A 113,825-nucleotide genomic window follows, 5' to 3' on the forward strand; every position below is an offset into this window, starting at 1 on the left:
GATCCTGATCCTGCATGGCGAAGAAGACACCCGCGTGTCCCCCACGCAAAGTTACGAGCTGTATCGCCATATCCGCACGCGACGTCCGGAAACCCCGGTGCGGCTGGTGCTCTATCCTGGCGAAGGGCACGGCAATGCGCGCGCCGCGGCGCGGTATGATTACAATGTCCGCATGATGGAATGGTTCGACACCTATCTGATGAGCGGGAACCGCAGCGCCGCTATGCCCGGCCCGCGCCCGGCATTGCAACTGGGCGGCGAGGGGGCGGACGCGGGCGGAACGGCGGAATAATCCGCCATCGCAGCGCATACCGCCATCTGCCCATGATTGCGCCTTTTGCCCAATAGGGTAAGGCGCAATCCATGACAGGCCACGCGTGCGATATGGTGATTGCCGGGGGGGGCCTGGCGGGCGGCTTGATTGCGCTGGCCGTGGCGAAACGCCATCCCGACATGACACTGCGGCTGGTGGAAGCTGGCCCCACACCCGGTGGCAACCACCGGTGGAGCGTGTTTTCCAGCGACCTGACCGGCGAAGGCCACGATCTGCTTTCCCCTGTTGCGCAAACCGTGTGGGATGCGGGGAACGAAGTGGCCTTTCCCGGCCATGCCCGCCGCCTTGCCGCGCCCTACCGCTCGATTGCCTCCGCCGATTTTGCCGCCGCGCTGCACCGCGAACTGCCGCAGGGCGCAATCCAGTGCAACGCGCCCATCGCCGCGCTGGATGCGGGCGGCGTCACGCTGGCCGATGGCACGCGGATTGATGCTGGCAAAGTGATCGACGCACGCGGCGCGCTGCCCTCTGCGCATCTGAACGGCGGCTGGCAGGTCTTCATGGGCCGCCATATCGCCACCGATGTGCCGCATGGCCTCACCCGCCCGATCATCATGGATGCCAGTGTCGAGCAGCTGGGCGGCTACCGCTTCGTCTATGTCCTGCCGCTGGCGCCGGACGAGCTGTTCGTTGAGGACACTTATTACCAGGACACGCCCGATCTGGACGAAGGCGAATTGTCCGCCCGGATCGACGCCCATTGCGCCGCGCGCGGCTGGACGGGCCGCGAGATTGGCCGCGAGACCGGCGTGCTGCCCGTCATCACCGGGGGCGATCCCGCAGCCTATCTGGCCGAGGCGCGCGTGGAAGGCGTGGCGCTGGCAGGCGCGCGCGGGCTGTTTGTCCACCCGCTCACCAGCTACACCCTGCCCTTTGCCGTGCAGACCGCGCTGGCGATTGCCAGGCACGCGCATCTGCCCGCCAGCCAACTGGCGCAAAAGCTGGAAGCGCGCAGCCTTGGCCATTGGCAGGCGACCGGATTCTACCGCCTGCTTGGCACCATGCTGTTCGGCGCGGCGGAGCCGGCGGAGCGTGTGCGCATTTTCGAACGCTTCTACCGCCTGCCCGAACCGCTGATTGAACGCTTCTATGCCGGGCAATCGACCCTGGCCGACATGGCGCGCGTGCTGGTGGGCAAGCCGCCCGTGCCGGTGGGCCGCGCGCTGTCCGCGCTCACCAGCGACCGACCGCCCCTCCTCTTCTCCAACAGGAAAGCCTGACCCGATGACAAACCCTGCCCCCCGCACCGCCTGCGTGATCGGAGCCGGCTTTGGCGGCATGGCGCTGGCCATCCGCCTGCAAAGTGCCGGCATCGCCACCACCGTGATCGAGAACCGCGACAAGCCCGGCGGCCGCGCCTATTACTGGCAGAAGGACGGTTTCACCTTTGACGCAGGCCCCACTGTGGTGACTGATCCCGATTGCCTGAAGGAATTGTGGGCATTGTCGGGCCACGACATGGCGCAGGATGTGGAACTGATGCCGGTGATGCCGTTCTACCGGCTCAACTGGCCCGATGGCACCAATTTCGATTACTCGAACGACGAGGCGGGCCTGCGCAAGGAGATCGCAAAACTCGATCCCGCCGATGTCGCCGGATATGATGCCTTCCTGCACTATTCCGCCGGGGTGTATGAGGAAGGCTATGTGAAGCTGGGCACCGTGCCCTTCCTCGATTTCAAGTCGATGATAAAGGCCGCGCCCGCGCTGATGAAGCATCAGGCGTGGCGCAGCGTCTATTCGATGGTCAGCAAATATATCCGCAACGAGAAGCTGCGCGAGGCTTTGTCCTTCCACACGCTGCTGGTGGGCGGCAACCCGATGAAGACCAGCAGCATCTATGCCTTGATCCACAAGCTGGAAAAGGATGGCGGCGTGTGGTGGACGCGCGGCGGCACCAACCGGCTGATCGCAGGCATGGTGCGCCATTTCGAGCGGCTGGGCGGAACGATGCGCGTGGGCGATGGGGTGGCCAAGGTCGAAACGCTGGGCAACAAGGCCACGGGCGTTGTCACCAAGAGCGGCTGGACGGGTCAGTTCGATGCCGTCGCCAGCAATGCCGATATCATGCATTCCTACCGCGATCTGCTGGGCGACAATTACCGCGGCACATCGCAGGCCAAAAGCCTTTCCCGCAAGACCTTCTCGCCCAGCCTGTTCGTGGTGCATTTCGGGATTGAAGGCACATGGCCGGGCATCCCGCACCACATGATCCTGTTCGGCCCACGCTATAAGGGGCTGCTGGATGACATCTACACCCATGGCGTGCTGCCGGAGGATTTCTCGATCTATCTGCACCACCCGACCGTCACCGATCCGGCCATGGCGCCCGAAGGCAAGAGCACCTTCTATGCCCTTGTCCCGGTGGCGCATCTGGGCAAGCTGAACGTCGATTGGTCGGTTGTCGGCCCGCAACTGGAAAAGCGCATTCTGGACGAAATCGGCCGCCGCCTGATCCCCGACATTCACGACCGGCTGGTGACGAGCTTCCACTACACCCCCACCGATTTCAGCCACGACCTCAACGCACATCTGGGCAGTGCGTTCAGCCTGGAGCCGGTGCTGACGCAGAGTGCGTGGTTCCGCGGCCACAACCGGGATGATGTGATCGGCAATTTCTATCTGGTGGGCGCAGGCACGCATCCGGGCGCAGGCATCCCCGGCGTGGTCGGCAGCGCCAAGGCCACCGCCGGGCTGATGATCGCGGATTTGCTGGGCTAGGCGGCAAAGCGGTTGTTGCGCTCACAAAGGCACGAAGGCACAGAGACCCGATGACGATCCTCTCTGTGCCCCTGTGCCTCTGTGAGCGCCTGTCCTCCCCCCCTGCCCCCGCTGGGGACTATGCCATATGAAACGCCTTGCCATCTATTGCGGCTCTGCCACGCCGGCCGATCCGCGCTATGTCGCCCTGGCGCGCGATGTAGGCCGGACGCTGGCCGAACGGAACATTGGCGTGGTCTATGGCGGCGGCAGGCTGGGCTTGATGGGCGCGGTTGCCTCTGGCGCTTTGGAGGCGGGCGGCGAGGTGATCGGCGTTATCCCCGAAGCATTGGAACATCACGAGGTCGCCAACCGCGATTGCACGCAATTGATCGTGGTGCCCGGAATGCACGAGAGGAAGCGCGCCTTTACCGACCTGTCCGATGGCTTCGTCACCCTGCCCGGCGGGGTGGGGACAATGGACGAATTGTGGGAAGCGGTCAGCTGGGCGCAGCTTGGCTATCACGCCAAGCCCGTGGGCCTGCTCAACGCCTTTGGCTTTTACGACACGCTGCTGGCGTTCAACCGGCAGATGGCGGATGTGGGCTTTATCCGGCCTGCGCATCGCGGCATTATTCTGGACGCGGAAACACTAGACACGCTGCTGGAGAAAATGGCCGCCTTCACCCCCATCACCACTGTGCTGCAAATCCGTAACGAGGATTTGTGACCGCGGCGCGCGCCCAGTTGGTGGCGCAGGCGCGCGCTGCCATTGCGGCAGGCTCGAAAAGCTTTGCCGCCGCCTCGCTGCTGTTCGATCCAGCTACGCGCGAGCGGGTGCATCTGCTCTACGCCTGGTGCCGGGCGTGCGATGATCTGGCCGATGGGCAGGACATGGGCGGCGCGCTGGCCGCGCGCGACGGGCAGGAGGGCGAACGGCTGGAACTGATCCGCGACCTGACCGCCCGTGCCATGGCGGGCGAGGCAACAGGCCACCCCGCCTTCGATGCGCTGGGCGTGGTGGCGGCCGAATGCGGGCTGACGCAAGGCATGGCGGACGATGTGATCGCCGGCTTCGCGCTCGATGCGGCCGGATGGCAGCCGCGCAGCGAAGGCGATCTGATGCGCTATTGCTACCATGTGGCGGGCGCGGTGGGCGTGATGATGGCGGTGGTGATGGGCGTTTCACCGCAGGACGCGGACACGCTGGACCGCGCCTGCGACCTTGGCCTTGCCTTCCAGTTGGGCAATATATTGCGCGATGTGGCGGAGGATGCGGCAGCAGATCGTTGCTATATCCCTGCCGAATGGCTGGCCGAGATGGATATTCCGCCCGGCCAGCATATGCACCCTGCCCACCGCCCTGCTCTGGTGGCGCTCGCCGCCCGAATGGCTGACATGGCGCAGGCGCATGAAAGTGCCGCGCGGATCGGCGCGGCGCGCTTGCCGTGGCGCAGCCGCTGGGCGGTGCTGTCCGCCGCCAATATCTATGGCGCGATTGCCCGCAAGGTGCGCGCCCGCGGGCCTGCGGCATGGGATGCCCGCGTGCATACCGGCAAGGGCGCAAAACTCGTCCTTGTGGCGCGCGCATTGAGGCAGGTGTTCGCCCCGCCGCCTCCGGTTCCGCAGATGCCGCGCTGGACACGGGCAGAATTGATCGCGATGGCGCAGGCGGGCGGGTAAAACATCCTTTTCCCTCCGCTTGCGGGAGGGGGACTTTCACGCCCCCATATATTCGCGCAAGCCCGCCTGCTCGGCCGCGCTCATATGCAGGCCCATTTTGGTGCGGCGCCACAGCACATCCTCTGCCGTGAAGGCCCATTCCTGCTGGATCAGATGCCGCACTTCGGCCTCGGTCAGGCCGCAGCCGAAATCGCGCCCGAGATCGACCCGCGCCTTTGCGTCTCCCAGAATGGTCACCGCATCAAGGCCATAGGAACGCGCCAGCCGCAACGCATCCACATGGGTCAGAAACGGATATTCGCGCGCGAGTTCCCCCACCAGCAGGCCGATGGCGTCGCGCGGAAAATCGCCGCCGGGCAGCGGTTGCTGCCCCGTCCAGTGATCGCCTTGCAGCACAGGCAGGCGCGTGGCGAGCAGATCGACCGCTTCTTCCGCCACATGGCGGTAGGAGGTCAGCTTGCCGCCATAAATGCCCAGCATGGGCGCGCCTTCTTCGGCCGCGCTCAGCACCAGCCGGTAGCCGCGCGTGGCCGCTTCGGGCCGGTCTTTCCCGAAATCCACCAGCGCACGCACGCCGGCATAGGACCAGACGATGTCTGCGGGCGTGATATTCTCCACGAAATAGCGGTTCACCGCGTCGCACAGATAGCGGATCTCCTCCGCATCCGGTTCCACCTGATCGAGCGGCCCCGTATGGTCGGCATCGGTGGTGCCGATCAGCGTGAAATGCTCCTCATACGGAATGGCAAAGCAGATGCGCGTATCGGGCTGCTGGAAGACATAGGCGAAATCGTGATCGAACAGGCGCGGCACCACGATATGCGATCCGCGCACGCGGCGGATCGCATATTTGGGCGCGGTGCCCGCCAGCCGCGCCAGATCGTCCACCGCGGGGCCTGCGGCGTTGACCAGCGCGGCGGCGGTATACTCCTCGCCGCCTGCGGTGACGCGCCACGCATCACCTTCGCGCGCGATCGTGCTGACCGGGCAGCGCGTGCGCACCACCGCACCGCGCCGCGCGGCATCCACCGCGTTCAGCACGACCAGCCGCGCATCATCCACCCAGGCATCCGAATATTCAAAGCCGCCGGTAATTTCGGCATAGAGCGGATCGCCCGCCGGATGATCGTCCAGCTTGATCGCCTCCGCGCCCGGAAAGCTGCTGCGCCCGGCAATCCGGTCATACATGAACAGCCCGGCGCGCAGCTTCCAGTGGGCGCGCATCGCCTTGTTCACCGGCAGGACAAAGCGCATCGGCCGCACGATATGCGGCGCAATGCGCCACAGCACCTCGCGCTCGGCCAGCGCCTCGCGCACCAGCGCGAATTCGCCGTGTTCCAGATAGCGCAGGCCCCCATGCACCAGCTTGGTCGATTTGCTCGACGTGCCGCTGCCCAGATCCCCCGCCTCCAGCAGCAGGACACGCGCCCCGCGCCCTGCCGCATCGCGCGCCGCCCCCGCACCGTTCACCCCGCCGCCAATCACGATGAGGTCGAAATGCTGGGTCACGGGACAATACGCTCCTGCGGCGGTTTCTTGTTCAGGCGGCGGAACAGCACGCCTTTCTCGCTATACAGCACGAAACACAGCGCCAGGGTAGAATTGATCAGCAGGGCATAGGCAAAGGGGCGCGCGCTGCCATCATAGAACTGCCCGATCACCAGCCCCACCATCGCCGCGCCGAACATCCGGAAGAAGCTGTGCACGCTGCTGGCCGCACCCGCGATATGCGCGAAGGGTTGCAGCGCGATCGAGCCGAAATTCGCGCCCAGAAAGCCGAGCAGGCCAAGGTTCAGCGCCATCAGCGGCACGAAATAGCGGATATCGCCCGGATGCGTATGCGCCGCCCATACCTGCACACAGCTGACCGCGATGAAAATCAGCACGCCGGTATGCGACACGCGCCGCGCGCCAAAGCGCATGACGATGCGCGAATTGGTGATATTGGCCACCGCCATCATCGCCGCCGTGCCGCCGAAGACCAGCGGAAAGGCCGCCGTGCTCACCGCGAAGTGTTCGGTATAGAGCTGCTGCGCGATGTTCACATAACCAAACACCCCGCCCATCACCAGCGCGGTGCCCAGCACATATCCGATCGACTGCCGGTTGACCAAGGCATCGCGCATATTGCGCGCGATCACCGGCAGGTTGATCTCCTGCCGGTTTTCCGGCTTCAGCGTTTCGGGCAGGCGTTGCCACACCCACCACGCCGCCAACGCGCCAACCCCCGCCAGCGCCACAAATATCAAACGCCAGCCCGCCACCAGCAGCACCGCCTGCCCCAGACTGGGCGCAACCACCGGCACCGTGATGAAAACCGCGGCAATCACGCTCATCAGCCGGGCCATCGCATCGCCTTCATACAGGTCGCGCACAATGGCCATCGGCGCCACCATCAGTCCTGCTCCCAGAACGCCGCACAGCACGCGCGCCACAAGCACGGTTTCAAAGTCGTGCAGCACCGCGATCAGCAGGTTGCACGCGACATAGAAGCCCAGCGCCAGCAGCATGATGGGGCGCCGGCCATAGCGGTCGGCATAGGAGCCGGGGACAAGGCATCCGATACCCATGGCGATGGAATAGACCGCGATCACCAATTGGCGGCGGTTGCCGTCCTCAACACCCAGTTCGCCCGCCATATCGGCCAGCGCGGGGATCATCGCGTCGATCGCCAGCGCGTTAAGGCTCATCAACAGGGCCAGCAACACGATCAGCTCGCGCTTGCCCATTACCGGGCGCCTGGCACTTTCATTTTCGGATAAAGTCATCCTGCGCTGCTAGCCCATGGCAATGGCAGGGGGAAGTGGCCTAAAGTGCGCCCATGGACGAAGCGGGCCGATCCGACGAAGCGCAGGAGGCAGCCAAGGATGAAGCTGACAGCCCGCCGGGCCTGCGCAAGATTATCCATGTCGATATGGACGCCTTCTTCGCCAGCGTGGAACAGCGCGACCATCCGGAATTGCGCGGACGCCCCGTGGCGGTGGGCGGCGCAGGCGGGCGCGGCGTGGTCGCGGCGGCGAGTTACGAGGCGCGCAAGTTTGGCGTGCGCAGCGCGATGCCCTCTGTCACCGCCAGCCGCAAATGCCCCGACCTCATCTTCGTGCGCCCCCGTTTCGAGGCTTACCGCGAAGTTTCGCAGCAGATCCGCGCGATCTTTGCCCGCTACACGCCGCTGATCGAACCGCTCAGCCTTGATGAAGCCTATCTGGATGTGACGCAGGATCTGCAGGGCATCGGCAGCGCCACCCGCATCGCGCAGATGATCCGCGCCGCGATCCGCGCCGAAACCGGGCTGACGGCGAGCGCGGGTGTTTCCTACAACAAGTTCCTCGCCAAGCTGGCAAGCGACCAGAACAAGCCCGATGGGCTGTGCGTGATCCGCCCCGGCCAGGGCGCGGCCTTTGTCGCGGGCCTGCCGGTCAGGCGTTTTCACGGTGTGGGCCCGCGCGGCGCGGAAAGAATGGCGGCGCTGGGCATCCGGACGGGGGCCGATCTGGCGGCGAAGGACATTGCCTTTCTGCGCGCACATTTCGGCAGCTTTGCCGATTACCTCTACCGCGCGGCGCGGGGGATCGACCTTCGCCCCGTGCGCCCCGACCGGGTGGCGAAATCCATCGGCGGCGAACGCACCTTCTTCGCGGATATCCACGCGCCGGATGCCTTGCGCGCCACGCTGGAGGATATCATCGCAATTGTCTGGGGCCGGATCGCGGCGAAGCAGGCGGCGCGCTCCGACGAAAAGGTGGTGCGGGGCCGCACCGTGGTGCTGAAACTGAAATACCGCGACTTCACCCTCGCCACCCGTTCGCGCAGCGTGGCGGGCTGGATCGAAAACGAGGGGCAATTTGCTGCCATCGCCCGCAGCCTGCTGGAGGACGAATTGCCGCTGCCCGCACCGATCCGGCTGATGGGACTGACGCTGGCCAATCTCGACCATGGTGACGATGCGCGGGCCAAGCCGCCACGCGACGAGGCGCAGCTCAGCCTGTTGTAGGCGTCAGCAAGGCCAGCCGCCGCTGCACATTGGGCGCGGTATCGGGCGGCAGGGCGTCGGGCGCGAAGAACTGCGCCGCTATGATCTCGCGCCCGTCGGGCAATGGCTCCCCATCGATCAGTCCGGTGAAGATATGCGCCACATTGCGCGCGCCGTGGAACATCTCCTCCACCGTCGCAAGGTGCACAGGATCGGTGACGGTGCAGCCCAGCTCCTCGGCAAATTCGCGCAAGGCTGCGGCCAGTGCGTCCTCGCCCCGGTGCATACCGCCACCGGGAAAGGCCCACCAGCCGCTGCCATAGGAATGGCGCACCAACAGCACGCGGCCCGTCGCATCGCGCGCGATGATGCTGCACCCGTGCACCTCGCCCCCGCGCAGCCGCAGCCATAGGCCGCGCAGCCGGTGCGCCACGCGGTAAAGCTGGCGGTGCAGCGAAGCGGGAATCAGGTGAAGCACGTGACCGGCTGCCGCGCCGCCCGGAGCAGCCGCGCGATCGGCAGATCGTGTTCGCCGCGCAACGCGCTATCGAACACCACGCGCTTGTCATCTCCGCGCATGACGATCAGCAGTTCATCACAGTCCAGCAGGGCAGGGATGGTCAGCGTCAACCGGTCGAACGGGGCTTCGGGCGGCAGCGGATCGGGAGTCAAACGGCGAAGCCTGATCGGATCGGCGGGATCGGGATCGGTGTTCGGAAACAGGCTGGCAATGTGCCCGTCCGCCCCCATGCCCAGCCAGGTGACCGCAAAATGCGGCGGGAATGCGCCTTCCACCAGCGGCACGATGCGCGCGCCAACCGGTTCCAGCAGAACGCGGATGCGGCCCACATTGCTGGCAGGGTGATCTTCGCGCACGATGCGGTCGTCGCCCGGCCACACGGTGATGCGCGACCAGTCCAGCGCACGTGCCGCAAGGTCGGCAAGGATGGGAAAGGGGGTGGATCCGCCCGGCACGCTGATCGCCACCTCGCCCGTCGAGGTGGTCAGCGCGGCGGCAAGGCGTGCCTCCAGCCAGTCGGCAATTGCGCGATCATCCGCGCCCGGAATTATTGCAATATCGCTCATGTGCCTGCCTCTAAAGCAATGGCCGCCGGAACGCGATGGGTTCCGGCGGCCTTCGTGTGTGCCGCGCCGGCCCTGCGGAGGGCTTCAGAGAGGCCGGGGCGCGGCGGGGGATTGCGTCAGGCGAGCAGGCTGGAGAGGAACCAGACGCGCTCCTCCGCCTGATCGGTCCAGTCATCAATCAGGCCATCGGTCGCGTTGTCGCCCGCCTTCTCGGCGTGCTCCTTCAGCGCCTTGAGACTGTCCACCAGCCTTGCGTTGTCGTCCCGCAGTTCGGCGATCATGTCCTCGGCGGAAAGGCCCGCCTTGTCCTGATCCGCGATTTGCGTTGCCTTCATCACCGATCCGATCGAGGTGAGCGTGGGCGCGCCGTTCTTGCGCACCCGCTCGGCAATCAGGTCAACCTGCGCGAAAATCGCGGCGGCCTGTTCGTCGAACAGCAGGTGCAGGTCGCGGAACCGCGGGCCGGTGACGTGCCAGTGAAAATTCTTGGTCTTGAAATAGAGCGCCAGATGATCGGCCAAAAGGCCGTTCAGCCCTTCAATCAGGGCGGTTTTCGAATTGTCGCCGGTTTTGGCCATGTGAGCCTCCGTTGTTTGCATTCGCCCTTATAACTCGGCAACCGGGCAAAGGTTTCATGCAAAGCCCTCGCCAGTTTGATCGCAAAAAGCGATCAGAAAAGCACGCCGCGAACGGAAAGGTCGATCATAAGCGCGGCCAGCAGCAGCAGCCCCGCCAGCGCCAGGGCCATTGCGCGCAGAGGCAGGCGCCGTTCCCATTCCCCGCCCGCCAGCGCCGCCAGCGTCAGCGCCACCCCGCTGCCCAGCGTGCCGCCCGCCGCCGCCAGCCACGGCTCTCGCGTCAGCACGGCCAGCGCGGCAATCACGAAACGCGCGCTGTCGGTGATCTGCGCGGCGGCCAGAACGATCAGGATTGCGCCGGTGGAACGGGTGGGTTCGGCAGGAGCGCGCGGCGCCTTGCGCACCGCCAGCTCCAGCGCCGCCACGCCCAGTGCCATTGCCACGAACATGGTGCGCGCAGGCCCCGGCATTTGCGGGGCCAGCCACGCGCCCGCCCCCGCCGCCAGGGCCGATGCGGCAAGCGCACTGAACCAGATGGCGAGCACCAGCCCCGGCGCCGCGCCCAAGGCCGTGGCCGGGCCGGAGCCTGCCGAAAGCCGCGCGACCCGCACCCCGTCCCTGCCCGCCGCGCCCAGCAGCAGGGCTGCGAGAAAGGAGAGGAAGAAGGCCGTCATGGCTTTACTGACTAGCACATTGGCACGCAGAGCGAGCCGAAAGTTGGAGCGGGTGAGGGGAATCGAACCCCCGTCGTCAGCTTGGGAAGCTGCTGCTCTACCATTGAGCTACACCCGCACGGCCGCGGCGCGGGGTGCCGATTAGCTGTGTTGCCCGTTTCGGTCAATCCAAAGGGAAGCGCGGGTCAATTGGCGCAAAAGCGGTGCAAAGTCGATTTTGCAGGTTCACCTTGCGTTCCCATTGGTGCATGAATGGCGCAAATCAATGCGAAGGAGGACCGCCGTGTTTGAAATTGCACTCCAGACGCATGAAAGCTGCGACGATCTGCTTACCGAAGCCAGGCCTGGCCTCGCTTCCAATCGCATTCATCAGGGCGATTGCCGCACTTTTCTTAAACATATCAAAGACAAAGCCATTGACCTTGTCGTCACCGATCCACCCTATTTTCTGGACGGGCTGGACAATGGCTGGCGCAAAGGCGGCAAGGAAGCGCCCCGCGCAACTGGCACGGTGGGCGGCCTCCCTGTTGGCATGAAGTTTGATCCAGCGCAGGGGAAGGCTTTGCAGCAGTTCATGTCCGGAATTGCAGGCGAATTGATCCGATGCATGAAGCCGGGCGCATTTGCGCTGGTATTCAGTCAGCCGCGCCTGAGTCACCGCATGGCGATTGCTTTGGAAGATCAGGGGTTCGAGATACGTGATCTTTGCGTCTGGCACTATACCAAGCGCACGCAGTTCAAGGCTTTCAGCCAAAACCACTTCATCGAACGGATGGATTTGCCTGACTGGAAGAAGAGGCAGATAATCGCGGAGATGGAAGGGCTCAAAACCCCGCAACTGCGGGGCCAGCACGAAAGCATCATTCTTGCCCAGAAACCCCGGCAGGGCACTTTTGTGGAAAACTGGCAGCGCTGGAAAACTGGGCTGATGAATGCCGATGCATCGCTTGATGGTTCGCGCCCGTCCAATGTCATGCAGGTGGAAAAGGCTGATCTCGCAGAGCGCGGTGTGGCGGCAGAACATCTGACGCCCAAGCCCCTGCGCCTTCTGTCCCATCTCATTGAACTGTTCTCAAGTGAAGGCCAAACTGTGCTGGACCCTTTTCTCGGCTCGGGATCGACAGCCGTGGCAGCACAATCACTCAAACGCGACTGGATCGGCATTGAAATCAACCCTACCTATGTCGCGCTGGCTGAGAAGCGGCTGGCTGATGCCATGATCTGAAGCATCTGCGGCCCCATGTACAGAACACCTTGGCACCCATGAATATGATGCGCAATCTTGACCAAAGCCATGTCGACCAATTTGAAAGCCAGCTGGCGAGGGTAAAGCAGCTTTGGGACAAAAACCTGTCCTCTTTGGGCGTCAAATGGCCTTCGTCGAAGGTCAAGCAAGCGCAGTTGGTGGGCCTGTCATTCTTCATCGGCGAACCTGTCAACAAGGATAGTCTGGGCTGGTATGTAGGACAGGTGGCAGGCGGTGCAGCAGACACTCAGGCGCGGCATCTGCGCAGCGACGGCTGGGCAATCCTGCTTAGCGGTCGCGGCGAACCCCATTCCAACACCTTGGCGAGTGGTGAGCGTATGCCGCGCGGTTCCTATGCCCTAGCCTCGCTTGCGCAGCCCGATGCAACATTCCTGCGCAACGAGCGGCTGACGCGCGAAGGCCGCGCAGGTGCGAAGGATTGGCATGAATTGTGCGTTCTTTACAAGGGCAAGTGCGCGCATTGTGGTGCAACCACGAAAAACCCCGACAAGGGCCATATGGACCCCAACAAGCCTGCGACAGTCGACAACCTCATCCCCCTGTGTGTGCCCTGCAATAACTGGGCAGCCAATGACGTGATCTTCGGCCCCGACGGGAGGATTGTGGCAGTTCGTTCCGAGCGGTTTCTGAAAGCGGCGGACAAGGCCGCGCAACAGCGGATCGCCGACTGGCTTGCCAAGCAATAACGTCCCCCTCCCGCTCCAATTTGTCGCACTTGGTAATTGCCCCGCATTGACGGGTGGCACCTGTGGCCGAGTCTGGCTATGGAGCCGAGTCGTAGGGCCGCACGCTGGGGAGCTTTGAGCGCGCCTGCCGGATAACAAGGAGCTTATCATGCCGCTGGTCAACATGAAGCCGCTGCTGCGTCACGCCATGGACAATCACTATGCCGTCGCCGCTTTCAACCTGGTCGATTACAACACCACCAAGGCGATGGTGAAAGCCGCCGAAGGGCTGAACGCGCCGGTGATCTGCCAGACCTCGTCCAAGACGATCAAATATTTCAGCCACAAGGAAATCGTATCCTGGGTGCGCACCGTGGCAGAGGATTCGCCCGTGCCCGTGGTGCTGCATCTGGATCACTGCCACGACATCGCCATGATCGAGGAATGCGCCCGCACCGGCTGGACTTCGATCATGATCGATGCGTCCGAACTGCCGTTCGAGGAAAACCTCGCCCAGTCGCTGAAAGTGCGTGAAATCGCCGAGAAGTATGGCGTGGGCATGGAAGCCGAACTGGGCCAGATCATGGGCGTGGAAGACGACATGGTGGTGGACGAGGCGGACAGCGTGCTGACCGATCCCGAAGATGCCAAGCGCTTCTGCGACGCGCTCGACCTGTCGGCCTTTGCCTGCGCGGTCGGCACGGCGCACGGCTTCTACCATGGCGAGCCGAATGTGGATTTTGAACGCATCGCCGCGATCAACGCCGCCACCAAGACGCCTATGGCGCTGCATGGCGGCACCGGCCTGTCGGACGAAACCTTTGCCAAGGCGATTGCGCGCGGCGCGGCCAAGATCAACATCTCGACCAATCTCAAGCACGTCTGGGTCAAGAGCTTCGTCGATTACCACCTCGCCAATCCCAAGGATTTCGAACCCCTGCGCGTGGGCGATGCGCAGTATCAGGCGTGCAAGGCCATGTTTGCCGACTTTATCGAAAAGTTCGGCGGCAAGGATCAGGGCGCAGCCTTCCTCTCCAGCCAGCTCGAAGCGGCCTGAGGGAGCGAGCGCAGCGATATGTTCAAGGCTCTGATTTTCGATTGCGACGGCGTTCTGGTCGACACCGAACGCGATGCGCACCGCGTGGGCTTCAATCTGGCTTTCAAGCAGTTCGGCATTGATGCCGAATGGAGCGTCGATCTGTATGCCCGCCTGCTGCTGACCGCCGGCGGCAAGGAACGCATGACGGTGTATTTCGACGAATTTGGCTGGCCTGAAGATCAGGTCGCCAAGTTCGGCGGAAAGCAGGAACTGATCGCCGCGCTGCACAAGGAAAAGACGAAGCTCACCAGCGAGATCGTGGCCGATCTGCCGGTGCGCCCCGGCATCCTGCGCATCATTGACGAGGCGATGGCGGCAGGCGTGCGGCTGGGCGTGTGCACCACATCGAACCCCAAATTCATCGATGCGGTGCTCGACCTGTTCGGGGCGGAGCGCAAGGCGGCGTTTGAATTCGTCCACGCGGGCGATGTGGTGGCCAAGAAGAAGCCCGCGCCCGACATCTATCTGCTGGCGCTGGAAACGCTGGGCCTGCCGGCATCCGAATGCATGGTGGTGGAAGACAGCCGCAACGGCCTGCTTGCCGCCACCGGCGCCGGGATCCCCACGCTGATCACCACCAGCACCTACACCGCTGAGGAGGATTTTTCCGAAGCGGTGAAGGTGGTGCCCGAACTGGGCGATGATCCTGTGCTAATCACCATCGATGATCTCAACGCGCTCAACGCGGCGGCCAAGTCCGCCGCCTGAGAAGCCGCGAAACGAAAGGGAGACTGAATGTCCACGCTTACCCTTGCCGATATTGAACAGGCAATCGACGTCACCTGCGACACGGTGATCCGCAACGAGAAGTATTTCTCCGACCTCGACGGGCTGGCGGGTGACGGCGATTTCGGCACGTCGCTTGCCACCGGCTTCAAAGTGATCAAGGCCGATCTGCCCACGATCGACAAAAGCGCCATCGGCGCCATGCTGCTCAAGATCAGCATGATCTGTTCCAAGCACGTGGGCGGTTCGTCCGGCCCCATCTGGGGCACCGGCTTCATGCGCGCCGGCATGGCGGCCAAGGGCATGACGGAAGTGGATTACGCCACGCTGACCGCCATGGTCGGCTCGGCGCTGGAAGGCATCATGGCGCGCGGCGGGGCCAAGCGCGGCGACAAGACGCTGCTCGACGCGCTGATCCCGATCCACGAAACGATGCAGGCAATGGACGGCAGCGATCTGAAGGCGGTTCTGGCCGCTGTCACCAAGGTGGCCGATGAGGCTATCGACGAAACCCGTTCGCTGGTCGCCCATCGCGGCCGCGCCAGCCAGGTGGGCGAACGCAGCAGCAACACGCCCGATCCGGGCATCGTGGGCATCGCCACCATCCTTTACGACTGGTGCAAGCACTACGGCGTGGACTACACTCCGAAGGCTGCGGAGCTTGCCCGCTGATTCCCTTTGCGGAATCGCTTCAGGTTTTCCCGTTTCAACCGTTCCATGGAGAGGAATGACACATGAAGAAGTTCGTCAACGATCCGGCCAATTTCGTGCCGGAATTCATGTCCGGCGTGCTGGCGGCCAATGCCGACCTGCTTGAAGGCAATCTGGAATTCCAGATGATCAAGCGCAAGAATATCGACGCCAGCAAGGTTGCCATCGTGCAGGGTTCGGGTTCGGGTTCGGGGCATGAGCCTGCGCACGTCATGGCGGTTGGCCCCGGTATGCTGACTGCCGCCTGTCAGGGCCCGGTGTTCGCCGCGCCGCCGGTCGATGCCTGCTACGAAACCATCAAGGCCGCCGCAACCGATGCAGGCGTGCTGGTGCTGGTGAACAATTACCAGGGCGACCGCATGGCATGGGACATGGCCTGCGAAATGGCCGAGGCCGAAGGCATCAAGCTCAAGCAGTTCATCATCAATGATGACGTGGCGGTGCAGGATTCGCTCTACACCGTGGGCCGCCGCGGCGTTGCGGGCAATTTCTTCGTGATGAAGGCTGCCGGCGCCGCTGCCGAAGCGGGCGCGGATCTCGACGCGGTCTATGCCGTGGCGGAAAAGGTGAACGCCAATGTCCGCACCATGGGCGTGGCGCTGACCAGCTGCATCCCGCCGCAGAAGGGCGACACCATCTTCGACATCGGCGATGACGAAATGGAAGTGGGCGTGGGCATCCATGGCGAACCCGGCCGCGAGCGCACCAAGATCAAGCCCGCAGACGAGATCACCAAGCTGCTTTACGACGCGGTGCAGTCCGATCTGCCCTTCCAGTCGGGCGACCGGGTGGCGCTGATGGTCAATGGTCTGGGCGGCACCCCGCCGGCGGAACTCTATGTGGTCTACAACAAGGCCGCCAAGCTAGCCGCCGAAACCGGCCTGACCGTGGCGCGCAATTATGTGGGCGAATATTGCACCGCCATCGAAATGGCCGGCGTCTCGCTCACCATGCTCAAGCTGGATGACGAGCTGGAAAAGCTGCTCGCCGCCCCGGCTGAAACCGCCTGCCGCATCTTCTAAGCGCGCGGCTCACGCATAACGAAAAGGCCCGGCTCTCCCTATAGAGCCGGGCCTTTTTGCTGCACCTTTGCTGCGCGAAAAGAGGTTAGCGTCCGCCCACCCGCGCATCGGCAATATCGACCACCTTGGGCGCGCGCGCGAACAGCGCGGCATAGGGATCATCGCCGGTTTCCATCTGGTGCGGTTCGGTGCCTTCGCGCACCGTTGTGCGGCGCATATCGCGCTTCAGGTTCGCGTAATCGAATTCGCCGCCCTTGTGCATGGTGCACAAATTGTCCCAGATCACCATGTCGCCGGGATTCCATTTCACGCTGAAGATATATTGCGGCTGCGTGGCATGGGCGATCAAATCGGCAATCAGCTTGCGCCCTTCGGCCTTGTCCATGCCTTCGACATCCATCGTGTGCGCGGCAATGAACAGCGCCTTGCGCCCCGATCCGCGGTGGATATGCACCAGCGGGTGGCGCGCCTTGGGCCGCTCGTCAATTTCCTCCTCCGCAATCGCGGCGCCCGCCTGCTTGCGGCTCCACCACAGCGAATTGATGCCGATCTTGCCTTCGAGGAAGTCCTTCATTTCCTGCGGCAGATCGTCATAGGCTTGCCGGGTATCGGCAAACCAGGTCTCTCCGCCTTCGGCGGGCACCTGATGCGCCAGCAGCAGCGAATAGGAGGTGCGCTTTTCCATGAAAGCGCTGTCGGTGTGCCACAGCCGGTCGCCCTTGCGGTATTCGATCGCAGCCGGATCGCGCGTGATCTCGCCATCGACATTGAGGTTGCTGGCATCGAACAGTTCGCGGAACGGCAGGCGCATCTTCACGCCTTCGCGCGCAGGCACACGCTCCAGATAGCCGAAATTGCGGCTGAATTCGACGTGCTGTTCATCGGTCATGCCGGTATTGCGCCACACGGTAACGCCCCATGTGTTCATCGCATCGGTCACCTGCCGCACTTCCTGCGGGGTTAGCGGGCGGGTGAGGTCGAGGCCCGAACAGCTTGCCCCGAAGCGCGGCGTGATGGGATCAATATGCAAAGTCATCGGTTCTCTCTCCTTGTGTTTGCCTATACCATCGGCAAATCGGCAAGGCGAGAGAGAACGTTAGTATGCTAAGCATAGGAGAGCGGCGATGAAGCTTATTCTGGGACTTGCAGCGGGCAGCATGGCCTTGGCCGGATGCGCCACCACCGCCACAGATGGCGATATGTCCACCCACCTCCCTGCCGGGGAATGCGATGCCAGCGGCGTGCAGGGGCTGATCGGGCAAGTCGCCTCCGCCGAACTTGGCACCCGCCTGTTGCGGGAAACGGGAGCGCGCACCTTGCGCTGGGGCCCGCCGCGCAGCGCGATGACGATGGATTACCGCCCAGATCGCCTTACAGTATCCTATGACGACAATATGCTGATCGAGAGGATTTCCTGTGGCTGACACTGCCGATCCCGGCCCGCATGATGGCCGCCAGCGCATCCCGCCGCTGGGCGCGTTCGAGGAACAGGCCAAGTTCACCCGTGCCATCCGTGTGGGCGACCGAATCATCGTGGCGGGCAATATCGGGGTGGAGGAAGATGGCAGCATCAGCCCCGATGCCGGGCGGCAGGCGGAACGCTGTTTCGAACAGATCATCGACTATATCCAGCAACTGGGCGGCCGGTCGGACGATATCGTGCGCGTGCGGATGTTCGTGACCGATATTGCCGATGCCATGGCGGTGACCAATGCCTTTACCGCCGCCTGCGGCCATGCACGGCCCGCGGGCACGCTGGTGGCGATCAGTGCGCTGGCCGGCCCCGGCTTCAAGGTCGAGATCGAGGCCGAAGCCATCGTGGGCGCGGGGCAGTGAGGCGATTGACAGCAGGTTCTCTCGCCCTGGCTGGCCTTCTTGTGGCGGGTTGCGCACACTCCAGCGAAGGCAATAAATCCATATTCACCGGGCCAGCCAAGTTTTGCGGCTATGCGACGGTGATAGCCCTGAGAGAGGGCGAGACGATCACCCCGCAAGAAGGCGGCATCCACAGCGGACGCTATGTGTGGGATGGCGAATTTGGCCGTCTTGAGGTGCAAGAGATCGGCTGGGCAGCCGCGCCCGTAGAAGCACCGATGCAGGAACGGACCGCGGCTGGCATGATCCAGTTTGCAGAGCGCAAGGACGGTTTCCGCTTTGTGCAAATGATCTGGAATGGTGAGCATGGTGTAGCCAGTTTCATTTCTCCCCGCCGCTTTTCCCGGCAGCAGATCGACGCGGTTGGCCGCGTTACGCTGTTTAACGAGGGGCAGCGCCCACAGGATTGCGAATACAATTTCCTCTTCGGCGGATTTGACGCTTTCTGATGCCGCACACCTCGCCCGAAATCTTCACTAGCCGCGTGGACGCACTGGGCGTCATCACGCTGAGCCGCCCGCGCGCGCTGCATTCGCTGACCACGACCATGTGCGATGCAATGGGCGGGGCCTTGCGGCAATGGCAGGGCGATCCCTCCGTGGCGGCCGTGCTGATCGAGCACGCGCCCGGCACACGCGGATTTTGCGCGGGTGGCGATGTGGTGGCGGTTCGCGCTTCGGTGCTGGAGGACGGGGGCGAGAAGGCGCGGGCCTTTTTCCTGTCCGAATACCGCCTCAACCACCTGATCCACATCTACCCCAAGCCCGTAATCGCCTTCATGGACGGGGTAACGATGGGCGGCGGCGCGGGGATTGCCCTGCCCGCAGCCTTTCGCGTCGCCACCGAGAATACGCTTCTTGCCATGCCCGAAGGCGCGATTGGCCTGTTCCCCGATGCGGGCGCAGGGCATCATCTGGCGCAGCTTCCGGGGCATCTGGGCGCTTTCCTTGCGCTGACGGGCGCGCGGCTGGACGGGGCAGAGGCGATGTGGGCGGGCCTTGCCACGCATTATCTGGCGGCGGACGATCTGGCCGAGGCGAAGGAGGCCATCGCGCGCGAACCGCAGGCGGCGGGCGATATTCTGGCCGACCTGTCCAGCCCCCCTCCCTCTGCCCGGCTGGAGAAGAATGCGGAGCGGATCGACCGCCTGTTTGCCGCGCCCACGCTGGAAGCCATCCTTGCCGCGCTGGCGTCCGATCCATCCGACTGGGCGGCCAAGGAATACCGCGCGGTTGCTACCAAATGCCCCGCATCGGCCAAGGTGGCGCTGCGCCAGCTCGCCACGCCAACAGGCGATTTTGCCTCCGAAATGGCGCGCGAATACGCCATTGTCTGCCGCATGATCGCGCGGCCCGATTTTGCCGAAGGGGTGCGCGCCGTGCTGGTGGACAAGGACAACGCGCCTGCCTGGCAGCCGTCCGCCCCCGAACAGATGGACGCGGCCGCACTCGATGCGATCTTTGCCCCGCTGCCTGCGGATCAGGAATGGACGCCGGGACCACACGCCGGTTAAGCGGCGCAAGTTGAAACCCTGAAAGAAAATCTCATAAGGGTTAGCCCTTGCCATGGTGCAGTGCACAAGGCATTCCTTGCCGCGCTATGAAAAGCCTCACCCATCTCCAGCGGCTCGAAGCCGAAGCCATTCACATCATGCGCGAAGTCGTGGCCGAGGCGCAGAAGCCGGTCATGCTGTATTCGATCGGAAAGGACAGCGCGGTGATGCTGCACCTGGCGAAGAAGGCGTTCTACCCTTCGCCCCCGCCCTTCCCGCTGCTGCATGTGGATACCACGTGGAAGTTCAAGGACATGTATGCGCTGCGCGAAAAGAGTGCGCGCGATGCGGGCATGGAATTGCTGGTGCACCAGAACCCGGAAGCGAAGGAACTGGCCATCAACCCGTTCGATCACGGCCCGCTGCACACCGATATGTGGAAAACGCAAGGTCTGAAGCAGGCGCTCGACCTGTATGGCTTTGACGCGGCCTTTGGCGGCGCACGCCGGGACGAGGAAAAGTCCAGAGCCAAGGAACGCATCTTCTCCTTCCGCACCGCGAACCACGGCTGGGATCCCAAGAACCAGCGGCCCGAATTGTGGAACGTCTACAACACGCGCAAGGCCAAGGGCGAAAGCATCCGCGTCTTCCCCATCTCCAACTGGACCGAACTCGACATCTGGCAATATATCATGGCCGAGAATATCGAGATCGTGCCGCTCTATTTCTCCGCCCCGCGCCCGACGTACGAATATGAAGGCGGGCTGTTCATGGCCGATGATATCGAACGGCTGGAACGGGTGATGGGCAAGAAGCCCGATATCACCACCCGTTCGGTGCGGTTCCGCACGCTGGGCTGTTTCCCGCTGACGGGCGCTGTCGAAAGCACCGCCTCCACCCTCTCCGAAGTGGTGCAGGAAATGCTGCTCACCACCACCAGCGAACGCCAGGGCCGCGTGATCGACAAGGATGCAGGCGACGGATCGATGGAGAAGAAAAAGCAGGAAGGCTATTTCTGATGCCTGCGTTTCGCCTGAATGCGCGGCGGAAACGCGGTGCGGGATAGGCGCCAGCCGTGATCTCGCACCCACATAGCTGCATTTTTGTGCATATTCCCAAGACGGCGGGGCAAAGCGTGGAAAGCGTCTTCCTCGACCTGCAAGGCCTGTCGTGGGAGGAGCGGCGTCCGCTGCTGCTGTACCGCAACGACGATCCGGCGAAGGGGCCATCGGCCATCGCCCATTTGCTGGCCCGCGAATATGTTGCGCTGGGCCATATCGCGCAGCCGGAATATATCCGCTATTTCAAATTTGCCTTCGTCCGCAATCCGTGGGCGCGGCTGGTATCCGAATTCGAATACCGGGGCGAGAATCGCCGGATGGGGCTGGAAGCCTTTTTCGAGGATCGCCTTGCGCGGCTCGACAGCTATTCCGACAGGTCGCGCCACATCATCCCGCAGACCGATTACGTGACCGATGGCAACGGCCAGTACATCGTCGATTTCATCGGCCGGTTCGAAACGCTGGCGCAGGATTTCGCCACCGTCGCGCGCCACCTGAACCTGCCGAGCGAGGAGCTGCCTCACCGCAACAAGGCGGGCGAGGCGCTTGAGGCTGGCCTGCTGGACCGCCTGCTGGGCAGGGGCGCGGCACCGGCGGCAAAGCGTCCCTGGCGCGAATACTACACCTCCGCCTTGCGCGACCGGGTGGGCGATTATTACGCCGAGGACATCGCCCGCTTCGGCTATTCGTTCGACGGTGCGCCCAGTGCCGCGCCCATCATCTCCACCCCAATCTCCGAACCTGCGAGACAATCATGACCGCCACCGATCCTGCCTATGTCACCGATGCGCTGATTGCCGAGGATATCGACGCCTATCTGGCGCAGCATCAGAACAAGTCGCTGCTGCGCTTCATCACCTGCGGCAGCGTGGATGACGGCAAGAGCACGCTGATCGGGCGCTTGCTGTATGACAGCAAGATGATCTTCGAGGATCAGCTCGCCGCGCTGGAGGAAGACAGCAAGCGCGTGGGCACGCAAGGCGGCGAAATCGACTTTGCGCTGTTGGTCGATGGCCTGACGGCAGAGCGCGAGCAGGGCATCACCATCGATGTCGCCTACCGCTTCTTCAGCACCGAAAAGCGCAAATTCATCGTGGCCGATACGCCGGGCCACGAACAATATACGCGCAACATGGTGACGGGCGCGAGCACGGCGGACCTTGCCGTGATCCTGATCGATGCGCGCAAGGGCGTCCTGACGCAGACGCGCCGCCACAGTTTTCTGGCGCATCTGGTGGGCATCCGCCACATCGTGCTGGCGGTGAACAAGATGGATCTGGTGGGTTACGACCAGTCCACCTTCGAACATATCGTTGCCGATTACCGCAGCTTTGCGCAAAGCATCGGCATTACCGAATTCACTCCGATCCCGATTTCGGGCTTCAAGGGCGACAACATCACCACTGCGCCGTCGGAAAACACGCCGTGGTATTCCGGCCCCAGCTTGATCCATCATCTGGAAAGCGTGGAGGTGGACACCGCCGCCGCGCAAGGCCAGCCCTTCCGTATGCCGGTCCAGTGGGTGAACCGCCCCAATCTCGATTTCCGGGGCTTTTCGGGCCTCATCACCAGCGGCACGGTAAAGCCGGGCGATGCGGTGCGCATTGTCCCTTCGGGCAAGACCAGCACAGTCAAATCGGTCGTCACCATGGGCGGCGAACTGGATGAAGCCGTGACGGGCGAAGCGGTCACCATCTGCCTGACGGACGAGGTCGATTGCAGCCGCGGCAATGTGATCGCCGCCGCCGGCGATCCGCCGGAAAGCGCCGACCAGTTCGAAGCCAACATCATCTGGATGAGCGATGACGACCTGATCCCCGGCCGCGCCTATTGGCTGAAGCTGGCAACGCAGACCGTCAGCGCCACCATCGCCCAGCCGAAATATGAAATCGACGTCAATTCGATGGAGCATCTGGCCGCCAAGACGCTGAAGCTGAACGGCATCGGCGTGGCCGAAGTGACCACCGACAAGCCGATCGTGTTCGAGCCTTACGAAGCCAGCCGTTCGCTGGGCGGGTTCATCCTGATCGACAAGCTGACCAATGCAACCGTGGGCGCAGGCACGATCAATTTTGCCTTACGCCGCGCGCAGAACGTGCATTGGCAGGCGCTGGAAATCACCCGCGAACAGCACGCCGCGATGAAGAACCAGAAGCCCGCCGTGTTGTGGTTCACCGGCCTTTCGGGCAGCGGAAAATCGACCATTGCCAACATGGTCGAAAAGAAGCTGCATCGGATGAACCGGCACACCTTCCTGCTGGATGGCGACAATGTGCGCCATGGCCTCAACAAGGATCTGGGCTTTACCGAGGCGGACCGGATCGAGAATATCCGCCGCGTGGGCGAAGTCGCCAAGCTGATGGCGGATGCAGGCCTGATCGTGATCACCGCCTTCATCAGCCCGTTCCGCGCCGAACGCGAAATGGTGCGCGCCATGCTGCCCGAAGGCGAGTTCATCGAAGTCCATGTCGATACGCCGCTGGCCGTGGCCGAAGCGCGCGATGTGAAGGGGCTTTACCAGAAGGCGCGCGAAGGCAAGCTCAAGAACTTCACCGGGATCGACAGCCCCTATGAGGAGCCGGAAAGCCCCGAAATCCGCATCGACACCACCGCGATGACGGTGGAACAGGCGGCCGACCTGATTATCGACCGGCTGCTGGGTTGAGCGGCGTGACAGGAGCCCACATGACCGACGCCGACCTTGCCGCCCATCTGGCCGAAGTTGCGGGCCGCATCCTGCTCGAAGTGCGCGCCAGCGGAATGTTCGAGGGCAAGTCTCTGGGCAAGGCAGGCGATCAGACCGCCAACCAGTTCCTCGTTCACGCGCTGCGCCAGCAACGGCCCGATGATGGCCTGCTGTCCGAAGAAAGCAAGGATACCGAGGAACGCCTTGCCAAGAGCCGCGTCTGGATTGTCGATCCGGTCGACGGCACGCGCGAATATGGCGAGGAACGTGCCGACTGGGCCGTCCATGTGGGCCTGGCGATTGACGGCGTCGCCACCGTGGGCGCGGTTGCGCTGCCGGGCCTTGCCGGCGGCGTGGTGCTGCGCAGCGACCAGCCGCGCGCACTTGCCCCTGCCCCTGAACGCCCGCGCCTTGTCGTCAGCCGCACCCGCCCTGCCGCCGAAGCCGTGGCCGTGGCCGAAGCGCTGGGCGGCGAGCTGGTGGGCATGGGCAGCGCCGGGGCCAAGGCCATGGCCGTGGTGCTGGGCGATGCCGAAATCTATCTCCATTCGGGCGGACAATATGAATGGGACAGCTGCGCGCCCATCGCAGTTGCCGCCGCGCACGGCCTGCATTGCAGCCGCATTGATGGCAGCCCGATGCGCTACAACCAGCGCGATACCTGGTTGCCCGATCTGCTGATCTGCCGGCCCGAATGGGCCGAGCCCGTGCTGGCGCATCTGCGCGCCATGGGCATCGGGGCGGATAGCTGATCCGCCCCTACGGCCTGATTACAGCCAGTTCCACGGCCCCGTGATTGCCAGCGTGCGCGTGGGCGCATAGGCGTTGACGAACAGCACCCGCCCATCGGGCGAGAAGCAGGCGCCGGCCAGTTCGGTCTCCATCGTCAACCGCGCCAAAGCATAGGCCCGGCCATCGCGGGTGATGCCGCGGATGTGGTTGATGGCATCACCGGACTGGTCTTCGCACACGATCAGCTCACCATCGGGTGCAATGGTCATATTGTCGCCATAGCTGTATTCGGCCTTGGCCGGGCTTTCGTAAAACAGGTCAAGCACATCGGCGCCATGCAGCGATGGGCGCAGGCGGAAGATCTGCCCTTCGCGCGCCACGCCGCCACTGGTGGCGGTGAAGTAGAATTCGCCATCCCCCATCCAGATACCTTCGCCGCGCGCGAACAGCGTGCAGCCGAGCGCGGCACCGCGTTTGCGCAGATCGTCCTCAGGCGCTTCCACATTGTCGAGAGTGATCCAGCGTCCCGTCACCATCTGGCCGGGGCGGATCGCCACGCTATCCCAGTTGCGCGTGTCGGCAATTCCATCCAGCGCCAGCGCCTGCAAGGTGCCGCCTTCGGCCAACTGTCCGGGTATGCGCGGGATGAAACGGTAGAGCAGGCTGTCGGGCCGGTCTTCGGTTTCGTACACGATGCCGCTGGCCGGATCGACGCAGGCCGCCTCGTGATTGAAGCGGCCCATCGCGGTCAGCGCAGGCGGGTTCACCTGTGTTTCCGCATTGGCGGGCACCTCGAACACCCAACCGTGATCCTTGTTGGCGACCCGCCCGTCGGCCTTGGTCACATCCTCCTCGCAAGTCAGCCAGCTGCCCCACGGCGTGATACCGCCCGCGCAATTGCGGATCGTGCCCGCCAGGCTGCGGTATTGCCGCTTCACCGCCAGCGTGGCGGCATCCAGCACCACGGTGGTGGTGCCGCCGGCCAGCGGCACAAGGCTGCGCGCGACCGTGTCGAAAGCCGGGCCGCTGGCCCCGCCGGAATCGTGGTTGGCGCCAAGTTCGTGATTGCGCACCAGCGCCCATTCGCCGTTGCCAAGGTCAAAACAGCCCATGCCATCGGCCCGGTCGGGCACGGTGCCGCCATCGGTCATCGCATCGCCCAGCGCGGATACCACGCGGTAGGAGAAGCCCCGCGGCAGATCGAGCATTCCGGCCGGATCGGGCACCAGCGCGCCATAGCCCTCGCCCGCCGGAAGCGCGGCCAGCGCGGGGCCGCCGCGCGTGGCACAGGCCGATGCGGCCAGCGCGGCAAAGGCGCTGCCCGTGGCACGAAGGAACTGGCGGCGATCAGCGGACATGGGGCTCTCCATCGGTGGGTTCAGCTGCGCGCTAGGCAAGCAGTGCGACAGATTTATGTCGCCATTGCGCTGCCTTGCAAGTTTGTCGATACCGGGCCAAAGGCCTGAGAGAGGAACACCATGAAATCGTGTCACATTGTCCTTGCCGCCACAGTGCTTGCTTTTGGCCCAGTCCCGGTAATGGCGCAGGATGCAAACGCTGCCGCCTCGTCGTTCCTGCGCGCCGCCGACACGCGCGGCACGCCCGATGAACGCGCAGGCATCATGCTGGCGCAGATGACGCAGGACGAAAAGCTGACCCTGCTGATGGGCTTTTTCGGGGAGGATTTCGCGCCGGCAAACTATGCCCGTGTGCCAGAGGCCCGCGCCGGTTCGGCCGGGTATGTGCCCGGCATCCCGCGCCTGGGCATTCCGCCGCAATGGCAGGCCGATGCCGGGATCGGCGTTGCCACGCAGGGCGGCGCGGCGAACAAGCGGGCGCGCACCGCGTTGCCATCGGGCCTTGCCACTGCCGCCAGCTGGGACGTGGATGCCGCCTTTGCCGCTGGTGCGATGATCGGCAGCGAAGCGCGCGCGGATGGCTTCAATGTGTTGCTGGCGGGCAGCGTCAACCTGATCCGCGAGCCGCGCGGCGGGCGCAATTTCGAATATGCGGGGGAGGATCCCTTGCTGGCAGGCGTGATGGTGGGCCGCCAGATTGCCGGGATTCAATCGAACAACATCATCTCCACCTCCAAGCATTTTGCCGTGAACGCGCAGGAGACAGACCGGGGCGCGGGCAATTCAGTTGTGGACGAGGCAGCTCTGCGCATGGCGGATCTGCTCGCCTTCCAGATCGCGCACGAGGTGGGCCAGCCGGGATCGGTGATGTGCGCCTATAACCGGGTAAACGGGCCCTATTCGTGCGAGCATCCTTTCCTGCTGACGCAGGTGCTGCGGAACGAATGGGGCTGGCCGGGCTATGTCCTATCCGATTGGGGCGCGGTGCATTCGACCGCGCCCAGCATCCTCGCCGGGCTGGATCAGGAATCGGGCTTTGGCCTGCAAACCGATGCGTGGCTGCGCGCGGACCGCGTTCAGGCCGCTTTGGAAGCGGGCGAAATCCGCCAAGCGCATATCGACACCGCCGTGCGCCGCATCCTGCGCACCATGTTCGCGCACGGGCTGGTCGATCACCCGGTGGCAGAGGGGCAGGCCATCGACTTTGCCGCGAACCGGGCCGTGTCACAGGCGGCGGCGGAAGGCGGCATTGTGCTGCTCAAGAACGAGCGCGGCCTGCTGCCCCTTGCGGCCACCGCGCGGCGCATCGTGGTGATTGGCGGCCATGCCGACCGGGGCGTGCTGTCGGGCGGCGGGTCGAGCCAGGTCTATCCCGGCGATGGCCCCGATGGCGGCAATGCCGTGCCGGGGCTGGAGCCGCGCACGTGGCCCGGCCCGGTGGTCTACTACCCGTCCAGCCCGCTGGAGGAACTGCGCGCGCTGCTTCCGCAAGCCGACATCACCTTTCACGACGGGCGCGATCACGAAGGCGCGGCGGCTGCCGCCAACGCGGCCGATCTTGCCATCGTGTTCGCCACCCAATGGGCCAGCGAAAGCATCGATGTGCCGCTGCACGTCGAAGATGACACGCTGGTGGAATCGGTGGCAATGAACCAGCGCAACACCGTGGTGGTGCTGCAAACCGGCGGGCCGGTGCTGATGCCGTGGGAGGCGCGCGTTCCGGCGATTGTGCAGACCTGGTATCCGGGGCGCAATGGCGGCGCGGCGATTGCGCGCGTGCTGACCGGCGCGGTCAACCCGTCAGGCCACCTTCCTGTCACCTTCCCGCGCAGTCTTGCGCAATTGCCGCAGCCGGGCGAACCGCAGCCGGGCGATGTCGTCTATGCCGAAGGCGCCGCAGTGGGTTACAAGTGGTTCGACGCACAGGGGCACGACCCGCTTTTCCCCTTTGGTCACGGGCTGTCCTATACCAGCTTCGCCATGCGCGATCTGGCGGTGGAGCCGCGCGGCGAAGGGCTGGTCGCGCGCTTCACGCTGACCAATACGGGGCCGCGCGCCGGCGCGGATGTGGCGCAGATCTATGTCAGCGGGCCAAACTGGGAAGCGCCGCAGCGCCTGGGCGGCTTTGCCAAGGCGACGCTGGAACCGGGTGAGACCCGCGCGCTGGAAGTCGCAGTCGATCCGCGCCTGCTGGCCGTGTGGGATGCCGCCAATCCGGGCTGGAGCCGTGCAGCCGGCCGTTACACCGTCAGCCTTGGCGAAAACGCGCGGGTGATGGCGGACAGCGTGGAAATCACCCTGCCCGCCAGCCATTTGCCGCCGCATTGGAAGCCGTAGCGGGGTTATTCCAACCCCAGCGCGGCCACCACATCGGCCCAGCTCACCAGCTTGAAGTTCTGCGCGGCAGGCGCGTTCCGGCCGTCCTGCGCCACGAACAACCCTTGCGGATACAGCGGCCCGAAATCGCCCAGTGCCAGATCAATGCCGTCGGTCTCCTCGGTCGCGCCGAATTGCCCGGCAGCGATGCGGAACCGTCCCACCGGCGCCATATCGGGCAGGCGGAACACGGCATAGGCGTTGTCGCCCTGACTGGACGCAACCAGATAGCCGCCATCCGTGCTCATCGGCGCCAGCGCCAGCCCTTCAAGATCGGCCACCAGATAGCGGTTGTCGATCGGCGCGACCAGATCGCCCGTGCTGGCATCGGCGGCAAAGCGCCACAACCCGCCCACTTCCTCGCCCACATACAGCGTGCCGTTGCGGTTATCGACCACGCAGCCTTCGGGCTGGGTCGCCACGGTCAGCACGCGTTCCATCCTAAAGGCCGGTTCAGCGCCCGACAGGTCGATGCGCACTTCATGCGTGCGCCCTTCCTTCAGCACCGAATAGGCGCGCAGCACGCCGTCCCGGTAGCCGAGGCACAGGCCATAGCCCTCACCTGCACCTCCCGGCCCGGTGCCAAGAGGCTCCAGCACGGCAGTCTGGGTGTTCAGGCGATAGACCTGCAAGGCCGCATTCAGCAGATCATTGCGGTCGCTCGCCACCACGATCACGCCGTGATCGGCCGTAGCAACCAGATCGACATTATTGACCCGGCCGCTGTCCACGAAACTGCGCCGCGCGCCGTCCAGCCCATAGACATAGAGGCCCGCCTTCTTGTCGGTGGCGACGATCAGGCTCGCGGCCGGATCGGCAGCGTTGCGCCAGATCGCCGGATCATCCGCGGCATCCTCGTTGGCCGTGCCCACCGGCACCGTCTCGCCCAGCGCATAGACGGCAACCGGCGGCAGGCCCTGCGGGGCAGCGGTGCAGGCGGCGAGGGCCAAGGCCCCCGCCGTCGCACTTGCGAAACGCACAAACCGCATCAGAATGTCACCCGCACGCCGCCCGAATAGCGGCGACCAAAGCGTTCATACTCGATCGTATAGATATCGGTGAACGGCGTCGGCGTGCCCGTGGCGGTCAGCAGATTGCCCGGTTCGGAGAAGCGACGGCCCGGCTTGTTGAGCAGGTTCGACGCATCGAAGTAGATTTCGAAGTTCTGGGTGATGGCATAGCGCGCCGAGAAGTCCATCTCGTCGTCCTTGTCCCAATAGGTATCGCCCGCATCCGCCAGATCATCGGCAATGCCATCCAGCCAGGCGCTGCGACGCTGGTATTGCAGGCGCAGCGAGAGGCCATACTTCTCGTAATAGCCGCCCACATTATAGACGACATCCGAGGTGCCCGGCAGGCGCACGCGGCGCGCCGGGACAAGGCCGATCGCCGGCTTGGTCACAGCGCTGTCGTTCAGCGTGATATTGGCGGACACGCCAAAGCCGCCCATCCATTCGGGCAGGCCCAGATCGGCCGTCCACGGTTCGATCTGCAGCTGCGCGGCAGCTTCGACGCCGTAGATGCGGCCAGAACCGCCATTGGTGATGCCGCTGAAGACATAGCCCGACCGGTCGACGCCGTTGCTGTTCAGCGCATCGGAACCGAAGGTGCGGCGCTGGGTGTAGAGCACATCAGACACATTGCGGTAGAACGCACCCACCATCAGGTAGCCCTGCGGGCGGACATACCATTCCAGATAGGCATCCAGACCCCACGACCGTTCCGGATTGACCGCCGGATTGCCGCCGGAAATCGTCTCGTTCGCATCGTTCACGGTCACATTGGGGCGCAGCACATCGTAATCGGCACGCGCGGCGCCGGTGGTGTAGCCCACGCGCAGGCGCTTGGTATCGTCCACATCCACATTCACGTGCAGGCTGGGGAACACCATCGTCTTGTCGCTGGTGGCGGTAATCGTCTGGTTGACGCCGGCGATCACGCCTTCGGCAATACCGCGATTGGTCAGATGTTCGACACGCGCACCGCCCAGAATGCTGCCCCAGTCATACCGCAGCGTGCCCATGAGATAGGCGGCATAGACCTGCTCGCGCACATCATACAGATTGCCGGTGACAGGCGTGAAGTTGAAATTGGCGCGCGCCGCATCGCTGGCCGCCTGCATCGCGTCAATATCGAAGTAACGGAAGGTGTATCCCATCGGCAGCTTGCCCTGGAAGGGCAGGTCGATCGAAAAATCGTTGTAATTGGTGGGCAGACCGACCGCCGTATACTGGGCGCCTTGTGTCAACAGGATCTCCGCCTCGTCCGCGCGCTTGGTGCGCTGGTCGAACTGCGCGCCGATCTGGATCGTGGCATCGCCGCCCAGCAGCGCGGTATCATGCGCCAGCATGACGCGCGCGGTATAGGCATCGGTCGTGTCGATCGCGTCGAGCACGCGGAACTGACCCAGCGGCTTGGTGAAGGTGTCGATCTCGGTCACCGCCGTGCCCGCCTGGTAGCGGGTCGGGCTGGACAGTTGCACCGTGGTGAACAGCTGCGGGGTGTTGAAGAAGGGATCGCGGAAATCATAGCGCACGGTGGGGCGCAGGGTGCGCGTGGACGGGCTGTTCCAGCGGGCCTCGCCGGTCACCGAACGGTCGTCCTTGCTCTGCGTGTAATTGCCCAGCCACGCAAAGCGCCAGTCATCGGCAATATCATGTGTGCCCTCGATCGTGTTGGTGAAGATCGACTGGCGGAAGGCGCGCAGCGTGGAACGCTGGTTGATGTCGATACCATAGACCGTGCCCACCAGCGGCGTGTTGCCGATGCAGACATCGGCATAGCCGGTTGTGGTGGGGCTGGTGTTCACCGTGGTGGCACAGGGGGCCGAGCTGTTCGACAGGTCGCTCTGGCGGTCATCAAGGTCGAAGATGTAATTGTCGCGCGCCTCGTCATCGGTGAAGATGGTATAGACCGAACGCAGCGAGATCTGGTGATCGGGCGTCGGGCGCCAGTCAGCGCGGCCCGACAGCGACCAGTTGCGGCGCGTCAGACGATACAGCTTGTTCTCGGTCTCGCGCGCCCAGAAGCGGGTTTGGTTGCCGGGGCGCTGATCCTGCGACACGCGCTCCCAGTCGATCTCGAAATTGTCGGTGATCATGTTGCGCTCGTAGAAGCTGCCCGACACCAGCAGGCCGAACTCACCCGCGCCGGTTTCGACCCGGTCGGAAACAACCAGCGAGCCTTCATATTCATTACGGTTGCCAAGGCCCACGATCCCGGCACCCGCCTTGCCCGCGATGCGCAGGCCGCTGTAATCAAAGGCCGAACGCGTCACCACATTGACATTGCCCGCAACCGTTTCGCCCGGCATATCGGGCGTCACCGCCTTGGACACCACGATCAGCGACGCAATTGCCGACGGGATCGAATCAAAGCGTGCGTCGCGGCCTTCGGGGCTGACGATGTTGATCCCGTCAAAGCTCAGCGTCGTCCAGTAATTGGGCGCGCCGCGCAGGGAGATGTAGCGGGCCTGGCCCTGGTCGCGCTCCACCGCAACGCCCGGAAGACGGCCGGCGGCCTGCGCGATATTCTGGTCGGGCAGGCGGCCCACACCGTCCGCGGCCGCCACGGTGACAAGCGAATCCGAGGCGCGCTGCACGGCAAGCGCAGCGGCTTCCGATTCGGCAATCGGGCGCGATCCGGTGACGATGATCCGGTCATCGGGCGTGTCGCTGGAAGCCTGGGCCTGAGCCACGGAGGGCAGGGCCAGACCGCAGGCGATAGCGGCGAAGGAAGCGGTGCGGAGAAAGGCAGTATGAGCCATTGGAAAATGTCCATCCCAAGTTGAAACTGCGGCGCGGATGGGCGCGGCCTGTTGCAGGGAATGGTCACATTTGTTGCAATTCGCGGACACGCAGGGTGTGTTGCAATGCAGCAACAATGCCGTTCGTCGCCGGTTGATGGCAGTACACGAAGCTACGCAGGGATGCTTCGGGTTGCAATCGCCCCTCGCGCCAGGCGCAAAGGCAAAAAGCCCCGCCGGAAAGGCGAGGCTCTTTGAAGTTCGATATGGTTGCGGGGGTAGGATTTGAACCTACGACCTTCAGGTTATGAGCCTGACGAGCTACCGGGCTGCTCCACCCCGCGTCACCGATATGGGCGCCCGCGGCACACGGCCGCAAGAGACGCCAAAAGGGCCATCCCACGAGGGGACAGCCCTTTGACTGTGAATGGGTTTTGAACCTTGCCTGCACACGCCGGCTACAATGCCTGGCGACGTCCTACTCTTCCAACGCTTGAGCGTTAGTACCATCGGCGCTGCCTGGTTTCACGGCCGAGTTCGAGATGGGATCGGGTGGGTCACAGGCGCCATGATCACCAAGCAATGAAGCCGGCGTGACGGGACAAGGGTTTAAATCGATGCACCCTGTTAAGGGATTTGGTGTTGAGGCATCATCGGGCTTGAGACATCCTCCACAATGCAAGGCCACAGGCCTGACATCGATGGTGGGATCAACAAGCGCGAACAGAACTATTAGGACCGGTTAGCTCCATACATTACTGCACTTCCACACCCGGCCTATCAACGTGATGGTCTATCACGGTTCGATGATTGCTTATCTTGAGGGAGGCTTCCCGCTTAGATGCTTTCAGCGGTTATCCCGTCCATACATAGCTACCCTGCTGCACTCCTGGCGGAATGACAGGTACACCAGAGGTATGTTCACCCCGGTCCTCTCGTACTAGGGGCAACTCCTCTCAACAATCGACGCCCACGGCAGATAGGGACCAAACTGTCTCGCGACGTTCTGAACCCAGCTCACGTACCACTTTAATTGGCGAACAGCCAAACCCTTGGGACCTGCTCCAGCCCCAGGATGTGATGAGCCGACATCGAGGTGCCAAACACTGCCGTCGATATGAGCTCTTGGGCAGTATCAGCCTGTTATCCCCGGCGTACCTTTTATCCGTTGAGCGATGGCCCTTCCACGAGGGACCACCGGATCACTATGACCGACTTTCGTCTCTGCTCGACTCGTCAGTCTCGCAGTCAGGCAGGCTTATGCCATTGCACTCTAACAGCCGGTTTCCAACCGGCCTGAGCCTACCATCGCGCGCCTCCGTTACTCTTTAGGAGGCGACCGCCCCAGTCAAACTACCCGCCACAGAGGGTCCCTACACCGGCTAACGGTGCGAGGTTAGACATCAGAAAACAGCAGGGTGGTATTTCACCTATGGCTCCCCTTGAGCTGGCGCCCAAGATTCAAAGCCTCCCACCTATGCTACACAACTCTTTCCTAATGCCACTCTGAAGCTGCAGTAAAGGTGCACGGGGTCTTTCCGTCTAACCGCGGGTATCCCGCATCTTCACGGGAAATTCAATTTCGCTGAGCATATCCTGGAGACAGTGGGGAAGTCGTTACGCCATTCGTGCAGGTCGGAACTTACCCGACAAGGAATTTCGCTACCTTAGGACCGTTATAGTTACGGCCGCCGTTTACTCGGGCTTCAATTCGGAGCTTGCACTCCTCCTCTTAACCTTCGAGCACCGGGCAGGCGTCACACCCTATACGTCGTCTTGAAGCCGACTTAGCAGAGTGCTGTGTTTTTGCTAAACAGTCGCTACCCCCTGGCCTGTGCCCCCTGACAAAGCTTGCGCTAAGCCAGGGCCTCCTTCTTCCGAAGGTACGGAGGCAATTTGCCGAGTTCCTTCAGGATACTTCACTCAAGCGCCTTGGTATACTCTACCTGACCACCTGTGTCGGTTTCGGGTACGGTCTATACGGTGGGGCTATTTCCTGGAACAACTTGGCTGCCGAACCAATCCGATAAGGATCGACAACTTCCATCATCCGTCACACACCACCAGGCCCACGAATATTAACGTGGTTCCCATCGACTACCCCCTTCGGGCTCGTCTTAGGGGCCGGCTCACCCTGCGCCGATTAGCGTTGCGCAGGAACCCTTGGTCTTTCGGCGAGAGGGCATCTCACCCTCTTTGTCGCTACTCATGTCAGCATTCGCACTTCCGATACGTCCACGGTCGGTTACCCTCCCGCTTCACTCGCTTACGGAACGCTCCGCTACCGCTCAGTCCGAAGACTGAACCCTAAGCTTCGGTGCATCACTTTAGCCCCGTTACATCTTCGCCGCAGGAACCCTTATTTAGACCAGTGAGCTGTTACGCTTTCTTTAAAGGATGGCTGCTTCTAAGCCAACCTCCTGGTTGTTTTGGGATTCCCACATGCTTTCCCACTTAGTGATGACTTGGGGACCTTAGCTGTAGGTTAGGGCTGTTTCCCTTTTGACGACGGACCTTAGCACCCGCCGTCTGTCTGCCGGATAAGACTCGTTGGTATTCGGAGTTTGGTTAGAGTTGGTAGATCTCGCGACCCCCGCATCCATCCAGTGCTCTACCCCCAACGGCATACATCCGACGCACTACCTCAATAGTTTTCGCGGAGAACCAGCTATTTCCCGGCTTGATTGGCCTTTCACCCCTAAACACAGCTCATCCGAGAATTTTTCAACATTCACCGGTTCGGTCCTCCAGTGCGTGTTACCGCACCTTCAACCTGGCCATGCCTAGATCGCCGGGGTTCGGGTCTAATTCATCGAACTCAGTCGCCCTATTCAGACTCGCTTTCGCTACGCCTACACCTAACGGCTTAAGCTTGCTCGATAAATTAAGTCACTGACCCATTATGCAAGAGGTACGCTGTCACCCCCTATGGGGCTCCAACTGATTGTAAGCATTCGGTTTCAGGTACTGTTTCACTCCCCTAATCGGGGTGCTTTTCACCTTTCCCTCACGGTACTTGTTCGCTATCGGTCATGTACGAGTATTTAGGCTTGGAGGGTGGTCCCCCCATGTTCAGACAGGATTTCACGTGTCCCGCCCTACTCGAGTCTCATCTCATCACTTTCGCATACGGGGCTGTCACCCGCTATGGCCACTCTTTCCAAAGTGTTCTGCTAGTTGAAAGATGAGCACTGGCCTGGTCCCGGTTCGCTCGCCACTACTACGGGAATCTCTGTTGATGTCTTTTCCTCCAGGTACTGAGATGTTTCAGTTCCCCGGGTTCGCTTCACCAAACCTATTTTATTCAGTCTGGTGATACCTTATCCACCTCTTCTGCATTCCCCGAAGGAAACACAGAGGAAATGGTGAAGGTGGGTTTCCCCATTCGGAAATCGCCGGATCGAAGCTTGCTCACAGCTCCCCGACGCTTATCGCAGCGTGCCACGTCCTTCATCGCCTGTACATGCCAAGGCATCCACCAAATGCTCTTACCTCACGCTTGAGATCCACACCATCAACGACAAGCCTGCATAACGCTTGATCGCCTTGCGATGGCATGGAGGATTATCTCAGCCAGATAATACATCTATTAGTGTCGCATACACACCAGTGACCCGAAGATCACCGGAGAGCATATGCTCCACGGCATCGATTTAAAAACCCATTCACAATGTCAAAGACGCACGGGGCAAATCCCCGCGACTTACCGGCCGAGGCCGGATCTGATTTCTTCATCCCTGGAGGTTGATTGGCAGCGCCGCGTATAATCGCGCGCCAGCCGCTTTTGGCTAGACCGTTGTGGCCTGGTGGAGCCTATCGGGATCGAACCGATGACCTGATGCTTGCAAAGCAACCGCTCTCCCAGCTGAGCTAAGGCCCCGTAACACCAGACCGCAAAATGGCAGTGGTGGGCCGAGCAGGACTCGAACCTGCGACCTTACGCTTATCAGGCGTACGCTCTAACCACCTGAGCTACCGGCCCCCGCCAAACCGCACAGGCCCCATGGGCCGATGGCGGCGCGAGCCTGCGCAGGCTAAAACACCGCAAGCGGTGTTTATCTCCAGTGATGAAGGGACATGAGGACGACGGCATGTTCTTTGGAACACGCGAAGCTCTTCCGACGGCTAGCGTCGGCGCTTTCGAATGTATCCTTAGAAAGGAGGTGATCCAGCCGCAGGTTCCCCTACGGCTACCTTGTTACGACTTCACCCCAGTCGCTGATCCCACCGTGGCTGGCTGCCTCCTAAAAGGTTAGCGCACCATCTTCGGGTGAAACCAACTCCCATGGCGTGACGGGCGGTGTGTACAAGGCCTGGGAACGTATTCACCGCGGCATGCTGATCCGCGATTACTAGCGATTCCGCCTTCATGCCCTCGAGTTGCAGAGGACAATCCGAACTGAGACATCTTTTGGAGATTAGCGCATCCTTGCGGAATAGCTGCCCACTGTAGATGCCATTGTAGCACGTGTGTAGCCCAGCGTGTAAGGGCCATGAGGACTTGACGTCATCCCCACCTTCCTCCGGCTTATCACCGGCGGTTTCCTTAGAGTTCCCAACTGAATGATGGCAACTAAGGACGAGGGTTGCGCTCGTTGCGGGACTTAACCCAACATCTCACGACACGAGCTGACGACAGCCATGCAGCACCTGTCACCGATCCAGCCGAACTGAAGAAAAGCATCTCTGCTATTCGCGATCGGGATGTCAAACGCTGGTAAGGTTCTGCGCGTTGCTTCGAATTAAACCACATGCTCCACCGCTTGTGCAGGCCCCCGTCAATTCCTTTGAGTTTTAATCTTGCGACCGTACTCCCCAGGCGGATAACTTAATGCGTTAGCTGCGCCACCCAAGTTCTGTGAACCCGGACAGCTAGTTATCATCGTTTACGGCGTGGACTACCAGGGTATCTAATCCTGTTTGCTCCCCACGCTTTCGCACCTCAGCGTCAATACCTGTCCAGTGAGTCGCCTTCGCCACTGGTGTTCTTCCGAATATCTACGAATTTCACCTCTACACTCGGAATTCCACTCACCTCTCCAGGATTCTAGCAATCTAGTTTCAAAGGCAGTTCCGGGGTTGAGCCCCGGGCTTTCACCTCTGACTTGAATCGCCGCCTACGTGCGCTTTACGCCCAGTATTTCCGAACAACGCTAGCCCCCTCCGTATTACCGCGGCTGCTGGCACGGAGTTAGCCGGGGCTTATTCTCCCGATACTGTCATTATCATCTCGGGTAAAAGAGCTTTACAACCCTAAGGCCTTCATCACTCACGCGGCATTGCTGGATCAGGCTTTCGCCCATTGTCCAATATTCCCCACTGCTGCCTCCCGTAGGAGTCTGGGCCGTGTCTCAGTCCCAGTGTGGCTGATCATCCTCTAAGACCAGCTAAGGATCGTCGCCTTGGTGAGCCTTTACCCCACCAACTAGCTAATCCTACGCGGGCCCATCCAAAGGCGATAAATCTTTGGTCCGAAGACATTATCCGGTATTAGCAGTCATTTCTAACTGTTATTCCGAACCTAAGGGCAGGTTCCCACGCGTTACGCACCCGTGCGCCACTAACCCCGAAGGGTTCGTTCGACTTGCATGTGTTAGGCATGCCGCCAGCGTTCGTTCTGAGCCAGGATCAAACTCTCAAGTTTGATTCACATACCAACCAGGCACGATCCGGAGATCGCCAACCTGACGGGCATGAGCTTCAAGGAGCCGATACCTGCACTGTCAAACGTAATGGATACGAGAGACATGCATCATCACAACGCCCACGTGGTGTGAGCGAAGGATGTGGCAATCGGCTTGATTTAAACTAGTACCCGGAGCCTTGAGACCCCCGGAACCAGGCGCCGTCGCCCACATGTCCCTTCATCAAAAATCGACAATGTCAAAGAGCCACCGACAGAATGAAGCGGACAGTGATCGTTCCCCGATTTTCGCTACCGGGGGACTGGCTGTCCGATCTATGTTGGCGACCGGTCGGTGGGAGGCGGTGAAGCCGTCGTCCCGTCCGGTGAGAGGCCATATATGGATGGGGTTGAGTCGGGTCAACGCCTTTTTGCAATTTTCTTACATTCTGTTGGAAAATGACCTGAAACCAATGTGTTATTGGCCGACTTTTCAGATCATCCCGGCAAGCGGCCCTTATGGCAGGGGCTGTCTGAACCCCGGCTTTACCCCCTTTCCTACCCTGCACCCGACGCCGAATTTACGCCTTAGCCAAGGCGTAAATCCCACGTAACTTTCGCAGCGTGCGGCAGACCGAATCTGATTCTCCTGAAACAGGGAATCGGATTCGCGGTGTCTGGCGAATCCGATCAATCGGGCGATTCCCCCTCCGTGCCCCTGGCATTGACCCGATCTTTACGGCCCTGCGTTATCGCGCCCCCTTAAGAAGGAGCAGTCTGGCAGATCATGGTGGCCCAAACCCCGACAAGCGATTCCCTCCCCGCGCTGAGCGTGGCGATGAGCGTCTATAATGGCGAGCGCTTCCTGGCCGAGGCTGTGACAAGCATTTTGGCGCAGAGCTTTGCCGATTACGAATTCCTGATTCTGGATGACGGCTCGACCGATGCCACGCCGCAGATCATTGCCGATTACGCGAGCCGCGATTCGCGCATCCGCCCCATCATCCGCGAGAACAGGGGGCTGGTCGCCAGCCTGAACCAGCTGCTGGACGAAGCGCGCGCCCCGATCATCGCGCGCATGGATGCCGATGACATCGCCCTGCCCGATCGCTTCGAAAAGCAGATGGCCTTCCTTGCCGCCCATCCCGACCATGGCGTGGTGGGCAGCTGGAGCCGCGACATGGCCGAGGATGGCGGCCCCTATGTCACCATGGGCCACGATCACCCGGTCACGCATGACGAGTTCCTGCACAATATCCGCCACGGCGGGCCGCTGCTGTGCCATCCGGCGGTGATGTATCGCCGCGATATCGTGCGGGCGCAGGGCGGATACCATGCCGCCTTCCGCCATTGCGAGGATCTGGACCTGTGGCTGCGGCTCGCCTCGGTGACCCGGATGGCGAATCTGCCCGAGCGGCTGATTCGCTACCGCCACTATGCCGGCCAGGTGTCCAAGCGGCACGCGACCGAACAGCAGGTGGGCGCGGCGATCGCCTATGAAGCGTGGCGCGTGCGCGATGCGGGCAAGCCCGATCCCACCGCCAATCTCACCGTTCTGCCACCGATTGACGAGCTGGACGCCTTCTTTGGAGAAGCCGGCGTGGCCGCGCGCGTGCGTGCCGCCGTGGCGCACGGCATCATGCACTCGCCGGTCGCTTTGCGCGATGACGGGTTCGAGATCATGCTCGACCATGTGCGCGGCGGCGGGAATCAGGCCGGGCTGTGGCGCACGGTGGCGCGGCTCGCCAAGCTGGGCGAGCCGGGGCGCGCGCTGCGCTTGGCTGCCGCTCTGGCGACAAGCTGACAGCGCCGGCAATGACCGATCCCGCCCCTCCTCCTCCTGCGGCGAGCCCCGCCGCGCGCGAACCCGCCGCGATGAGCGTGCGGGCTGCCGCCGTGTGGGCGATGGCGGGGCAATACGGCTCCTTTGCGATCCAGTTCGTCACCTCGGTCATCATCAGCCGCTATTTCCTCGCGCCGGACGAGGTGGGCTTGTTCTCCATCGCGCTGGCTGCCGCAATGCTGGTGGCGGTGCTCCAGGATTTTGGCCTCTCCCGCTATATCTCCGGCCTGCCCGACCTGACGCCTGAGGAAGTGAATCGCTGTTCGAGCGTCGCCTTCCTCTTTTCGTTGCTGGTCACCGCGATCATCGCCGCGCTGGCTTACCCATTGGCGGCGTTCTACCGGATGGAAGCGCTGGCCCCGCTGCTGCTGATTATTGCCGGATCATACCTTTTCCTGCCGCTGTCGGTGGTGCCGCTGGCGTTGATGGCGCGGCGGATGCGGTTTGGGGGGCATTTTGCGGTGACGGTGGGCGGGGCAAGTGTGCACGCCGCTGTCGCGCTGAGCCTTGCGTGGGTGGGCTTTTCCTCCTTCGCGCTCGCCTGGGCCGTGCTGGCCACGGGCCTTGCGCGCGGGCTGATCGCACAGGTGCTGCAACCGGCCAAGACCTTCCCGCTGCGGCTCGACGGGCTGCGGCCTGTCCTGTCTTTCGGAGGCAAGGCCTCGGCGCTGTATCTCACCGGCGCGCTCGGCTCGCGTTCGCCCGACCTGATCGTGGGGCGGCTGGTCGATCTGTTTGCCGTGGGCCTTTTCAGCCGCGCGACCAGCCTTGCCGAGCAGTTCCGCGTGCTGATTGCCGGCGCCATCGGCGGCGTGTTCTACCCCGCCTTTGCGCGCATCCGCGATGCCGGCGGGCCGCTGGCCCCGGCTTACTTGCGCGTGGTGGCGGGCTATACCGCCGTGGTGTGGCCGGGCATGGCGGGGCTGGCGCTGGCCGCCTGGCCGCTGGTGATGATGCTTTATGGCCCGGTCTGGATCGACACCGCGCCGTTGCTGACGCTGATCGCGCTGCAAGCCGCGCTGCTGATGGCGCTGCCGCTGGTGAGCGAGCTGCCGATCCTGCTGGGGCGGATGAACCGGCTGCTTGTGCTCAACATGGTGGAGACCGCGCTTTCCATCGCGCTGCTGGTGGCGGGATCGCTGTGGGCGGGCGCATGGGGCGCAGCGGCCTCGCGGCTGGTCTATGCGTTGTGTTTCATGGGCATTTACCTTGCCTTCATGCGCGGGCTGGTGGGCTTTGCCTATCGCGACTGGCTGGCGATCCTGGGCAAGAGCCTGATTGCCACGCTGGCGGCGCTCGCTCCGCTGGCCGCCACCTATGCCTTCTGGATGGGGCCGCAAACGATCACCTTCCCGGTTCTGGTGCTGGCAACAGCGGCAGGCGGGCTGGGCTGGCTGGCGGCGCTGCTGGCCACGCGGCACCCGGCACTGGACGATATGCGGCGCATGGCCGCCCCGCTGGTGCGCCCGGTTCTGCCGCAGCTGGGCAATTGGCTGGCGATGGAGCGGGCATGAGCGGGATTGCGCTCTCCTCTGTCACGCTTGACCCCGCGACCGGCCTGCTGCGTGAGGCCGCGCGCCCTGAGAATATGCGTCAGCCCGATTATGCCGAGAAATACGATTGGGACACGCTGTTCTACGATGTCTATCGCGCCGGGCAGCATATTGTGTTTCAGGGGCCGCCTTTCCTCAACCTGCTGGAACCGCTGAAGGCCAGTGCACCCTTCAAGGGGCGCTTCGGCTTCCCGCGCTTTGCCGCGCGCCATTTCGGGCAGAAGAAGCGCGGCGAGATCTGGCTGCGTTCGGCTGCGGGCGATGTGGCGATCGACGGGCCGCTGGGCCGCTATGCCATAAAGGTGCAGCCCGATATGGCGCATCTGTTCGCCGGGCGGCGCGTCATCACCACGCTGTCCAAGGACAATGACCTCAGGTGGATTGCCGACTGGGTGCGCTTTTACGCGCGCATCCATGGCGCGGACGGCGTGTTGTTCTATGACAACGGCTCCACCGCCTATGACATGGCCGAATTGCAGACCACGCTGGATGAGGCGGCGGGCGGTGCCTTTCCCGCCATCGCGGTCAGCTGGCCGTTTCGCTATGGCCCGCAAGGGGGCATGGCGGGCGCGGTGAACGGGGTGGAAGCGGACTGGGACAGCGATTTCTGCCAGACCGGATCGCTCCAGCACGCGCGTCACCGCTTCCTGCGCCGGGCGCGCAGCGTGCTCAATGTCGATGTGGACGAGATGGTGCTGGATGATGGCGGCAATCAGTCGATCTTCGCCGCAACCGAGGCATCGCGCAGCGGCTTTATCAAGTTTCCCGGCCGCTGGATCGGCACCCATGCCGACCCGCCCGTGGCCCGCGCCACCTGCCGCCACGCCGATTTCGTGCACCGCGACCTGCCCGCCGAACCCGTATGCCCCCCCAAATATTGCCTGGTGCCGGGCCGCGCGGATCGCCTTTCGGACAGCTGGAGCGTGCACAATCTGTTTGGTGCAGCCGCCAACCGGCGGCTGTCCCGCCGCTTCAGCTATCGCCATATGCGCGGCATCACAAACAGCTGGAAGGAAGACCGTTGGGCCGCTGACGGCACAGACCGGGCAGCTTTGCCGCGCGATGCGGCGCTGGAAGCGGCCTTTTCCGCGGCGGGCCTTTCGCGATCCAGCTGACCCGATACCGCCCAAGGCCCGGTTTTGCCGCAGCCGCAGAAGTGGTATCATGTCCTCCTGATGGCCGGGATGCTGCACCCCCCGGCCAGACGAGGACATTATGCTCTGGCTCTCTTTCATCGCGTCCACCGCTTTTGCCACCGCAGCGGCGGCAGAAACGCAGGTCGCCGCGCCCCTGGCTGCGACCGCTCTGGCTGATGAAACGGTCGAAGTGCTGCAATTGCAGGACGAACTCTATTCCCGGATGACAGTGCCGGTGATGATCAACGGCCAGGGTCCGTTCAATTTCATGATCGATACCGGCGCGCAGGCCAGCGTGCTCAGCCATGCGCTGGCCGACCGGCTGCAACTGACGACCCGCGAATCCGCCCTTCTTGTGGGCATGGCGAGCGAGCGGCGGGTGGAAACCGCACTGATCGACGAGATCAGCTTTGGCAGCGGCATTTACCGCGACGGGGTGGCCGCGCTGGTGGAAGGCGACAATATTGGCGGGGCGGACGGTATCCTCGGCCTCGATTCGCTGCAGGACCGGCGCATTCTCATCGATTTCGAAAACCGCAGCATGGAAGTGGCGCATCCCGGCGAGCGGCCGAGCAATCGCGGGTTTGACATCGTGGTGCGGGCGCAGCGTGTGGCGGGCCAGCTCATCATTGCCCGCGCCGAAATTGACGGGGTGCGCACCGCCGTGATCGTGGATACCGGCGCGCAAGGCTCCATCGGCAATGCCGCACTGGAACGCCGCCTGCGCAGCCGGCGCGACAATGCGGCGATCCGCATGACCGATATCAACGGCGTCGAGGCGCTGGGCGCCATTCGCTATGCCCGTTCGCTGGTGATGGATCAGGCCAGCATCAACAATTTCCCCGTCACCTTCACCCAATCGCCCACCTTCGCCGCGATGGGGCTGGACGATGAGCCGGCGATGATCCTGGGGATGAGCGAACTGCGCCTGTTCCGCCGGGTGGCGATTGATTTCGCCAGCCGCCGGGTGCTGTTCGACCTGCCCGATGGCACACGGCTGACCCAGACCGGCGGATTCGGGCAGCTTTAGCCATTCCTCCTTGTCGCGGACGCGGCGAAGGCCCACTTGGCGAGGCATGATACGCACCAGCAATTCCGGCGAAGGCCACGATCCCGCTTTGATCGAACAGGCAGGCTGGGGCACGGTGCGCCGGTTCCTGCCCTATCTGTGGCCCAAGGATCGGCCCGATCTGCGCTGGCGCATCGCGGTGGCGGCGCTGTTCGTGCTGGTGGCCAAGGTGATCGTGCTGTCCGTCCCCTTTGCCTATGCCCGCGCGGTGGACGCGATGGCCGATGGCGCATCCAGTGTGCGCGAGGAAGCGATGTGGGCCGCGCTGGCGCTGGTGCTGGCCTATTCTGCGGGGCGTTTTGCCACCACCTTCTTCGACCAGACGCGCAACATGGTGTTCAACCGCGTGGGGCAGGACGCGGTGCGCGACCTTTCGGAAGACGTGTTCGAGAGGCTGCACCGCCTGTCGCTGCGCTTCCACCTCTCGCGCCGCACGGGCGAACTCACCCGCGTGATCGAACGCGGCACGAAATCGATCAGCAACATGATCTATTTCCTGCTGTTCAATATCGCCCCGACGGTGATCGAGCTGATCGTGGTGGCGGTGATATTCTACAAACTGTTTGGCTGGGAAATCGTGGCGGCCACCGGCGTCACCATTGTCGCCTTTGTCTGGATCACGCAGGCGATCACCGAATGGCGCACCAAGCTGCGCGCAAAGATGAACCGGCTGGACGGGCAGGCCATGTCGCGCGCGGTCGATTCGCTTCTCAATTACGAGACGGTGAAATATTTCGGCGCGGAAGGGCGCGAGAAGCGGCGCTTTTCGCAAGCCACCAGCGCCTATGCCGAAGCCGCGATCAAGACAGACAACAGCCTTGCCGTGCTCAACATCGTGCAGGCGCTGATCCTGCAAGTGATGATGGCAGGCGCGATGGCGTGGACGGTGTGGGGGTGGAGCCAGGGGCGCCTTTCAGTGGGCGATCTGGTGCTGGTGAACACCTATTTGCAGCAGCTGTTCCGCCCGCTCGATATGCTGGGCTGGGTCTATCGCACGATCCGGCAGGGGTTGGTCGACATGGCGGAGATGTTCAAGCTGATCGATACGCCGGTGGAAGTGACCGACGCGCCCGCCGCGCCCGCGCTGCTGGTGCGCCGCCCGTCGCTCGTGTTCGACAATGTGCATTTCGGGTATGAGCCCGATCGCAAGATCCTGCACGGCCTGTCCTTTGAAGTGCCCGCGGGTGCGCATATTGCGCTGGTGGGGCCATCGGGCGCAGGCAAGAGCACGATCGGCCGCCTGCTGTTCCGCTTCTACGATCCGTGGGAAGGCCGCATCCTGATCGACGGGCAGGATATTGCGCAGGTGACGCAAAGCTCCTTGCGCGCCGCGATCGGCATCGTGCCGCAGGACAGCGTGCTGTTCAACGACACGCTGGCCTACAACATCGCCTATGGCCGCGAAGGCGCCGATGCCGGTGCAATCGAACAGGCGGCGCGCGATGCGGCGATCTGGCCCTTTATCGAAAAGCTGCCCAAGGGGCTCGACACCGAAGTGGGCGAGCGCGGGCTGAAACTGTCGGGCGGGGAGAAGCAGCGCGTGGCGATTGCGCGCACGCTGCTGAAGAATCCGCCGATCCTGCTGCTCGACGAGGCGACCAGCGCGCTCGATTCGCGGACCGAGGAGGAAATCCTCGCTACGCTGCGCCGCGTGTCCGAAGGGCGCACCACGATTGCGATTGCGCACCCGGCTTTCGACGATTGCCGATGCCGATTTGATCCATGTCATTCACGATGGCATGGTGGTGGAGCATGGGAACCATGCCCAGTTGCTGCGCCAGGATGGCCTTTACGCCGATATGTGGGCGCGGCAATTGCGCGAAGAGGCGGAGCTTCCCGAAGCCGCGCAGTAATTGGAAGAGGATCACGACGATGCGCCCTGCCCGGATTGTCTTGTCGCTTGCGGTTTGCAGCGTGGCCCTTGCCGCGCTTGCCGCCCCCGCTGCGACGCAAGGAACCGAACCGCTTTATGTCCGGCACGAAATGCAGGCCGAAATCAACCCGGCGGTGGTGGCGATCTGGGATGTCGGCAACACTGCGACGGACGATTACGGGATGCTCGATGCCAGCAAGATGACGGCGGCGCAGTGGGATGCGCTGGCTGATGCCGCCGCCGCGCTGGTCGCTTCCAGCGAACGGATGGCGCGCGCAGGCGACATTCGCGCCGCCGCGCCGGGCAATATGGCGACCGAGGAATACGAGGTCACCATGGCCCAGGTGCAGGAATATCTCGACGCTGATCCGGCGGCCTTTCGCGTGATGGCGGCCGAATTCGCGCTGGTCGCGCGCAACCTCGAAACCGCCGCCCGCGCGCGCGATGCAGCCACGGCGGGCGGGATTGTCGCCAATCTGGATGCCGAATGCGCGGTGTGCCATGCGCAGTTCTGGTATCCCGAAGCACCCTGACGCAGCGATGCGCCGCAAGGCTGGGCCAAATGCCCTGATGACCTGGGCGGGCCTTGCGCGCACAAGCCGCGCATGATGTCCGCACTCGCCTGGCTGGAACAGACCCCTCCCAGCGTCTTCATGCGCGAGGATTTCTACGCCTATTTCGTGGCGCTGATCGGCCATGCCTGGGGGATGGCGCTGCTGGTGGGCGGCGGGATTGCCATATGCCTGCGCGTGCTGGGCGTGGCGAGGGGCACGCAGTTGGCGAAATGGCGCAGCCTGTTTCCGGTCATGAAGCTGGGGGCCGTGCTGGCGGCTGTTTCGGGCCTTGCCCTGCTGGCAGGATATCCGGCGAAAGCGCTGACCAATTGGGTCTTTGCCCTCAAATTCGTGTTCCTGATCGGCGGCGTGTGGCTGGTGGCGCATATGGCGCGGGTCAGCTTTTCCAAGGGCGTGGAGCCGGTGGGGCTGGTGAAGCTGCAGGCCGTGCTGGCGCTGGCGCTGCTTTTGGGCGGCGTCGCGGCGGGCAAGCTGCTGCTCTATACCAACCAGATGCTGCTCACTTCCGATGCACAGTTCGAGACAGGTTTGGGGGTGACGGAATGACCTATCCGGCCGATCCGCTGCTTGACCCGGTCAAAATCGTCAACTGGGCGATCGATACCGGCCTGTTCGACATCGCCTATTCCAGCTGGGGCTGGCCGCTGGCCGAAGTGGTGCACTTTACCGGCCTCACCCTGCTGATCGGCACGGTGGGCGTGGTGGATGCGCGGATGCTGGGCGCGTTTCGCGGGCTATCGCTGCCCGCCTTGCACCGGCTGGTGCCGTTCGGCGTGCTGGGCTTTGGCTTAAGCGCGGCGAGCGGCGTGGTCTTTGTTGCCTCCAGCCCCGATCAGTATCTGTATAACCCCGCTTTCCAGCTCAAGATGGCGGTAATGGCGCTGGCAGGCGTCAATATGGCGCTGTTCTATGCCACCACCGCGCGAAAGCTGGCGCGGCTGGGGCCGCACGATGCCATCCCGCGCGCGGCGCGGTGGTTTGCCGGGATCAGCCTGGCAAGCTGGCTGTTCGTGATTGCCGCCGGGCGCGTCATCACCGCCTTCCGCCCGCCCGCCTGGTTCTGGTGCGGCTGGTGCAGCTAGGGTGCAGGCGTGCCGCCATATCCCGGCCAGATCACGGCCTGCGCCACATACATCCGGCCCTCGTCCACATGGAAGGCCAGCGATGGCGGGCCGTGCAGCCGCCAGCCTTCCTCCAGCGCCTGCGACACGCGCTCGCAAAAGGCATGGTCATCCGGGCCGGTGATGCAGCGATAAGGCAGGCGTCCATCGGGCGGCGTATCGGCGGTCATTCGGGCTATTCCGATTAGAGTATATATTTGGAAAGGTCGGCATTGCCCGCAAGGCCAGCCAGCTTGTCGCGGACATATTCGGCATCAATCGTCACCGTCTCGCCCACGCGGTCTTCGGCGGTGAAGGACAGTTCCTCGAACAGGCGTTCCATCACCGTCTGCAACCGGCGGGCGCCGATATTCTCGACGCTCTGGTTCACTTGCGCGGCGATCTTCGCCACTTCGCGCACTGCCGCATCATCCATCGTCACCGTCACCCCTTCGGTGGCGAGCAGCGCCTGATACTGGCTGACCAGATTAGCGCGAGTCTGCGAAAGGATCGCGACGAAATCCTCCTCGGTCAGGCTGGCGAGTTCGACACGGATCGGCAAGCGGCCCTGCAATTCGGGCAGCATATCGCTCGGCTTCGCCACATGGAACGCGCCGCTGGCGATGAACAGCACGTGGTCGGTCTTCATCGGGCCGTATTTGGTGGCGACCGTGGTGCCTTCGATCAGGGGGAGCAGATCGCGCTGCACCCCTTCGCGGCTGACGGAGCCGCCGCGCACATCGGACACGGCAATCTTGTCCACCTCGTCGAGAAAGACGATGCCGTTGGTTTCCGCATTGGCAAGGGCAACGCGCGCGACATCGTCCTGGTCCATGCGCTTTTCGGCTTCTTCATCGACCAGCCGGTCCCATGCTTCGGGCACTTTCAGCTTGCGGCGCTTTTTGGGCGGCCCGCCAAAGGCTTTGCCCATCATTTCACTGAGGTTGATCATGGTCGCGCCGCCGGGCAGTCCGGGGATGTCCATCTGCATCCCGCCGGCCTCGGCCACCTCGATCTCCACCTCGGTTTCGTTCATCGCGTTTTCCACGATGCGCTGGCGGAAGCTTTCGCGCGTGGCGGCGCTGGCGCTTTCGCCCACCAGCGCGTTGAGCAGCCGTTCCATCGCCGCCTTGCTGGCGGCTTCGCGCACGGCTTCGCGGCGGCGGTCCTTTTCCAGCCTTATCGCCTCTTCCACCAGATCGCGCGCAATCTGTTCCACATCGCGTCCGACATAGCCGACCTCGGTAAACTTGGTCGCCTCCACCTTCACGAACGGCGCATCGGCCAGCTTGGCCAGACGGCGGCTGATCTCGGTCTTGCCGCAGCCGGTGGGGCCAATCATCAATATGTTCTTGGGCGTCACCTCGTCGCGCAGTCCGGCGTCGAGACGCTGGCGGCGCCAGCGGTTACGCAGCGCCACGGCCACCGCGCGCTTGGCATCCGCCTGTCCAATGATGTGTTCGTCGAGAGCGGCCACGATGGCCTTGGGGGTGAGATTGTCCATATGCCCTTCCCAAATGGCCCCGGCATTGCGGTGGTTCAAGTCCGGCGACCGGCCACCGCCACTCGCCGGTTCAGCGCGGCGGTCAGCGGGCGCTCAATCCACAGGTAGAAGCCAAGGCTGATGACGAAGGCCCCGCCCAGCAGGCTGGCGAAATGGAACCACGGCCCCAGCGCATAGAGAAAGCCGGGGTAGAAGGCGGCCCAGATCCACGCCACCGGCAGATGCAGCAGATAGAGCGCGTAGCTCATGCCTCCCAGCACGTCCGCCACCTGCGGCCCCGGCACGCGTAGCGGCCCGCCGACCACCGCAGCAAACAGCAGCAGCGCGGGCAGACCAGCCCAGAGGAGATAGGCAAAGTCGAGCGCATCGCCCGTTGATCGCGGCACCAGCGCCATTGCCGGAACCACCGCCAACGCCAGCGCCACGCGCAAGGGTGCGGGCAGTTCCCCTCCCCCCTCGCGCCACAGGGCCAGCGCCATGCCGATGGGGAACAGCAGGCTGACCGGGCGGGTGGCGCTGAACAGCACCGCGCCGGGGCTGGCGAGCACGGTGCCCAGCAGCACCAGCGCTGCAATCCCGCCCGCCGCCACGAAAACGGCAGGCCAGCGGCCCGCCGAAATGCCAAGGCCGAACAGCAGATAGAACAGCATTTCATAGAACAGCGTCCAGCCGGGCCACAGGATCGGCAGCGGTCTGGCCCCATCCGCGCCGTAACCGGGCACCAGCGCCAAGGATCGGAGCAGGTGGCCAGCGTCCACCTCGCGCCCCAGCCACAGAAAGACTGCGACCAGCAGCGCGGTGGCGATCCAGTAGGGCGGCAGGATGCGCACCGCGCGCCGCAGCCAGAAGGCTTGCGTCCCCCCCTTCACGCCGAACAGGCGCTGCGAGGCGACGACCATGATATAGCCCGACACAAGGAAAAACAGCGCCACCGCGCTTTGCGACGCGTGGTTGCTGGCGCGCGCCACGCTGCGATCAAGGCCCAGACCGCCCGCGACATGATCCGAAAAGGCAAAGGCCAGATGCCCCCCCGCCACCACTGCCGCGGCAAGGAAACGCAGCAATTGCACGGACACAACGCGGCCCTGATGCTGATCCATGCCCGCCCCTTGCCCCAATTCGCCGCGCGATGCGCACATTTCGCCCCGAACAGTGTCAGCCGCGCGGCAGGATGACAAGGCTGGCAAGGAACAGACAAGGCCGCTGGCGCGTAAACCCTCCACCAAAAAGGAGAATATGTCATGCGTTTGCTTGCACTTGCCGCCGCGATTGCCCTGCCGACCGCTGCCTTGGCCAATGACTGGGACGATCAGCCGATCACCGATGCCGAACGCGCCAGCGTGATGGCCGCGCTGGAGGCTGCCGGCTGCACCAGCCCCGACAGTATCGAGCGCGACGATAACGGCTATGATGTGGACAATGCGCGCTGCGGCGATGGCGTTTACGACATCGAACTGGACCGCGACTTCACCATTACCGAACGCGACCGGGAAGATTGAGCGGTCAGACCCGCTCCACCGTCAGCCGGTCATTGGTAAAGACGCACAGATCGCTCGCCACGGCCATGGCCCGGCGGGCGATCTTTTCGGGATCGTCCTCATAATCGACCAGCGCGCGCGCCGCCGCCAGCGCGTAATTCCCGCCCGAACCAATCGCCGCGATGACCGTTTCGCCCTGCATTTCGGGTTCGAGCACATCGCCATTGCCGGTGAGCACAAGCATGGCATCGGCATCGGCCACGATCATCAGCGCTTCCAGATTGCGCAGATATTTGTCGGTGCGCCAGTCCTTGGCCAGTTCGACGGCGGCGCGCAGCAATTGGCCGCCGTGGGCTTCCAGCTTTTTCTCCAGCCGTTCGAACAGGGTGAAGGCATCTGCCGTGGCCCCGGCAAAGCCCGCCACCACGCGGCCGTCTGCACCAAGGCGGCGCACTTTGCGGGCATTGGGCTTCATCACCGTATTGCCCATGGAAACCTGGCCATCGCCCGCGATCACCGTCTGCCCGCCCCGGCGCACGCCGATGATGGTGGTGGAATGCCACTGCACGAGGCCGTGGGCGGAAGCGCTGTTTGGTTCTGTCATGGCCGAAGATATGGGCAAGCTGCCAGCCGACAGCAAGATGCGATCAGCGAGGAGGCGCCCCGCTTCCGCCCATGCCAGCCGCACCCACCTGGCCGATATTGCCGAACAGATCCTGCAACAGCGTGCGGTTGCGGCCCAGCGTCGGCGTTTCGCGCCCATCGGGGTTCAGGCGCACCACTCGCTCCACCCCGCTGCGTTCGACCGACAGGACATTGCCCCGCTCGTCATACCGGATGGCCAGAACCGTATGCCCGGCAATGCGCGGACGGGTGAAGGGTGCCTGTTCGGTGCGGCTGGAGATGTAATACCACACCGGATCGCCAAACTGGCTCTGCATGGTGGGGCGGCCCAGCGTGCCCTGCACCGATTCGCGGTTGTCGAGGCCCGGCTGCACCGATGCCACCAGCACTTCGTCAATCAGATAGCCGCGCGAATTCTGGATCGAGGCGCAGCCCGCCAGCGTCAGCGCGGCCAGTCCTGCCCCCGCAATCCGCACGATCAATTGCCTGCCTGGCAGATGCATAGTGAAGCCTTCGTCCTTCGCTTGGCCATGCCACCAACCCGCCGCGCCCAAGGGCTGCATTGCGGGAATGGGGCTACGGCCTATATGTTCGCCGATACGTTCGGATGCCAGCCTTACGGGCTGGCGCCAAATCGTGCAATGCGCTTGCCCACAGGGCTTTGAACGCCTGCTTAACACCCGCGAAAGGCAAACCGCCGATGTCCTTCTTTGCTCGCCTGCTGGGAACCGCGCCCGATCCGGTCGAGGCGGTGCGCCCCTTATGGCACCGCGTGGTGGCGATCAGCCGCCAGCCCGATCATTACGCGCGCTGCGGCGTGGCGGACACGATTGACGGGCGGTTCGACATGATCGTGCATATTCTGTCGCTCACCATGCTGCGGATGGAGGCCAGCCCCGATCTGGGCCTGCAAACCGCGCGCCTGACCGAATTGTTCGTGGAGGATATGGACGGGCAATTGCGCGAAAACGGCATTGGCGATGTGGTGGTGGGCAAGCATATCGGCCGCTTGATGAGCGCGCTGGGCGGGCGCATGGCCGCGCTGCGCAAGGTGATGGCGGAAAAGGATGCCGCCGCTTTGGCCGAGGTGCTTGAACGCAATATCCACTGGAACGAGGCTGCCGAGCCGGCGGCGCTGGCCGCCCGCTTGCTGGATCTGTCGGCTGACCTTGCCGGGCGCAGCGATGCCGAGGTGCTGGCGGGCGATTTCGGAGAGCCGCGATGACTGTCGCCCCCACCCCCGCGCCCGAATTCTCCTGCATGGTCGACCGGCGGCAACTGACCGCCGCGCCGCTGGTGCTGCGCGCCGACGATGCACAGCGCGCCGCGCTGGCGCAGCGCTTCGGGATTGTGGCGGTCAAGCGGCTGGAAGCGACAGTCAGCCTGATTGCCGATGGCGAGGCGGTAAATGCGGCAGGCACGCTGGAGGCCGATATCGTGCAAAGCTGCGCCGTATCGGGCGAAGACCTTCCCGTGGAAATCCGCGAGCCGCTGACCTTCCGCTTCGTGCCTGACACCGGCCCCGGAACGCCGGACGAGGAAATCGAGCTGGACGGCACCGAGCTGGACGAGATCCCCTATTCCGGCACCGCCTTTGATCTGGGCGAAGCCGTCGCGGAAAGCCTTGCGCTGGCGATCGATCCCTATGCCACCGGGCCAGAGGCGGACGCGGTGCGCGAAAAGTTCGGCCTCAATGACGAAGGCCCCAAGGGGCCGCTCGCCGCTGCGCTGGCGGCGTTGGTCAAGAAGGATTAGGGGGAAGAAGGATTAGGCGCTGTCCTACACACGCGGAAAGTGCCGAGCTTGCCCCCGGCTCTTTCGCATCTGTCCATTGCCCCACGGGAAAATTCACCCGCCGAAGTGTCAACTTTGCAATCGGGGATCATTCCGTTGATTCTGAACGGCAATTTGCCGCCTCAGAGCAGCGTCACGATGTCAACTTCGTCAGCTTTCCCGCGATCATCCCGCATCAGAACGGGATATCGTCATCCAGATCGTCGGCAAAGCTCGATCCGCCGCCAGCCGAACCGCCGCCCTGGTTCCAGCCGCCCGACGATCCGCCGCGGTCATTCCCGCCCGATCCATAATCCGAACTGCCGCCGCCGCGCTGGCCGCCGCCACCGGGTGCACTGTCGAGCATGGTGAGCACGCCGCCCATGCCGCCAACCGACACTTCAGTGGTGTAACGGTCATTGCCGTTCTGATCCTGCCATTTGCGGGTGCGCAATTGCCCCTCGATGTAAACCTTGCTGCCCTTGCGCAGATAGCGTTCGGCCACGCCCACCAGCCCATCGGACTGGAGCACGACAGTGTGCCATTCGGTGCGTTCCTTGCGCTCTCCGGTGGCCTTGTCCTTCCACTGTTCGCTGGTGGCGATGCGCAGATTGGCGATGCGTCCGCCGTTCTGGAAGCTCTTGATTTCCGGGTCCTGCCCCAGATTGCCGATCAGGATTACCTTGTTGACGCTGCCCGCCATCGAATCGTGTCCTCTCGAAAGTGTCGGCGCATGGCCTAGCCAATCGCAAGGGGCAGCGCCAAGGGGCGTGGGGCAATTATGCCCGACCTACCTGCGCACTAGGATTGCGGGTAACGCAGCCGCCCCAGAAAACGCGCCAGATCGAAATGTTCGCGCGCCGGCGTGCCTGCACCGCCCAGCAGCCGCGCCTTGGCCTTTTCGAACCGCATCACCCCGTCAATCCGCCGGTCGAGAAAGGCGGCGCTGTCGGCCTTGGCCATGCTGTCATCCTGCACGAATACGGCAAGACAGGCGGCATAGATGCCCGCCAGGATCGCCCGCTTGGTGTAGTGGTTGTAATCGGTGGCGGTATCGCCCGCCAGCCGCCACATTTTGTCGGCACTGCTCCAGCCGAGCGCCAGGCTACGGCCCAGATTTTGTGGCATCGCCTGGATCGCCAGCGCGCGGGCTATCGCTTCTTCCACCCCGCGCAAGGCTTCCAGCCGGAACCAGACAAGCGTGCGGATGCGTTCGCGGATTTTCATATTGCCCAGCGATCCGTCGGCAAAGCGCGCTTCCATATCGGCATCGATTCGCTGCACCAGCGCGGCGATCATATCCATCGCGCCGCCTTGAAAGGCCAGCCGGGCAAGCGCGGGATCGACGCCTTCGTCCGCCGCTGCGGCGTCCAGCGCGGCATCGCTCCACCCGTCGAACACCGCCGCACGCGCCAGCGCCGGGGCGAGGCGCAGGCGCAGATCGTCGAGCGTTTCGTGGCGCTGATCCATCGTCAGAAACTCGGCCCGTAGCTGCCGCTTTCGCTGGCAGAGCGTTCATAGCGGGTGATCACTTCATTGGTGATATCGCGTTCCCCGCGCAGCCGTGCGTAATCGCGTGCGGACCGGCCCGAATGGTCGGTGCGGTCGGGGCTGGCGCCGGCTTGCAGCAGCACGCGCATCAATTCGGTATTGCGCGCGTGCACCGCGAACATCAGCGGGGTTTCGCCGGTATTGTTGGCCACTTCCACCCGCGCACCGTGGGCAATCAGCTTCTGCACGCCTTCGACCCAGCCCGCCTGCACCGCCTGGATCAGCGGGGTGACGCCGGCATTGTCGGCCAGGTTCACATTCGCGCCCTGCTGGTAGAGGTAATCCACCCACACGCCGTTGCGCCGCCCGACGGCGAGGTGCATCGCGGTGCGCCCGTTCGAGATATCGCGCGCATTGACCACGGTGGAACCGGGCACGCTGAGCAGTTCGGTGACCTTGGATGTGTCACCCCCGTTCAGCGCATCCTCGACCGCCTGCAGGAACTGGTAGCCTTCCGACCGAAGCTGCGCCGATGCGGGCGCTGCGCCTACAAGGCCCAGCCCCATTCCAGCGGCGGCGATCAATCCCAACAGTTTCCCTGATACACGAAGACTGCCCATGGCCTGTCCCCAACTCCTTGCATTGCAAAAACGGGCGATACGCGGATCATCGCCAACGCGGATTCTCCCTTGCCGCCGCTGCGTTAGCAGAGCATGAACCGCCCTGTCATGCCAAAGCTCCCTTTTGTCCGTATCCCGGCGCTTCTTGCTGTCCTGCCCGCCCTTGCCCTGCTGTCCGCCTGCGATGCGGCCCCGCCGGCCGAACCGCCGCCGCTGGAAGGCGCGGCCATCGGCGGGCCGTTCACCCTGGTCAACGGCGCGGGCGAAACCGTGCGGTGGAGCGATTTCGACGGCAAGTGGCGCATGGTCTATTTCGGCTACACCTGGTGCCCCGATGTCTGCCCGTTCGACCTGACCCGCATGATGCAGGGTTATAATCGCTGGGCCGAAGCAAACCCTGAACTGGCGGACGAAGTGCAGCCGATCTTCATCACCATCGATCCCGAACGCGATACGCCTGAAAAAGTGGCCGAATACACCGCCAATTTCGGCACGAATCTGATCGGCCTGACCGGCAGCCCCGAAGCGATTGACGAGGCGGCGAAGAACTTCTCGGTCTTCTATTCGCGCGGGGCCGATGATGCCAATGTCGGCTATCTGATGCAGCATTCCAACGCCGGTTACCTGATGGACCGGCAAGGCAATCCCATTGCCCTGCTTCCCGTGGACGAAAGCGCCGAGGGCGTCGCAGAAGAGCTGGGCAAGTGGGTCCGGTGACACGCTGATGCGGGAGCGGTTCTGGGAACTGCCGCTGGAATCGCTTGCCCGCGAGGAGTGGGAGGCGCTGTGCGATGGCTGCGGGCGCTGTTGCCTGCACAAGCTGGAGGACGAGGATACCGGCGAAGTGGCGGAAACCAATGTCGCCTGCCGCCTGCTCGACACCCAAACCGCACGCTGTTCCAATTACCGCCACCGCCGCGCCTTCGTGCCCGATTGCCTGCGCCTGACGCTGCAACTGGTGAAGAAAGTGCCCTGGCTCCCGTCCACCTGCGCCTATCGTCGCCGCGCCGATGGCGATCCCCTGCCCGACTGGCACCCGCTGCTGACCGGCGGACCCGAAGCCATGATCGTCGCCGGGGTGAGCGTGGCAGGCCGCGTGATCAGCGAGGACCAGGCCGGGCCGATCGAGCATCATTTGACGCAGTGGCCCCAATGATCGGCTGGCTGCGCGGTGAGAGCGGGCAAGCGGCAGCCGACCCCGTGCTCGACCTGCCCGCAGGGCCGCTGCCCATCGCGATCCGCCGCCACCCGCGCGCCACGCGATTGACGATGCGGCTTGCCCCTGATGGCAGCGAATTGCGGATGACGATCCCGCGCTGGGGCCGCACCGCCGATGCGCTGGCCTTTGCCCGATCCCGCGCGGACTGGGTGGAGGCGCAACTGGCCCGCGTTCCGCCGGCGCTGGAGATCGCGCCGGGAACCGCCTTTCCCTATCGCGGGTGCCGCGTGGTGATCGACTGGCAGAAATCCGCGCCGCGCAGCCCGCTGGTGGATGGATCGGCGCTGGTCATCGGCGGGCCGCCCGACAACCTCGCCCCGCGCATCCGCCGCTGGCTGGAGGGTGAGGCGCTGGCCCATCTGGCCGATGATCTGGCGCATTACTGCGCCCGCGCCAGGCAGGCAGTGCCCGATCTGCGCCTCAGCCGCGCGCAAAGGCGGTGGGGATCGTGCAGCAGCGGGCGCGGCATGACTGCTCGGCGCTGTATCCGAATCAACTGGCGGCTGATCATGGCGCCCGACACCGTGCGCCGGTCGGTGGTGGCGCATGAAGTGGCGCATCTGGCGCATTTCGACCATTCCCCGGCCTTCTACGCCATGCTGGACAGCCTCTTCGACGGTGATCTGGCCAGCGCCGACAGGTGGCTTAAACGCGAGGGGCGCGGGCTCTATGCCCCCTTCGGCTGAGCGCAAAAGGTGACCGCGCGCACGAAAGCCCTACTGGCGCAACCGGCTGCGAGCGCCTATCTGCCCTTCCCATGAAGCAATTCCTGCGCCGCATTTCCCCGCGCCGGGCGGTGGCCGATTTCGTTACCGTCTGGCGGCAGCCGACCCGGCACCGCTGGGGCCTGCTGGGCGTGGCCATCGCCATGACCTTTGCGCTGTTCATGCTGTTCATCCCCAAGAGCCAGATGGTCGAGCCCGAAATGCCCGAAGTCATCTACATCTCCACCTGGGCCGAAGGACGCAGCGAGGCCGAAATCATCGCCTCCAACTGTCGCAACCAGCAATTGCGCGACGAGCTGGAAAGCCTGCTGGCCGAGCGCGCGGAAATCCGCCGGGACATCTACAAGGCGCTGGGCCGCGCCACTTTTATCGACGTGGACGCAATCGAAGCCGAGGCCGAGGCGGCCCGCGCCGCCGAACAGGCAGCCAATGCAGTGCCGCTGCCCGACGATGTCGATCCGCTGGCGCGCCTGTCGGTCGAGGAATATTGCGCCCGTGCAGGGGGGTGAAAGCGGGGCGGCTGAGGCCGAAGCGGCGGCAGATGCACGCTGGCTGGATGCCGCGGCCAGCCTCGCCAGCCGCGCCCGGCCGCACAGCGCGCCCAACCCCGCTATTGCCGCACTGGTGGTAAAGGATGGCCGGGTGCGGGGCCGGGGCTGGACCGCGCCCGGTGGCCGCCCCCATGCCGAAGCGGTCGCGCTGGCGCAGGCGGGCGATGCGGCGCGCGCGGCCACGCTCTATGTCACGCTGGAACCCTGCGCCCACGCCTCGCCGCGCGGCCCGGCCTGCGCTGACCTTGTGGCACAGGCGGGTCTGGCGCGCGTGGTCATCGGCTGCACCGACCCTGATCCGCGCACCCATGGCAAGGGTTCCGCGCGGCTGCGCGCCGCCGGAATTGCGGTGACGCTGGCCGATCATCCCGCCTGCCGCGACAGCCTGGCCGGTTTCCTGACGCGCGAGACGAAGCATCGCCCGCATATCACGCTGAAACTGGCGGTGAGCGCGGATGGCTTCATCGGGCCTGTGTCGGGCGAACCGGTCGCCATCACCGGCCCTATCGCCCGCGCCCATGTCCACCGCCAGCGCGCCATGGCCGAGGCGATCCTGGTGGGCGGGGCGACCTTGCGCCGCGATGCCCCGCGCCTTGATGTGCGGCTGCCGGGGCTGGAGGCACTTTCCCCCCGCCGACTGCTGCTGACGCGCGGCGATGCGCCGGAGGGGTGGGAGAAGCTGGGCAGTCCGGAAGGCATCACGCGCCTGTTGCCGCTGCAATATCTCTATGTCGAAGGCGGCGCCGAGACCGCCGCCGCGTTCCTCTCCGCCAGTCTGGTGGACGAGGTGCACCTCTATTGCGCGCCTTTGGCCTTGGGCCGGGGCATCCCCGCCTATGGTGCGCTGGGCGCAGCGGCAGGCGGCGCACCGCCGCCCGGTTTCACCTGCGTTGACCAGCGCGATCTGGGCCGCGATAGCTTGCGCATCTTCCGGCCCTTTCAGGAGACCTAGGCCCCATGTTTACCGGCATCGTCACTGCCATCGGCACGATTCGCAAGGTGGAGCAGCGCGGCGATCTGCGGCTGGAAATTGCCTGCCCGTTCGACCCGGCACGCATCGCCATCGGCGCATCGATCGCCTGTTCGGGCGTGTGCCTGACCGCGGTGCAGAAGGGCGGTGAAGCAGGCGATAGCTGGTTCGCGGTCGATGTCTCGGCCGAAACGGTCAGCCGCACCGCGCGGGCCATGTGGGCGCAAGGGCGGCGGCTGAACCTCGAACCCTCGCTCAAGCTGGGGGACGAGATGGGCGGCCATATCGTGACCGGCCATGTCGATGCAGTGGGCCGCGTGGTGGGCTGGCAGGGGGAAGGCGATTCGATCCGGGCGACGATTGCCGCGCCGCCTGCGCTCGCGCCCTATATTGCGGCCAAGGGTTCGATCACGGTGGACGGCGTCTCGCTGACGGTCAACGCGCTGGACGACCAGGCCGATGGCAGCGTGCATTTCCACCTGAACCTGATCCCGCACACCGCGGCGGTGACAACGCTGGGCGCGCTGGACGTGGGCAGCGAAGTCAATCTGGAGATCGACGTGGTCGCCCGTTACCTGCAACGCATCATGGCGCTGCGCGGGTGAACGGGCCTCCCGCGATCAGCCGCTGACCGCAGCCAGCGCGCTTACGAAAGTGCCGATATTGTCAGTGGTCAGCCCGGCGATGTTGATGCGGCCCGATCCCGCCATATAGACGGCGTGATCGGCGCGGATCGCGGCAATCTGCTCCTTGTCCAGCGGCAGCATGGCGAACATACCCTGCTGCTGGCCCAACGGCACCAGATTGACGGTGCCCGCCATGCCCGATGCCGCCAGCGTATCGCGCACCTGCCGGATACGCGCGCGCATCGAGGCAAGCTCCTCCAGCCAGTTGGCCGTCAGCGCCGCGTCTTCCAGCACCATCCGCACCGCCGCTGCACCATGATCGGGCGGCATGGACCAGTTGGCGCGGGCGAGGGCATGGCCGTTCGACAGCGCAGCCTGCGTCTGCGCCGCGTCGCGGGTAAAGACATAGAAGGCGCCCACACGGTCGCGGTAGAGGCCGAAATTCTTGTCGCAGCTGTAAGCGATCAGCGCCTGCGGCAGGCGAGCCACCACGGCGCGCGTGCCATAGGCGTCCTCGTCCATGCCGGCGCCCAGCCCCTGATAGGCCAGATCGATGATCGGCAGCACGCCGGTTTCGGCCAGCAGATCGACAATCGCGTCCCACTGCGCGGGCGTGTAATCAATCCCGGTGGGGTTATGGCAGCAGCCGTGCAGCAGCACCGCATCGCCCGGCTGCGCAGCCTTGAGCGCAGCGGCCAGCGCATCCAGATCGGCGCTTCCATCGGCAGCGGCGTGGTTGAACGCCACCAGCTCGACCCCGGTATCGGCCATGATCTGCGCATGGTTGGGCCAGCTGGGCGTGCCCATCAGCACGCGGGCCACCCCGGCCTTCTTCGCCAGCGCAACCGCCAGGCGCACCGCGCCGGTGCCGCCGGGGGTCTGCATCCCGTCAATCCGACCGCCTTGCGAAGGATCCTCGCCGCCGAAGATATGCGGCATCAGCGCATGGACAAAGCCCATGTCGCCTTCCGGCCCCAGATAGGCCTTGGTGTCCTGCTCGGCCACCAGCTTGGCCTCCGCCGCCTTGATGCAGGCAAAAACGGGGGTGCCTCCGTCAGCCGTGCGGTAAACGCCCACGCCAAGGTCGATCTTGGCCGGACGCGGGTCCGCATCATAAAGCTTGATCAGCGCCAGCAGCGCATCGGGCGGTTGTTGGGTGAGTGTGTCGAGCATAGCGGCGGCTCCATGCCGCCAGCGCCGCCCTATCGCAAGCGGGAATGTGCCCTTTGGGGCAGGATTATGCTCAGAACGGCACCCAGCGCTGCTTGCGCGAGAAGCGCATATAGCCCGCATTCACGCCCAGCCGCAGCCCTGCGCCCACGCGGATCGGGATCAGCACGGTATTGCCCTTGCGCAGGTAGCTGGCGGTAAAGCCGCCCACCAGATAGGCCTGCCCCTCGCCCGCCGGGAAACGTTCATACAGATCATCGGTATTGTCGAGATTGTAGACCAGCACGAAGGTGTTGCCCGCATTGGCCCCGGCGTCGAGACCCACCGAAGGGCCAGTCCAGTAGACGGGCATATTGCCTTCGATCCGGTGGAACAGCGTGCCCGAACCGTACCGCACGCCGAAGATGAACGCGCCGCCGCCTTCGCGGCCCACGATATAGGCGTTGGGTTCGCCCTGGCGCGACAGGATATCCTGAATCAGGCGCGCCAGCCCTTCCGCCCCGCGCCCGAACAAGCCTTCGGCCGCGCCGATCAGGTCATCTTCGGCATAGGTGGTGGCCGGCGAGGACTGCACGGGGCGCGGCGCAGCGGCGCTTGGGGCAGCAGCTGTTTGCGCGGCAGGCGCGGGATAGGTTTCCGGCGGCAGATCGAGCACCGCATCGGCATAACGGTCTGTCGGCGGGGCCACGGTGGGCGCTGTGGTCGTACCGGGTCGCGCAAGATCGGCATCGATCGCCGCATTGGGATCGACGCGCTCCATCCCCTGCGCATTCGCCATGCCGCTCCACATGAGGGCGGCGACCGCAGCGGCGAGAATGACAACCGCATGCGCCGCCCATCCGCCTGCTGCGCGGCCCGATCGGGCAATCGGCTTCACCATGTTCCGTTCCTTTTCCCCCAGCCCAAGCGGACTGCTTCACACCACAAAAGAATCCTTTGCGGCTGAAGCGGCAATGAACGCGCGGCGAAACGAATCGGATTTGCGGCGAATCGAATCCATTTGCCGCTTCACAGCCACGCCGGGATCGGCGGCGCATCCGCCAAAACACCGGCAGGCACAAATGCATGGGCGGCGCCCTCGCCCACTTGCCCCGACCCGATCCCCTCGTTATAGCCCGCCCGCGCCGCTGATGCGGAGACGTGGGTGAGTGGCTGAAACCAGTTCCCTGCTAAGGAACCATACTCCTATCGGGGTATCGAGGGTTCGAATCCCTCCGTCTCCGCCACCCGGCGCCACTTCCCCACGGCCCTGGATACCGGACCGCGCGACGTCCTTTAGGGCGAGCGGGGACTTGGCCGCACATCCGTCATATGCCAGTCACATCCCCGTGTCACCTGCACGCGCGGGCGCTCGCGCGCGCTTGTATTGCAGGGGCTTAGTTGATGAACCGCGTCAGTATCCTCACCACCGATACGCAGGCCGCGCGGTTTGACAGGTTTTCCAACGGCGAAACCGATTTCGTCTTCATCCTGCTGACGCCCGATGGGCCGGAAAAGCTGGTGGACGGGCAGGCCTGGGCCTTTGTCGACTGGGTGATGAAGGACCTCTCCGGCCTCGAAATGTGCCGCCGCCTGCGCGCCGATCCGCGGCTGGCCCAGGCCCATGTCACCATGGTGCTGGAAGCCGACGATGCCGACGATCGCCGCCGCGCGCTCAAGGCCGGGGCAGACGATTACGCCATTGGCCCGCTCGACCGGCAGGCCATTCTCGACCGTGTGCTGGCGCTGCACGCCAATGCCCTGCGCCCGCTTGCGCGGCAGATGGTCGAAGCCGGCGATCTGCAGATCAATGTCGCGGGCGAACAGGCGCGCTGGAAGGGGACGCTGATCCCCTTGCGTCCCAACGAGTTTCGCGTGCTGCGATTCATGGCGGAAAACGCCAACCGCATCCTGACCCGCGCCGAGCTGGTCCATGCGCTGGGCAAGGCGGGCGATCCCGAATACCTGCGCACGGTGGATGTGTGGATCAAGCGGCTGCGTTTTGGCCTGCGCGAAGCGGGTGCGGGGCATTTGCTGCGCACCGTGCATGGCAAGGGCTACGTGCTCGACCTGTAGGCCTGCGCCCCAGCGGCGCCCCAGCCGGCATTTCCGTTCCGTTTGGCAGGCCGAAACGGCGGCTCGCCCACTTTTGCGCGCACCAAAAAGAAGGCCCCGCCCTTCAGTGAGGGCGGAGCCTTTGGAAACGAACCGCTGGCAGGCTGCGCGTTGGGAGAGGAGATGACCAGCCTGCCCGATCCGCAAAGTCGATCAGAAATCGAACGAGATTGACGCCGAGAAGCTGGTTCCCACATTGTAGGTGTTGATTTCCAGCCGGGTCGTGCCGTCGGTCTGATATTCGAAATTGTCGCGACCCAGAATGTTGCGGGCCTGCAGCTTCAGTTCCGCTTCAGTTCCGAACAAATTGAGGCCCTGGCGCATCACCAGATCGAGCTTGAAGCCCGGATTTTCGACAATATCGGGCAGCGTGCCCGTGCCGCGGCTGGTCACGCGCTTGCTGGCATAGCCGGCCAGCACGGTGAATTGCTGCAACCGGTCCACATCCTCGAAGCTGAGCTGGAAATTCGCCAGATGGTCGCTTTGCCCGGTCATCGGCACACCGTCGCGGAACAGATTGGCCGCCGGGATTTCCAGCCCGCGATCGTTCAAAGTGATGTCATCAGGGCCAACCGAAATGTCCGACTGCGTCCAGGTGTAGTTCGTGACCAGCACCAATTGCTTGGTCTGGAATAAGCCGCCCATATCGGCAAGGTCAAAGGCATATTGCAGGTCAGCTTCAAACCCATACAGCGTCGCGCGCGGCGCATTGGCGAAGGACGACACCTGATCGTTGTCGTTGAAGGTGGAGAACACCTCGATCGGCCGCAGGATCTTCTTGTGGAAGCCGGCCAGCGAGAAGCTGCGCCCGCGTCCCAGATAGTATTCGCCGCGCAATTCCAGGTTTGTCAGCTTGCTGTCGACCAGGAAGGGGTTGCCGGTGAAGGAGCGGTTGGTTTCGGGGTCGAAATAGGGCTGGAAGATCAGTTCGCGGAACTGCGGGCGCGCGATCGTCTGCGAACCGTGGAGGCGCAGCTGGAGGCTGTCGGTCGCTTCCCACGTCAGCGTGGCGGCGGGCAGGAAGTAATCATTGTTCAGCTGGTTGCTGCGCGGATTGGCGATCGGGATGGTAAACACCTCCACCGGCCGCACGAACTGCACCGCGTCCTCGTAACGCACACCCAGATTGAGCGAGAGGCCGGTCAGCGGCTCGACCTGCACCTGGCCGTAACCGGCGTGGATTTCGAGGCCCGCCTCGAAAGCGGGATCGGTCTCGGTCGTTTCGTCGAGGCGAAGGCGGTAGTAATCGATGATCGCATCGCCCAGCAGCAGGTCGGGCCGCAGCACGCCGATACCCTGGCGGAATTCGGAAGATCGTTCCCCGTCCAGATTGAGGAACGAAAACTGCCGCCGCTCGGAATAGCGGTTGGTATCGGTGTAGGCATAACCCGCCGAAGCGCCCAGCCAGTCGGCCAGGCGATAGCTGAGGTCCAGACCGCCATACCACAGCGTTTCGTCGAGGTTGGAGAAGGCCACCGAAGCATAACCATTCTGCCGGTCAAGCTGGTTGACGAAGATATTGCCCAGCGGTGCAGGCGTGTTCTGGCGCACATAGGCAAAGTCATATTCGAACGGCGCGTCGCGCATGGTTTTGGCCCAGCCGCCGCGCAGATCGACCGACAGGTCGCCAAAACGCAGTTCGCCCACCAGCTGGCTGTTCATCAGCTGGCGTTCGTACCATGCGGTCTGCTGTTCCTTGATGTCGTCTTCCAGCACGAAATTGTAGGTTTCGGACAGGCGCGCGGTCTTGAGCGTGTCCCGGATGAACAGATTGGTCATCCGCAAACGGTGTTCACCGAATTCCAGACCCAGTCCCAGAAGGCCGTTCACCGTGATGCGGTTGTCGGTGGCAATCTCGTTGGTATCCGCGCCGGAAGTGAAATTGCCCAGCACGGCCTGCTTGAAAATGTCGCGCGTGCGCCATTCATTGCTGATCGACCCGGTGGCGACAACGCCAAGGCGCGAATCGCCGATGTCGGTTGCGGTGCCGGCAGTCAGGCTGCCCGACCAGTTGGCCGGAATATCGCCGATCTTCTGCAGCAGGATGAGGTTGGGATTGCCCAGTTGCTTGCCGATGGCGCCCTGTTCGGCCTGCGTCAGGTCCGACATACGGCGGCCGCTGTCGAGATAGGCCTGCAGCGCCGGGGGCGTGCGGCGGGTGCCGTCATCAAAACCGGTCCAGTCGGTATCCGATCCGTAATAGGACAGGCCGTTCTGGAAGGTGGTTTCGGTGTCGCCGCTCACGCCCATGCCGACCGAGAGGAACGATTCATCGGGAATGGCGCGCGTGGTGAGGTTGATCACGCCGCCGCCGAATTCACCGGGGAAATTGGCCGAATAGGTCTTCTGCACCAGCGAGGAGGCAACGATGCTGGTGGGGAAGATGTCGAGCGGGACCACGCGGCTCAGCGGCTGGGGCGACGGCAGCGGCAGGCCGTTCAGCAGCGCCAGCGAATAGCGATCACCCAGACCGCGCACGAAGACAAAGCCCTGCCCCTGCACCGAAAGGCCCGTCACGCGGCCCAGCGCGCCGGCAATGTCGCCTTCGCCGGTGCGCGCGATCTGTTCGGTGGACAGCACGCTGATGACCTGCGTGGAGGAGCGCGTGGGGTCGCGGTTGATGCGGCCCGTCACGATGATGGTATTGCCGCCAAGGGAGATATCCGGCGCGTCGAATTCCTCGTCCTGCGCTGTGTCAGCCGGTTCCGCCTCTTCGCCAGCACCGGTATCCTGGGCGTAAACGGAGACGGGAAACGAAAGCGCGGTCGAAAGAAGCAGCAGTGCCGCCAGCTGCCTGCCATTGGTCATGACCATGGATTCCCTGAAAGTTCGATACGGTTGTCGGGGGCCAAGGCCCGCCAGCTTGCGCAAAAAGGGCGCGGGGTGCCGGCACACTGGCCGACACCCCGATCCCGAATGGTCGATTAGTTGTAGACCGGCAGGGTCAGGCACGACCCGGTGTTGCCGGTGCCGAAGTTGAGGCCGCTCATGTTGCAGGTCCACCCCTGGGTCCAGTTGTTGGCGGGCGATACTGCACCGATGAAGGTCGTCGCTTCGAAGAAGCTGGACAGCGTGGTTGCATTGAAGATCGGCGTAAAGCCGGTCTCGTTCGCGCCGCCCAGATACCCTGCGGTCAGCGAATTGGTGAAGGCCACATTGTTGCCGGTGCCCCCGGTGATGAACGCCAGCGCCGCCGCAGCGGTCGCACCGCTGTTGCTGCCGTTGCGCGTGACGGTCGCACATTGGAACGCAACCGAAGCGAAGACCGGCGGGCCCAGCTCGTCAAGGCCCGCATTGGCCGCCTGAATCGTGGCGGCATCGTCAATGCGCAGGCACGGCGTTCCCGAGGCCGACTGGTCGATCACCACTGAATTGGAGATGGTCGCATCCATGCCGCCGCGCAGGCGGATCGCCTGGTCGGCCGTGAAACGCTGGATCATCGTGGCGTTGGTGAGGTTCAGATTGGTGCGCGGAACGCTGTTTTCCAGACCGTTGCTGGTATCGCCCTCGATCAGCGAGTCCGAAGTGACGGTGGAGCGCTGGACGAGAATCACATATTGCAGGTTCGCCTTCACACCCACGTCGACGTCGAGCGAGTCGTCCTCGGCGCCATAGACAATCAGGTTCTTCATGTTCACGCGGCCGCCAAAGAATTCGACCCCGTCGTCCGAGCTGTTGACCGACTGGATGTAGCGCAGCTGCGTGCCCGAACCGCTGCCCACCGTGGTGAGGCCCTGCAATTCGTTGCCCGCGCCGATGATGAAGCCCGAGAAGCGGATCTGGACATATTCGAGGCGGCCCGAATTGTCGGTATTGGTGGTGCCGCCGCCGAATGCCGGAGTGGTGGAACCTTCGAGCCGGAATTCGCATCCGTTGGTGCCCGGCGTCGCCAGCGGGTCGAAACAGTCGGTCACCTGCGCACGGCCGAGCAGAACCACGCCGCCCCATTGCGACGACGAATCCTGGCCGTTGAGGCCCAGCACGTTGTCGCGGCTGGTGAAGATGATCGGGCGTTCCGCCGTGCCGACCGCGTTCAGCTGGTTGCCGCGCGTGGCCGCGAGATAGGACGAACCGCTGGCATAGACGATCACACCCGGCTGGATCGTGAGTTCCACCGCGCTGCCCGTCGAAGCGGCGCCGCGATCGGTACCGATCAGCGTCTGGCCGGCAAGGCGATAGAGCAGGCCCGGAATATAGGGCAGCGTGCTGTCCGCATCGATTACCAGTGGCAGCGCGCAGATGCGGTAGGTGCCGGTCGGGCCCGTGATCGTGCCTTCATCGGTCAAACCGCCGGTGGCCGTAATGGTGGGACAGCCCGAAGCCGGAGTGACCAGCGACGAGGTCGGCGTGGGCGTCGGCGTCGGCGCAGGCGTGGCGGGCGGGTTGTTGATGATGACATTGCCGCCGGTGCCGGGCGATGCGATTTCTTCCGGGCCGCAGGCGGCAAGCGCCAGGATAGAGCAGCCGAGAACGAGCGAACGGGAAAGGTTGGTCACAGCAGGCGGTCCCCTATTTGTGCCGAAATTGGCAGGAAAACTTGACGCGAGAGGTTGATCGCGAATCGCCAGCTAGGGCCGCCATGTGACAGTTTGCGGACTGTGTGACGGTTGTCGGGCAAAATGGCGTTGAAACGCCGCATCGCACCATTGGCCGCTGCGCGATGAAGCCGGCAGACGCCTGCCGCACCCTTCACAAGGCGAAAACCACTCGCTTTGAAACACAGGCGCGCCGTGCCGCATCTGCAAATATTGCGTTTTTGTGACATTGTTACAGTTTTGTTGCGATGACACCCTCGCCAGCGCATTCTTGCACCATCAACGCACAGCCCCGGGCCTTTGCCGGGGGCGCGGAACAAGGAGAGATGCCATGCTGCTGGGTACGATAATGGGTGTGCTGATGGTTTCGCAGGGCAGCGCGATGGCCATGGTCGAGGAAATCCGCCGCGCGGATCAGCGCGAGGTCGCTTATGAGGAATTGTCGCAGGGCGATGCGCGGGCAGCGGTTGCCGCGCTGGAAGCGCTGCGGGCGGACAATCCCAATGACCCGGCGCTGCTGATCAATCTGGGCGCCGCCTATCAGACGCTCGGTGATCTGGTGCGGGCCGAACAGGCCTATCGCGCCGCCGCAGGCAGCGAAATCCGCTACCAGCTGGAACTGGCTGATGGCAGCTGGGTGGATTCGCGCCGCGCCGCACGCAGCGCCCTTCGTGCGCTGGAGCAATCGCGCCTGGCGATGAACTGAGGCGCGGCTTGCCCAATCACCTGATTTGGCGGAACAAAAGACTTCCCTGACGGTCGCAGATAAGGCAAAGGGTTCGGTGGCGATGCCGCCGGGCCCTTTTTGCCGTAGAGCTGTCACGCCGCTGTCATTTGTAATAAGCAAAGGCGGGGGAGGAATGGAGGCTTTTCTTGGTGATTCTTCGCCAACCCCTTGCTCTTGTCCGGCTTTCGGTCGCTGCGGCACTCTTGCTCGCGGCAGGCACTGCGCGCGCCGATGTGCTGGAAATCGCGCCCGGCGGCGAAGCGCGCTGGGTGGCAGGGCCGATCGCCTCTGCCCATTCAACCGCACAAGGCCTGCAAGGTTCCTTCGTGCCTGATGCCAGCCCTGATGCCAGCCTTGCCGCGGCGGGCATACCCGAACACGCCGTGGCCGACACCGCCTTTCAGGCGCGCGGCGTGCCGGCCCGCTATACCCAGGTCGTGGCACAGCTTTCTGCCCGCTACGATCTGTCGCCTGCCTTGATCGAGGCGCTGGTCTGGCAGGAAAGCCGCTGGCGCGAAAATGCTGTCTCGCACGCCGGCGCCCGCGGCCTTGCGCAATTGATGCCCGGCACCGCGCGCGATCTGGGCGTGAACCCGCACGATCCGGTTGCCAATCTGGAAGGCGGCGCGCGCTATCTGCGCGAACAGCTCAACCGCTTTGGCGGCAATGTCGAACTGGCATTGGCCGCCTATAATGCCGGGCCCGGCCGCGTGATGCGCGCGGGCGGTATCCCGCGCATTGCCGAAACACAGGATTATGTGGCCCGCATCATGGGCCGCCTGTCCAGCCATTCCCGGAGTAACCCGTAATGCGTTTCCTTGCCCCCGTTCTCGCTGCTTTTTCCCTGCTCGCCCCCACGGCGGCGCAGGCGCAATCCACCGCCGGGTCCGGCCCGATCGAAGCGGCGCTTTACTGGATTCAGGGCACCATGCTGGGCAATGTCGCCACTGCGGTTGCGGTGATGGCGGTGGCGGCTGTGGGCTTCCTGATGCTGACGGGCCGGATGAACTGGCGCTTTGGCGCAACGGTCATCATCGGCTGCTTCATCATCTTTGGCGCGGCAACCATCGTGGCCGGCATCCAGAGCGCGGCGGCAGCAGGCTGATCCGGTGAGCCAGCTTGTCCGCCATCCCGTGCACCGCGCTTTGACCCGGCCGCAGATGTTTGCCGGGGTGACGATGAATTATTTCATCATCAACGGGCTGGTGACGACCGAGGCGTTCCTGATTCTGAAAAGCCTGTGGATCATCCCCATCCCCTTCGTGATGCACGCGATCGGCTATTTCGCCTGCCTGCGCGAACCGCGCATCTTCGATCTGTGGATCACCAAGGTCAGCAAATGCCCGCGCGTGCGCAATTTCAAGCGCTGGGGCTGCAACAGTTACACCGCCTGACAACCGCCCGGTTTGGGGCGGAAAGGACTCGACGTTATGAACAAGTGGCTGGGAGCAGCGGCGTGGAACGCCAAGGAGGCGCAAGCGGGTGACCGCCTGCCCTATGCCACGCTGGTCGATGGCGACACCGTGCTGCTGCGCGACGGATCGCTGATGGGCGCGCTGCAAGTGCCCGGCCTGCTGTTCGAGACCGAGGATACCGATGCGCTCAATGCCCACGCCGCCACGCGCGAGGTGATGCTGCGAAGCAATCTGGATGCGCGGTTTGTGCTCTATCACCACGTCATCCGCCGCCGGGTGGAAGTGGAGCTGGACGCGACATTTGACGATCCGCTTTCCGCGCATATCGACGCGCGCTGGCGGGAAAAGCTGTCGGCGGGCGCGCTGTTCGTAAACGACCAGTTCGTGACGCTGGTGCGCCGCCCGGCGCGCGGCAAGGCGGGCTGGGGCGAGCGCCTCAGCAAGCTGTTCAAGGGCAAGGCCACCGCCGCGGAAGAAGTCGATCCGCGCGATTTGCGCACTTTGCGCGCGGCGCTTCAGGCGCTGGCGGCTTCGCTTTCGGATTACGGCGCGCAGATGCTGGGCGATTACACCGGGGCCAGCGGGGCTGTGAATAACGAGCTGCTGGAACTGCTGTCCGCGCTCTATAACGGCGAGATGCGCCCGGTTCGCCGCCCCGATGATGGCACGGATATCGGCTTCATGCTGCCTTACCGCCGCGCCAGCTTCGGCATTGATGCAATGGAATTGCGCGGTGCCAGCGGGGCGGATTGCGCCGCCATGCTCAGCCTGAAAGATTATCCGGACGCGACCAGCCCCGGCCTGCTCGACCCGCTGCTGCGCCTGCCGCACGAAATGGTGGTGACCGAAAGCTTCGCCCCGCAGGAACGCCAGACCGCGCGCGAGCGGATTGATCTGGCGCTGCGCCGCCTGCGTTCGGCGGACGAGGACGCGCAGGCCGAACGCGCGGATATGTTCGCCGCGCGCGACGAACTGGGCGCAGGCAGCGTGGCCTTTGGCGACCACCACTTAAGCGTGCTGGTGCGCGAAACCACGCTGGAGCGGCTCGACGATGCCACCGCGCGCGTGGCCGCTGCCTTGGCCGATACCGGCGCAATTGCCGTGCGCGAGGATACCAATCTGGAACCTGCCTTCTGGGGCCAGTTTCCGGGCAACGAGGATTACCTTGTCCGCCGCAGCCTGATTTCCACCGCCAATATGGCGAGTTTCGGCAGTTTCCACGGCTTTGCGCTGGGGAAGGCGGAGGGCAATCACTGGGGACAGGCGGTCACGCTGCTGCAAACCACCAGCTCGACGCCGTTCTTCTTCAATTTCCACAATGGAGACCTCGGCAATTTCACCGTCATTGGCCCGTCGGGTTCGGGCAAGACCGTGGTGATGAACTTTCTGGCAGCCCAAGCGCAGAAGTTTTCGCCTCGCACCGTGTTGTTCGACAAGGACCGCGGCGCGGAGCTGTTCATTCGCGGCATTGGCGGCAGCTATGAACGCGTGCGTTCGGGCGAGCCTTCGGGCTTCAACCCGCTGGCCCTGCCCGATACGCCCGCCAACCGCGCCTTCCTGCGCGACTGGCTGGGCGTGTTGCTGAGCGCGCAAGGCCCGGAGGAATTGCAGACCATCACCGCCGCGGTGGATGCGGCCTATGCCAACGATCCTTCGCTGCGCCGCCTGCGCCACTTCAAGGAACTGGTATCGGGCAGCCGCCGCCCGCAGCCCGGCGACATGGCCGACCGGCTGAGCGCGTGGATCGAGGATGGCGAGCACGGCTGGCTGTTCGACAACGCCACTGACAAGCTCGACCTCACCACCCGCGTGATGGGGTTCGACATGACCGCGCTGCTGGAAAATCCGCGCCTGCGCACGCCTGTCATGATGTATCTGTTCCACCGCATTGACGAGCGGCTGGACGGCGAGCCGACGATGATCCTGATCGACGAGGGTTGGAAGGCGCTCGATGACGAAGTGTTTGCCGCCCGCATCCGGGATTGGCTCAAGACGCTGCGCAAGCGCAACGCGCTGGTCGGCTTTGCCACGCAATCCGCGCGCGACGCGCTCGACAGCCGGATTGCGACCGCGCTGGTCGAACAGACCGCGACAATGATCTTCATGCCCAATGCGCGCGCACGGGCAGAGGATTATTGCGAAGGCTTCGGCCTGACCGAGCATGAGCTGGCGCTGATCCGCAGCCTGCCTGCGCACAGCCGCTGTTTCCTGGTGCGCCAGCCCGATGCAAGCGTGGTGGTGCGGCTCGATTTGTCGAACGCGCCCGAAGTGCTCACCATATTGTCGGGCCGCGAAAGCTCGGTCCGGCGGCTCGACCTGCTGCGCGAGGCGGTGGGCGATGATCCGGCGCTGTGGTTCCCGGCACTCACCGGCAAGCGCTGGCCGGGCGAAGCGCCGACACAGGCGAGCGACGATCTCGACAAGTGGGAAGCGGCGGAGTGACAGCCATCGCCGCCTCTCCCCCCGTTGCAGGCGGGATCAACCAGTGCCAGGCCGCGCTGGAAGGCGTGGGCGCGGGCATCGGCGCATCGCTGCGGGCGATTGATTGCGCGGCAGGGCAAATGTCGCAGGCCGCCTTCAGCCGCATTTTCGGCCCTGACGGCGCCTTTGTGCTGCCGCTGCAAATCATCCTCACGATCTTCGTCGCGCTGCTCGGCTATGGCCTTGTCACCGGGCGGCTGCGCATTGGCCTGTCGGCGCTGGCCCCCCGCCTCATCACGCTGGGCGTGGTGCTGACGCTGGCCACCAGTTGGATCGCGTTCCAGAATGTATTCTGGAATTTCCTGGTGGGCGGGCCGGACGAGATTGCCGGTGTGCTGATGGGGCAGGATGGGTCGGCCACCACCATCTTTGCCGACAAGCTGGATGTGGTGATGTATTCGCTGATGGAGGTGTCCGGCGGGCAAGGCGCGTCGGAAACCACCTCGATCTTCTCGCCGCGCGGGCTGCTGTGGGCGGGGGCGACCATGCTGCTGCTGGGCACGGTGGGCGTGCTCGCCACCTGCAAGATCGCGCTGGCGGTGCTGCTGGGACTGGGGCCGATCTTCATCGTGATGGCGCTGTTCAACGGCACGCGCGGCCTGTTTGCCGGATGGCTGAAGGCGGCGGTGCTGATGGCGCTGGCGCCGCTGTTTGCGGTGCTGGCGGGATCGCTGATGCTGGAACTGGCAACGCCGGTTCTCTCCGCGCTGCTCACTACGCCCGGACAGATCGACGTGCGCCCGGCCATGGCCTTCTTCATGATCGGCGCGGTGCATCTGGCGCTGATGGCGATGGTGATGAAAGTCGCCTCCACCATGGTGGCGGGGTGGAGCGTGTTCGGCATTTCCGCGCCGTCCGACCGCAATGACGAACGGCGCGGCTCCTCATTTGGCGCCGATCGGCCAGCCATACCGGCAATGGCAGGCCCTGCGGGCGCTGCGGGCGCGGCAGGTGCTGCCGCCGTCTCTGCGGCTCCGGCGCGCGACATCCGCGTGGCCACCGCCGCCGGATTGCAGGCCGCCAACGATACCGCCGCCAGTGGCGGAGCAAGCCGCATCACCACGCGCGAAACGCGCATCATTGCCGGCGCCGCCGGGGCCGCGCAGGCCGGGCCGGGCGCCCAACCCGGCGTGTCGCGCGCGCGCGGCATCGGCAGCCGCTTCAAATCTGCACCTGTCCGCAAGCCCGGACGCTCCACGGAGAAATCGTGACCATGACCCGCGCCATTCTCGCTGCGGCGCTTTTCGCCTCAACCTTCGGCCCGGCCCTTGCGCTGCCTGCTAACGCGCAGGCCGATCCGCGCCTCGTGGTGCAAACCTATGACGAAACGCGCGTGATCCGCGTGCCCGGCCGCGTCAATGTGCAGGCGACGATCCGCTTTGCCGAGGGCGAGACGATCCAGAACGTCGCCATTGGCGATTCGCAGAAATGGCAGGTGACGCCCAGCCGCAGCGCCAATCTGCTGTTCGTGAAGCCGCTCGATGAGCGTGCGGTCACCAATATGACCGTGCTGACCGACCGGCGCATCTATCTGTTTGATCTGGTCGCCAGCCCCGCGCACCGCAACCCGCTTTATGTCCTCAGCTTCATCTATCCCGATGACACGCTGACGCAAGGCGAACTCGCCGCACGGGCGGAGGCCGAGGCGCCTCCGCCGGTCGAAACGGCCAATGCGGATGAACTGGCCGCCGCAATGGATGATTTCGCCGTGCTCGATCCGGCCAGCCTCAATTTCGCTTGGGCGGCCGAAGGCGCGCCTGCTCTGCTTCCCGAAACCGTGTATGACAACGGGCGGGCCACTTTCCTCGCCTGGCCCACCGGCGCGCCGATGCCCGCGATCCTGGTGCTGAACGAGGAAGGCGTGGAAGGCCCGGTCAACTTTGCCGTGCGCGGCGATGTGATCGTGATCGACGAAGTGCCCGCGCAGATCATCCTGCGGGCAGGCGATGCCAGCGCGCGCCTGCTCAACCGGGCGGCTCCCGCCCCTGCCCGCTCGTGACCCGGTAACGAAGGACCAAGCCCATGAAACTTGCGATGCGCCTGCCGGAAAAGAATTCTGCCGCAAGGCAGGACCGTGATCCGCGCGAAGATGCACCGACCGAGATCATCGATCTGGCCAGCCGCACCTCCTATCCCGCCGTTGCCAACCGCAAGGGCCATTCCGATGCGCTGGGCCTTGCCGCAGGCGTCGGGTTCGTGGCGCTGCTGGGCGCGGCAACGCTGTGGGGCCTCAATGCCAGCCGGATGCCAGACGAGGCGGCGCAGGCCCCTGCCGCTCCCGCCGCGGTGCCCCCCGATCAGACCGCGGTGGCGACCCCGCCGCCCGATATCAACGCCCTGCCATCGGCCAATGCGGGTGCGGTACAGCCGGGGACCGAAGCGGGCATGGCAGGGCCGGTGCTGGCGCAGCAGCCCTATGGCGAATACCAGCCGGTGCCCAATACGGTGAACTCCTATGCATCGCCCGTCGTGGTCTATGATGCAGGTGCCGCGCCGGGCGCGGCGCTGGCGGGCGCACCCGGACTTGCAATGCCGAGCGGCTCTGGCGAGAGCGGGCCGATCCCCGGCTCCACCTCTCCGGGTGATTTTGCCGCGCAGATCGGCGGCATTGGCGGCGGCCCGGCCACCGCGCAGCAGAGCTTTGACCCGGCGACAACCGTGGGCCAGGGCACCATGATCCCCGCCGTGCTCGAAACCGCGATCAACACCGATGTGCCCGGATATGTGCGCGCCGTGGTGAGCCAGGATGTGCGCAGTTTTGATGGGAGCCGCGTGCTGGTGCCGCGTTCCAGCCGCCTTGTCGGCCAGTATCAGAGCGGGCTGCAAGCGGGGCAGCGGCGCGCCTATGTCATCTGGACCACGCTGATCCGGCCCGATGGGGTATCGGTGAACCTTGCCAGCCCCGCCACCAGCTTTGACGGCACCGCAGGCCTTGCGGGCGAAGTCGACACGCGCTTCTTCGAACGCTTCGGATCGGCCATGCTGCTCAGCGTGATCGGCGGGCTCACCAGCCTTGCGGGCGGCGGGGCCTCGGTGGTGCTGGGCGGCGGGCAATCGGCCGCGTCCACCGCGGTGCAGCAGGATGGCACGCGCCCGCCCACCGTGCGCGTGCGGCAGGGTGAACCGATCCGCGTGTTCACCTCGCGCCATCTCGATTTCAGCCGCGCGCCGCGCTTGTAAGGGGCAGGTTGATGGCGGCAGAGATTCACCGGCTGAACGATGAGGCCGAGGCGGCGGCGGAAGCCGTGCTGCCTGCGGGCGGCTCGGTCTATCTCGACGCCTATCTCGCGCCGTTCCGGCAATGGCTGGAACGCGACACGGTGACCGAAATCCTCGTCAACCGCCCCGGCGAAATCTGGGTGGAGGATGCCGCGCATCCGGGGATGCAGTGCATCCCTGCCCCGCAGGTCGATGACAAGCTGGTGCAGCGGCTGGCAGAACAGGTTGCGCGCATCAGCCACCAGGGCATCAACCGCGAACATCCGCTGCTGGGCGCAACCCTGCCCGCCGATACCTATGGCGGGGCGCGCGTGCAGTTTTGCGGCCCGCCCGCCACGCGCCGCCATTGGGCGATGGCGATCCGCCGGCACCGCCAGCTTGATCTGCCGCTTGATGCCTATGATGCCGGCCCGCTGGTGCCGCCGCCTGAGGCGGAGATGCCCGATCCCGCGCAAGAGCCTATCGCTTTCCTGCGGGCGGCGATCCGGGCGCGCAAGACGATCCTGATTTCGGGCGGCACCAGCACGGGCAAGACCACCTTCCTCAACGCCATGCTGGGCGAAATCCCGCGCGAGGAGCGCGTGGTGCTGGTGGAGGATACGCCCGAACTGAAGCTGCCCGGCGCCAATGGCGTGGGCCTGGTCGCGGTGAAGGGCGAACTGGGCGAAGCCAAGGTGACGGCAAACGAATTGCTGCAATCGGCGCTGCGCCTGCGGCCTGATCGCATCGTGCTGGGCGAATTGCGCGGCGCGGAAAGCGTGTCCTTCCTGCGCGCGATCAATACCGGGCATCCGGGCAGCTTTTCCACCATTCACGCCAATTCCCTGCGCGGCGCGCTCGAACAGTTGAGCCTGATGGTGATGCAGACCGGCATCGGCCTGACGCGCAGCGACACCATCGCCTATGCCGCCAGCGTGATCGACGTGCTGGTGCAACTGGGCCGCAACGATGGGAAACGCGGCATCACCGCGATTGCGCGGGCGCAGGATCTGCTCTGAAGCAGCAGGCAAAGGCGCAGGCAATGCGTGACAAGAGGCCGGTTTGCCTTGCGCCGGATGGCGGAAATCTGCACATCAGGCCAGCAGAACGACCAGCGACCCCCAAGCAACACACGTGACCAAGGCCCGCGATGACGACGCTCGAAACCCTTTCCGCGCCTGACCGCACCAGCCCTGAACTGCTCTATTTCAACCGCGAGTTGAGCTGGCTTTCGTTCAACGAACGCGTGCTGGCCGAGGCGCGCAACACCGCCTATCCGCTGCTCGAACGGCTGCGCTTCCTGTCCATTTCGGGCAGCAATCTGGATGAATTCGCGATGATCCGCATGGCCGGGCTGGTCGGCCAGGTGCGCAGCGGCGTTGCCACGCTGTCGATCGACGGCAAGACCCCGCCGCAGCAACTGGCCGCCATTACCGCCCGCCTGCGGCAGGTGGAAACACTGCAACAGGCGGCCTTGGAAGAATTGCGCCCGCTGCTGGCGGCGCAGGGCATCCAGATTCGCGGCGGCGATCTGGCCGATCCGCGGGCGGAAGATTGGCTCAGGCAATATTTCATCGATCACATCATGCCGGTGATCACCCCGCAGGCGATCGACCCGGCGCACCCCTTCCCCTTTGTCGCCAATACCGGCATCGGCGTGCTGTTCAATCTGGAGCGGCAGGAGGATGGCAGCCGCCTCGTGGAAATGGTGCTGATCCCCGCCGCCTTGCCGCGCTTTATCCGCGTGCCCGAAAGCGAGACCGGCGGCGATGTGATCTACATGGCGATCGAGCGGCTGATCCAGCGCTTTGCCCCCGTATTGTTCCCCGGCTTCGCCATCCGGGGTGATGGCGTGTTCCGCGTGCTGCGCGACAGCGATATCGAGGTGGAGGAAGAGGCCGAGGATCTGGTGCGCGAATTTCGCACCGCAATCCAGCGCCGCCGCCGTGGGCAGGTGATCGTGCTCGAACTGGACGAGAATTTCGACCCCGAAGCCGAGGACTTGCTGCGCGAGAAGCTGGGCCTGGATCAGGCCTTTGTCACCAAGACGCTGGGGATGATCGGCATTTCGGGCCTTGCTGCCGTGGTGAACGAAGACCGGCCCGACCTCAAATTCACCCCCTACACCCCGCGTTATCCCGAACGCGTGATGGAGCATGACGGCGATTGCTTTGCCGCCATCCGCGAAAAGGACATCGTGATCCACCACCCGTATGAAAGTTTCGAGGTGGTGGTGGATTTTCTGCGGCAGGCGGCGGCCGATCCGGCGGTGGTGTCGATCAAGCAGACGCTCTACCGCGCGGGCAACCAGTCCCCCGTGATCAGCGCGCTGATCGAAGCGGCCGAGGCGGGCAAATCGGTCACCGCCGTGGTCGAACTGAAGGCGCGTTTTGACGAGGAGCAGAACCTCAAATGGGCGGGCGAGCTGGAACGCGCCGGAGTGCAGGTGATCTATGGCTTCATCGACTGGAAGACGCACGCCAAGATCAGCATGGTGGTGCGCGCGGAGGAAGGCGGATACCGCACCTATTGCCACTTTGGCACGGGCAATTACCACCCGGTGACCACGCGCATCTACACCGACCTTTCCTTCTTCACCGCCGATCCCGCCTTTGGCCGCGATGCCGCGCGATTGTTCAATTTCATCACCGGCTATGTCGAACCGCAGGGGATGGAACGGCTGGCGATCTCGCCGCTCAACCTGCGCGAGCGGCTGTATGAACTGATCGATCAGGAAATCGCCAATGCCCGCAGCGGCAAGCCGGCGGCGATCTGGGCCAAGCTCAATTCGGTGACTGAGAAGGGCATGATCGACCGGCTCTATGCCGCCAGCCAGGCGGGCGTGCGCATCGTGTTGATCGTGCGCGGCATCTGCTGCCTGCGCCCCGGCGTGCCCGGCCTGTCCGACAATATCTCGGTCAAATCCATCATTGGCCGGTTTCTGGAACACAGCCGCATCTGGGCCTTTGGGAATGGCGCGCCGCTGCCGGGCGATCAGGCGATCATTTATATCTCCAGCGCCGACGCGATGAGCCGCAATCTCAACCGCCGGGTGGAAACGCTGGTGCCGATCACCAATCCCACCGTGCACGATCAGGTGCTCGAACAGGTGCTGCTCGCCAATCTGCTCGATACCGAACAAAGCTGGCTGCTCGACGGGGAAACGGGCGAATACCAGCGGATCGAGGAAGATCCCGATGCCGAGGATGGCGATGGCAATGGCGTGCCCGGCTTCAACTGCCACGCCTATTTCATGACCAACCCTTCGCTGTCGGGCCGGGGCGGCGCGCTGAAAGACAGCCGCGTTCCGCGCCTCAGCTTGCGCAAGGGCGGGATGTAAGCATGGCATCGCTCAGCAAGCCGCGGGCGATCCCGGTGGATCGCCCCGATCGCGCCGTTATCGATATCGGCTCGAACACGGTGCGCCTGGTGGTCTATTCCGGATCGCGCCGCGCGCCTTCGGTGTGGCTTAACGAGAAGGTGACCGCACGGCTGGGGCGCGAACTGGCGACCAGCGGCAAAATGCCCGACAAGGCGATGGATCTGGCGCTGTCGGGCCTCTCGCGCTTTGCGCTGATCCTGCGCGATCTGGAAGTGGGGGATGTGCAATGCGTGGCCACCGCTGCGGTGCGCGATGCGACCAATGGCGCAAGCTTTCTGGAGCGGGTGCGCGCGCTGGGCCTTTCCCCCCGCCTGCTGTCGGGCGAGGAGGAGGCGCGCTATGCCGCGCTGGGCGTCATCGGCGCTTTTCCCGGCGCGGCGGGCCTGGTGGGGGATCTGGGCGGGGGCAGTATCGAACTGGTCAGCATCGCGGATGGCCTGTGCCATGGCGGGGCGAGCCTGCCGCTCGGCACGCTGCGCCTGCCGGCCCTGCGCACCAAAGGCGAAGCCGCCTTCCGCAAGACGGTGGAAAAGGAACTGGAGGAAACCGCGCTGACGGCGCAGGCGGGCCAACCCATGTATCTGGTGGGCGGCACGTGGCGGGCCTTTGCCGCCTTTGCCATGAATCGCCTTGATTACCCGCTCAGCGATCCGCACGCCTTCCGGCTGGATGCAGAGGAAGCGGTGCGGCTGGCCCGCAAGCTGCTGGATACGCCACCGGCGGAACTGGCCGGGATCAGCGGCATCCCCTCCAGCCGCGCAGGCGGTCTGCCCGATGCCGCCGCGCTGTTGCAGGTGCTGGTGGCGGTGTTCCAGCCCGCATCGCTCATCATTTCCGCCTGGGGCCTGCGCGAAGGCCTGCTGTTCGACCGGCTGGACCCTGCCGCGCGCGAGGCTGATCCGCTGATCGCGGCGGTCACCCATTTCACCGCACCGCGCGGCGGATCGTTGCGCGATGCAACGATGACCGCAGGCTGGACTGCGCGCATCGTCAATCCGCTGGGCAATGGCGCGGAACGGCTGCGCCTCGCCGCCATCCTGCTCGCCAAGGCGCAAACCCGGCTGGAGCCGAATATGCGGCTGAAACATTCGTTCGACTGGGCGATGGACAAGCGCTGGATCGGGATCGACCACCGCGGCCGCGCGCTGATCGGCGCCGCTTTACGCGGGGCCTGCGCCAAGCCCGAACCCACCGCCGACCTGCTGCGCCTGGCAAGCGAGGCAGAACTGCGCGAGGCGGCCGCCTGGGGCCTGGCCTTCCGCCTGTGCCGTCGCATCGGCGCCGGCAGCCGCGCCTCGATGCTCACCAGCCGGCTGGAACGGGAAGGCAGCAAGCTGGTGCTGTGGCTGGATGCAGACCGCGCCCAGCTCGCCTCCGATCTTGTTCGGGCAGATCTGAAAGCGCTGGCGGGCTGGCTGGGCTGCACCCCCGAACTGCGCATTGGCCAACAGGCAAAGGGCTGATCGCCGCTTTTTTGACACTTTTGTGACGGGCCGCAGCTTTGCTTGCCTTGGCGGCGTGAAAATTCTTGTGTGCCGGCTGGGACGGGGCAGGAGTTTTCAAGTTCGATGAGCAACACCATACAGGACAAGGCGCCGCAGGCCGATGCCGCGCCGCTGGATCAGGACGCGCTGGACATTGCCGCGCTCGCCCGCGCGGTGCTGGATCGAAGCATCAGGCCGCGCGCCGCCTCCATCCGCCGCCTTGCCGAAGCCGTGCTCGCCGCGCCCGCTGCCAAGGTGAAAAAGGCCAAGAAGAAGGGGCTAGGCAAGGCCGCAAAGGAAACCCGCAAGGCCCGCAAGCTTGCAAAGATCCCGTCGCGCAAGAAGGGCTGAGAGCAGCGGAACGAGCGGCAACTGGCGCGCAAGGGTCTTTCCTACACCTGCCCCGCCGCGCCACGCCGCAAGCGCTCTTTGACCCGTTCATCCTCGTCGTGCCGCCCCGCCCCCTCCGGCGGTGATCCGCCCAGCTGTCAACTTTGCATTTCGACAGCAAAATGCTGATTTATCGCAGCAATATACACAATGGGCCGGTTGACACGGTGTCAACTTCGACAGGTTTCCAACCGGCCCAAAATCGAGCAGTGCCTGGTCAGAACGGATCGCGCGTCTGTTCGTCAAACGGGCGCGTATCGGCGGGCGGCATTTTATAGGGGGGGCGCTGCGGCAAAGTGCGTTCGCCCTTCCACGGCACCTGATCGACATCGGTCCAGGCGTTCACCGTCAGCCGCCAGAACTTCCACCGCCCGTCCTCGCGCACCAGCCGGTCATCGCGTGTGCCCACGCCGAACACGAAATTGGTGCGGTAATCGGCGTTCCACTGGATGATCTGGAAGAAGCAGCGCACCCGCGCGCCTTCGGGATGCGGGTCCATGATGAAGTGGTTCATCAGATGCTGGCGGCCATACCACCAGTGCTGCCGGTCATACCACAGCTTGCGCAGGTTCGCCCGGATCGCCTCGTGCCCCTGAACCTTCCCCTGCCAGAGATGGTCGAATTCGGCATCGCGGGCAAAGGTGCCAATCGCCTGTTCCTCATCCGCCAAGTCGATGCCCCAGGCGTAGCGGGCGTAAAGCTCCTCGATCTCGGCGCGGTCCTGCGCGGGCATGATCGCGGGCACGCCTTCGGGCCAGCAGCTTTGGGTCATGGCGCATTTGTCTCCCGTCAATTGCCCGCTTGATTTGGGCAGCTATTGCCTCACAACTATCCCCACAAAATGGGAGAGAGCAATGCCGGAGATATTTCACGCTTTTCACAGCTTCGGGCTGCAACAGCGTGTGCCGATGCGGTTTGAAGCCGATGTGTTCGAATGCGAGGTGGAAGGCGAGATTCCGGAGGCGCTTCGCAACGGCGCCTATTACCGCACCGGGGGCGACCGGCTGTTTCCCACGCTGGAGGATGACATCATCCTGAACGGCGACGGGATGTTTTCGATGTTCCGCTTTGAAGACGGGCACGTCTCCTACCGCAGCCGCTTTGTGCGGACAGAGCGGATGAAGGCCGAACTGGCCGCGCGGCGGCGGCTGTATGGCAAATACCGCAACCGCTACACCGATGACGAAAGCGTCTCCAACCTGCCGCAGCGCGACAACACCGGCAACACCTATGCCTTTGCCCATCATGGGGAATTGTTTGCGCTTCGCGAAGACAGCCGCCCTTACCGGCTCGATCCTGAAACGCTGGAAACATTGGGTATCGGCGATTTCGGTGCGCTGGAATCCACCGCGCTCACCGCGCATCCCAAGATCGATCCGGAGACCGGCGAATGGTGGAGCTACGGCGTCTTTGCCAAGGGTGCGCCGACGACCGATGCCAGCCTGCACGTGTTCGACCGCGAGGGGCGGCTGGTGCGCGAACAATGGTTTCACACGCCTTACCCCGGCCTCAGCCACGATTGGGGCGTGACGCGCGAGCATATCGTGCTGCCGATCATGCCGCTGACCGCGGACGAGGCGCGGCTGCGCGATGGCGGGGATTATTACGAATACGATCCCGACCTGCCCAGTATGTGGGGCGTTATGCCGCGCGGCGGCGACCCGGCGCGCGATATGCGCTGGTTCCCCATCCCCGGCATCGTGATGGGCCATGTGATGAACGCCTATTCCGAAGGCGACCGCGTCATCATCGATACGCCGTGCAGCCCCGGCAATTGCTTCTCCTTCTTCAAGGACAAGCACGGCAAGACGCCTGCCATGCCCGAAACGATCACCCAGATCACGCGCATCACCTTTGACCTGTCGAAACCCGATGCCGAAGCGGTGACACTGGAACCGCTGACCGGCGCGCTGGGCGATATGCCCAAGATCGACGACCGCTTTGCCATGCGCAGATACCGCACAGGCTATTTCGCGCTGCGCGATTTTCCCCGGATGGGAATCGGCCAGATTGACTGGGAAACGGGCGAGGTCAAAGCGCAGGATCTGCAGGGCGCCGCCGCGCAGGAACCGGTTTTCGTGCCGCGCAGCCCCGATGCGGCAGAAGGCGATGGCTATCTGCTGGTGGCGGTGGACCGCTTTGCCGAAAAGCGTTTGGATCTGCTGATCCTCGACGGAAACGATGTCAGCCGCCCGCCGCTGGCCACAATCAAACTGCCCTTTGCCCAGCCGATGTGTTTCCACGGCTGCTGGGTGGGGGCCTGAAGGAGAACGACTGATGACCGATACCACCGCCGCCAAGGCTCGCCTTGAAGCGCAACTGGCCGAACTCAAGGGCCGTCTCGCGCGCCTTGAGAGCGAACTGGACGAGGAAGCCGAGAAGGATTGGGACGAACGCGCCAACCAGTTGGAGGACGAGGAGGCCGCAGAAGGCCAGGCGGCCATGATCAAGCGATCCATCGCCTCGACCGAACGCGCGCTCGACCGGATTGCCGCAGGCACTTACGGCGAATGTGCGCAATGCGGGGCGCAGATTTCCGCCGGGCGGCTGGAAGCGCGCCCTGAAGCGTCGCTGTGCATCATTTGCGCAAAGGCGGGTTGACGCACAAAGCGAAACGGGCCGGGGATCTACTCTCCGGCCCGCTTCGTGCTTTTTTCAATCTGGCTTAGTTGCCGTCGCCCGCATTGGGTTCTTCGATATCGATCACCGGCACTTCAACCGTGGCTTCCTCGGTGCGGATTTCGACATCGGCGGTATCAACATCAAACTCCGGCATCTGGCCGCCTTCCACGCTGACTTCGGGCAGTTCGCCTTCCTGGGTCTGCTCCACATCGCAGGCCGAAAGGCCGATCAGGGCGACACCGGCAGCGGCGGCGGTGATGATCTTGTGCATTGGTATTCTCCTTCCCACTGTAGAAAACACTGACTGGGGGATGAACAATGCTGCACCGGTATGGTTCCCGAAGGGGGCTAGCCCGCAACGCGGCGCACAAAACCTGCCACCATGCGCTCCACCTCGCGGCTGTCAGAGCCGATGGAGAGCGCGGGCGACAAGTGGTTGTGCCCGGTCAGGAAATGCATTTCGGGAAAGCGGCCCTTGGTCGCCTGCCACTGGCTGACCACTTGCGCCGCCTGCTGGTGGAAATCATCCGGATCGAATTCGGCCACCGAAAACTGGATCGGCACTTCGCTCGCCAGCAGGCCCGCCAGCGTGCTCGCCACACCCCAGCCGCGCGGGTCGGGGCCGTAATAGGCTTCGGCAAAGGCATTGGGCTTCGCCGTGCGCGTGTCGTAGATGCCGCTCATCAGCACAGCGCCCGCGGTGCCCGCCGCATGATCGCGCCGGTGGGCGAGGTATCCCGCCACATGGGTCGCGCCGGCTGACTGACCGGCCAGCACGATGCGCGCCGGATCGCCGCCATGCGCAGCAATGTGGGCGCGCAGCCAGTCCATCACCAAGACCAGATCATCCGGGCCGGACGGGAACCGGCTGGCAGGAGCAAGGCGGTAGGTAATTGTTACGCCCAAAAAGCCATGCCGCGCGGCAAAATCGCCCATATTGGAATAGAACGGACTGCCTTCGGTATGCTTGTCGCCCATTACGAAGCCGCCGCCATGGACGAACACAAATACCGGCGCGCCCGAAAGGCCATCGCGCGTAAACAGGTCGAGCCGGTGGCGCGCATCGGGGCCATATTCAATGTCGCGCGTCACCTTGGTGGCGGCGGCCATGCCCCGGCTCATGCTCGCCATCAGGCTCTGCGTGCCGCCGAGCATTTCGGGCGTGAGGTCAGGGCCAAGCGCCTGCAACTGGGCGCGGATATCGGGGGTCATTGGGTGTTCTCCATCAGCAGCACGGGCTTGATCGCATGGCCCGCATGGGCATCGGCAAAGGCGCGCTCAATTGCGGCAAAGGGGTAAAAGCTCAGCATCCGGTCAAACGGCAGGCGCCCCTGCCGCCAATATTCGGCCAGCAGCGGCAGGAAGGTCTGCGGATTGGCATCGCCGCCGAGGATACCTCGCAATTGCCGCCCGCCCGCCAGCATGGCGAACATCTGCGGGTTGAAGGGGCCGTGAGGGGCCGCCACAAAGCCGGCGGTGCCGTTCATCGCCAGCACCTCCAGCGCCATAGAGTGAACTGGCGCGGCATTGGTGGTGTTGAAGGTGAAATCCATGCCGCGCCCGGTGACACCCCGGATTGCGGCGGCCAGATCCTCTGCATCGCCCAGGAAGCAATCGGTCGCACCGAACTCGCGCGCCAGTTCGAGCCGGGCGGGATTGAGATCAACCGCCACGATGCGCCTTGCGCCCACCAGCTTGGCCGCCATCACAGCGGACAGACCCACACCGCCCGTGCCGAAAACCGCGATCGTATCGCCAAAGCCGACCTTCAGCGCCGCGATCACGCCGCCTGCGCCCGTTACCACCCCGCAGCCCAGCGGGCCGAGTTTTTCGAGCGGCAAGTCCTTCGCCATCTTCACCGCCGTGCGCACGGGCACGATGGCGTGGGTGGCAAAGCTGGACTGGCCGAAGAAATGCGAGTGGACAGGGCCTTCGCTGCCGCACAGCGCGGTCGATCCGTCGAGCCTTTTTCCGCCAAAGCACAATGGCATGGCCAGATCGCAATAGGTCGGCCGCCCGGCAAGGCAGGACGGGCAGCGCCCGCAGCTGTTACCGGACAGGATCACATGGTCGCCCACCGCGAAGCCGGAAACGCCCTCGCCCAGCTTCTCCACCACGCCCGCGCCTTCATGGCCGAGCACAATGGGTTGCGGGCTGTGCCTGCCGGGATGTTCGTGCAGATCGGTGTGGCAGATGCCGGTGGCGACAAGGCGGATGCGCATTTCGCCGGGGCGCGGCTCCTCCTGCTCCAGTTCGACCAGTTCGGGCGCGGCACCGCCCCGGCCCGACAGCGCAGCGCTAATCTTCATGGCTTGGCCCCCAGATGGTGATCGTTGCGGATATCGGCCACCGCCCCGGTCTGCGTCAGCAGGCTCTTGCGGCGCAGGAAACGGCGCAAGGATTCCGGCCCGATGCGCGGCGCGCCATAGCCCGACCAGCCGAAGCTGTCCGATCCGAAGGTGCGCAGTTTGGCAAAGGTGAGGAAGGTATCCTGCATGAAGATGCCGCCCGCGTTCAAGCGCCTGCCGATGGCCTTCGCTTCCTCTGCCGTGCCCGCGATCACGCTGGCGGTGAGGCCGAAATGCGTATCATTGGCGAGCCTTATCGCCTCCTCGGTATCGCTGTAGGCCATGACGGGGATGCACGGGCCGAAGGTTTCGTCCTGCATGATCAGCATATCGTGGTGCACATGGGTCAGGATGGTGGGGCGCATATAGAGGCCGCCGCCGATATCCTCGACCTCGCCTCCGGTCAGCACCCTGGCTCCCTTGGCCTTCGCGTCCGCAATATGCGCCAGCACGATGTCGGCTTGCGGGCCGTGCGTGAAGGGGCCGATATGCCCGGCGCGCGGATTGTCATGGTTCAGGCGAACCTCGCCCGCCTTTTCCACCAGCAGAGCCACGAAAGCATCGTGGACGCTGTGATGCACATAGACCCGCTCCACCGAATAGCAGACCTGCCCTGTGGCATAGACCGCGCCGCGCAGAACCGCCGTTGCCGCCCGCTCCAGATCGGCGTTTTCGGTGACGATGCAGGGGTCTTTGCCGCCCAGTTCCAGATTGCACGGGATCAGCCGCTGGGCGCAGGCGACCGCCACCTTGCGGCCCGTGGGGACAGAGCCGGTGAAGCAGATCGTATCCGCCTGCTCCACCACCCACTGGCCCACCTCGCCCGGCCCCGCGACATAATCGAACACTTCGGCCAGCTCGGGCACTTCGCGCACGGTTTCGAACAGCACTTCGATCACACGCGGAGTGACTTCCGAAGGCTTGAGCAACACCGCAGAGCCGGCAAACAGCGCGGGCACCGCATCGAGCAGCGCCAGCATCAGCGGCGCGTTCCACGGGCTGATGACGCCAACCAACGGGTAGGCGACGACCTGGCTTTCCACCTCCACCGTGGGCATCGATGTGCTCATCCCCTGCCATTCCAGCGCGGCGAAAGCGCGGGGCGCATCTTCCAGCCAGCCGCCAATATTGGCGCAGGTGATGAAGCCCTGCACATAGGAGGTGTGGCAGCCGCCGGTATCGACCGCGTCCGCTTCGCCAATATCCATGGCGCGCGCTTTCACCGCACCCAACCAGCGGGCTATGACCGCGCAGCGTCCGCCCACGCCCAGCGCTTCCCAGGCGGGTTGGCTGGCGCGCAGCCGCGCGGCCTTCTCGGCAACCACCGCGCTCGTCGCGGGCGTGATTGTGTAATCCACCTGCCCGGTGCGCGGATTGCGCACCGGCAGGACGGCAGCATCAGCGGCCATCGGTCTCTCTCCCCATTTTGCCAAGGTGATAACCGCCTTGGCGCAAGAGGCAATCAGAACCCGTAGCGGACGCCCAGCCAGAAGGTCTGCGGCACGCCCAGATCGATGGAGCCAGCCTGGTTGCGGGTGATGATTTCTGCATCAAACAGATTTTCCACCCGCGCCACGGCGGACAGGCGCCCGGCGATCGGCACTGACGCAAAGAGATCGACCACGGTTGCCGCCTTGAGCAGATCGGTCTCCAGATCATCCTCGAACTGGCCCGACACATGGCGCAAAGTGGCCGCCGCGCGAATGCCCTGCGCGCCGGTATAGCTGGCGGTCACAGTCCCTGAGAATTGCGGCGTCTGCGCAGGGCGGTTTCCGTCCAGCACGGATGCCGCGCCCGTGCCGCGCACCGCAGCATCGGTGAAGGCCAGGCTGGCATCGAGGCCGAAGGGGCCGCTTTGCCAGCCGCCGTTCACTTCCAGCCCACGCGCGCGCACCGCCTCAAGGTTCTGCCTCTGGCGCAGATTCGTGCCGATGGTGACATTGGCGATCGCATTGCGCACCCGGTTATCGAACACAGTCGCGCCGAACCGCAGGCCATCGGTCACCGCAAAATCGATCCCCGCTTCATAGCCTTCCAGCTTTTCGGGCAGCAAGGCGGCATTGGCGTTGGTGGTCACCGGGAACACGGCGAAGGGGCGATAGAGTTCGTTCAGCGTGGGCAGGCGCAGCCCGGTATAGGCCGCGGCGCGCAAGGATACGACCTCGTTCGCCTGCACCACCGCCCCGGCGCGCCAGGTCACCGCCCAGTCGCTGCGATCGGCATATTGATCATCGCGGATGGTCGTGCCCGCCGCATTGACCGCGCGGTAATAACCGTCCTCGATCCAGTAGCGATCCGCCCGCAAACCGCCGGTCAGCGTCAGCGCGCCCAGTTCCAGATCGTTTTCGGCATAGAGGCCCAGATTGGTGTTGACCCCGCCCGCAAACCGGTTCTGTGTCAGCGCGCCGGTGGTGGCATTGAAGGCGTCTTCGAGCAGATTGCCCTCGGCGCGGCGGTAATCCGTACCAAGACGCAGCGTCACCCCTTCGCCCAGCGGCGGGCGCACTTCGATCTTCCCGCCTTGCCCGTTCGCGGGGGTATCCTTCTGGTCCAGCGTCTTGTTGAAGGTGGTTGAGGAAATCACGACATTGGAGAAATTGCGCCACTGCGCATAGGCGAGCGCATCGACCTGCCACGGCCCCCGGCTTACCACACGCAGCGAGATATCCTCGCCCCTGCTGGTGTTGTCGGCGCCGGCAAAGCGCAAGGTCCGCTCGTCATCGAACGCCGCGCCGCGAAGCTGCACTTCGACATCGCCCAGCCGCTGCACCAATTGCCCGCTGACAGACCAGCTGTCATACGCGGCGCGCGCGCTGGCGGGCACGCGCTGGCTTTCGGGCGTAGTCCAGAAACCCTGCCCCCGGTCCCACCGCCCGGCAACCATCGCAAAGCCGTTGCCCACACGCGGGGCAAGGCTGGCGGAAAGCTCGGTCTCGTTACGCTGATTGGCAAGCGCCTGCCCGGTGAACGTGCCCAGTTCCGCGGCGTTAGCGCTGTCGAGTTCAATCGTGCCCGCCAGCGCGCCCGACCCGAACGGGCCGGAACCGCCGCCCCGCGTCACGCGGATATTGCCCAGCCGTTCGGGCGCAAGCGCGCTGAACGGCACATGGCCGAAGAAGGGATCGAGCATGGGCACGCCATCCAGCAGCACCAGCGCGCGGCTGGATGCGTTGCCGCCCAATGCACGCAAAGTCACCCCTTGCGCGGTGGGGTTGGAGGAACGGCTGTCCGACCGGCGGAATTGCTGGAAGCCTGCCACGCGGCCCAGCGCATCCTCCAGCCGGCCGCTGGCCGTGGTGACCAGCTGATCGCGGGTGATATCGACCGTGGAATAGGCCGGCGTGCCGGGGGTCAGGTCAAGGCCGCGCCCGATCACGACAATCCTATTGCGCGCAGGCACATTGGCGGGAACTGCGTCATTTTCCGCCGCGCGCTGGCTTGCGGCATCATCCGCCTGCGTGAACTGCGGCGTGAAATCCATATAGGAATCATCGTTCTGCGCCGCAGCGGGAACGGCGATCATCACGGCGGTGCAGCTTGCGAGCAACAGAAGCTTCATCGGGTTTCCCATCAAATCGACCCACCAAATTGACTTTGTCCGGCGCGCCTTAGCGGCTTCGGCTTGCCCTGTCACCCCGGCTTTGGCAGGTAGGTGGGTGAGGAGAGGGATTCATGCGTTATCTGACAGGCCTTGCCGCAGCGTGCGCGCTAGCAGGCTGCAATCTGGTGGTCGAGGATGATGCGCAGCAGGCCGCTCCACCCGCAGCAGTTGGAGAGAACGCCGTGTCCGCCACCCCGCCCTTGGTTCCCGCCGATCACGAACCGCTGCTGGCCAGCGCCGACCCCCGCCTTGCTGCCAACAAGCGGCTGGTTTACGATATGTATCGGATCGTGCTTCAGGCAGGCCTTGCCGATCGCGCCGGCGAATTCATCCGCACCGATTACATCCAGCACAACCCGATGGCCGCCCAAGGGCTGGCGGGCGTGCAGGAATATATCCGCAACACGCGCCCCGAACGCGAGATCCTGCCCAAGCTGGAATTGCCGATGATCAACATCATGGCGGAAGGCGATTTCGTCACCATCGCCTTTGTCCGGCCCGAAAAGGACAGCAGCGGCGCGACCTATTATTCCACCTGGTTCGATATGTTCCGCATCCAGGACGGCAAGATTGCCGAACATTGGGACCCGATGCTGAAAACCGATACGCCGATTGATCCCAATTCCAAGCGGATCGACAACTGATATGCGCGCAGCCGCAAAATTGGCGCTGGGATGCGCAATCGCCGCACTGGCTCTTTCGCAAGCGGGCGCGCAAGGGGTGGCACAGCCGCTGGTGCCCGATTTTCCGCCAGTCACCGATGCCGAAATCCAGAACCCCGATGCCGGTGACTGGCTCAGCTGGCGGCGCACGCTCAACAGCTGGGGCCATTCCCCGCTCACCCAGATTGACCGCAGCAATGTGGGCCAATTGCGGCTTGTCTGGGCGCGCCCGCTGCCGCCGGGGCATCAGGAAGGCACCCCGCTGGTGCATGACGGCGTGATCTATTTCCCCGGCCCCAGCGATGTGATCGAGGCGATCGACGCGCGTTCGGGGCAGATGCTGTGGCAATACCGCCGCCCCTTGCCCGAAGATATCGGCCAGTATCTGCCGGTCTACGACACCACGCGCAATCTGGCGATCTACGGCCAGCTCATCATCGGGCAGGCGGCGGACAATTACCTCTATGCGCTCAATGCCCGCACCGGCGAACTGGTGTGGGAAACCCGGATTGCCGATTACCGGCAGGGCGCAAAGATCAGCTCTGGCCCGATCATTGCCGATGGCCTCGCGATCACGGGGCGGTCGTGCGAGCCCGAAGGCGGGCCTGCCGCCTGCGTGATCGTGGCGCATGATGCCACAACGGGCCGCGAAGTCTGGCGCACGCCGATCATCGCGCAAGGCGATGATCCCAATGATGCCACCTGGGGCGGCGTGGCGCTGGAAAGCCGGCAGCAGGTCGGCGCGTGGATGATCGCCAGCTACGATCCGGAATTGAAGCTGATCTATATGGGCACCAGCGTTTCCGCGCCCGCGCCCAAGATTTCGCTCGCGGGGCCCGATCACGATTACCTCTACCACAATTCCACGCTGGCGCTGGATGTGCGCACGGGCCGGATTGTCTGGCATTACCAGCACATGGTCGATCACTGGGATCTGGACCACACCTTTGCCCGCATTCTGGTTGACCAGCAGGTCGCGCCCGATCCGGCGGAAGTGGCGTGGATGGCCCCCGATATCGTGCCGGGGCGCACCTATCGCACGCTGACAGGAATTCCGGGCAAGGTGGGCGTGGTGACCACGCTGGACCGCGAAACCGGCCGTTTCCTGTGGGCGCGGCCCACCGTGCGCCAGAATGTGATCGAACGGATCGACGGGGCGACAGGCCGCGCGCATCTCAACCCCGCCACGGTGCCGCTGGAATACGGCACCAGCCACGAAGTCTGCCCCGGCCCCACCGGCGGGGCGAATTACATGACCGGCAGCTACAGCCCCGACAGCGCCACGCTGTTCATGCCGCTGGCCAATCTGTGCGCGCAAATGACCGCAGTGGACCCGGCGCAGAACCCCGGCATCTACGGGATGAGCCAGCAGATCGCGATTGTGCCCGAAGCCGAAGGGATGCTGGGCAGCCTGTTCGCGGTGGACGCGGTGACGGGCCGCACCCGCTGGGAGAGGCGGCAGCGCGCGGGGTTCCAGTCGCTCATCACCACGGGTGGGGGGCTGGTATTTGCAGGGGACGCAGGCGGGTGGTTCAGCGCGCTGGATCAGGATACGGGCGAGGAATTGTGGGCGATCAATCTCGGCTCCTCGGTCACCGGTTATCCGGCCAGCTTTACCGTGGATGGGCAGCAATATGTCGCCGCCTCCACCGGACGCTGGCTGTCCGATGCCTTCACGCCCGAACTGACCCACGGCACGCAGAACACGCTGTTCGTGTTCGCCTTGCCACAGGCCGGGATCGGCGCGCGTGGGCCGGTGCGGCCCTTCCGGCTGGCAGGCGGCGCAGCAGGCTTTGACGATCCGGCGCTGGCGCAAAGCTTCACCCGCAATGCCAGCGCGGGCGTGTTCACCGCCGCACAGGCACTGGAGGGGCGGGCTGTCTATGCCCGCGCCTGCGCCGCCTGCCACGGCACCACGTTCCAGAGCGCGCCCGGCGTGCCGCCGATTACGGGCGAGGCCTTCCTTGGCAAATGGCGCGGGCGCAGCGTGGGCGATCTGTATACCTACACGCGCACCAATATGCCCACCGGCGCGGGCGGATCGCTGCCCGCGGCGCAATATCTGGCGCTGGTGGCCTTCATGCTGGAAGCCAATGGCTACCCCGCAGGGCAAACCGCGCTGGACGGGGACGAGGCGATCCTGCGCAGCCTGGGGATAGACTGAATTCCCCCCCCGGCCCCTCCCGCAAGCGCGAGGGGGACTCACTTTTTCTCCCCTCCCGCTTGCGGGAGGGGTTAGGGGTGAGCCAGCGACCTTAGGCCAAAGGCCCATCGACCAGAATGGTCTTGGTCTCGACATAGCCCCAGATGCCTTCATCGCCGCCTTCGCGCCCGATGCCCGATTTCTTGAAGCCGCCAAAGGGCGCGGTCCATTCCATACGCATCCCGTTCTGGCCTACCACACCGGTGCGCACCTTGCGCGCGATGTCATAGGCGGCCTGCGGATCATTGGTGAACACGCTGCCGTTGAGGCCGAACTGGCTTTCATTGGCGATGCGGATCATGTCCTCCTCGTCCTCTGCCGGGATCAGGCAGAGCACCGGGCCGAAGATTTCCTCCTGCGCGATGCGGCTGGTGTTGTCGACATTGGCAAACAGCGTCGGTTCGATGAAATAGCCCTTGTTGAGATGCGCGGGCCGCTGGCCGCCGGTGATGAGGTCGGCGGTCTTCTTGCCTTCCTCGATATACATTTCCACGCGGTCGCGCTGGCGACGCATGGCGAGCGGGCCAAGCTGCGTGGCGGGATCGTTGGGATCGCCGATCTTCACTTGCCGCATCACGCCCGCAATCGCCTCGGCCAGCTCGTCATGCCGGGCTTTGGGCACGATGGCGCGGCTGAGCATGGCGCAGACCTGCCCGCTCATCACGGTGATCGTGTTGCCCAGGATCTGTGCGGCGGCTTCAGTGGGGAAATCATCCCGGATGATCGCCGCGCTCTTGCCCCCCAGTTCCAGCGTGCAGCGCGTCATATTCGCCCCGCACACGCTGGCAATATGCATCCCTGCCGCGCTCGAACCGGTGAAGCTGACCTTGTCGAGACCCGGATTATGCACCAGATGGTCGGCCGCCTCGCGATCTGCGGGGACAAGGTTGACCGTGCCCGGCGGCATCCCGGCCGCCTCGGCTGCCTCGGCGATGATATAGGCTTCGAGCGGGGTTTCCGGGCTGGGCTTCATGATCACCGAACAGCCCGCGATCAGGGCATAGAACACCTTGTTCGCCATTATCGCAAACGGCCCGTTCCACGGCGCGATGGCCGCAACCACACCCACCGGCTCGCGCACGATGCACACGGTGTTCACCGCCATGCCGGGGCGGCGTTCCTCCCACTGGAAGCGTTCACCCAGACTGGCAATGCCGCGAAGGCCCGCCACAGCGCCTGCGTGCATCCCGGCCGAGGCGACCGCCAGCCCGCCGATCTGCGCGGTCCACGCCTTGGCCAGTTCGGGCACGCGCTTTTCCAGCTCGTCAATCATCCGCATCAGATGCGCCATGCGTTCCAGCGGCGGGGTGAAAGGCCAGGGGCCGTGATCGAAGGCGGCACGCGCGGCGGCGACCGCCCGGTCCATGTCGACATTGTCCGCATGAGCGACGCGGGCCACGACTTCCTCGATCACCGGATTCTCGATCTCGATCATCGCGGCGGTGTGCGGGGCGACCCATTCGCCGCCGATGAACAGCTTGTCGGGATGGCGGATATTCACGCCTTTGGGAAGTGTAGCGGCGGTCATGGTCTCTCTCCTGTTTGGTGTGATCCCCTGCGAATGCAGGGGCCTCGGGCTGTGTCGGCACAAGGTCCCCGCCTGCGCGGGGACTCACGGATTGGCATCAATAACTCGAAAGAATGGTGAGCGACTGCGTATCGAGCGGCAGGCCGCGCCGCTGCAATGCCAGCTCGCGGGTGCGCAGCTTGGCCTGCGTGTCGATCAGCCATGCGTGGATGGCCTTGACCTGATCGGGGGTCAGCCGGTCGTCCCATTTGGGCATCCCGCGCGGCACCAGCAGGCCGCCCAGCACGATCTGCTCAAAGCCTGCGTGGACGCCCTCGTTCATGCGGCGCAGATCGGGCAGCGGAGCGCGCGGCTGGTTCGAATGGCAGATGCTGCAATTGGCCATGAACAGCGCATTACCCATCGCCAGCATTTCGGGCGTGGCATCGGCATATTGTTGAGGGGGCGCAGGTGCCGGTTCCAGCGCGGGCAGATCGGCGGGGATTGGCACTTCGCCCCCGCCCAGCTTGAACACCAGCAGGCGGTTGGCATTGCCCTTGGCATAGGCGGCGGAATAGCCGGGGGTGAAGCCCCAGCCGCCTCCGCCCCAGCCTGTCTGCACCGCGACATATTGCACGCCGTCCACCTCGTAAGTCATCGGCGCGGCCATGATGCTGGAGCCGGTTTCGATGCGCCACAATTCCGCGCCCGTATCGGCATCGCGGGCGAACAGCGTGCCCGCCAGATTGCCGTGGAACACAAGGCCGCTTTGCGTGGCGAGCGCGCCGTGGCGGTCCTGCCAGCCCATTGACGGCACCGCCCACTTGGTTTCGCCCGTCAGCGGGTCGATCGCGCGCAGTTCGCTGGTATAGGGCTGGTCTTTCACCCATTGCCATTGCGGGTGGCTTTCCACCGCGGCGCGCACGGGCGGGGGCAAGGTGGGCGCGGCCGCTTCCAGATCGGGCGTGAACAGGATAGCGGCGCCTGCATTGAGGAAGTTCTCCTCGCGCTTCACATCGTCCACCGGCCCCGGCAGCCACAGCAGGTTCCCCATATCCAGCACATGCGCGAAATAGAGGCCCCGCGTGGGATCGTAGGCGGCGGGATACCAGTTGCGCGCGCCGGGCGATCCGGGGAACACGATCTTGGGGCTGGTCGTGTAATCGGCCTGATCCATCCGCATCTTCGGGCGCTGCGTCTGCAAATCAAACCCGTCGGCCCAGTTCACGCGCACAATCGCATTGGCGGCCAGCGCGCGGCCGGTTTCGCGGTCCACCACGAAGAAGAAGCCGTTCTTGGGCGTATGCAGCACCACGGGCCGCGTCTCGCCATTCACTTCCAGCTCGGCCAGGGTCATCGGCTGCGTGGCGGTGAGGTCCCAATTGTCCTGCGGGGTTTCCTGAAAATGCCAGTTCACCCGGCCCGTCTTGCGGTCCAGCGCGACGAGCGAATTGAGGTAGAGGTTATCCCCCCCGCCGGGGCTGCGGATCGCCTGCGGATAGGGGCCGCCATTGCCGGTGCCGATAATGACCTGATCGAACACGGGATCGTAATTGATCGCATCCCACACGGTGCCGCCACCGCCAATGTCCCAGCGCGTCTGCTCGCTCCAGGTGGCGAGAGCGGCGTCGAGTTCGGGGTTTTCCTGCGGCCCCGTGGCAGGATCGCGCGGCACGGTGAAGAAGCGCCATTCCTGCGCGCCGTCGGACAGGCGATAGGCGGTGACATAGCCGCGCGTATCATATTCCGCCCCGGCATTGCCGATCACCACCAGATTGCCCGCCACTTCGGGCGCGCCGGTCACGGTGTAGCCGCGCGTCTTGTCGACGATGGTGTCAACCTGCCATTCAATCGCGCCCGTTTCGGCATCGAGCGCGTAAAGCACCCCGTCGAGCGCCGCGACCAGCACCTTGCCTTGGGCGACGGCAAGGCCGCGATTGGCCCAATCGCAGCAGGCAGAGCGCGCGATCTGCATATCCATCTGCGGGGTGAAGGTCCACAACTCCTCCCCCGTCGCCGCGTTCAGGGCATAGACACGGCCCAGATTGCCGCTGGCATACATCACCCCGTCGATCACGAGGGGGGTCGATTCCTGCACGCGCGCCGTGCCAAGGTCATATTCCCAGGCAAGGCCGAGCTGGCCGACATTTTCCTTGGTCAGACCGCCCAGGCGTGAAAAGTAGCTTCCCGCCCAGTCGCCGCCATTCGTTTCCCAATTGGCCCCCGCGCCATAGGTGCTGGTATCGATATCGGGCACATCCTCGCCGCAGGCCACCAGCGCGAGCGGAAGGGCGAGAGCACGAACAAGACGACGGATCATGCTGGCCACTCACCCCTGTATTGTTCCAGAACGCTTTTCAGGCTGCGCGGCTTGCGCCCGGTGATGCGCTCCACATCGTCGCTCAGCACGGCAAACAGCCCTTCGCGGATGGACTGGCCGAAGGTGACCATGCCTTCGCTCGCCCACGGGATCGGGCCATCGGGCACAATATCGCTCGCCTTTCGCGGCACGCCCAGACTGTCGAAATAGCGGTACATCCCCTCGTCATCGACGTGCTGGAGTTCGATGGGCTTGCCCGCCATGTCGGAAATCATCGCCACCGCCTGCGGCACCGAAAGCAGTTCCGGGCCGGTAATGTCGTAGGCCTTGTTCTCATGCCCGTCCTGCGTCAGCACGCCCACGGCGGCGGCCACGCAATCGTCGCGGCTGACAATCGCCACCGTGCCATGCCCGGCATTGTCGGGCTTTGAGCCAGCCAACAGCGCGGGGATCGCCATCGCGGTCGCCACCGCCTCGGCATAGAGGCTGTTGCGCAGGAATGTGTAATCCGCGCCCGATGCCTTGATGATCTGTTCGGTGTTGTAGTGGTCTTTCTGTTCGACGCCGGGATGTTCCGCCATCCCGCCGCCAATGACGGAGGTGTAGACGATATGCTTCACCCCGCCCGCCACCGCCGCATCCACCGCGTTGCGGTGCTGCTGAACCCGCGTGCCCACGCGCAGGGTGGAAATCAGCAGCAGCTTCTCCCCCCCTTGCATTGCCGTGGCCAGCGATGCCGGATCGTCAAAATCGGCGTAGCGCACGTCTGCCCCCCGCGCGGCGAGGTCAGCCAGCTTGTCGACATTGCGCGACAAGGCGATCACTTGCGCGCCTGCGTCCAGCAATTGCTCCGCCGCCGCATGGCCGAAATGGCCCGATGCGCCCGAAACGATGATCTTGCCCAAGAATCCTCTCCTTCTCTTGGCGGAGATACTAACGGGTGTTACGGTTGACGCAACATAGCATAGGGAGAGAATTGATGCCGCAGCTTGCCATTGAAGACCGCTTGGCCTTGCAGGATCTGATTGCCGATTATTCCTGGGCGCTCGATACCGGCGATGCCGAGGCGCTTGTCGCCTGTTTCACCGAAGATTGCCTGATGAGCGAGGAGGTCTTTGACGATCCCGACATCTGGCACGGGCACGATGGCATTCGCGGCCTGATGAAGCATTACGCCAATGCGCCGGGCTTTCCGGGCCGCCAGCACCATGTGACGCAGGTCAAATATTTTCCGCAAGGCGATGGCAGCGTGAAGCTGAAGAGCTTTGCCTTCGTCACCGAATGCGAGGGCGAGCCGCCTTACACGCTGCGCTTTGCCGGTTGGTATGATGACCACGCGGTCAAGGGCGCGGACGGGAAATGGCGCTTTGCGCGGCGGATCGTGCGGCTGTGGGATGGCGAAGTGCTGAAAAACTTCCCCGGCCGCGGCCACTGGGTGCCGCGCAAGCGCCCCGACAGCCTGATCATCCGCAAATAGGGCGCTTGCGAAGGGCAGGCACGCGCGGCAAGAAGGCAGGAACAGGGGAGAGACAAATGCAGTTGAAATCCGTGCTGGCCGCCGCCAGTTCCATCGCCGTGCTGGCCATAGCCGCACCTGCACTTGCAGCGTGCGAAGATCTGGCCGGGATGCCGATTGAGGGCGGGCGGGTGACGTCGGCCGAGGTGGTGAATGCGGGCGGATTTGTTGCGCCCGCCAATCCGTTCGGCCCGCCGCCGGGCATTGCCGCCTCCCCCTTTGCCGATGTGCCTGCCTTCTGCCGCGTGCAATTGACGCTGACCCCCACATCTGATTCCGACATCACATCCGAAGTCTGGCTGCCGCTGACGGGGTGGAACGGCAAATATGTGGGCGTGGGCAACGGCATCTGGGCAGGCTCGCTCTCCTATACCGAGATGGGCCGCAATGTGGTGCGCAGCTACGCCACTGCCGCCACCGATACCGGCCACACCGGCAACGGGCTGACCGCGGAATGGGCGATCGGCCATCCGGAAAAGCTGGTCGATTTCGGGCACCGCGCAGTGCACCTCACCACCGTGGCGGCAAAGGCGGTGGTCGAGCGCTTCTATGGCCGCGCGCCGACCCGCTCCTATTGGAACTCGTGCTCCACCGGGGGCCGACAGGGGCTGATGGCGGCCTATCGCTACCCCGATGATTTTGACGCAATCAGCGCGATGGCCCCGGCCAATCCAATGACCGATCTGATGACGCAGACGATGTGGCAGGGCTGGCAGCCGCAGCGTTTTGGTGCAGCGATCACCCCGCAGGTGCTGGGCGCCGTGCACGCTGAAGTTATCCGCCAGTGCGACGCGCTGGACGGGTTGGCGGACGGGCTGGTGGGCAATCCGCTGCAATGCCGGTTTGACCTCTCCCGTGTCGATCTGACGCCGGAACAGCGGCAGGCCATGGCGCATATCTATGGCGGGGTGCGCGACAATGCGGGCAATCTGCTTCTGCCCGGTTGGCCCTATGGCAGCGAGATGCAACTGGCCGCGCTGGTGATGGGGCAGGAGCCGTTCCCGGTGGCGATGAGCTATTTCCGCGACCTCGTCTATTACGGGCGCGAAGACTGGAACTGGCGCACCACCGATTACGCCGACTATGTCCGCGACGGCGCGGCCTATGGGGCGGGCATCCTCAACGTCCCGCATGATGGCCTTGCCGCTTTCTTTGCGCGCGGGGGCAAGCTGCTCCTGAGCCACGGGTGGAATGACGGCCTCATCCCCGCGACCAACACGCTGGCCTTCCATCACAGCCTCTATAACGCGCTGCCTGCCGCGCAGCGCGACGCGCAACTCCGCCTCTTCATGGCGCCGGGCATGGATCATTGCAGCGGCGGCGAAGGGCCGAGCGTGTTCGACACGCTGGGCGCGATTGATGCCTGGTCGACCACCGGCACCGCACCCGAACGGCTGATCGCCACGCGGCCCACACAAGGCGGCGGCGGAATGCCCGGCGGCCCGCCTGCCCCTCCGCGCGAGCCGATGGAGCGCCCGCTCTGCGCCTGGCCGTTGCAGGCGGTGTATGACGGGGTAGGCAATCCGGCGGTCGCATCCAGCTTCCAGTGCCGAATGGGCGGTTAAATGCGAGTTCCCCCCCTCCCAAGCGGGGAGGGGTTGGGGGGGTGGGGGTTCAGCTTCTCTTGGGAGGAACCCCCATCCCAACCCTTCCCCAAGGGGAAGGGCTTTCGGGTACGATCCTAACCGCGCGGCACCAGCAACCAGCCAAGCGCCATATGCGTATCGGCAAACCAGCCGCTGTCCTGCTCCTGCGGCACAATGTCGCCGGCCGGATTGGCAGCCCATGCGCCGAATGCCTCTGCCCACAGCGGCCCTGCGCCCACCGCCATGCGGGTGAGCGCGATGAAACCGGCATCGCAGCTATTGCCCGCACAGCCCTGCGCATCGCCGGTCAGTTCGGCGGCAAGCATATAGCCCGCCTCTGCCGCAACTTCCCCGATCAGCAGCGCGTCAGCATGGCGGGTAATGCCTGCGATCAGCGCGGGGCGCGTATCCACCAGCGCGCGGGCAAAGCGAATCACATCGCCCTCCACCGCCATGCTGGGTCGCCCGGCAGCCGCGCCGGCGGCGGCAAAGCGGTTGCCCGCCGCCAGCCCCGTATCGTGGACAAGCCCGGTATGGCTGCCGTGCTGCCAACGCCAGCGCGCCAGCGCCGCCACGGTCGGCACGGCCAGCGCGCCGGCCACGCCGCCGGCGATCAGATTACGCCGTGTCAGCTTCATCACGCGCCCCCTGCCACGGCGTGCGGGCCAGCCGCCAGATAATCGGCAATCGCCTGCAACTGTTCATCGCTCACCTCGCCACGCGGGATCGCGGGCATATTGCCGATGCCGTTACGGGCGGCGGTGATGATAAACTGGGCGGGCAGGCCGCCGCGCGCCTCCAGCAACGGTTCGGGTCGCCCGGCGCGTTGCAAAAGGCCCGTGCCCATGCCGTTGGGGCCGTGGCAGGCGATGCAATATTCGACATACAGCGCCTCGCCCCCGATGACGCCGGGACGCTGCGCCATGGTGATGGGTTGCGGCATACCCGGCGGCGGGCCTGCCGGGCCGGCGGCGGCAGGAGCGGCCTCGCCACCCGCATTCTGCGCCACGGCAACGCCCGCGCATCCGGCCAGCGCCACCGCCAGCGCAGTTCCGAAAACGACAGCCTTCCTCATGCGCCGGCCTCCTCTGCACCGGGCCGCCCGTAAGCGCCCCAGATCCCGCTCTTGCCCGGCGCGATGATGCCGTTGGGGTCGAGCGCGTGTTTCACCTTCTCGTTCAGCCGCCGCATCGCGCCATTATTGAAATCATAGGTGTCGGCGACAAGATCCATATAATCCAGATGGGTGCGGTATTCGCCATAGCCGTGCTGCTTGGCATCGGCCACCAGCGTGCGGAAGAACGGATCGACCCGCGCCATCATCGCCGGATCATCCTTGTTGAAAATCATCGCGTTGACATTGGTCAGGTGCCTTTCGCCAAAGGCGAAGCTGCCTTGGTAATCCATGCCGTATTCCTGATAGCGAGCATAGGTGCGGCGGAACTGCGCCAGCGCCTTGTCGCCGTCCTGCTCGATAATCGGTGAAAAGCCGATATGCCCGCCGCGCCCGCCATACCAGTTGACGTTCTGCATGGGGAAGGTGATCGGCGTGCCTGTCCAGCCGGAATATTCCATCGGCTGCCCCTTCACCCAGCTGGTGGGACGGATGGAGAGCGGCCCGGCATTGCCCATCGCGGTTTCGAGGATCTTGTAGGCCGCCTTGTTGACCTCCTCGCGCCCGTATAGCCGCAGGGATACGCCCCACCAGCCGATGTTGAAGCGGCGGCGGATCGCATCGATCACATCATCGGTGATCGCACCGGGCTTGTCGGTCCAGTCAGTGCGGCGCGTCAGCACAGCCGCGGCACGCAGCCAGTTGCCGATGCTGGGGCTTTGCGTCAGCACCCGTTCGCGCCGCAAGGGGGCGATGGTGTCCACCATCACCTTCAGGTCTTCGGGCCGGTCGAATTCGACATCCATGCCCATCAGGCTTTCGGGTTCGGGCATCATCCACATACCCATTTTGGTCACGATGCCGAAATTGGACTGGACGAACATCTGATCCCAGCCCGGCCCAAAGCCGAAGGGATAAGCCTGCCAGGTGGGCGCATTGGTAAACGCGCCCATGCCGGTGCGCACCAGATCGCCATCGGGCAGCACCACTTCCAGCCCGCAGATGTTCTTGGTGTGCTCCCCATAAGGGGTATAGCCCACGCCCCGGTCGAGCGCATTGCCCATCACGCTGCCCCAGCTGTTGCCGGGGGTGGAAAGCCAATAGGGCAGATTGTTCGCCTGCACATAATCATACAGGTCGTAGAAGCTGACGCCCGGCTCGACGATCACCGTGCCAAGCTCGGCATCGAATTCGATCCGCTTCATGCGCGACAGGTCGAGCACAACGCTGCCCGCCAGCACCGGCGCAGTGCCGCCATAACCCAGATTCTTGCCCCGGCTGATGGGGAACAGCGGGAGGCGGTACTGGTTGGCCACGCGCACCACCGCCTGCACTTCCTCAACGCTTTCGCACGCCACCGCGCCCGCCGGGTGGTGCAGCGCATCATCCACCGCGAACTTGTCCATGTAGGAGCGGCGGTCGAGATCCTCGAAGAACACCTTGCCGCTGCCCAGCACGGATTCGAGCGCGCGGCGCGCCTCGTCCATTTTCTGCGCGGTGAAGCCGGGGGGAAGCGGAATGTCAGCCATGCATTTTCACCTTGTCAGCCGGCCGCCCATTGGGTGCGGGCGGGCGGGCGCGTGCCGGCGTCCAGCCGGATCACCTCGCCATTGATAAGCGGGTTTTCGATAATGAACAGCGCGGCGCGGGCGAACTCCTCAGCTCTGCCTGCACGGCGCGGAAATTCGGCATCCTTCAGCAGCTCGGCCACGAAGGCTTCCGGCAAGAAGGACACCATCGGCGTTGCCATGAAGCCCGGCGCAATCCCGGCGCAACGTATGGCATGGCGCGACAGGTCGCGCGTCCAGACCAGCGTCAGGCCCGCAAGGCCCGCCTTGGCGGCGGTATAGGCGCTCATCCCCTCCTGCCCTTCGTAGCTGGCGATCGAGCAGGCGTTGATGATGACGCCGCGCTCCCCATCCTCGCCCACTGGCTCGGCGCGAGTCATCAGATGGGCGAAATGCGCGGTGATGGTGATCGCGCCCAGCAGGTTCACATCGATCACCTTGCGGATCGCCACGACATCGCCCGGCCCTTGCGCACTGGCGATGGGGCCGATGCCGCCGATCCCGGCACAGTTGATCAGGATATGCGGCGGCCCGTGTTCAGCCGCAACCTGCGCCGCGGCGGCAGCCACCTGCGCCTCGTCCGTCACATCGCAGGCGATGAAGGACGCAGCCTGCACAACTTCACCGCCAAGATCGAGGCTGACCACGCGCGCGCCCCGCGCCAGCAGCGCCTCGACACAGGCGCGGCCAAGGCCCGAATTGCCGCCCGTCACCACCGCCAGAAGTCCCTGCGGATTCATCGCGCCTGTCCGATCCTCTCTCGCCATGTGCCGCGCGATTCTGCTGCGCGACTTTAACGAGCGTTACTTTTGATGTAGTGTCGCCCCAAGTCAAGCAGAGGGGAGAGCGACTTGGCCGAGAGGGATGAACTTTACGCCGTAATGGACGCCTATCTGGCGGCACTGGCCGCGCGCGATGCGTCAGCCGTGCCTTTTGCGGCAAAGGTTTTCACCACCGAAAACAACGTGGAAATCGCCCCCGGTGATGGCTGCTGGAACACGGTCACCGCGCTGCATCCCTATCGCCTGCTGATGGCGGAACCGGATGCCGGGCAAGTCGCCGTGTTCACCGCGCTGGAAGAGACCGATGCGCTGAACCCCGCCTGCGTCCGGCTGGAAGTGGGCGCGGATGGCTGCATCACCGGGGTGGAAACGGTGGTGGCGCGCAACAAGGATGAGGGCTTCCCCTTTGGCCCGCAGCATTTTGTCGACAAGCCCGAAATGACGCTGCCCGTGACCCCTGCCCCGCGCGCTGAACTGGTGGACATCGCCAACGGCTATTTCGAGACAATCGAGCGGAACGCCGGCACCATCCGCACCCGCTTTCATCCCGAATGCAACCGGGTGGAAAACGGTGTGCAGACCACCAACAACGCCGATTTCCCGCTGCCCATCGCGCGGCTGGGATGCGCGGAGCAGTTTGCGCTGGGCTGGTATCGCTATGATGACGAACTGCGCGGCCGCCGTTTCCCGCTGGTGGATAGGGAACAGGGCATCGTGCTCGCCTATGGCTTTATCGACCATTCGGGGAAGCTGGGCGATTACACGCTGACCGACGGCACCCCGGCGCGCAGCCCGGTGCGCCGCCCCCATTCCTATTATCTGGCCGAAGCCTTCAAGATCGTGGACGGCGCCATCCGGCAGATAGAAGCCGATTTTCTCACCGTGCCCTATCGTATGCCCAGCCCGTGGGACGCGCGGAGGTAATTTTTCCTGCCGCTTGCGAGAGGGGTCAGGGGTGGGCATGAAGGACGCATAAGCTTGCCGGCGAGGCTACTTCTTCGCGGGCGGGAGGGGAGAAACACTTTATGATCCAGCCGCGCCACATGGCCGCGCTTGCTTTGCTTGCGGGCGTGTTCATCATGGAAGGGTTCGATATTGCCGCGATGTCGATCGCGGTGCCGCGGCTGGATGAAGCGCTGGGGCTGGAACCGGCCAGCTTTGGCTGGGTGTTCACCGCGCTGTTGATCGGCCTTGGCCTGGGCGGCGCGCTGATTGCCCCGCTGGGCGACCGGTTCGGGCGGCGCGCGCTGATCGTGGGCGGGTGCCTGGCGACGGGCGTGTTCACGCTGATAACCGCCACCGCAACATCCGTGACCGAATTCCTCATTTGGCGGCTGCTGACAGGTCTGGCGCTGGGCGCGTGCCTGCCCAATGTCAGCGCTCTGTCGAGCGAGCTTGCCCCTGCCGGGATGCGCGCCACGGTGATGGCGGTGGTTTCCGCAGGGATTCCCGTGGGCCTTGCGCTGGCGGGGCTGTCGGCACCGCTGCTGATCGCGGCGGCGGGATGGCCAATGCTGTTCTATACCCCCGGCCTGTTCGCCGTGCTGCTGGCCGCCGCACTGTGGGTGATTCTGGACGGGGGCAAACCTGCCCGCGCCGAGGCAGCCGAGCCCAGATCCCTCGCAGCCAAGCTGCCGCAATTCACGCTGTTTGCCCGGCCATGGGCCTTTCCCTTTGCGGTGTTCTCCACCATGCTCGCGCTCAATGCGCTCAATCTCTATCTGCTCAATTCCTGGCTGCCCACCGTGCTGCCGCAAGCCGGCCTGACGATGGATGTGGCGGCGCAAGTGGCCGGCGTTGCCAATCTGGCGGGGCTTGCCATCGGCATCGGCGCCAGTGTGCTGATGGATCGCTGGCGCAAGGGGCTGACGCTGATGCTGCTGTTCGGCAGCATGGCCGCCAGCTTTGCCGTGATAGGCCTGACCGCGCCCGATACCGCGCGCTGGACGCTGCTGCTGATGGTGGGCGTGGGCGGCGCGAATGCGGGCGGCATGGTGCTGCCCGGCCTTGCCGCCTATCTGTTTCCCGCGCGCCTCTTGTCGAGCGCGGTGGGCATGGGCGTGCTGGTGGCGCGGCTGGGCGCCTTTGCCGGGCCGCCGCTCGGCGCGGCGATGATTGCCGCCGATGTGCCTGCGCGCACATTCCTTGGCGTGGCGACCTTCCCGGCGCTTGCCTGCGTCGCTGTGGCGCTGCTGGTAGGCCGGGCGCTGCTGGTCAAGGCACGCGCAGAGGCGAAGGATACCGCATGAGCCGCCTGCATATCCATTCCGAAACCCACGCCGTTTCGCGCATAGGCTGGCTGCGCGCCGCCGTGATGGGCGCGAATGACGGGATCGTCTCCACATCGAGCCTGATTGTCGGCGTGGCATCCGCCGATGCGGACAAAAGCGGCGTTCTGGTGGCCGGCATGGCGGCACTGATCGCGGGCGCGATGTCGATGGCGGCGGGCGAATATGTCTCGGTCAGTTCGCAAGCGGACACCGAAAAGGCTGACCTTGCCCGCGAGACGCGCGAATTGGCCGAATTGCCCGATGCCGAACTGGAGGAACTGGCCAGCATCTACCAGAAGCGCGGCGTCTCCCGCGAAACCGCGCTGGACGTGGCGCGGCAGATGACCGCGCACGATGCGCTTGGCACCCATGCGCGGGACGAGCTGGGCATTTCGGAAGTCACCGCTGCGCGCCCGATTCAGGCGGCGCTCGCCTCTGCTCTCACCTTCAGCGTGGGCGCGGCCGCGCCGCTGGCCGTGGTGCCATTGGTACCCGAAGCGATGCTGGTGCCCGTTGTGGCGGCGGTGTCTCTCGCCTGTCTTGCCTTGCTCGGCGCGCTGGGCGCAAAGGCGGGCGGAGCGCCGCTTGGCCCGTCAGTCCTGCGCGTCAGTTTCTGGGGCGTGCTGGCGATGGTGGTGACGGCGGCCGTGGGCAAGGCCTTTGGCGCGGTGGTGGGCTAGGTCAAAACGCAGGGGCCGGAACCTTAGGGACGAAAATCGAGGCTGCCGATCCGTTCGGCAAAGCGCCAGCCCTCATCGGTGCGCACCACAAGATCGGTGAAGGTGCCGATCAGCGGACTTTTCGCATCCTGTACCGGCAGGCCCCCGTCCCCGACAGAATTCCCCATATAGAGCACAATCACGCTGCGCGCGCGGGCGGTGTTTTCGTCCACCACATCCACCAGCACATTGGCGATGGTGTGGCGCTGGGCGCGCGCGGGGCGGGCGAGGAAACCTTCCAGGATCGCATCGCGCCCGCGCACCGGATCGCCCCCGCTGGGGCGGCGGAACAGCGCGTCTTTGGTATAGAGTGCGGCGCAGGCGTGCCAGTCGGCATCGTCATTGGCCCAGGTATAGGCGTGGATCAGCCGCGTGACATCGGCCTCGATCGCGCGGCGCTCATCCGGCGTCATCTCATTCCCCTTCGGGCCGCGTCGCTTCGAGGAAGGCGCTCCGCCCCGATGCGTCCTTCGCTTCCAGCCGGGCGATCATGCCCGCCACCAGCTGCGTCAGCGCGGCGATATCCTTCTGGTCCATTCCGTCGAACAGATAGGCGGCGACCTTGTCGGTCTGCGGGCGCATCGCTTCGTACAGGCGCTGGCCTTCTTCGGTCAGCGTCAGCCATTTGCGGCGGCGGTTGCTCTCGTCGCGGACCACGGCCACGCGGCCATGCCGTTCCAGCGTGGCGACCGCGCGGCTGACGCTCATCACATTCACCCCGGTCAGCTCCGCCACCTCGTGGCTGGCCGTGCGCCCCAACGCGCCGATCGTCATCAGCAGGCGAAATTCGTTCAGGCTGATGCGATAGCGATGCGCCAGATGCGTGCTGAACGGCGCCATCAGCCGGTTGTTCAGTTTCAGCAGATCATGCAGCAAAGCCGCATTGCCCGCCATTCCCCCCTTTGTGTCACCCACCTTGGTCGAACCCTTCGAATTTGCGCCCCGTCAATGCGACCCGGCTTTGCGCCCCATATTGGCAAAGCCTGTTTGCGCCAACACTAACACCTGTTAGCATTGTTGCACAGGAATCACATATCGGGAGAGATGGGGCAATGGCAGCCTTTCCGCAAACCATTCATTTCATTGGCACCAACACGCCGCGCCGCGTGGAAATGGCGGTGCGCAATCTGGACGTGGAAGGCACGATTCCGCCCGATATCGAAGGCGCGTTTTTCCGCGCCGTCCCCGACAATGCCCATCCGCCAATGTTCGCGGATGATATCGCCCTGTCCGCCGACGGGATGATTGCCAAGTTCGATTTTACCGGCGGCGCAGTCGATTTCGCGATCAAATATGTCGAGACCGAACGTTACCAGCTGGAACGCGAGGCGCGGCGCGCGCTGTTCGGCAAATACCGCAACCCCTTTACCGATGATCCTTCCGTCGCGGGCAAGGACCGCACCGTCGCCAACACCACGCCGGTCTGGCACGCAGGCCGCCTGTTCATGACCAAGGAGGACGGGCGCGGATACGAGGTGAATCCGCACACGCTGGAAACCGTGGGCAAGTGGGATTACGAAGGAAATCTGAAATCCCAGACCTTTACCGCACATCCGCGCATCGATCCGGTGACCGGGGAGCTGTTCTTCTTCGGTTACGAAGCGGGCGGCCTGTGCGATCCCCATGTCGCCTATTGCATCGCGGATGCCGACGGCAATCTGGTGAAGGAACAATGGTTCGAACAGCCTTACCTCTCCACCATCCACGACTTCGTGATCACCGAGAAATACGCGATCTGGCCGATCTTCCCCACGCTGGCCGATCTGGACAGGATCAAGGCTGGCGGGGAGCATTGGGCGCACCGGCAGGATCTGCCCAGCTATATCGGCATCATGCCGCGTTACGGCGATGTGCGCGAAATGAAGTGGATCGAGGGGCCGCTGGGCGTATCCTGTTTCCACGAGGTCAACGCCTATGACGACGGCGATCTGGTGCATATCGATCTGTGCCTGTCGAGCACCAATGCGTTCCAGTTCATGCGCGAGGCGGGCGGGATCCATATCGCGCAGCAGGACATTCAGGGCGCGCTGACCCGGTGGACGCTGGACATGGGCAAGGACGCCCCCACGCTGACCGAGCGGCCGCTTGGCCCTCCGGGCGATCTGTGCCGTCTGGCCGATGCCGATCAGGGCCGCCCCTATAACCGCGCCTGGTATCTGTCGATGAACCCCAACGCCAAGGGCCCGCCAATGCTGGGCGGCCCGGTGGGTGTGAATTTCAATTGCCTGCTCAGGATCGAGCCGGGCAATGGCCGCATCAGCGCGATGGAACTGCCCCCCGGCGCAGGCATCAGCGAACCCGCGCACGTCCCCTCCAGCGAGGCGGGGCATGGCGGCTGGCTGCTGAGCGTGGTGGATATTCCGAACAGCCCCAACCCGGCGGATTACGCGTCCGAATTGTGGATTGTGGAAGCCGATGCGGTGGAGCGGGGACCAGTCGCCAAGGTCAAGACAGGCCTGCCGCTGCGCAGCCAGGTGCATGGCACCTGGGTGAGCCGCGCCAGATTGGATGCGTCCTGCGTGAAATAGCGCGCGTGGCGCCTTCGGTCAGACCAGGCGGCTGATGGCGAGCGCCAAAGCGCCAGTCCAGAACACGCCCAACCCCGCCAGCGCGAGGCGCCAGAACACGGCGCGCATATGCTGCCGGTGCCGGCATTCCGCATCCGCCAGCGGCGGATCAGCCGCGATATTGCGCAAAGCAGTGCTTGCCATGGCACGTCTCCCTTCCGCTTCCCGGCATCCCCGCCAGCAAGCGATGCACCATGGATTAGCAAGGCAGGGTAAATATTCTCTGATCGCGCGCAAAATACAGCATCCGCTGTGCAAGCTGGCCCTTGCGTCCGCCACGCAGCGGGGCATACTCGCCACGGGGAGAGAAGCGATGACATACAGGACGCTGCTGGCCGCCACGCTGGCTCTTGGTCTTGTTCTGGGGGGCGCGGCGCAAAACGCTGCGGCGCAGGACCAGTCCCTTGACGATCAGATGGCCGCGCGGTTCCAGCCGCCGCCGCCCGGCTGGCAGATGCCGCGCACCGAATGGGGCGATCCTGATCTGCGCGGCAAATGGCCTGTCGATTATCTGGGCCAGACCCCGCGCGAACGGCCCGTCCAATTTGGCACCCGCGCCTTCCTGACCGATGCAGAATATGCGTCCGCCTTCGAGGAGGCGCAGTCCCAGCTCGATCGCTATGACGAGGAAGTGGAAGTTGGCGTGATGAGCATGGGCCATTGGGCCGAACGCGGCCATCCGCTGCGCCAGACGTCGATGGTGGTGGAACCCGCCAATGGCCGTTATCCGCCGCTCACCCCGATGGGCCAGCGTTTGCGCAGCGAAGAACGCACCAGCTGGAACACCGAAGTGTTCGACCGGATGGAAGATTTCGGCATTTTCGACCGCTGCCTGACGCGCGGTATGCCCGGATCCATGCTGCCCGGCGCCTATAATGGCGGCATCCAGATCTTCCAGTCGCCCGGCCTTGTCGCGATCCAGCTGGAGATGATCCATGAAACGCGGCTGGTCTATCTCGACGGCCGCGCACCCCCACCGTCATCGGTGCAATTCGACCTTGGCTATTCCGTCGGCCATTGGGAAGGCGACAGTTTGGTGATCGAGACGACCAATTTCCGCCCCGGCATGGCAATGGGCCCTGCGCCCAATTCCGCTCAACTGCACATTACCGAACGCCTCACGCTGATGAACCCCGATCAGGTGCGCTATGAAGCCTGGGTGCGCGATCCGCTGGTGATGGAAGGGCATTACAAGCTCGACATTCCCTGGCTGCGCGACGAGGAATACGGAATGTTCGAATATGCCTGCCACGAAGGCAATGTGCAGATCCGCGGCTATATCACCGCGACAAGTCCGCGCTTCGCCGCCGAGCGTGAGGCAGCATGGGCCGCGCAGCAGCACACATCAGGGACACCGAATGACTGACCAGCCCCAGACAGCAGCCCAGAATGATACCGAGGAACTGGCAGGGCCCGCGATCTTCTGGATCTATCACCTCAGCCGGATAATCTTCGGTGGCTGGTGGCTGTTTTCGGGTCTGATGCATTTCCTGTGGCCGGAAATCCAACCGCTGGGCAATCACCCTGCCGCGCGCGATTTCACGCTGGCTCTGATGGCCAGCGGATTGTTCGATATCATCAAGGTGATCGAGGTGATCCTTGGCATCACCATCCTTCTCAACCGCGCGATGCCGCTCACCATCATTGCGTTGGTGCCGATCAATCTGGTGATCGTGTACTGGAATTTCGTGCTGGATGAAGGCGTTGTGGAATGGACGTTCGGCGCGATGTCCATTTTGTTCAATGTCATTCTCGCCTGGCCCTGGCGCCGCTATTTCTGGCGTCTGTTCACCTGGAAAGGCCGCGCCGATTTTTCGACCGAGCCGGGGATTCAGGATTACCGCATCTGAGCATTCGTCATGGGAGAGAGCCGAATGAAATCCACCCTCGCCGCCGTTTTGGCCACCACCGCACTGGCGCTGGCCGCCCCGGCCGCCGCGCAATCATCCGCTCCGCCCGTTGCGGGATGCGACCGGGCGTGCCTGATCGCGCTGGCCGATACCTATGCGCAGGCGCTGATCGATGATGAACCGGGCGCGGTGCGCTGGGCCGGAAATGCCGTGGTGATGGAGAACCTTGCGCGCAGCCGCCCCGGTGAAGGCGCGTTCGACACGATCACTGGTGAAGGGACGGACAATTACGCGGTGCACGTGGCCGATCCGGTCAGCGGGCAGGTGGGCCTGCTCACCATGATGGTGGAAGGCGATGCGCCGGTTCTGGTCGGCATCCGTCTGAAGCTGGACGCCAGCGGCGCGGTGGAGGAAGCCGAGCATCTGATCGCCCGCAATCTGTCCGAAGCGCAGCTTGCCAATCTGCAATCGCCGCGCAGCCAATTGCTGATGCCGGTGCCGGCCGCCTATGCCGACAGCCGTTCGCGGCTGATCTGGCTGGGCGCATCCTATTACGATGCGCTCGATCTCAACAATTCGCGCTTTTCCAACATGGCCGATGATTGCGTGCGCCACGAAAACGGCTTCCAGACCGCGCGCAATTCCTTCACCCGGCCGGGCGTGGTCTTTTCCGACAGCGAATTCGCCTATCTGGGCGGCCTTGGCTGTGCGGCGCAGATCGATACCAATATGTGGGAATATATCGACACGATCGAAAACCGCCGGGTGGAAATCGCGGATGAGGTGACCGGCCTCGTCTGGGGAGTCAGCCATTTCCACCATGCGATGGACAAGGATTACACCCCGCTGATCGGGGTGCCATGGTTCGAAAGCCGCGATATGCGCCGCTTCAACGCGTTCGATATGCCCGCCATCCACATCTACAAGATATGGGGCGGAGCAATCCACGAGATCGAGGCGCTGGGCATTGTGATGCCCTACCAGTCGCCCCACGCCTTTGTGCGGTAAAAATCTGATCTGAAAAGAAAAAGGGCGGGGAAGCACAATGCCTCCCCGCCCTGATTTCTGGTCTGAGCGCGGTCAGGCCTTTTTCGTCAGCGCATTGGCCAGCAGTTCGGATACGAAGCCGAACACCGCACCGATCACGATCGAAATCACCACCGGCAACAGCGCCTCGGTTGCGCCCTTGACGCCCAGCGCAATCGGGCCGGCGACCGCAGCGAAGCCGTAAACACTGGCCGGAATGACCGAGAGCTGCGGGATCTTGCTCGCCAGACAGATCACGAAAGCACCAAGACCGACAGTAACCGAAATCGCCCATGGATCACCCAGACCCGCCAGCGGCCCGCTGGCCAGAAGCACGGCGGCCACGCCCACCAGCGCGCCGAAAGTCATGCCCAGAATAGCGGTCATCAGCCCCTTCGTGCCGGCGCCCGACTGGAAGAAGCAGCCCCAGGCGATAAAGGACACCCAGACCAGCCCGGCAATGGCGGTGGACGCGCCCGGCCCGAAATAGAGCCAGGTATCCAGGACGGCCAGCACGCCGACCGAAACTGCAAGTGCAAGATATGCGGACATCAATCTCTCCCTCCCGAAACGATTTGCCCAAAAGATTGGTCGTTTTCGTATCCCCGCTCCGGTGTTTCCCGGATGCGGGCAGACAAGGGGTAAAGGAAGCAGGACGCGCCGACAATAGCAGCCAGGAAACACCCATGAAAAAGGGGCCGGAAGGTTCCCCCTCCGGCCCCTGTTCTCGTGTTGGTGAAACCGAACCCTAGCGGCCCGAACGCGGACCGTAGGTGATTTGCACGCGGCGGTTCTGCAGTTCGCGCACACCGTCGGCGGTGGGAACGCGGTTTTGCGTTTTGCCGAAGGCTGCGCTGCTGATGCGTGCCGCGGGGATGCCGCGACCGGCACAGGCGGTGATGGCCTTATCAAGCGCTTCGGACGGGCTGGCGCAAAATGGTCCGCAACTTTTCCGGCGCAGTGCGGCGCGGATCGCTCAAATAGATTTCGTGGTGATGCCCTGCAAAAGTCAGGCCGCGTGCGGGCATGATCTGCTTGTGCAATTCGGCCAGCTTGGGTGCTTCTGCGGCAAAAGGGCCGAGATGGAAATGTTGCAGGCACCGCCCCTCATCCAGCATGGCTTGGCGCACGGCGGAAAGATCGGCCGCCTGCCTGCGTGTGGCCGCCTTGCGCGCCAGAGCCTGCGCCAGATGCTCCGCCGTAATCCATCGCGGCACCATCAGCATCAGCGTCCAGCACCACTCCTCCCGTCGATCATCTGCATAGGCGTCCAGCCGATCGGACCACCACAGCCCTTCCAGCACGGGCACGGCGTAATCGCGGCCCAGTTCCTGCTTGCTGAAGAACTTCAGCGCATAAGCCGCGGGATAAAGCGCTGAGAGAGCAGCGGTGTAATCCTGCCCGCCCGGCGGCCCCCGGCCATCCACCATAAGATAGGGAAAGGGCGGCAGAAAAATCTCTTCCCACCCCTTTGTGAGCGCTGTGAAATAGCCGCGTTCCTGCTTTTTGAGATCAACCTTGTCCGCCATCTCACCCCCCTCTTGCCACCTCCATCCGGTTAGCGGACATGGTGGGGCGAAGGATGATGGTTGCGACAGAGCGCGATCAACTTACGGCAGATGGCATCTGAACGCGCCTAGACCAACGCGTAATAACGCAGGCAATTGCCGTCGCTGCGCCGCTCTCCGACTCCGATAAAGACATGGCGTGTCAGCCAGTCATGCTTGCCCACCGGCGTTTCGAATGTGGGGTTGCCGCGCAGGTAATAGTCCTCGTGCGGCACCGGCGCGCCGTTGTTGAAAGCCCAGTCGCGCAGGCGTGCCATGGTGTCGGGCTTGCGCCCCCAGAGAAAGCCCTTGTTGTGGAGCAGGATGATCGTGCCGTCCTCCTCCTCCAGCAGATAGCGGGCATCAAAGACGGCGGTGTCGTCGGGCCGGAAATAGGCATAATCGCCGCCCGATCCCGGAATCGCCCGGCCGCGCAGATGCGGGCCTTCGAATGTGCCCCCCTTTACGAGCACCGCGCTGCGCATCCCGCCATTGGGATGCGGGGCCATGGTGTAAACCTCCGGAAAGGTCAGCCGAACTTCCATCACGAATTCCAGGCGCGGATTGTCCAGCGTGGAAAAGGGCGGGGAGAAGGGGGTGGTGTCGGAAAATTCGGTCATGTCGCTATCCCAGTTCAATCAGGCCACCATCCACCAGCAGATCGGCGCCGGTGATGAAGCCTGCATCCTCGCTGGCCAGAAACAGCACGGCTTTGGCTACTTCGTCGCTCGTGCCCATGCGGTGCATGGGGATATTGGCGATCATCATGTCTTTCAGGCGCACGACATCGTCCGGCCCCATGCCGGGGTTGCGGTGCAGCAGCGGGGTGTCGATCGGGCCGGGCGACACAAGGTTGAGGCGGATCCTGCGCGGCAGCAATTCCTTGGCGAACACCTTCATCGCCATGGCAAGGCCGGCCTTCGCCGCCGAATAGGTGCCGTTGCCTTCCAGCGGGCCGTGCGCGCCGATCGAACTGGTGACCACCACGCTGGCGCCCTCGCCCATGATGCGCACCGCCGCTTGCAGCGCAAAGACGCAGCCTTTGAGGTTGATGGAATGGACATGGTCCCAATCCGCCTCGGTTATCGCGTCGAGCGGCGCAAACCCGCCAACACCGGCATTGATGAACAGCACGTCGATCCGGCCATCGGCGGCTTCAACCTGGGCCACCACATGGGCAGTGGCCCCGATATCCGCAATGTCGGACTGGTAGCCGGTCGCGCCGGGGATAGTGGCCACTGCCGCGTCCAGCGTTTCGCGGTTGCGGCCGGTCAGGTGCACCCTGGCCCCTTCGGCGGCGAAGGCCTGCGCAGATGCAAGGCCGATCCCCGAATTGCCGCCCAGCACCAGAACAATCTTGTCGGCAAAGCGCATCATACCCTCCTGCAGTATGGGCCTTCAGAATGGCCCGATGGGGTTTGGCCCGCCTTCAATCACGTCCTGCATCACATCCCAATGTTCCGCGATCAGGCCGTCTTCGATGCGGAAGATGTCGATCACCGCCCAGCCCAGATCACCCGGCCAACGGCGCACATGGTAATGCACCGTCACATGGTCGCCATCGACCAGTGCGCGCTTCACATCGTGCACTGCTTCGGGCGTTGCGGCGCGGATCATGTCGAGGAAGCGCTTCAGCCCTTCCCTGCCCGGCTCGGCGGCCTGGTTGTGCTGGATGTAGCCGGGCGCAATGAAGCGATCGACCGCGCCGGAATCCATCGGGTTCAGAACATGGGCGAACATATCCAGCACCAGCTGGAGATTGGCCTCTTCTTCGGGCGTGCGGCTCACGCAGCCACCTGCTGCGGCAATTCATCGGCGGGCAACTTGCGCCCGCGCATCGCGTCCACCGCCTTTTCGGCCAGCATGATGACCGGCAGATTGGTATTGCCGCCGGGCACGGTGGGCATCACCGAACAGTCGATAACGCGCAGGCCCTCCACGCCGATCACGCGGCACTCCTCGTCCACCACGCTGTGCGCGCCCATGCCCATCGCACAGGTGCTGGTGGGGTGCTGCGCGGTGTAGCAGGTGGCGCGAATGAGATCGGTCAGCTCGTCATCGCTTTGCGCCGCGGCACTCGGCATACGCTCCTCGCCCACAAGGCGGGCCATCGGCTCGCTGGCATAGATGCGGCGCGCGGTGCGGATGGCGCGGCGCATCTGCACGAGGTCGGCCTCCTCCGCCATCAAATTGAGCGTAACGGCGGCTTCTTCCAGCGGGTCGGCGCTCTTCAGCTCCACCCAGCCGCGGCTTTCGGGATGCAATTGCACCACGCCCGCCCAGAACACATGATCCTGTTCGGGCTTGATGCCGGGGAACCAGGTCTGCGCGTCAAAGCGGATCGGGTTGACCATGATCTGCATATCGGGCCGGTCGAGATGATCGGCGGTGCGCACCACGACATTGCACGAATTGAGCTGGCTCGCCATCGTGCCCTTGCCGGTGAGCGCCCAGCGCACAGCGTTCAGCGCCAGCCTGTCCCAGCGCAGATGCCGCAGGAAGGTCACCCGCTCCTTTGCCAGCCATTCGAGGCTGGTGGTGGGATGTTCCTGCAGATTGCGGCCCACGCCGGGGCTGTCGTGCAGCACATCCTTGCCGAAAGCCCTGAGATGCGCCGCCGGGCCGATCCCCGACAGAAGCAGCAGATGCGGCGAATTGTAGGTGCCGCCCGACAGGATCACTTCGCGGCGCGCGCGCACAATCCGTTCGCCATCGGGCGTGTGGACCGCCACACCCACCGCGCGCTTGCCTTCAAACACCACGCGGGTGACCTGCGCATTCTGCCGCACATCGAGGTTTTGCCGCCCCATGGCCGGCTTGATATAGGCGCTGGCAGCGGACACGCGGCATCCGCTATCGTCCACCGTCTGCTCGCCGCGGGCAAAGCCTTCGGGCACCGCGCCGCCCAGATCATCGGTGGTGGCAAAGCCGGCATTGGCCGCGCT

Annotated in this window: 107 protein-coding genes, 5 tRNA genes, 3 rRNA genes and 2 pseudogenes (2 of these 117 cut by a window edge); 65 read left to right on the forward strand and 52 right to left on the reverse strand. The window is 64.4% G+C overall.

The annotated features are described in order from the left end of the window. The 5 genes from WFP44_RS07020 to WFP44_RS07040 form a co-directional block, all read left to right on the forward strand. Positions 1–292, forward strand: the end of a protein-coding gene (locus tag WFP44_RS07020; RefSeq protein WP_336925717.1) for a S9 family peptidase. The gene continues 1,772 nt to the left of window position 1, outside the view; 292 of the gene's 2,064 nt are visible here — the last part of the coding sequence; its start codon lies beyond the left edge, outside the window; its stop codon occupies positions 290–292. 71 nt (positions 293–363) lie between these two features. Further along, the gene (crtY, locus tag WFP44_RS07025; RefSeq protein WP_336925718.1) at positions 364–1,554 is read left to right on the forward strand and encodes a lycopene beta-cyclase CrtY; all 1,191 of its coding nucleotides are present in this window, start codon (positions 364–366) and stop codon (positions 1,552–1,554) included. Between the two features lie 4 nt (positions 1,555–1,558). Continuing rightward, positions 1,559–3,055, forward strand: a complete 1,497-nt coding sequence (locus tag WFP44_RS07030; RefSeq protein ID WP_336925719.1) for a phytoene desaturase — start codon at positions 1,559–1,561, stop codon at positions 3,053–3,055. 127 nt (positions 3,056–3,182) lie between these two features. After that, complete coding sequence (locus WFP44_RS07035; protein ID WP_336925720.1) at positions 3,183–3,764, forward strand: LOG family protein; 582 nt, start codon at positions 3,183–3,185, stop codon at positions 3,762–3,764. Further along, the gene (locus WFP44_RS07040) at positions 3,761–4,717 is read left to right on the forward strand and encodes a phytoene/squalene synthase family protein (protein WP_336925721.1); all 957 of its coding nucleotides are present in this window, start codon (positions 3,761–3,763) and stop codon (positions 4,715–4,717) included. The genes WFP44_RS07035 and WFP44_RS07040 overlap by 4 nt, the downstream gene beginning before the upstream one ends. A gap of 36 nt (positions 4,718–4,753) precedes the next feature. On the opposite strand, the gene WFP44_RS07045 is transcribed toward WFP44_RS07040, so the two are convergent. After that, positions 4,754–6,226 (reverse strand): glycerol-3-phosphate dehydrogenase, encoded by a 1,473-nt coding sequence (locus WFP44_RS07045; protein WP_336925722.1) that lies wholly within the window; start codon positions 6,224–6,226, stop codon positions 4,754–4,756. After that, complete coding sequence (locus WFP44_RS07050; RefSeq protein ID WP_336925723.1) at positions 6,223–7,485, reverse strand: multidrug effflux MFS transporter; 1,263 nt, start codon at positions 7,483–7,485, stop codon at positions 6,223–6,225. Before WFP44_RS07050 ends, WFP44_RS07045 begins: the two co-directional genes overlap by 4 nt. Before the next feature lie 53 nt (positions 7,486–7,538). On the opposite strand from WFP44_RS07050, the gene dinB reads away from it, so the two are divergent. Further along, entirely contained in the window at positions 7,539–8,711 is a 1,173-nt protein-coding gene (gene dinB, locus WFP44_RS07055) for a DNA polymerase IV (protein ID WP_336925724.1), read from the forward strand. On the opposite strand, the gene WFP44_RS07060 is transcribed toward dinB, so the two are convergent. The 5 genes from WFP44_RS07060 to WFP44_RS07080 all read right to left on the reverse strand — a co-directional run bounded on the left by WFP44_RS07060 (position 8,698) and on the right by WFP44_RS07080 (position 11,146). Continuing rightward, on the reverse strand, positions 8,698–9,168 hold the full coding sequence (locus tag WFP44_RS07060; protein WP_336925725.1) for an NUDIX domain-containing protein: 471 nt from the start codon (positions 9,166–9,168) through the stop codon (positions 8,698–8,700). The genes dinB and WFP44_RS07060 overlap by 14 nt on opposite strands. Then, the gene (locus tag WFP44_RS07065) at positions 9,156–9,776 is read right to left on the reverse strand and encodes a 6-phosphogluconolactonase (RefSeq protein ID WP_336925726.1); all 621 of its coding nucleotides are present in this window, start codon (positions 9,774–9,776) and stop codon (positions 9,156–9,158) included. The genes WFP44_RS07060 and WFP44_RS07065 overlap by 13 nt, the downstream gene beginning before the upstream one ends. Positions 9,777–9,892: 116 nt before the next feature. After that, a complete protein-coding gene (locus tag WFP44_RS07070; RefSeq protein ID WP_336925727.1) occupies positions 9,893–10,354 on the reverse strand; it encodes a Dps family protein in 462 nt (153 codons plus the stop codon). Between the two features lie 92 nt (positions 10,355–10,446). After that, positions 10,447–11,028, reverse strand: a complete 582-nt coding sequence (locus WFP44_RS07075) for a hypothetical protein (RefSeq protein WP_336925728.1) — start codon at positions 11,026–11,028, stop codon at positions 10,447–10,449. Positions 11,029–11,072: 44 nt separating this feature from the next. Then, a tRNA-Gly gene (locus tag WFP44_RS07080) sits at positions 11,073–11,146 on the reverse strand. 165 nt (positions 11,147–11,311) lie between these two features. On the opposite strand from WFP44_RS07080, the gene WFP44_RS07085 reads away from it, so the two are divergent. The 6 genes from WFP44_RS07085 (at position 11,312) to WFP44_RS07110 (ending at position 16,518) form a co-directional block, all read left to right on the forward strand. After that, positions 11,312–12,253: a DNA-methyltransferase gene (locus WFP44_RS07085; RefSeq protein ID WP_336925729.1), complete on the forward strand. Its 942-nt coding sequence runs from the start codon at positions 11,312–11,314 to the stop codon at positions 12,251–12,253. Positions 12,254–12,297: 44 nt separating this feature from the next. Next, entirely contained in the window at positions 12,298–12,981 is a 684-nt protein-coding gene (locus WFP44_RS07090; RefSeq protein ID WP_336925730.1) for an HNH endonuclease, read from the forward strand. A gap of 148 nt (positions 12,982–13,129) precedes the next feature. After that, the gene (locus WFP44_RS07095) at positions 13,130–14,017 is read left to right on the forward strand and encodes a class II fructose-bisphosphate aldolase (protein ID WP_336925731.1); all 888 of its coding nucleotides are present in this window, start codon (positions 13,130–13,132) and stop codon (positions 14,015–14,017) included. 18 nt (positions 14,018–14,035) lie between these two features. Next, positions 14,036–14,767, forward strand: coding sequence for an HAD-IA family hydrolase (locus WFP44_RS07100; RefSeq protein WP_336925732.1), 732 nt, complete (start codon positions 14,036–14,038; stop codon positions 14,765–14,767). 27 nt (positions 14,768–14,794) lie between these two features. Continuing rightward, positions 14,795–15,457, forward strand: coding sequence for a dihydroxyacetone kinase subunit DhaL (gene dhaL / locus WFP44_RS07105; RefSeq protein WP_336925733.1), 663 nt, complete (start codon positions 14,795–14,797; stop codon positions 15,455–15,457). A 62-nt stretch (positions 15,458–15,519) separates the two neighbouring features. After that, entirely contained in the window at positions 15,520–16,518 is a 999-nt protein-coding gene (locus tag WFP44_RS07110; RefSeq protein ID WP_336925734.1) for a dihydroxyacetone kinase subunit DhaK, read from the forward strand. An 85-nt stretch (positions 16,519–16,603) separates the two neighbouring features. On the opposite strand, the gene WFP44_RS07115 is transcribed toward WFP44_RS07110, so the two are convergent. Further along, positions 16,604–17,554, reverse strand: a complete 951-nt coding sequence (locus WFP44_RS07115) for a TauD/TfdA dioxygenase family protein (protein WP_336925735.1) — start codon at positions 17,552–17,554, stop codon at positions 16,604–16,606. Between the two features lie 88 nt (positions 17,555–17,642). On the opposite strand from WFP44_RS07115, the gene WFP44_RS07120 reads away from it, so the two are divergent. From WFP44_RS07120 to WFP44_RS07155, 8 genes are all read left to right on the forward strand, one after another. Beyond that, positions 17,643–17,942, forward strand: a complete 300-nt coding sequence (locus tag WFP44_RS07120; RefSeq protein WP_336925736.1) for an I78 family peptidase inhibitor — start codon at positions 17,643–17,645, stop codon at positions 17,940–17,942. Further along, a complete protein-coding gene (locus WFP44_RS07125; protein ID WP_336925738.1) occupies positions 17,935–18,354 on the forward strand; it encodes a Rid family hydrolase in 420 nt (139 codons plus the stop codon). Before WFP44_RS07120 ends, WFP44_RS07125 begins: the two co-directional genes overlap by 8 nt. Positions 18,355–18,359: 5 nt before the next feature. Then, positions 18,360–18,842 (forward strand): hypothetical protein, encoded by a 483-nt coding sequence (locus WFP44_RS07130; RefSeq protein ID WP_336925740.1) that lies wholly within the window; start codon positions 18,360–18,362, stop codon positions 18,840–18,842. Next, positions 18,842–19,906: an enoyl-CoA hydratase/isomerase family protein gene (locus WFP44_RS07135; RefSeq protein ID WP_336925742.1), complete on the forward strand. Its 1,065-nt coding sequence runs from the start codon at positions 18,842–18,844 to the stop codon at positions 19,904–19,906. The genes WFP44_RS07130 and WFP44_RS07135 overlap by 1 nt, the downstream gene beginning before the upstream one ends. An 86-nt stretch (positions 19,907–19,992) precedes the next feature. Further along, positions 19,993–20,904: a sulfate adenylyltransferase subunit CysD gene (cysD, locus tag WFP44_RS07140; RefSeq protein ID WP_336925743.1), complete on the forward strand. Its 912-nt coding sequence runs from the start codon at positions 19,993–19,995 to the stop codon at positions 20,902–20,904. 56 nt (positions 20,905–20,960) lie between these two features. Continuing rightward, positions 20,961–21,704, forward strand: coding sequence for a sulfotransferase family 2 domain-containing protein (locus WFP44_RS07145; protein WP_336925744.1), 744 nt, complete (start codon positions 20,961–20,963; stop codon positions 21,702–21,704). Beyond that, positions 21,701–23,611 carry a sulfate adenylyltransferase subunit CysN gene (cysN, locus tag WFP44_RS07150; RefSeq protein WP_336925745.1) on the forward strand — a complete coding sequence of 637 codons (1,911 nt, stop codon included), beginning with the start codon at positions 21,701–21,703 and terminating at the stop codon, positions 23,609–23,611. The genes WFP44_RS07145 and cysN overlap by 4 nt, the downstream gene beginning before the upstream one ends. Before the next feature lie 20 nt (positions 23,612–23,631). Further along, positions 23,632–24,384, forward strand: coding sequence for a 3'(2'),5'-bisphosphate nucleotidase CysQ (locus tag WFP44_RS07155; protein WP_336925746.1), 753 nt, complete (start codon positions 23,632–23,634; stop codon positions 24,382–24,384). Positions 24,385–24,402: 18 nt separating this feature from the next. On the opposite strand, the gene WFP44_RS07160 is transcribed toward WFP44_RS07155, so the two are convergent. Continuing rightward, the gene (locus tag WFP44_RS07160) at positions 24,403–25,722 is read right to left on the reverse strand and encodes an alkaline phosphatase PhoX (RefSeq protein ID WP_336925747.1); all 1,320 of its coding nucleotides are present in this window, start codon (positions 25,720–25,722) and stop codon (positions 24,403–24,405) included. Positions 25,723–25,902: 180 nt separating this feature from the next. On the opposite strand from WFP44_RS07160, the gene WFP44_RS07165 reads away from it, so the two are divergent. Next, positions 25,903–28,059, forward strand: coding sequence for a beta-glucosidase (locus tag WFP44_RS07165; protein ID WP_336925748.1), 2,157 nt, complete (start codon positions 25,903–25,905; stop codon positions 28,057–28,059). 5 nt (positions 28,060–28,064) lie between these two features. On the opposite strand, the gene WFP44_RS07170 is transcribed toward WFP44_RS07165, so the two are convergent. The 8 genes from WFP44_RS07170 to WFP44_RS07205 all read right to left on the reverse strand — a co-directional run bounded on the left by WFP44_RS07170 (position 28,065) and on the right by WFP44_RS07205 (position 37,487). After that, the gene (locus tag WFP44_RS07170) at positions 28,065–29,048 is read right to left on the reverse strand and encodes a phytase (RefSeq protein WP_336925749.1); all 984 of its coding nucleotides are present in this window, start codon (positions 29,046–29,048) and stop codon (positions 28,065–28,067) included. A gap of 38 nt (positions 29,049–29,086) precedes the next feature. Then, a complete protein-coding gene (locus WFP44_RS07175) occupies positions 29,087–31,795 on the reverse strand; it encodes a TonB-dependent receptor (RefSeq protein WP_336925750.1) in 2,709 nt (902 codons plus the stop codon). Between the two features lie 315 nt (positions 31,796–32,110). Then, positions 32,111–32,187, reverse strand: a tRNA-Met gene (locus WFP44_RS07180). 121 nt (positions 32,188–32,308) lie between these two features. Next, a 5S ribosomal RNA gene (gene rrf / locus WFP44_RS07185) occupies positions 32,309–32,423 on the reverse strand. 132 nt (positions 32,424–32,555) lie between these two features. Further along, positions 32,556–35,345, reverse strand: a 23S ribosomal RNA gene (locus tag WFP44_RS07190). 302 nt (positions 35,346–35,647) lie between these two features. Continuing rightward, positions 35,648–35,723, reverse strand: a tRNA-Ala gene (locus WFP44_RS07195). A gap of 25 nt (positions 35,724–35,748) precedes the next feature. After that, positions 35,749–35,825: transfer RNA gene (locus WFP44_RS07200), tRNA-Ile, on the reverse strand. A 174-nt stretch (positions 35,826–35,999) separates the two neighbouring features. Next, positions 36,000–37,487: ribosomal RNA gene (locus WFP44_RS07205) — 16S ribosomal RNA — on the reverse strand. Together the 16S, 23S and 5S rRNA genes with 3 tRNA genes alongside form the textbook arrangement of a ribosomal RNA operon. A 766-nt stretch (positions 37,488–38,253) precedes the next feature. Between WFP44_RS07205 and WFP44_RS07210 the strand changes: the two genes are divergently transcribed. The 8 genes and pseudogenes from WFP44_RS07210 to WFP44_RS07245 all read left to right on the forward strand — a co-directional run bounded on the left by WFP44_RS07210 (position 38,254) and on the right by WFP44_RS07245 (position 46,597). Then, a complete protein-coding gene (locus WFP44_RS07210) occupies positions 38,254–39,270 on the forward strand; it encodes a glycosyltransferase (RefSeq protein ID WP_336925751.1) in 1,017 nt (338 codons plus the stop codon). Positions 39,271–39,281: 11 nt separating this feature from the next. Beyond that, positions 39,282–40,823: an oligosaccharide flippase family protein gene (locus WFP44_RS07215; RefSeq protein WP_336925752.1), complete on the forward strand. Its 1,542-nt coding sequence runs from the start codon at positions 39,282–39,284 to the stop codon at positions 40,821–40,823. Next, positions 40,820–41,977, forward strand: a complete 1,158-nt coding sequence (locus WFP44_RS07220) for a glycosyltransferase family protein (RefSeq protein WP_336925753.1) — start codon at positions 40,820–40,822, stop codon at positions 41,975–41,977. The genes WFP44_RS07215 and WFP44_RS07220 overlap by 4 nt, the downstream gene beginning before the upstream one ends. 100 nt (positions 41,978–42,077) lie before the next feature. Further along, complete coding sequence (locus tag WFP44_RS07225; protein WP_336925754.1) at positions 42,078–43,028, forward strand: retroviral-like aspartic protease family protein; 951 nt, start codon at positions 42,078–42,080, stop codon at positions 43,026–43,028. Between the two features lie 46 nt (positions 43,029–43,074). After that, positions 43,075–44,920: pseudogene (locus WFP44_RS07230) on the forward strand (ABCB family ABC transporter ATP-binding protein/permease). A gap of 61 nt (positions 44,921–44,981) precedes the next feature. After that, entirely contained in the window at positions 44,982–45,473 is a 492-nt protein-coding gene (locus tag WFP44_RS07235) for a hypothetical protein (RefSeq protein ID WP_336925755.1), read from the forward strand. Between the two features lie 72 nt (positions 45,474–45,545). Then, positions 45,546–46,061, forward strand: coding sequence for a hypothetical protein (locus tag WFP44_RS07240; protein ID WP_336925756.1), 516 nt, complete (start codon positions 45,546–45,548; stop codon positions 46,059–46,061). Further along, positions 46,058–46,597: a hypothetical protein gene (locus WFP44_RS07245; protein ID WP_336925757.1), complete on the forward strand. Its 540-nt coding sequence runs from the start codon at positions 46,058–46,060 to the stop codon at positions 46,595–46,597. Before WFP44_RS07240 ends, WFP44_RS07245 begins: the two co-directional genes overlap by 4 nt. On the opposite strand, the gene WFP44_RS07250 is transcribed toward WFP44_RS07245, so the two are convergent. The 3 genes from WFP44_RS07250 to WFP44_RS07260 are packed head-to-tail and all read right to left on the reverse strand — an operon-like array spanning position 46,594 to position 49,219. Then, positions 46,594–46,806 carry a DUF1737 domain-containing protein gene (locus WFP44_RS07250; RefSeq protein ID WP_336925758.1) on the reverse strand — a complete coding sequence of 71 codons (213 nt, stop codon included), beginning with the start codon at positions 46,804–46,806 and terminating at the stop codon, positions 46,594–46,596. The two genes, WFP44_RS07245 and WFP44_RS07250, sit on opposite strands and share 4 nt — an antisense overlap. A gap of 14 nt (positions 46,807–46,820) precedes the next feature. Continuing rightward, positions 46,821–48,119, reverse strand: a complete 1,299-nt coding sequence (hslU, locus tag WFP44_RS07255) for an ATP-dependent protease ATPase subunit HslU (protein WP_336925759.1) — start codon at positions 48,117–48,119, stop codon at positions 46,821–46,823. Between the two features lie 35 nt (positions 48,120–48,154). Then, a complete protein-coding gene (locus tag WFP44_RS07260; RefSeq protein ID WP_336925760.1) occupies positions 48,155–49,219 on the reverse strand; it encodes an acyltransferase family protein in 1,065 nt (354 codons plus the stop codon). A 141-nt stretch (positions 49,220–49,360) separates the two neighbouring features. Here WFP44_RS07260 and WFP44_RS07265 point away from each other — a divergent pair, with 141 nt between their 5' ends. Then, positions 49,361–49,618, forward strand: a complete 258-nt coding sequence (locus WFP44_RS07265; RefSeq protein ID WP_336925761.1) for a PepSY domain-containing protein — start codon at positions 49,361–49,363, stop codon at positions 49,616–49,618. Between the two features lie 4 nt (positions 49,619–49,622). Here WFP44_RS07265 and hslV read toward each other — a convergent pair whose 3' ends face one another. Both hslV and WFP44_RS07275 read right to left on the reverse strand, forming a co-directional pair. Continuing rightward, entirely contained in the window at positions 49,623–50,201 is a 579-nt protein-coding gene (gene hslV, locus WFP44_RS07270; protein ID WP_336925762.1) for an ATP-dependent protease subunit HslV, read from the reverse strand. 43 nt (positions 50,202–50,244) lie between these two features. After that, positions 50,245–50,724 (reverse strand): outer membrane protein assembly factor BamE, encoded by a 480-nt coding sequence (locus WFP44_RS07275; RefSeq protein ID WP_336925763.1) that lies wholly within the window; start codon positions 50,722–50,724, stop codon positions 50,245–50,247. A gap of 197 nt (positions 50,725–50,921) precedes the next feature. Between WFP44_RS07275 and WFP44_RS07280 the strand changes: the two genes are divergently transcribed. Both WFP44_RS07280 and WFP44_RS07285 read left to right on the forward strand, forming a co-directional pair. Then, positions 50,922–51,446: a ubiquinol-cytochrome C chaperone family protein gene (locus WFP44_RS07280; protein WP_336925764.1), complete on the forward strand. Its 525-nt coding sequence runs from the start codon at positions 50,922–50,924 to the stop codon at positions 51,444–51,446. Beyond that, positions 51,443–51,976, forward strand: coding sequence for a YceD family protein (locus WFP44_RS07285; RefSeq protein WP_336925765.1), 534 nt, complete (start codon positions 51,443–51,445; stop codon positions 51,974–51,976). Before WFP44_RS07280 ends, WFP44_RS07285 begins: the two co-directional genes overlap by 4 nt. 214 nt (positions 51,977–52,190) lie before the next feature. Here WFP44_RS07285 and ssb read toward each other — a convergent pair whose 3' ends face one another. From ssb to WFP44_RS07300, 3 genes are all read right to left on the reverse strand, one after another. Next, positions 52,191–52,697, reverse strand: a complete 507-nt coding sequence (ssb, locus tag WFP44_RS07290; RefSeq protein WP_336925766.1) for a single-stranded DNA-binding protein — start codon at positions 52,695–52,697, stop codon at positions 52,191–52,193. Positions 52,698–52,795: 98 nt separating this feature from the next. Then, complete coding sequence (locus tag WFP44_RS07295) at positions 52,796–53,464, reverse strand: COQ9 family protein (RefSeq protein WP_336925767.1); 669 nt, start codon at positions 53,462–53,464, stop codon at positions 52,796–52,798. A gap of 2 nt (positions 53,465–53,466) precedes the next feature. After that, the gene (locus tag WFP44_RS07300) at positions 53,467–54,075 is read right to left on the reverse strand and encodes an ankyrin repeat domain-containing protein (RefSeq protein ID WP_336925768.1); all 609 of its coding nucleotides are present in this window, start codon (positions 54,073–54,075) and stop codon (positions 53,467–53,469) included. A gap of 138 nt (positions 54,076–54,213) precedes the next feature. Between WFP44_RS07300 and WFP44_RS07305 the strand changes: the two genes are divergently transcribed. From WFP44_RS07305 to WFP44_RS07330, 6 genes are all read left to right on the forward strand, one after another. After that, entirely contained in the window at positions 54,214–54,822 is a 609-nt protein-coding gene (locus WFP44_RS07305; RefSeq protein ID WP_336925769.1) for an SCO family protein, read from the forward strand. 7 nt (positions 54,823–54,829) lie between these two features. Next, on the forward strand, positions 54,830–55,261 hold the full coding sequence (locus WFP44_RS07310) for a YcgN family cysteine cluster protein (RefSeq protein ID WP_336925770.1): 432 nt from the start codon (positions 54,830–54,832) through the stop codon (positions 55,259–55,261). Continuing rightward, positions 55,258–56,010 carry a M48 family metallopeptidase gene (locus WFP44_RS07315; RefSeq protein WP_336925771.1) on the forward strand — a complete coding sequence of 251 codons (753 nt, stop codon included), beginning with the start codon at positions 55,258–55,260 and terminating at the stop codon, positions 56,008–56,010. The genes WFP44_RS07310 and WFP44_RS07315 overlap by 4 nt, the downstream gene beginning before the upstream one ends. A gap of 71 nt (positions 56,011–56,081) precedes the next feature. Then, complete coding sequence (locus WFP44_RS07320) at positions 56,082–56,558, forward strand: hypothetical protein (protein ID WP_336925772.1); 477 nt, start codon at positions 56,082–56,084, stop codon at positions 56,556–56,558. Then, on the forward strand, positions 56,545–57,552 hold the full coding sequence (gene ribD / locus WFP44_RS07325; RefSeq protein WP_336925773.1) for a bifunctional diaminohydroxyphosphoribosylaminopyrimidine deaminase/5-amino-6-(5-phosphoribosylamino)uracil reductase RibD: 1,008 nt from the start codon (positions 56,545–56,547) through the stop codon (positions 57,550–57,552). Before WFP44_RS07320 ends, ribD begins: the two co-directional genes overlap by 14 nt. Before the next feature lie 5 nt (positions 57,553–57,557). After that, entirely contained in the window at positions 57,558–58,175 is a 618-nt protein-coding gene (locus WFP44_RS07330; protein WP_336925774.1) for a riboflavin synthase, read from the forward strand. 15 nt (positions 58,176–58,190) lie between these two features. Here WFP44_RS07330 and WFP44_RS07335 read toward each other — a convergent pair whose 3' ends face one another. Both WFP44_RS07335 and WFP44_RS07340 read right to left on the reverse strand, forming a co-directional pair. Then, the gene (locus tag WFP44_RS07335) at positions 58,191–59,369 is read right to left on the reverse strand and encodes an amino acid aminotransferase (RefSeq protein ID WP_336925776.1); all 1,179 of its coding nucleotides are present in this window, start codon (positions 59,367–59,369) and stop codon (positions 58,191–58,193) included. A gap of 70 nt (positions 59,370–59,439) precedes the next feature. Further along, the gene (locus WFP44_RS07340) at positions 59,440–60,246 is read right to left on the reverse strand and encodes a DUF1134 domain-containing protein (RefSeq protein WP_336925777.1); all 807 of its coding nucleotides are present in this window, start codon (positions 60,244–60,246) and stop codon (positions 59,440–59,442) included. Between the two features lie 254 nt (positions 60,247–60,500). Between WFP44_RS07340 and WFP44_RS07345 the strand changes: the two genes are divergently transcribed. Continuing rightward, positions 60,501–60,592: transfer RNA gene (locus WFP44_RS07345), tRNA-Ser, on the forward strand. A gap of 157 nt (positions 60,593–60,749) precedes the next feature. Beyond that, a complete protein-coding gene (locus tag WFP44_RS07350; RefSeq protein WP_336925778.1) occupies positions 60,750–61,421 on the forward strand; it encodes a response regulator transcription factor in 672 nt (223 codons plus the stop codon). Between the two features lie 192 nt (positions 61,422–61,613). Here the strand turns inward: WFP44_RS07350 and WFP44_RS07355 are convergent, their stop codons facing one another. Together WFP44_RS07355 and WFP44_RS07360 are read right to left on the reverse strand one after the other, a co-directional pair. Then, positions 61,614–64,268: a TonB-dependent receptor domain-containing protein gene (locus WFP44_RS07355; protein WP_336925779.1), complete on the reverse strand. Its 2,655-nt coding sequence runs from the start codon at positions 64,266–64,268 to the stop codon at positions 61,614–61,616. Positions 64,269–64,384: 116 nt separating this feature from the next. Continuing rightward, positions 64,385–65,956: a hypothetical protein gene (locus WFP44_RS07360; RefSeq protein WP_336925780.1), complete on the reverse strand. Its 1,572-nt coding sequence runs from the start codon at positions 65,954–65,956 to the stop codon at positions 64,385–64,387. Between the two features lie 370 nt (positions 65,957–66,326). Here WFP44_RS07360 and WFP44_RS07365 point away from each other — a divergent pair, with 370 nt between their 5' ends. The 12 genes from WFP44_RS07365 (at position 66,327) to WFP44_RS07420 (ending at position 79,033) form a co-directional block, all read left to right on the forward strand. After that, on the forward strand, positions 66,327–66,701 hold the full coding sequence (locus WFP44_RS07365) for a tetratricopeptide repeat protein (RefSeq protein WP_336925781.1): 375 nt from the start codon (positions 66,327–66,329) through the stop codon (positions 66,699–66,701). 167 nt (positions 66,702–66,868) lie between these two features. Beyond that, positions 66,869–67,531, forward strand: coding sequence for a lytic transglycosylase domain-containing protein (locus WFP44_RS07370; RefSeq protein WP_377922686.1), 663 nt, complete (start codon positions 66,869–66,871; stop codon positions 67,529–67,531). Next, positions 67,531–67,827: a TrbC/VirB2 family type IV secretion system protein gene (locus tag WFP44_RS07375; RefSeq protein WP_336925782.1), complete on the forward strand. Its 297-nt coding sequence runs from the start codon at positions 67,531–67,533 to the stop codon at positions 67,825–67,827. The genes WFP44_RS07370 and WFP44_RS07375 overlap by 1 nt, the downstream gene beginning before the upstream one ends. Before the next feature lie 4 nt (positions 67,828–67,831). Further along, complete coding sequence (locus WFP44_RS07380) at positions 67,832–68,116, forward strand: VirB3 family type IV secretion system protein (RefSeq protein WP_336920244.1); 285 nt, start codon at positions 67,832–67,834, stop codon at positions 68,114–68,116. A gap of 36 nt (positions 68,117–68,152) precedes the next feature. Next, positions 68,153–70,579 carry a VirB4 family type IV secretion/conjugal transfer ATPase gene (locus WFP44_RS07385; RefSeq protein WP_336925784.1) on the forward strand — a complete coding sequence of 809 codons (2,427 nt, stop codon included), beginning with the start codon at positions 68,153–68,155 and terminating at the stop codon, positions 70,577–70,579. Then, positions 70,576–71,829 carry a TrbL/VirB6 family protein gene (locus WFP44_RS07390; protein WP_336925786.1) on the forward strand — a complete coding sequence of 418 codons (1,254 nt, stop codon included), beginning with the start codon at positions 70,576–70,578 and terminating at the stop codon, positions 71,827–71,829. The genes WFP44_RS07385 and WFP44_RS07390 overlap by 4 nt, the downstream gene beginning before the upstream one ends. Before the next feature lie 2 nt (positions 71,830–71,831). Continuing rightward, on the forward strand, positions 71,832–72,617 hold the full coding sequence (locus WFP44_RS07395; RefSeq protein WP_336925957.1) for a TrbG/VirB9 family P-type conjugative transfer protein: 786 nt from the start codon (positions 71,832–71,834) through the stop codon (positions 72,615–72,617). A gap of 23 nt (positions 72,618–72,640) precedes the next feature. Beyond that, positions 72,641–73,798, forward strand: coding sequence for a TrbI/VirB10 family protein (locus tag WFP44_RS07400; RefSeq protein ID WP_336925788.1), 1,158 nt, complete (start codon positions 72,641–72,643; stop codon positions 73,796–73,798). A gap of 11 nt (positions 73,799–73,809) precedes the next feature. Further along, positions 73,810–74,835 (forward strand): P-type DNA transfer ATPase VirB11, encoded by a 1,026-nt coding sequence (gene virB11, locus WFP44_RS07405; protein WP_336925789.1) that lies wholly within the window; start codon positions 73,810–73,812, stop codon positions 74,833–74,835. Positions 74,836–74,966: 131 nt separating this feature from the next. Then, positions 74,967–77,156 (forward strand): RNA degradosome polyphosphate kinase, encoded by a 2,190-nt coding sequence (locus tag WFP44_RS07410; RefSeq protein WP_336925790.1) that lies wholly within the window; start codon positions 74,967–74,969, stop codon positions 77,154–77,156. Between the two features lie 2 nt (positions 77,157–77,158). Beyond that, positions 77,159–78,661 (forward strand): Ppx/GppA family phosphatase, encoded by a 1,503-nt coding sequence (locus WFP44_RS07415; RefSeq protein WP_336925791.1) that lies wholly within the window; start codon positions 77,159–77,161, stop codon positions 78,659–78,661. Between the two features lie 105 nt (positions 78,662–78,766). Then, a complete protein-coding gene (locus WFP44_RS07420; RefSeq protein WP_336925792.1) occupies positions 78,767–79,033 on the forward strand; it encodes a hypothetical protein in 267 nt (88 codons plus the stop codon). Between the two features lie 256 nt (positions 79,034–79,289). On the opposite strand, the gene WFP44_RS07425 is transcribed toward WFP44_RS07420, so the two are convergent. After that, positions 79,290–79,844 (reverse strand): nuclear transport factor 2 family protein, encoded by a 555-nt coding sequence (locus WFP44_RS07425; protein ID WP_336925793.1) that lies wholly within the window; start codon positions 79,842–79,844, stop codon positions 79,290–79,292. Positions 79,845–79,926: 82 nt separating this feature from the next. On the opposite strand from WFP44_RS07425, the gene WFP44_RS07430 reads away from it, so the two are divergent. Both WFP44_RS07430 and WFP44_RS07435 read left to right on the forward strand, forming a co-directional pair. Then, entirely contained in the window at positions 79,927–81,336 is a 1,410-nt protein-coding gene (locus WFP44_RS07430) for a carotenoid oxygenase family protein (protein WP_336925794.1), read from the forward strand. Between the two features lie 13 nt (positions 81,337–81,349). Next, complete coding sequence (locus tag WFP44_RS07435; protein WP_336925796.1) at positions 81,350–81,673, forward strand: TraR/DksA family transcriptional regulator; 324 nt, start codon at positions 81,350–81,352, stop codon at positions 81,671–81,673. A 64-nt stretch (positions 81,674–81,737) separates the two neighbouring features. Here the strand turns inward: WFP44_RS07435 and WFP44_RS07440 are convergent, their stop codons facing one another. From WFP44_RS07440 to WFP44_RS07460, 5 genes are all read right to left on the reverse strand, one after another. Further along, positions 81,738–81,965 (reverse strand): hypothetical protein, encoded by a 228-nt coding sequence (locus tag WFP44_RS07440; RefSeq protein ID WP_336925797.1) that lies wholly within the window; start codon positions 81,963–81,965, stop codon positions 81,738–81,740. A gap of 77 nt (positions 81,966–82,042) precedes the next feature. Then, positions 82,043–82,906, reverse strand: a complete 864-nt coding sequence (locus WFP44_RS07445; protein WP_336925798.1) for an alpha/beta hydrolase — start codon at positions 82,904–82,906, stop codon at positions 82,043–82,045. Further along, positions 82,903–84,003: an NAD(P)-dependent alcohol dehydrogenase gene (locus WFP44_RS07450; protein WP_336925799.1), complete on the reverse strand. Its 1,101-nt coding sequence runs from the start codon at positions 84,001–84,003 to the stop codon at positions 82,903–82,905. Before WFP44_RS07450 ends, WFP44_RS07445 begins: the two co-directional genes overlap by 4 nt. After that, positions 84,000–85,451: an aldehyde dehydrogenase family protein gene (locus tag WFP44_RS07455; RefSeq protein WP_336925800.1), complete on the reverse strand. Its 1,452-nt coding sequence runs from the start codon at positions 85,449–85,451 to the stop codon at positions 84,000–84,002. The genes WFP44_RS07450 and WFP44_RS07455 overlap by 4 nt, the downstream gene beginning before the upstream one ends. A gap of 53 nt (positions 85,452–85,504) precedes the next feature. After that, entirely contained in the window at positions 85,505–87,523 is a 2,019-nt protein-coding gene (locus WFP44_RS07460) for a TonB-dependent receptor domain-containing protein (RefSeq protein WP_419716504.1), read from the reverse strand. A gap of 191 nt (positions 87,524–87,714) precedes the next feature. Here WFP44_RS07460 and WFP44_RS07465 point away from each other — a divergent pair, with 191 nt between their 5' ends. Continuing rightward, positions 87,715–88,287, forward strand: a complete 573-nt coding sequence (locus WFP44_RS07465) for a nuclear transport factor 2 family protein (RefSeq protein ID WP_336925803.1) — start codon at positions 87,715–87,717, stop codon at positions 88,285–88,287. 1 nt (position 88,288) lies between these two features. After that, positions 88,289–90,469: an outer membrane protein assembly factor BamB family protein gene (locus WFP44_RS07470; protein ID WP_336925804.1), complete on the forward strand. Its 2,181-nt coding sequence runs from the start codon at positions 88,289–88,291 to the stop codon at positions 90,467–90,469. A gap of 91 nt (positions 90,470–90,560) precedes the next feature. Here the strand turns inward: WFP44_RS07470 and WFP44_RS07475 are convergent, their stop codons facing one another. From WFP44_RS07475 to WFP44_RS07485, 3 genes are all read right to left on the reverse strand, one after another. After that, positions 90,561–92,036, reverse strand: coding sequence for an aldehyde dehydrogenase (locus WFP44_RS07475; RefSeq protein ID WP_336925805.1), 1,476 nt, complete (start codon positions 92,034–92,036; stop codon positions 90,561–90,563). A gap of 97 nt (positions 92,037–92,133) precedes the next feature. Next, positions 92,134–94,335 (reverse strand): PQQ-dependent dehydrogenase, methanol/ethanol family, encoded by a 2,202-nt coding sequence (locus tag WFP44_RS07480; protein ID WP_336925806.1) that lies wholly within the window; start codon positions 94,333–94,335, stop codon positions 92,134–92,136. Further along, the gene (locus WFP44_RS07485) at positions 94,332–95,240 is read right to left on the reverse strand and encodes an SDR family oxidoreductase (protein ID WP_336925807.1); all 909 of its coding nucleotides are present in this window, start codon (positions 95,238–95,240) and stop codon (positions 94,332–94,334) included. Before WFP44_RS07485 ends, WFP44_RS07480 begins: the two co-directional genes overlap by 4 nt. 74 nt (positions 95,241–95,314) lie before the next feature. On the opposite strand from WFP44_RS07485, the gene WFP44_RS07490 reads away from it, so the two are divergent. After that, positions 95,315–95,812, forward strand: a complete 498-nt coding sequence (locus tag WFP44_RS07490; protein ID WP_336925808.1) for a nuclear transport factor 2 family protein — start codon at positions 95,315–95,317, stop codon at positions 95,810–95,812. 56 nt (positions 95,813–95,868) lie between these two features. After that, positions 95,869–97,416, forward strand: coding sequence for a tannase/feruloyl esterase family alpha/beta hydrolase (locus WFP44_RS07495; protein WP_336925809.1), 1,548 nt, complete (start codon positions 95,869–95,871; stop codon positions 97,414–97,416). A 116-nt stretch (positions 97,417–97,532) separates the two neighbouring features. Here the strand turns inward: WFP44_RS07495 and WFP44_RS07500 are convergent, their stop codons facing one another. The 4 genes from WFP44_RS07500 to WFP44_RS07515 are packed head-to-tail and all read right to left on the reverse strand — an operon-like array spanning position 97,533 to position 100,859. Continuing rightward, positions 97,533–98,075, reverse strand: coding sequence for a hypothetical protein (locus tag WFP44_RS07500; protein WP_336925810.1), 543 nt, complete (start codon positions 98,073–98,075; stop codon positions 97,533–97,535). Next, the gene (locus WFP44_RS07505) at positions 98,075–98,512 is read right to left on the reverse strand and encodes a c-type cytochrome (RefSeq protein WP_336925811.1); all 438 of its coding nucleotides are present in this window, start codon (positions 98,510–98,512) and stop codon (positions 98,075–98,077) included. The genes WFP44_RS07500 and WFP44_RS07505 overlap by 1 nt, the downstream gene beginning before the upstream one ends. Next, complete coding sequence (locus tag WFP44_RS07510) at positions 98,509–100,080, reverse strand: FAD-binding oxidoreductase (protein ID WP_336925812.1); 1,572 nt, start codon at positions 100,078–100,080, stop codon at positions 98,509–98,511. Before WFP44_RS07510 ends, WFP44_RS07505 begins: the two co-directional genes overlap by 4 nt. Before the next feature lie 14 nt (positions 100,081–100,094). Beyond that, positions 100,095–100,859 (reverse strand): SDR family NAD(P)-dependent oxidoreductase, encoded by a 765-nt coding sequence (locus WFP44_RS07515; RefSeq protein WP_336925813.1) that lies wholly within the window; start codon positions 100,857–100,859, stop codon positions 100,095–100,097. Positions 100,860–100,970: 111 nt separating this feature from the next. Here WFP44_RS07515 and WFP44_RS07520 point away from each other — a divergent pair, with 111 nt between their 5' ends. The 3 genes from WFP44_RS07520 (at position 100,971) to WFP44_RS07530 (ending at position 103,851) form a co-directional block, all read left to right on the forward strand. Next, entirely contained in the window at positions 100,971–101,825 is an 855-nt protein-coding gene (locus WFP44_RS07520; RefSeq protein ID WP_336925815.1) for a DUF8021 domain-containing protein, read from the forward strand. Positions 101,826–101,926: 101 nt separating this feature from the next. Further along, complete coding sequence (locus tag WFP44_RS07525) at positions 101,927–103,150, forward strand: MFS transporter (RefSeq protein ID WP_336925816.1); 1,224 nt, start codon at positions 101,927–101,929, stop codon at positions 103,148–103,150. Then, the gene (locus WFP44_RS07530) at positions 103,147–103,851 is read left to right on the forward strand and encodes a VIT1/CCC1 transporter family protein (RefSeq protein ID WP_336925817.1); all 705 of its coding nucleotides are present in this window, start codon (positions 103,147–103,149) and stop codon (positions 103,849–103,851) included. The genes WFP44_RS07525 and WFP44_RS07530 overlap by 4 nt, the downstream gene beginning before the upstream one ends. A gap of 23 nt (positions 103,852–103,874) precedes the next feature. Here the strand turns inward: WFP44_RS07530 and WFP44_RS07535 are convergent, their stop codons facing one another. Next, positions 103,875–104,303, reverse strand: a complete 429-nt coding sequence (locus tag WFP44_RS07535; protein ID WP_336925818.1) for a nuclear transport factor 2 family protein — start codon at positions 104,301–104,303, stop codon at positions 103,875–103,877. Position 104,304: 1 nt separating this feature from the next. Then, positions 104,305–104,805: a MarR family winged helix-turn-helix transcriptional regulator gene (locus WFP44_RS07540; protein ID WP_336925819.1), complete on the reverse strand. Its 501-nt coding sequence runs from the start codon at positions 104,803–104,805 to the stop codon at positions 104,305–104,307. Between the two features lie 137 nt (positions 104,806–104,942). Between WFP44_RS07540 and WFP44_RS07545 the strand changes: the two genes are divergently transcribed. After that, complete coding sequence (locus tag WFP44_RS07545) at positions 104,943–106,418, forward strand: lignostilbene-alpha,beta-dioxygenase NOV2 (protein ID WP_336925820.1); 1,476 nt, start codon at positions 104,943–104,945, stop codon at positions 106,416–106,418. 18 nt (positions 106,419–106,436) lie between these two features. On the opposite strand, the gene WFP44_RS07550 is transcribed toward WFP44_RS07545, so the two are convergent. Further along, entirely contained in the window at positions 106,437–106,601 is a 165-nt protein-coding gene (locus tag WFP44_RS07550; RefSeq protein ID WP_336925821.1) for a hypothetical protein, read from the reverse strand. 169 nt (positions 106,602–106,770) lie between these two features. Here WFP44_RS07550 and WFP44_RS07555 point away from each other — a divergent pair, with 169 nt between their 5' ends. Genes WFP44_RS07555 through WFP44_RS07565 form a run of 3 tightly spaced genes read left to right on the forward strand, consistent with a single transcriptional unit; the run spans position 106,771 to position 109,315 of the window. Next, positions 106,771–107,823, forward strand: a complete 1,053-nt coding sequence (locus WFP44_RS07555) for a hypothetical protein (RefSeq protein ID WP_336925822.1) — start codon at positions 106,771–106,773, stop codon at positions 107,821–107,823. Further along, complete coding sequence (locus WFP44_RS07560) at positions 107,816–108,307, forward strand: hypothetical protein (protein ID WP_336925824.1); 492 nt, start codon at positions 107,816–107,818, stop codon at positions 108,305–108,307. The genes WFP44_RS07555 and WFP44_RS07560 overlap by 8 nt, the downstream gene beginning before the upstream one ends. Before the next feature lie 24 nt (positions 108,308–108,331). Next, positions 108,332–109,315 (forward strand): DUF8021 domain-containing protein, encoded by a 984-nt coding sequence (locus WFP44_RS07565; RefSeq protein WP_336925825.1) that lies wholly within the window; start codon positions 108,332–108,334, stop codon positions 109,313–109,315. A 72-nt stretch (positions 109,316–109,387) separates the two neighbouring features. Here WFP44_RS07565 and WFP44_RS07570 read toward each other — a convergent pair whose 3' ends face one another. The 7 genes and pseudogenes from WFP44_RS07570 to WFP44_RS07600 all read right to left on the reverse strand — a co-directional run. Then, a complete protein-coding gene (locus WFP44_RS07570) occupies positions 109,388–109,885 on the reverse strand; it encodes a DUF1097 domain-containing protein (protein WP_336925826.1) in 498 nt (165 codons plus the stop codon). A 196-nt stretch (positions 109,886–110,081) separates the two neighbouring features. After that, positions 110,082–110,219 (reverse strand): annotated as a pseudogene (locus WFP44_RS07575) (OmpA family protein); the annotation flags it as partial. A gap of 22 nt (positions 110,220–110,241) precedes the next feature. Continuing rightward, complete coding sequence (locus tag WFP44_RS07580; RefSeq protein ID WP_336925827.1) at positions 110,242–110,862, reverse strand: GyrI-like domain-containing protein; 621 nt, start codon at positions 110,860–110,862, stop codon at positions 110,242–110,244. Positions 110,863–110,969: 107 nt separating this feature from the next. Next, positions 110,970–111,500 (reverse strand): DUF3237 domain-containing protein, encoded by a 531-nt coding sequence (locus tag WFP44_RS07585; protein WP_336925828.1) that lies wholly within the window; start codon positions 111,498–111,500, stop codon positions 110,970–110,972. Between the two features lie 4 nt (positions 111,501–111,504). Continuing rightward, a complete protein-coding gene (locus WFP44_RS07590) occupies positions 111,505–112,257 on the reverse strand; it encodes an SDR family oxidoreductase (protein WP_336925829.1) in 753 nt (250 codons plus the stop codon). Between the two features lie 21 nt (positions 112,258–112,278). Beyond that, positions 112,279–112,668: a nuclear transport factor 2 family protein gene (locus WFP44_RS07595; RefSeq protein WP_336925830.1), complete on the reverse strand. Its 390-nt coding sequence runs from the start codon at positions 112,666–112,668 to the stop codon at positions 112,279–112,281. Beyond that, on the reverse strand, positions 112,665–113,825 hold the 3' portion of the coding sequence (locus WFP44_RS07600; protein WP_336925831.1) for a GMC family oxidoreductase. Its footprint extends 486 nt past the window's final position; 1,161 of the gene's 1,647 nt are visible here — the last part of the coding sequence; the start codon falls outside the window, past its right edge; its stop codon occupies positions 112,665–112,667. Before WFP44_RS07600 ends, WFP44_RS07595 begins: the two co-directional genes overlap by 4 nt.

The organism is Alteraurantiacibacter palmitatis (assembly GCF_037154115.1).
In the GTDB taxonomy this organism is placed as follows: Bacteria; Pseudomonadota; Alphaproteobacteria; order Sphingomonadales; family Sphingomonadaceae; genus Alteraurantiacibacter; species Alteraurantiacibacter palmitatis.

Coding starts and splice junctions, on each gene's coding strand:
- crtY (WP_336925718.1), top strand. CDS start 364: ATGACAGGCCACGCGTGCGATATGGTGATTGCCGGGGGGGGCCTGGCG.
- WFP44_RS07030 (WP_336925719.1), top strand. CDS start 1,559: ATGACAAACCCTGCCCCCCGCACCGCCTGCGTGATCGGAGCCGGCTTT.
- WFP44_RS07035 (WP_336925720.1), top strand. CDS start 3,183: ATGAAACGCCTTGCCATCTATTGCGGCTCTGCCACGCCGGCCGATCCG.
- WFP44_RS07050 (WP_336925723.1), bottom strand. CDS start 7,485: ATGACTTTATCCGAAAATGAAAGTGCCAGGCGCCCGGTAATGGGCAAG.
- dinB (WP_336925724.1), top strand. CDS start 7,539: ATGGACGAAGCGGGCCGATCCGACGAAGCGCAGGAGGCAGCCAAGGAT.
- WFP44_RS07065 (WP_336925726.1), bottom strand. CDS start 9,776: ATGAGCGATATTGCAATAATTCCGGGCGCGGATGATCGCGCAATTGCC.
- WFP44_RS07070 (WP_336925727.1), bottom strand. CDS start 10,354: ATGGCCAAAACCGGCGACAATTCGAAAACCGCCCTGATTGAAGGGCTG.
- WFP44_RS07075 (WP_336925728.1), bottom strand. CDS start 11,028: ATGACGGCCTTCTTCCTCTCCTTTCTCGCAGCCCTGCTGCTGGGCGCG.
- WFP44_RS07090 (WP_336925730.1), top strand. CDS start 12,298: ATGATGCGCAATCTTGACCAAAGCCATGTCGACCAATTTGAAAGCCAG.
- WFP44_RS07095 (WP_336925731.1), top strand. CDS start 13,130: ATGCCGCTGGTCAACATGAAGCCGCTGCTGCGTCACGCCATGGACAAT.
- WFP44_RS07100 (WP_336925732.1), top strand. CDS start 14,036: ATGTTCAAGGCTCTGATTTTCGATTGCGACGGCGTTCTGGTCGACACC.
- dhaL (WP_336925733.1), top strand. CDS start 14,795: ATGTCCACGCTTACCCTTGCCGATATTGAACAGGCAATCGACGTCACC.
- WFP44_RS07110 (WP_336925734.1), top strand. CDS start 15,520: ATGAAGAAGTTCGTCAACGATCCGGCCAATTTCGTGCCGGAATTCATG.
- WFP44_RS07115 (WP_336925735.1), bottom strand. CDS start 17,554: ATGACTTTGCATATTGATCCCATCACGCCGCGCTTCGGGGCAAGCTGT.
- WFP44_RS07120 (WP_336925736.1), top strand. CDS start 17,643: ATGAAGCTTATTCTGGGACTTGCAGCGGGCAGCATGGCCTTGGCCGGA.
- WFP44_RS07135 (WP_336925742.1), top strand. CDS start 18,842: ATGCCGCACACCTCGCCCGAAATCTTCACTAGCCGCGTGGACGCACTG.
- cysD (WP_336925743.1), top strand. CDS start 19,993: ATGAAAAGCCTCACCCATCTCCAGCGGCTCGAAGCCGAAGCCATTCAC.
- cysN (WP_336925745.1), top strand. CDS start 21,701: ATGACCGCCACCGATCCTGCCTATGTCACCGATGCGCTGATTGCCGAG.
- WFP44_RS07155 (WP_336925746.1), top strand. CDS start 23,632: ATGACCGACGCCGACCTTGCCGCCCATCTGGCCGAAGTTGCGGGCCGC.
- WFP44_RS07160 (WP_336925747.1), bottom strand. CDS start 25,722: ATGTCCGCTGATCGCCGCCAGTTCCTTCGTGCCACGGGCAGCGCCTTT.
- WFP44_RS07165 (WP_336925748.1), top strand. CDS start 25,903: ATGGCGCAGGATGCAAACGCTGCCGCCTCGTCGTTCCTGCGCGCCGCC.
- WFP44_RS07210 (WP_336925751.1), top strand. CDS start 38,254: ATGGTGGCCCAAACCCCGACAAGCGATTCCCTCCCCGCGCTGAGCGTG.
- WFP44_RS07215 (WP_336925752.1), top strand. CDS start 39,282: ATGACCGATCCCGCCCCTCCTCCTCCTGCGGCGAGCCCCGCCGCGCGC.
- WFP44_RS07220 (WP_336925753.1), top strand. CDS start 40,820: ATGAGCGGGATTGCGCTCTCCTCTGTCACGCTTGACCCCGCGACCGGC.
- WFP44_RS07225 (WP_336925754.1), top strand. CDS start 42,078: ATGCTCTGGCTCTCTTTCATCGCGTCCACCGCTTTTGCCACCGCAGCG.
- WFP44_RS07240 (WP_336925756.1), top strand. CDS start 45,546: ATGATGTCCGCACTCGCCTGGCTGGAACAGACCCCTCCCAGCGTCTTC.
- WFP44_RS07245 (WP_336925757.1), top strand. CDS start 46,058: ATGACCTATCCGGCCGATCCGCTGCTTGACCCGGTCAAAATCGTCAAC.
- WFP44_RS07250 (WP_336925758.1), bottom strand. CDS start 46,806: ATGACCGCCGATACGCCGCCCGATGGACGCCTGCCTTATCGCTGCATC.
- hslU (WP_336925759.1), bottom strand. CDS start 48,119: ATGGACAATCTCACCCCCAAGGCCATCGTGGCCGCTCTCGACGAACAC.
- WFP44_RS07260 (WP_336925760.1), bottom strand. CDS start 49,219: ATGGATCAGCATCAGGGCCGCGTTGTGTCCGTGCAATTGCTGCGTTTC.
- WFP44_RS07265 (WP_336925761.1), top strand. CDS start 49,361: ATGCGTTTGCTTGCACTTGCCGCCGCGATTGCCCTGCCGACCGCTGCC.
- hslV (WP_336925762.1), bottom strand. CDS start 50,201: ATGACAGAACCAAACAGCGCTTCCGCCCACGGCCTCGTGCAGTGGCAT.
- WFP44_RS07275 (WP_336925763.1), bottom strand. CDS start 50,724: ATGCATCTGCCAGGCAGGCAATTGATCGTGCGGATTGCGGGGGCAGGA.
- WFP44_RS07280 (WP_336925764.1), top strand. CDS start 50,922: ATGTCCTTCTTTGCTCGCCTGCTGGGAACCGCGCCCGATCCGGTCGAG.
- WFP44_RS07285 (WP_336925765.1), top strand. CDS start 51,443: ATGACTGTCGCCCCCACCCCCGCGCCCGAATTCTCCTGCATGGTCGAC.
- ssb (WP_336925766.1), bottom strand. CDS start 52,697: ATGGCGGGCAGCGTCAACAAGGTAATCCTGATCGGCAATCTGGGGCAG.
- WFP44_RS07295 (WP_336925767.1), bottom strand. CDS start 53,464: ATGGATCAGCGCCACGAAACGCTCGACGATCTGCGCCTGCGCCTCGCC.
- WFP44_RS07305 (WP_336925769.1), top strand. CDS start 54,214: ATGCCAAAGCTCCCTTTTGTCCGTATCCCGGCGCTTCTTGCTGTCCTG.
- WFP44_RS07310 (WP_336925770.1), top strand. CDS start 54,830: ATGCGGGAGCGGTTCTGGGAACTGCCGCTGGAATCGCTTGCCCGCGAG.
- WFP44_RS07315 (WP_336925771.1), top strand. CDS start 55,258: ATGATCGGCTGGCTGCGCGGTGAGAGCGGGCAAGCGGCAGCCGACCCC.
- WFP44_RS07320 (WP_336925772.1), top strand. CDS start 56,082: ATGAAGCAATTCCTGCGCCGCATTTCCCCGCGCCGGGCGGTGGCCGAT.
- WFP44_RS07330 (WP_336925774.1), top strand. CDS start 57,558: ATGTTTACCGGCATCGTCACTGCCATCGGCACGATTCGCAAGGTGGAG.
- WFP44_RS07335 (WP_336925776.1), bottom strand. CDS start 59,369: ATGCTCGACACACTCACCCAACAACCGCCCGATGCGCTGCTGGCGCTG.
- WFP44_RS07340 (WP_336925777.1), bottom strand. CDS start 60,246: ATGGTGAAGCCGATTGCCCGATCGGGCCGCGCAGCAGGCGGATGGGCG.
- WFP44_RS07350 (WP_336925778.1), top strand. CDS start 60,750: ATGAACCGCGTCAGTATCCTCACCACCGATACGCAGGCCGCGCGGTTT.
- WFP44_RS07355 (WP_336925779.1), bottom strand. CDS start 64,268: ATGACCAATGGCAGGCAGCTGGCGGCACTGCTGCTTCTTTCGACCGCG.
- WFP44_RS07365 (WP_336925781.1), top strand. CDS start 66,327: ATGCTGCTGGGTACGATAATGGGTGTGCTGATGGTTTCGCAGGGCAGC.
- WFP44_RS07375 (WP_336925782.1), top strand. CDS start 67,531: ATGCGTTTCCTTGCCCCCGTTCTCGCTGCTTTTTCCCTGCTCGCCCCC.
- WFP44_RS07385 (WP_336925784.1), top strand. CDS start 68,153: ATGAACAAGTGGCTGGGAGCAGCGGCGTGGAACGCCAAGGAGGCGCAA.
- WFP44_RS07395 (WP_336925957.1), top strand. CDS start 71,832: ATGACCCGCGCCATTCTCGCTGCGGCGCTTTTCGCCTCAACCTTCGGC.
- WFP44_RS07400 (WP_336925788.1), top strand. CDS start 72,641: ATGAAACTTGCGATGCGCCTGCCGGAAAAGAATTCTGCCGCAAGGCAG.
- virB11 (WP_336925789.1), top strand. CDS start 73,810: ATGGCGGCAGAGATTCACCGGCTGAACGATGAGGCCGAGGCGGCGGCG.
- WFP44_RS07410 (WP_336925790.1), top strand. CDS start 74,967: ATGACGACGCTCGAAACCCTTTCCGCGCCTGACCGCACCAGCCCTGAA.
- WFP44_RS07415 (WP_336925791.1), top strand. CDS start 77,159: ATGGCATCGCTCAGCAAGCCGCGGGCGATCCCGGTGGATCGCCCCGAT.
- WFP44_RS07420 (WP_336925792.1), top strand. CDS start 78,767: ATGAGCAACACCATACAGGACAAGGCGCCGCAGGCCGATGCCGCGCCG.
- WFP44_RS07425 (WP_336925793.1), bottom strand. CDS start 79,844: ATGACCCAAAGCTGCTGGCCCGAAGGCGTGCCCGCGATCATGCCCGCG.
- WFP44_RS07430 (WP_336925794.1), top strand. CDS start 79,927: ATGCCGGAGATATTTCACGCTTTTCACAGCTTCGGGCTGCAACAGCGT.
- WFP44_RS07435 (WP_336925796.1), top strand. CDS start 81,350: ATGACCGATACCACCGCCGCCAAGGCTCGCCTTGAAGCGCAACTGGCC.
- WFP44_RS07440 (WP_336925797.1), bottom strand. CDS start 81,965: ATGCACAAGATCATCACCGCCGCCGCTGCCGGTGTCGCCCTGATCGGC.
- WFP44_RS07445 (WP_336925798.1), bottom strand. CDS start 82,906: ATGACCCCCGATATCCGCGCCCAGTTGCAGGCGCTTGGCCCTGACCTC.
- WFP44_RS07450 (WP_336925799.1), bottom strand. CDS start 84,003: ATGAAGATTAGCGCTGCGCTGTCGGGCCGGGGCGGTGCCGCGCCCGAA.
- WFP44_RS07455 (WP_336925800.1), bottom strand. CDS start 85,451: ATGGCCGCTGATGCTGCCGTCCTGCCGGTGCGCAATCCGCGCACCGGG.
- WFP44_RS07460 (WP_419716504.1), bottom strand. CDS start 87,523: ATGGATTTCACGCCGCAGTTCACGCAGGCGGATGATGCCGCAAGCCAG.
- WFP44_RS07465 (WP_336925803.1), top strand. CDS start 87,715: ATGCGTTATCTGACAGGCCTTGCCGCAGCGTGCGCGCTAGCAGGCTGC.
- WFP44_RS07470 (WP_336925804.1), top strand. CDS start 88,289: ATGCGCGCAGCCGCAAAATTGGCGCTGGGATGCGCAATCGCCGCACTG.
- WFP44_RS07475 (WP_336925805.1), bottom strand. CDS start 92,036: ATGACCGCCGCTACACTTCCCAAAGGCGTGAATATCCGCCATCCCGAC.
- WFP44_RS07480 (WP_336925806.1), bottom strand. CDS start 94,335: ATGATCCGTCGTCTTGTTCGTGCTCTCGCCCTTCCGCTCGCGCTGGTG.
- WFP44_RS07490 (WP_336925808.1), top strand. CDS start 95,315: ATGCCGCAGCTTGCCATTGAAGACCGCTTGGCCTTGCAGGATCTGATT.
- WFP44_RS07495 (WP_336925809.1), top strand. CDS start 95,869: ATGCAGTTGAAATCCGTGCTGGCCGCCGCCAGTTCCATCGCCGTGCTG.
- WFP44_RS07500 (WP_336925810.1), bottom strand. CDS start 98,075: ATGAAGCTGACACGGCGTAATCTGATCGCCGGCGGCGTGGCCGGCGCG.
- WFP44_RS07505 (WP_336925811.1), bottom strand. CDS start 98,512: ATGAGGAAGGCTGTCGTTTTCGGAACTGCGCTGGCGGTGGCGCTGGCC.
- WFP44_RS07510 (WP_336925812.1), bottom strand. CDS start 100,080: ATGGCTGACATTCCGCTTCCCCCCGGCTTCACCGCGCAGAAAATGGAC.
- WFP44_RS07515 (WP_336925813.1), bottom strand. CDS start 100,859: ATGAATCCGCAGGGACTTCTGGCGGTGGTGACGGGCGGCAATTCGGGC.
- WFP44_RS07525 (WP_336925816.1), top strand. CDS start 101,927: ATGATCCAGCCGCGCCACATGGCCGCGCTTGCTTTGCTTGCGGGCGTG.
- WFP44_RS07530 (WP_336925817.1), top strand. CDS start 103,147: ATGAGCCGCCTGCATATCCATTCCGAAACCCACGCCGTTTCGCGCATA.
- WFP44_RS07535 (WP_336925818.1), bottom strand. CDS start 104,303: ATGACGCCGGATGAGCGCCGCGCGATCGAGGCCGATGTCACGCGGCTG.
- WFP44_RS07545 (WP_336925820.1), top strand. CDS start 104,943: ATGGCAGCCTTTCCGCAAACCATTCATTTCATTGGCACCAACACGCCG.
- WFP44_RS07550 (WP_336925821.1), bottom strand. CDS start 106,601: ATGGCAAGCACTGCTTTGCGCAATATCGCGGCTGATCCGCCGCTGGCG.
- WFP44_RS07555 (WP_336925822.1), top strand. CDS start 106,771: ATGACATACAGGACGCTGCTGGCCGCCACGCTGGCTCTTGGTCTTGTT.
- WFP44_RS07560 (WP_336925824.1), top strand. CDS start 107,816: ATGACTGACCAGCCCCAGACAGCAGCCCAGAATGATACCGAGGAACTG.
- WFP44_RS07565 (WP_336925825.1), top strand. CDS start 108,332: ATGAAATCCACCCTCGCCGCCGTTTTGGCCACCACCGCACTGGCGCTG.
- WFP44_RS07570 (WP_336925826.1), bottom strand. CDS start 109,885: ATGTCCGCATATCTTGCACTTGCAGTTTCGGTCGGCGTGCTGGCCGTC.
- WFP44_RS07580 (WP_336925827.1), bottom strand. CDS start 110,862: ATGGCGGACAAGGTTGATCTCAAAAAGCAGGAACGCGGCTATTTCACA.
- WFP44_RS07585 (WP_336925828.1), bottom strand. CDS start 111,500: ATGACCGAATTTTCCGACACCACCCCCTTCTCCCCGCCCTTTTCCACG.
- WFP44_RS07590 (WP_336925829.1), bottom strand. CDS start 112,257: ATGATGCGCTTTGCCGACAAGATTGTTCTGGTGCTGGGCGGCAATTCG.